The 110664-nt window shown below is 69.6% G+C and carries 113 protein-coding genes and 1 pseudogene (2 of these 114 only partly in view); 55 read left to right on the top strand and 59 right to left on the bottom strand.

What is annotated here, in order from left to right; translation table 11 throughout:
• The 4 genes in view from BJY20_RS07765 to BJY20_RS07750 are tightly spaced (at most 52 nt apart) and all read right to left on the bottom strand, a layout consistent with a single transcriptional unit that may run on beyond the window.
• Positions 1-741, bottom strand: partial view of a sodium:solute symporter family protein gene (locus BJY20_RS07765; protein ID WP_185991003.1) — the 5' portion only. Its footprint begins 735 nt before the window's first position; the window shows 741 of its 1476 coding nt (coding positions 1-741); its start codon is at positions 739-741; its stop codon lies beyond the left edge, outside the window.
• 1 nt (position 742) lies between these two features.
• Positions 743-928, bottom strand: a complete 186-nt coding sequence (locus BJY20_RS07760) for a hypothetical protein (RefSeq protein ID WP_185991002.1) — start codon at positions 926-928, stop codon at positions 743-745.
• Positions 929-980: 52 nt separating this feature from the next.
• Positions 981-1316 carry an MGMT family protein gene (locus BJY20_RS07755; RefSeq protein ID WP_185991001.1) on the bottom strand — a complete coding sequence of 112 codons (336 nt, stop codon included), beginning with the start codon at positions 1314-1316 and terminating at the stop codon, positions 981-983.
• Positions 1317-1319: 3 nt separating this feature from the next.
• Complete coding sequence (locus tag BJY20_RS07750; RefSeq protein WP_185991000.1) at positions 1320-1976, bottom strand: peptidylprolyl isomerase; 657 nt, start codon at positions 1974-1976, stop codon at positions 1320-1322.
• Positions 1977-2015: 39 nt separating this feature from the next.
• Between BJY20_RS07750 and BJY20_RS07745 the strand changes: the two genes are divergently transcribed.
• Positions 2016-2993: an NAD(P)H-dependent flavin oxidoreductase gene (locus BJY20_RS07745; protein ID WP_185990999.1), complete on the top strand. Its 978-nt coding sequence runs from the start codon at positions 2016-2018 to the stop codon at positions 2991-2993.
• On the opposite strand, the gene BJY20_RS07740 is transcribed toward BJY20_RS07745, so the two are convergent.
• Positions 2968-3948 (bottom strand): ornithine cyclodeaminase family protein, encoded by a 981-nt coding sequence (locus tag BJY20_RS07740; protein WP_185990998.1) that lies wholly within the window; start codon positions 3946-3948, stop codon positions 2968-2970. The two genes, BJY20_RS07745 and BJY20_RS07740, sit on opposite strands and share 26 nt — an antisense overlap.
• Before the next feature lie 105 nt (positions 3949-4053).
• On the opposite strand from BJY20_RS07740, the gene BJY20_RS07735 reads away from it, so the two are divergent.
• The gene (locus tag BJY20_RS07735; protein ID WP_185990997.1) at positions 4054-5538 is read left to right on the top strand and encodes a hypothetical protein; all 1485 of its coding nucleotides are present in this window, start codon (positions 4054-4056) and stop codon (positions 5536-5538) included.
• Positions 5539-5645: 107 nt separating this feature from the next.
• On the opposite strand, the gene BJY20_RS07730 is transcribed toward BJY20_RS07735, so the two are convergent.
• Together BJY20_RS07730 and BJY20_RS07725 are read right to left on the bottom strand one after the other, a co-directional pair.
• Positions 5646-6485, bottom strand: coding sequence for an SMP-30/gluconolactonase/LRE family protein (locus BJY20_RS07730; RefSeq protein WP_185990996.1), 840 nt, complete (start codon positions 6483-6485; stop codon positions 5646-5648).
• A gap of 10 nt (positions 6486-6495) precedes the next feature.
• Entirely contained in the window at positions 6496-7443 is a 948-nt protein-coding gene (locus BJY20_RS07725; RefSeq protein ID WP_221935273.1) for a methylenetetrahydrofolate reductase, read from the bottom strand.
• A gap of 113 nt (positions 7444-7556) precedes the next feature.
• Here BJY20_RS07725 and BJY20_RS07720 point away from each other — a divergent pair, with 113 nt between their 5' ends.
• Positions 7557-8315, top strand: coding sequence for an SDR family NAD(P)-dependent oxidoreductase (locus BJY20_RS07720; RefSeq protein WP_185990995.1), 759 nt, complete (start codon positions 7557-7559; stop codon positions 8313-8315).
• A gap of 95 nt (positions 8316-8410) precedes the next feature.
• Here BJY20_RS07720 and BJY20_RS07715 read toward each other — a convergent pair whose 3' ends face one another.
• From BJY20_RS07715 to BJY20_RS07680, 9 genes are all read right to left on the bottom strand, one after another.
• The gene (locus tag BJY20_RS07715; RefSeq protein ID WP_185990994.1) at positions 8411-8878 is read right to left on the bottom strand and encodes an aminoacyl-tRNA deacylase; all 468 of its coding nucleotides are present in this window, start codon (positions 8876-8878) and stop codon (positions 8411-8413) included.
• A 28-nt stretch (positions 8879-8906) separates the two neighbouring features.
• Positions 8907-9314, bottom strand: coding sequence for a DUF2178 domain-containing protein (locus tag BJY20_RS07710; protein WP_185990993.1), 408 nt, complete (start codon positions 9312-9314; stop codon positions 8907-8909).
• Positions 9295-9495, bottom strand: coding sequence for a helix-turn-helix domain-containing protein (locus tag BJY20_RS07705; RefSeq protein WP_185990992.1), 201 nt, complete (start codon positions 9493-9495; stop codon positions 9295-9297). The genes BJY20_RS07710 and BJY20_RS07705 overlap by 20 nt, the downstream gene beginning before the upstream one ends.
• A 151-nt stretch (positions 9496-9646) precedes the next feature.
• Entirely contained in the window at positions 9647-10399 is a 753-nt protein-coding gene (locus BJY20_RS07700; protein WP_185990991.1) for an enoyl-CoA hydratase/isomerase family protein, read from the bottom strand.
• Positions 10399-11613 carry a thiolase family protein gene (locus BJY20_RS07695; RefSeq protein ID WP_185990990.1) on the bottom strand — a complete coding sequence of 405 codons (1215 nt, stop codon included), beginning with the start codon at positions 11611-11613 and terminating at the stop codon, positions 10399-10401. Before BJY20_RS07695 ends, BJY20_RS07700 begins: the two co-directional genes overlap by 1 nt.
• An 11-nt stretch (positions 11614-11624) precedes the next feature.
• On the bottom strand, positions 11625-13160 hold the full coding sequence (locus BJY20_RS07690) for an FMN-binding glutamate synthase family protein (protein WP_185990989.1): 1536 nt from the start codon (positions 13158-13160) through the stop codon (positions 11625-11627).
• A 61-nt stretch (positions 13161-13221) separates the two neighbouring features.
• Positions 13222-13731 (bottom strand): GyrI-like domain-containing protein, encoded by a 510-nt coding sequence (locus tag BJY20_RS07685; RefSeq protein ID WP_185990988.1) that lies wholly within the window; start codon positions 13729-13731, stop codon positions 13222-13224.
• Between the two features lie 153 nt (positions 13732-13884).
• Complete coding sequence (locus BJY20_RS15685) at positions 13885-14016, bottom strand: putative transporter small subunit (RefSeq protein WP_221935271.1); 132 nt, start codon at positions 14014-14016, stop codon at positions 13885-13887.
• 12 nt (positions 14017-14028) lie between these two features.
• On the bottom strand, positions 14029-15729 hold the full coding sequence (locus tag BJY20_RS07680; RefSeq protein ID WP_221935270.1) for a sodium:solute symporter family protein: 1701 nt from the start codon (positions 15727-15729) through the stop codon (positions 14029-14031).
• 420 nt (positions 15730-16149) lie between these two features.
• Between BJY20_RS07680 and BJY20_RS07675 the strand changes: the two genes are divergently transcribed.
• Positions 16150-16953, top strand: coding sequence for a hypothetical protein (locus tag BJY20_RS07675; RefSeq protein ID WP_185990987.1), 804 nt, complete (start codon positions 16150-16152; stop codon positions 16951-16953).
• An 82-nt stretch (positions 16954-17035) separates the two neighbouring features.
• Here BJY20_RS07675 and BJY20_RS07670 read toward each other — a convergent pair whose 3' ends face one another.
• From BJY20_RS07670 to BJY20_RS07650, 5 genes are all read right to left on the bottom strand, one after another.
• Entirely contained in the window at positions 17036-17644 is a 609-nt protein-coding gene (locus tag BJY20_RS07670; protein ID WP_185990986.1) for a class I SAM-dependent methyltransferase, read from the bottom strand.
• Between the two features lie 92 nt (positions 17645-17736).
• On the bottom strand, positions 17737-18444 hold the full coding sequence (ric, locus tag BJY20_RS07665; protein WP_185990985.1) for an iron-sulfur cluster repair di-iron protein: 708 nt from the start codon (positions 18442-18444) through the stop codon (positions 17737-17739).
• A 27-nt stretch (positions 18445-18471) separates the two neighbouring features.
• On the bottom strand, positions 18472-18882 hold the full coding sequence (locus tag BJY20_RS07660) for an RrF2 family transcriptional regulator (protein WP_185990984.1): 411 nt from the start codon (positions 18880-18882) through the stop codon (positions 18472-18474).
• On the bottom strand, positions 18879-19457 hold the full coding sequence (locus BJY20_RS07655; RefSeq protein ID WP_343062812.1) for a 2'-5' RNA ligase family protein: 579 nt from the start codon (positions 19455-19457) through the stop codon (positions 18879-18881). The genes BJY20_RS07660 and BJY20_RS07655 overlap by 4 nt, the downstream gene beginning before the upstream one ends.
• Positions 19458-19611: 154 nt before the next feature.
• Positions 19612-20055 carry a DUF2177 family protein gene (locus BJY20_RS07650; protein WP_185990982.1) on the bottom strand — a complete coding sequence of 148 codons (444 nt, stop codon included), beginning with the start codon at positions 20053-20055 and terminating at the stop codon, positions 19612-19614.
• Between the two features lie 147 nt (positions 20056-20202).
• On the opposite strand from BJY20_RS07650, the gene BJY20_RS07645 reads away from it, so the two are divergent.
• On the top strand, positions 20203-20388 hold the full coding sequence (locus BJY20_RS07645) for a PspC domain-containing protein (protein WP_185990981.1): 186 nt from the start codon (positions 20203-20205) through the stop codon (positions 20386-20388).
• 72 nt (positions 20389-20460) lie between these two features.
• On the opposite strand, the gene BJY20_RS07640 is transcribed toward BJY20_RS07645, so the two are convergent.
• The 4 genes from BJY20_RS07640 to BJY20_RS07630 all read right to left on the bottom strand — a co-directional run bounded on the left by BJY20_RS07640 (position 20461) and on the right by BJY20_RS07630 (position 21974).
• A complete protein-coding gene (locus BJY20_RS07640; RefSeq protein WP_185992512.1) occupies positions 20461-20697 on the bottom strand; it encodes a DUF1059 domain-containing protein in 237 nt (78 codons plus the stop codon).
• A gap of 82 nt (positions 20698-20779) precedes the next feature.
• Positions 20780-21100 carry a hypothetical protein gene (locus BJY20_RS16025; RefSeq protein WP_246297130.1) on the bottom strand — a complete coding sequence of 107 codons (321 nt, stop codon included), beginning with the start codon at positions 21098-21100 and terminating at the stop codon, positions 20780-20782.
• Between the two features lie 26 nt (positions 21101-21126).
• A complete protein-coding gene (locus BJY20_RS16020) occupies positions 21127-21615 on the bottom strand; it encodes a sigma factor (RefSeq protein WP_343062811.1) in 489 nt (162 codons plus the stop codon).
• 161 nt (positions 21616-21776) lie between these two features.
• The gene (locus tag BJY20_RS07630) at positions 21777-21974 is read right to left on the bottom strand and encodes a hypothetical protein (protein ID WP_185990980.1); all 198 of its coding nucleotides are present in this window, start codon (positions 21972-21974) and stop codon (positions 21777-21779) included.
• An 81-nt stretch (positions 21975-22055) separates the two neighbouring features.
• On the opposite strand from BJY20_RS07630, the gene BJY20_RS07625 reads away from it, so the two are divergent.
• Both BJY20_RS07625 and BJY20_RS07620 read left to right on the top strand, forming a co-directional pair.
• Entirely contained in the window at positions 22056-22961 is a 906-nt protein-coding gene (locus BJY20_RS07625) for a LysR family transcriptional regulator (RefSeq protein WP_185990979.1), read from the top strand.
• A 179-nt stretch (positions 22962-23140) separates the two neighbouring features.
• Positions 23141-24559, top strand: a complete 1419-nt coding sequence (locus BJY20_RS07620; RefSeq protein ID WP_185990978.1) for a uracil-xanthine permease family protein — start codon at positions 23141-23143, stop codon at positions 24557-24559.
• A 228-nt stretch (positions 24560-24787) separates the two neighbouring features.
• Here the strand turns inward: BJY20_RS07620 and BJY20_RS07615 are convergent, their stop codons facing one another.
• Positions 24788-26173 carry an HNH endonuclease signature motif containing protein gene (locus BJY20_RS07615; protein ID WP_185990977.1) on the bottom strand — a complete coding sequence of 462 codons (1386 nt, stop codon included), beginning with the start codon at positions 26171-26173 and terminating at the stop codon, positions 24788-24790.
• Positions 26174-26295: 122 nt separating this feature from the next.
• Here BJY20_RS07615 and BJY20_RS07610 point away from each other — a divergent pair, with 122 nt between their 5' ends.
• Positions 26296-27630 carry an alpha-hydroxy-acid oxidizing protein gene (locus BJY20_RS07610; protein WP_185990976.1) on the top strand — a complete coding sequence of 445 codons (1335 nt, stop codon included), beginning with the start codon at positions 26296-26298 and terminating at the stop codon, positions 27628-27630.
• 14 nt (positions 27631-27644) lie between these two features.
• Here the strand turns inward: BJY20_RS07610 and BJY20_RS07605 are convergent, their stop codons facing one another.
• From BJY20_RS07605 to BJY20_RS07575, 7 genes are all read right to left on the bottom strand, one after another.
• Positions 27645-28766: an enolase C-terminal domain-like protein gene (locus tag BJY20_RS07605; protein ID WP_185990975.1), complete on the bottom strand. Its 1122-nt coding sequence runs from the start codon at positions 28764-28766 to the stop codon at positions 27645-27647.
• On the bottom strand, positions 28763-30595 hold the full coding sequence (locus BJY20_RS07600) for a thiamine pyrophosphate-requiring protein (RefSeq protein WP_185990974.1): 1833 nt from the start codon (positions 30593-30595) through the stop codon (positions 28763-28765). The genes BJY20_RS07605 and BJY20_RS07600 overlap by 4 nt, the downstream gene beginning before the upstream one ends.
• 41 nt (positions 30596-30636) lie before the next feature.
• Positions 30637-32424 carry a glycoside hydrolase family 15 protein gene (locus BJY20_RS07595; RefSeq protein WP_185990973.1) on the bottom strand — a complete coding sequence of 596 codons (1788 nt, stop codon included), beginning with the start codon at positions 32422-32424 and terminating at the stop codon, positions 30637-30639.
• Positions 32425-32427: 3 nt separating this feature from the next.
• A complete protein-coding gene (locus tag BJY20_RS07590; protein WP_185990972.1) occupies positions 32428-34137 on the bottom strand; it encodes a GMC family oxidoreductase in 1710 nt (569 codons plus the stop codon).
• Positions 34134-34874, bottom strand: a complete 741-nt coding sequence (locus BJY20_RS07585) for a gluconate 2-dehydrogenase subunit 3 family protein (protein ID WP_185990971.1) — start codon at positions 34872-34874, stop codon at positions 34134-34136. Before BJY20_RS07585 ends, BJY20_RS07590 begins: the two co-directional genes overlap by 4 nt.
• Positions 34875-34882: 8 nt before the next feature.
• Positions 34883-35344, bottom strand: a complete 462-nt coding sequence (locus tag BJY20_RS07580) for a hypothetical protein (protein WP_185990970.1) — start codon at positions 35342-35344, stop codon at positions 34883-34885.
• Between the two features lie 117 nt (positions 35345-35461).
• Positions 35462-37762 (bottom strand): arylsulfatase, encoded by a 2301-nt coding sequence (locus tag BJY20_RS07575; protein WP_185990969.1) that lies wholly within the window; start codon positions 37760-37762, stop codon positions 35462-35464.
• A gap of 248 nt (positions 37763-38010) precedes the next feature.
• Between BJY20_RS07575 and BJY20_RS07570 the strand changes: the two genes are divergently transcribed.
• The 3 genes from BJY20_RS07570 to BJY20_RS07560 all read left to right on the top strand — a co-directional run bounded on the left by BJY20_RS07570 (position 38011) and on the right by BJY20_RS07560 (position 39910).
• Positions 38011-38508, top strand: a complete 498-nt coding sequence (locus tag BJY20_RS07570; protein ID WP_343062810.1) for an HIT family protein — start codon at positions 38011-38013, stop codon at positions 38506-38508.
• Positions 38509-38528: 20 nt separating this feature from the next.
• Complete coding sequence (locus tag BJY20_RS07565) at positions 38529-39476, top strand: endonuclease/exonuclease/phosphatase family protein (protein WP_185990967.1); 948 nt, start codon at positions 38529-38531, stop codon at positions 39474-39476.
• 107 nt (positions 39477-39583) lie between these two features.
• Positions 39584-39910 (top strand): hypothetical protein, encoded by a 327-nt coding sequence (locus BJY20_RS07560; protein ID WP_185990966.1) that lies wholly within the window; start codon positions 39584-39586, stop codon positions 39908-39910.
• A 308-nt stretch (positions 39911-40218) separates the two neighbouring features.
• Here the strand turns inward: BJY20_RS07560 and BJY20_RS07555 are convergent, their stop codons facing one another.
• Positions 40219-40710: a SufE family protein gene (locus BJY20_RS07555; RefSeq protein ID WP_185990965.1), complete on the bottom strand. Its 492-nt coding sequence runs from the start codon at positions 40708-40710 to the stop codon at positions 40219-40221.
• The gene (locus BJY20_RS07550) at positions 40707-41606 is read right to left on the bottom strand and encodes a sulfurtransferase (protein ID WP_185990964.1); all 900 of its coding nucleotides are present in this window, start codon (positions 41604-41606) and stop codon (positions 40707-40709) included. Before BJY20_RS07550 ends, BJY20_RS07555 begins: the two co-directional genes overlap by 4 nt.
• 165 nt (positions 41607-41771) lie before the next feature.
• On the opposite strand from BJY20_RS07550, the gene BJY20_RS07545 reads away from it, so the two are divergent.
• Entirely contained in the window at positions 41772-44927 is a 3156-nt protein-coding gene (locus BJY20_RS07545; RefSeq protein WP_185990963.1) for a patatin-like phospholipase family protein, read from the top strand.
• Between the two features lie 75 nt (positions 44928-45002).
• Here BJY20_RS07545 and BJY20_RS07540 read toward each other — a convergent pair whose 3' ends face one another.
• A complete protein-coding gene (locus BJY20_RS07540; protein WP_185990962.1) occupies positions 45003-46217 on the bottom strand; it encodes an AAA family ATPase in 1215 nt (404 codons plus the stop codon).
• A gap of 260 nt (positions 46218-46477) precedes the next feature.
• Here BJY20_RS07540 and BJY20_RS07535 point away from each other — a divergent pair, with 260 nt between their 5' ends.
• Entirely contained in the window at positions 46478-47956 is a 1479-nt protein-coding gene (locus BJY20_RS07535) for an NAD-dependent malic enzyme (RefSeq protein WP_185990961.1), read from the top strand.
• 228 nt (positions 47957-48184) lie between these two features.
• Positions 48185-48964 (top strand): fructosamine kinase family protein, encoded by a 780-nt coding sequence (locus tag BJY20_RS07530; RefSeq protein WP_185990960.1) that lies wholly within the window; start codon positions 48185-48187, stop codon positions 48962-48964.
• 3 nt (positions 48965-48967) lie between these two features.
• Here BJY20_RS07530 and BJY20_RS07525 read toward each other — a convergent pair whose 3' ends face one another.
• Complete coding sequence (locus BJY20_RS07525; protein WP_185990959.1) at positions 48968-50731, bottom strand: AMP-dependent synthetase/ligase; 1764 nt, start codon at positions 50729-50731, stop codon at positions 48968-48970.
• A gap of 182 nt (positions 50732-50913) precedes the next feature.
• On the opposite strand from BJY20_RS07525, the gene BJY20_RS07520 reads away from it, so the two are divergent.
• From BJY20_RS07520 to galK, 7 genes are all read left to right on the top strand, one after another.
• Entirely contained in the window at positions 50914-52221 is a 1308-nt protein-coding gene (locus BJY20_RS07520) for a sensor domain-containing protein (protein WP_185990958.1), read from the top strand.
• Positions 52218-52886 (top strand): response regulator, encoded by a 669-nt coding sequence (locus BJY20_RS07515; RefSeq protein WP_185990957.1) that lies wholly within the window; start codon positions 52218-52220, stop codon positions 52884-52886. Before BJY20_RS07520 ends, BJY20_RS07515 begins: the two co-directional genes overlap by 4 nt.
• Before the next feature lie 3 nt (positions 52887-52889).
• Positions 52890-53738, top strand: coding sequence for a DUF4097 family beta strand repeat-containing protein (locus BJY20_RS07510; protein WP_185990956.1), 849 nt, complete (start codon positions 52890-52892; stop codon positions 53736-53738).
• Between the two features lie 120 nt (positions 53739-53858).
• Entirely contained in the window at positions 53859-55544 is a 1686-nt protein-coding gene (locus tag BJY20_RS07505) for a sodium:solute symporter family protein (RefSeq protein ID WP_221935269.1), read from the top strand.
• 16 nt (positions 55545-55560) lie between these two features.
• Complete coding sequence (locus BJY20_RS07500; protein ID WP_185990954.1) at positions 55561-55884, top strand: hypothetical protein; 324 nt, start codon at positions 55561-55563, stop codon at positions 55882-55884.
• A 4-nt stretch (positions 55885-55888) separates the two neighbouring features.
• On the top strand, positions 55889-57259 hold the full coding sequence (locus tag BJY20_RS07495; protein WP_185990953.1) for a UTP--glucose-1-phosphate uridylyltransferase: 1371 nt from the start codon (positions 55889-55891) through the stop codon (positions 57257-57259).
• Positions 57256-58452 carry a galactokinase gene (galK, locus tag BJY20_RS07490; protein WP_343062809.1) on the top strand — a complete coding sequence of 399 codons (1197 nt, stop codon included), beginning with the start codon at positions 57256-57258 and terminating at the stop codon, positions 58450-58452. The genes BJY20_RS07495 and galK overlap by 4 nt, the downstream gene beginning before the upstream one ends.
• Here the strand turns inward: galK and BJY20_RS07485 are convergent.
• Together BJY20_RS07485 and BJY20_RS07480 are read right to left on the bottom strand one after the other, a co-directional pair.
• Entirely contained in the window at positions 58445-59305 is an 861-nt protein-coding gene (locus BJY20_RS07485; protein ID WP_185990952.1) for an Fpg/Nei family DNA glycosylase, read from the bottom strand. The two genes, galK and BJY20_RS07485, sit on opposite strands and share 8 nt — an antisense overlap.
• Complete coding sequence (locus BJY20_RS07480; RefSeq protein ID WP_185990951.1) at positions 59298-60374, bottom strand: App1 family protein phosphatidate phosphatase; 1077 nt, start codon at positions 60372-60374, stop codon at positions 59298-59300. Before BJY20_RS07480 ends, BJY20_RS07485 begins: the two co-directional genes overlap by 8 nt.
• 27 nt (positions 60375-60401) lie before the next feature.
• Here BJY20_RS07480 and BJY20_RS07475 point away from each other — a divergent pair, with 27 nt between their 5' ends.
• Together BJY20_RS07475 and BJY20_RS07470 are read left to right on the top strand one after the other, a co-directional pair.
• Positions 60402-61571 carry a hypothetical protein gene (locus BJY20_RS07475; RefSeq protein ID WP_185990950.1) on the top strand — a complete coding sequence of 390 codons (1170 nt, stop codon included), beginning with the start codon at positions 60402-60404 and terminating at the stop codon, positions 61569-61571.
• Positions 61572-61575: 4 nt separating this feature from the next.
• A complete protein-coding gene (locus tag BJY20_RS07470; protein ID WP_185990949.1) occupies positions 61576-61896 on the top strand; it encodes a putative quinol monooxygenase in 321 nt (106 codons plus the stop codon).
• A 12-nt stretch (positions 61897-61908) separates the two neighbouring features.
• On the opposite strand, the gene arsC is transcribed toward BJY20_RS07470, so the two are convergent.
• The 4 genes from arsC to BJY20_RS07450 are packed head-to-tail and all read right to left on the bottom strand — an operon-like array spanning position 61909 to position 64953.
• Complete coding sequence (arsC, locus tag BJY20_RS07465; RefSeq protein WP_185990948.1) at positions 61909-62265, bottom strand: arsenate reductase (glutaredoxin); 357 nt, start codon at positions 62263-62265, stop codon at positions 61909-61911.
• A 20-nt stretch (positions 62266-62285) separates the two neighbouring features.
• Complete coding sequence (locus BJY20_RS07460; RefSeq protein WP_185990947.1) at positions 62286-63662, bottom strand: outer membrane protein assembly factor BamB family protein; 1377 nt, start codon at positions 63660-63662, stop codon at positions 62286-62288.
• Between the two features lie 40 nt (positions 63663-63702).
• Complete coding sequence (locus BJY20_RS07455) at positions 63703-64629, bottom strand: exodeoxyribonuclease III (RefSeq protein WP_185990946.1); 927 nt, start codon at positions 64627-64629, stop codon at positions 63703-63705.
• Between the two features lie 9 nt (positions 64630-64638).
• On the bottom strand, positions 64639-64953 hold the full coding sequence (locus BJY20_RS07450) for a GNAT family N-acetyltransferase (protein WP_185990945.1): 315 nt from the start codon (positions 64951-64953) through the stop codon (positions 64639-64641).
• Between the two features lie 219 nt (positions 64954-65172).
• On the opposite strand from BJY20_RS07450, the gene gdhA reads away from it, so the two are divergent.
• Positions 65173-66528, top strand: a complete 1356-nt coding sequence (gene gdhA, locus BJY20_RS07445) for an NADP-specific glutamate dehydrogenase (RefSeq protein ID WP_185990944.1) — start codon at positions 65173-65175, stop codon at positions 66526-66528.
• 136 nt (positions 66529-66664) lie between these two features.
• Here the strand turns inward: gdhA and BJY20_RS07440 are convergent, their stop codons facing one another.
• Positions 66665-66934 carry a hypothetical protein gene (locus BJY20_RS07440; protein WP_185990943.1) on the bottom strand — a complete coding sequence of 90 codons (270 nt, stop codon included), beginning with the start codon at positions 66932-66934 and terminating at the stop codon, positions 66665-66667.
• A gap of 32 nt (positions 66935-66966) precedes the next feature.
• Positions 66967-67554 carry a hypothetical protein gene (locus tag BJY20_RS07435; RefSeq protein ID WP_185990942.1) on the bottom strand — a complete coding sequence of 196 codons (588 nt, stop codon included), beginning with the start codon at positions 67552-67554 and terminating at the stop codon, positions 66967-66969.
• A gap of 187 nt (positions 67555-67741) precedes the next feature.
• Here BJY20_RS07435 and BJY20_RS07430 point away from each other — a divergent pair, with 187 nt between their 5' ends.
• Positions 67742-69223, top strand: a complete 1482-nt coding sequence (locus BJY20_RS07430; RefSeq protein WP_185990941.1) for a DEAD/DEAH box helicase — start codon at positions 67742-67744, stop codon at positions 69221-69223.
• 247 nt (positions 69224-69470) lie between these two features.
• On the opposite strand, the gene BJY20_RS07425 is transcribed toward BJY20_RS07430, so the two are convergent.
• From BJY20_RS07425 to BJY20_RS15680, 3 genes and pseudogenes are all read right to left on the bottom strand, one after another.
• Positions 69471-70259: an acyl-CoA thioesterase gene (locus BJY20_RS07425; protein ID WP_185990940.1), complete on the bottom strand. Its 789-nt coding sequence runs from the start codon at positions 70257-70259 to the stop codon at positions 69471-69473.
• A gap of 20 nt (positions 70260-70279) precedes the next feature.
• Entirely contained in the window at positions 70280-71107 is an 828-nt protein-coding gene (locus tag BJY20_RS07420; RefSeq protein ID WP_185990939.1) for a Rossmann-fold NAD(P)-binding domain-containing protein, read from the bottom strand.
• Between the two features lie 9 nt (positions 71108-71116).
• Positions 71117-71377, bottom strand: a pseudogene (locus tag BJY20_RS15680) (helix-turn-helix transcriptional regulator); the annotation flags it as partial.
• A 149-nt stretch (positions 71378-71526) separates the two neighbouring features.
• Between BJY20_RS15680 and BJY20_RS07410 the strand changes: the two are divergent.
• The gene (locus tag BJY20_RS07410) at positions 71527-72327 is read left to right on the top strand and encodes a maleylpyruvate isomerase family mycothiol-dependent enzyme (protein WP_185990937.1); all 801 of its coding nucleotides are present in this window, start codon (positions 71527-71529) and stop codon (positions 72325-72327) included.
• Positions 72328-72457: 130 nt separating this feature from the next.
• Positions 72458-73468, top strand: a complete 1011-nt coding sequence (locus BJY20_RS07405) for an aldo/keto reductase family protein (RefSeq protein ID WP_185990936.1) — start codon at positions 72458-72460, stop codon at positions 73466-73468.
• Between the two features lie 92 nt (positions 73469-73560).
• On the opposite strand, the gene BJY20_RS07400 is transcribed toward BJY20_RS07405, so the two are convergent.
• Both BJY20_RS07400 and BJY20_RS07395 read right to left on the bottom strand, forming a co-directional pair.
• On the bottom strand, positions 73561-74571 hold the full coding sequence (locus tag BJY20_RS07400; protein WP_185990935.1) for an NADP-dependent oxidoreductase: 1011 nt from the start codon (positions 74569-74571) through the stop codon (positions 73561-73563).
• 29 nt (positions 74572-74600) lie between these two features.
• Positions 74601-75059, bottom strand: coding sequence for a MarR family winged helix-turn-helix transcriptional regulator (locus BJY20_RS07395; protein WP_185990934.1), 459 nt, complete (start codon positions 75057-75059; stop codon positions 74601-74603).
• 61 nt (positions 75060-75120) lie between these two features.
• Here BJY20_RS07395 and BJY20_RS07390 point away from each other — a divergent pair, with 61 nt between their 5' ends.
• Positions 75121-75741: a hypothetical protein gene (locus BJY20_RS07390; protein WP_185990933.1), complete on the top strand. Its 621-nt coding sequence runs from the start codon at positions 75121-75123 to the stop codon at positions 75739-75741.
• 117 nt (positions 75742-75858) lie between these two features.
• Here BJY20_RS07390 and BJY20_RS07385 read toward each other — a convergent pair whose 3' ends face one another.
• Positions 75859-79509 (bottom strand): transglutaminase family protein, encoded by a 3651-nt coding sequence (locus tag BJY20_RS07385; RefSeq protein WP_185990932.1) that lies wholly within the window; start codon positions 79507-79509, stop codon positions 75859-75861.
• A 69-nt stretch (positions 79510-79578) separates the two neighbouring features.
• On the opposite strand from BJY20_RS07385, the gene BJY20_RS07380 reads away from it, so the two are divergent.
• Positions 79579-80751 carry an MFS transporter gene (locus BJY20_RS07380; protein ID WP_343062807.1) on the top strand — a complete coding sequence of 391 codons (1173 nt, stop codon included), beginning with the start codon at positions 79579-79581 and terminating at the stop codon, positions 80749-80751.
• A gap of 530 nt (positions 80752-81281) precedes the next feature.
• On the opposite strand, the gene BJY20_RS07375 is transcribed toward BJY20_RS07380, so the two are convergent.
• On the bottom strand, positions 81282-81944 hold the full coding sequence (locus BJY20_RS07375; protein WP_185990931.1) for a VOC family protein: 663 nt from the start codon (positions 81942-81944) through the stop codon (positions 81282-81284).
• Positions 81945-82005: 61 nt separating this feature from the next.
• Between BJY20_RS07375 and BJY20_RS07370 the strand changes: the two genes are divergently transcribed.
• Positions 82006-83454, top strand: a complete 1449-nt coding sequence (locus tag BJY20_RS07370; protein ID WP_185990930.1) for an HAD-IB family hydrolase — start codon at positions 82006-82008, stop codon at positions 83452-83454.
• 8 nt (positions 83455-83462) lie between these two features.
• On the opposite strand, the gene BJY20_RS07365 is transcribed toward BJY20_RS07370, so the two are convergent.
• Entirely contained in the window at positions 83463-83825 is a 363-nt protein-coding gene (locus BJY20_RS07365; RefSeq protein WP_185990929.1) for a RidA family protein, read from the bottom strand.
• Between the two features lie 55 nt (positions 83826-83880).
• A complete protein-coding gene (locus BJY20_RS07360) occupies positions 83881-84990 on the bottom strand; it encodes an FAD-dependent monooxygenase (protein ID WP_185990928.1) in 1110 nt (369 codons plus the stop codon).
• Between the two features lie 185 nt (positions 84991-85175).
• Between BJY20_RS07360 and BJY20_RS07355 the strand changes: the two genes are divergently transcribed.
• The 19 genes from BJY20_RS07355 to BJY20_RS07265 all read left to right on the top strand — a co-directional run bounded on the left by BJY20_RS07355 (position 85176) and on the right by BJY20_RS07265 (position 101545).
• Positions 85176-86150 (top strand): ABC transporter substrate-binding protein, encoded by a 975-nt coding sequence (locus BJY20_RS07355; RefSeq protein ID WP_185990927.1) that lies wholly within the window; start codon positions 85176-85178, stop codon positions 86148-86150.
• 61 nt (positions 86151-86211) lie between these two features.
• A complete protein-coding gene (locus tag BJY20_RS07350) occupies positions 86212-87000 on the top strand; it encodes an ABC transporter permease (protein WP_185990926.1) in 789 nt (262 codons plus the stop codon).
• Positions 86997-87878: an ABC transporter permease subunit gene (locus BJY20_RS07345; RefSeq protein WP_185990925.1), complete on the top strand. Its 882-nt coding sequence runs from the start codon at positions 86997-86999 to the stop codon at positions 87876-87878. The genes BJY20_RS07350 and BJY20_RS07345 overlap by 4 nt, the downstream gene beginning before the upstream one ends.
• Positions 87871-88677 carry an ABC transporter ATP-binding protein gene (locus tag BJY20_RS07340; RefSeq protein ID WP_185990924.1) on the top strand — a complete coding sequence of 269 codons (807 nt, stop codon included), beginning with the start codon at positions 87871-87873 and terminating at the stop codon, positions 88675-88677. The genes BJY20_RS07345 and BJY20_RS07340 overlap by 8 nt, the downstream gene beginning before the upstream one ends.
• Entirely contained in the window at positions 88677-89462 is a 786-nt protein-coding gene (locus tag BJY20_RS07335) for an aspartate dehydrogenase domain-containing protein (RefSeq protein ID WP_185990923.1), read from the top strand. The genes BJY20_RS07340 and BJY20_RS07335 overlap by 1 nt, the downstream gene beginning before the upstream one ends.
• A gap of 94 nt (positions 89463-89556) precedes the next feature.
• Positions 89557-91110 carry an aldehyde dehydrogenase family protein gene (locus BJY20_RS07330; protein WP_185990922.1) on the top strand — a complete coding sequence of 518 codons (1554 nt, stop codon included), beginning with the start codon at positions 89557-89559 and terminating at the stop codon, positions 91108-91110.
• 32 nt (positions 91111-91142) lie between these two features.
• The gene (locus BJY20_RS07325) at positions 91143-91685 is read left to right on the top strand and encodes a cupin domain-containing protein (protein WP_185990921.1); all 543 of its coding nucleotides are present in this window, start codon (positions 91143-91145) and stop codon (positions 91683-91685) included.
• A gap of 39 nt (positions 91686-91724) precedes the next feature.
• On the top strand, positions 91725-92690 hold the full coding sequence (locus tag BJY20_RS07320; protein ID WP_185990920.1) for a PDR/VanB family oxidoreductase: 966 nt from the start codon (positions 91725-91727) through the stop codon (positions 92688-92690).
• Between the two features lie 29 nt (positions 92691-92719).
• Positions 92720-93730, top strand: a complete 1011-nt coding sequence (locus tag BJY20_RS07315; RefSeq protein WP_185990919.1) for a VOC family protein — start codon at positions 92720-92722, stop codon at positions 93728-93730.
• 8 nt (positions 93731-93738) lie between these two features.
• Positions 93739-94542, top strand: coding sequence for an alpha/beta fold hydrolase (locus BJY20_RS07310; protein WP_185990918.1), 804 nt, complete (start codon positions 93739-93741; stop codon positions 94540-94542).
• Positions 94539-95282, top strand: a complete 744-nt coding sequence (locus BJY20_RS07305; protein WP_185990917.1) for an SDR family oxidoreductase — start codon at positions 94539-94541, stop codon at positions 95280-95282. Before BJY20_RS07310 ends, BJY20_RS07305 begins: the two co-directional genes overlap by 4 nt.
• A gap of 12 nt (positions 95283-95294) precedes the next feature.
• Positions 95295-96089, top strand: a complete 795-nt coding sequence (locus tag BJY20_RS07300) for an SDR family oxidoreductase (RefSeq protein WP_185990916.1) — start codon at positions 95295-95297, stop codon at positions 96087-96089.
• A complete protein-coding gene (locus tag BJY20_RS07295) occupies positions 96086-97807 on the top strand; it encodes a thiamine pyrophosphate-binding protein (RefSeq protein WP_185990915.1) in 1722 nt (573 codons plus the stop codon). Before BJY20_RS07300 ends, BJY20_RS07295 begins: the two co-directional genes overlap by 4 nt.
• Positions 97804-98325, top strand: coding sequence for an alpha/beta fold hydrolase (locus tag BJY20_RS07290; RefSeq protein ID WP_221935266.1), 522 nt, complete (start codon positions 97804-97806; stop codon positions 98323-98325). Before BJY20_RS07295 ends, BJY20_RS07290 begins: the two co-directional genes overlap by 4 nt.
• 9 nt (positions 98326-98334) lie before the next feature.
• On the top strand, positions 98335-98550 hold the full coding sequence (locus BJY20_RS07285; RefSeq protein ID WP_185990914.1) for a recombinase-like helix-turn-helix domain-containing protein: 216 nt from the start codon (positions 98335-98337) through the stop codon (positions 98548-98550).
• Between the two features lies 1 nt (position 98551).
• Positions 98552-99631 carry a Rieske 2Fe-2S domain-containing protein gene (locus BJY20_RS07280; protein ID WP_185990913.1) on the top strand — a complete coding sequence of 360 codons (1080 nt, stop codon included), beginning with the start codon at positions 98552-98554 and terminating at the stop codon, positions 99629-99631.
• Positions 99628-99969: a hypothetical protein gene (locus tag BJY20_RS07275; RefSeq protein ID WP_221935265.1), complete on the top strand. Its 342-nt coding sequence runs from the start codon at positions 99628-99630 to the stop codon at positions 99967-99969. The genes BJY20_RS07280 and BJY20_RS07275 overlap by 4 nt, the downstream gene beginning before the upstream one ends.
• Positions 99966-100379 (top strand): RidA family protein, encoded by a 414-nt coding sequence (locus tag BJY20_RS07270; protein ID WP_221935264.1) that lies wholly within the window; start codon positions 99966-99968, stop codon positions 100377-100379. Before BJY20_RS07275 ends, BJY20_RS07270 begins: the two co-directional genes overlap by 4 nt.
• On the top strand, positions 100376-101545 hold the full coding sequence (locus BJY20_RS07265) for an FAD-dependent oxidoreductase (RefSeq protein WP_185990912.1): 1170 nt from the start codon (positions 100376-100378) through the stop codon (positions 101543-101545). The genes BJY20_RS07270 and BJY20_RS07265 overlap by 4 nt, the downstream gene beginning before the upstream one ends.
• Positions 101546-101552: 7 nt before the next feature.
• Here BJY20_RS07265 and BJY20_RS07260 read toward each other — a convergent pair whose 3' ends face one another.
• Positions 101553-102071 (bottom strand): MarR family winged helix-turn-helix transcriptional regulator, encoded by a 519-nt coding sequence (locus BJY20_RS07260; protein WP_185990911.1) that lies wholly within the window; start codon positions 102069-102071, stop codon positions 101553-101555.
• A 160-nt stretch (positions 102072-102231) separates the two neighbouring features.
• Here BJY20_RS07260 and BJY20_RS07255 point away from each other — a divergent pair, with 160 nt between their 5' ends.
• The 5 genes from BJY20_RS07255 (at position 102232) to BJY20_RS07235 (ending at position 106363) form a co-directional block, all read left to right on the top strand.
• A complete protein-coding gene (locus BJY20_RS07255; RefSeq protein ID WP_221935263.1) occupies positions 102232-102774 on the top strand; it encodes a cupin domain-containing protein in 543 nt (180 codons plus the stop codon).
• Between the two features lie 187 nt (positions 102775-102961).
• Complete coding sequence (locus tag BJY20_RS07250) at positions 102962-104026, top strand: ABC transporter substrate-binding protein (RefSeq protein WP_185990910.1); 1065 nt, start codon at positions 102962-102964, stop codon at positions 104024-104026.
• Entirely contained in the window at positions 104023-104844 is an 822-nt protein-coding gene (locus BJY20_RS07245) for an ABC transporter ATP-binding protein (RefSeq protein ID WP_185990909.1), read from the top strand. Before BJY20_RS07250 ends, BJY20_RS07245 begins: the two co-directional genes overlap by 4 nt.
• Positions 104845-104849: 5 nt before the next feature.
• Positions 104850-105719: an ABC transporter permease gene (locus BJY20_RS07240; RefSeq protein ID WP_185990908.1), complete on the top strand. Its 870-nt coding sequence runs from the start codon at positions 104850-104852 to the stop codon at positions 105717-105719.
• Between the two features lie 86 nt (positions 105720-105805).
• Positions 105806-106363, top strand: a complete 558-nt coding sequence (locus tag BJY20_RS07235; protein WP_185990907.1) for a MarR family winged helix-turn-helix transcriptional regulator — start codon at positions 105806-105808, stop codon at positions 106361-106363.
• Positions 106364-106477: 114 nt separating this feature from the next.
• Here the strand turns inward: BJY20_RS07235 and BJY20_RS07230 are convergent, their stop codons facing one another.
• The 4 genes from BJY20_RS07230 to BJY20_RS07215 are packed head-to-tail and all read right to left on the bottom strand — an operon-like array spanning position 106478 to position 110329.
• Positions 106478-107677, bottom strand: coding sequence for an amidohydrolase (locus tag BJY20_RS07230; RefSeq protein ID WP_221935262.1), 1200 nt, complete (start codon positions 107675-107677; stop codon positions 106478-106480).
• The gene (locus BJY20_RS07225) at positions 107677-108447 is read right to left on the bottom strand and encodes an amino acid ABC transporter ATP-binding protein (RefSeq protein ID WP_221935261.1); all 771 of its coding nucleotides are present in this window, start codon (positions 108445-108447) and stop codon (positions 107677-107679) included. The genes BJY20_RS07230 and BJY20_RS07225 overlap by 1 nt, the downstream gene beginning before the upstream one ends.
• A complete protein-coding gene (locus BJY20_RS07220) occupies positions 108444-109409 on the bottom strand; it encodes an amino acid ABC transporter permease (RefSeq protein ID WP_185990906.1) in 966 nt (321 codons plus the stop codon). The genes BJY20_RS07225 and BJY20_RS07220 overlap by 4 nt, the downstream gene beginning before the upstream one ends.
• 5 nt (positions 109410-109414) lie before the next feature.
• Positions 109415-110329 (bottom strand): ABC transporter substrate-binding protein, encoded by a 915-nt coding sequence (locus tag BJY20_RS07215; protein WP_185990905.1) that lies wholly within the window; start codon positions 110327-110329, stop codon positions 109415-109417.
• 124 nt (positions 110330-110453) lie between these two features.
• On the opposite strand from BJY20_RS07215, the gene BJY20_RS07210 reads away from it, so the two are divergent.
• On the top strand, positions 110454-110664 hold the start of the coding sequence (locus BJY20_RS07210) for an Lrp/AsnC family transcriptional regulator (RefSeq protein WP_185990904.1). It continues 860 nt past the right edge of the window; the window shows 211 of its 1071 coding nt (coding positions 1-211); the start codon lies at positions 110454-110456; its stop codon lies beyond the right edge, outside the window.

Raw genomic sequence — 110664 nt, 5'->3', positions numbered from 1 at the left:
GAAGATCCAGGGGAGGGTCAGGCCGAGGAAGACGCTGAAGGTGAAGAACCCGTTGCCCGGGACGGAGAGCGCCCCGCTGTGGTCGGTGCTGAGCGAGCTGAAGAAGTCGCCGGCGCCGCCGAGTCGGTAGATGACGAAGACGACGACCAGGGTGGCGCTGATGATCATCATGATCGCCTGCAGGGAGTCGGTCCAGGCGACCGAACGCAGCCCGGCGACCAGCGAGAACACGATGGCCATCACGGTGGCCAGGATCGTGCCCGCCGTGAAGCTGACTGCGCCGTCACTCATGCCACTGACCAGGTAGCCGACACCTGCCAGCTGCACCGCGGCGTACGGGATCAGGAACACACAGCTGGTCAGCGCGGTGACCACGGCGACGGGCCGGCTGTCGTACCGGTGCCCGAGCATCTCCGAGGGGGTGACGTACCCGTACTTCTGCCCCACCAGCCAAAATCGTGGGCCGAAGACCACGACGAGGGTCACGCCGCACAGGTAGATCAGCTCGAACCCGAGAGCGCCCACTCCGCCCGAGTAGGTCAGCCCCGCGAGTCCGACGAGCATGAAGGCGCTGTACGTCGTGGCGCTGTAGCTCATCGCCGAGACGAAGCCACCCATCCGACGGTTTCCGAGAAAGTAGTCGGACATGCTCTTCGAGGTGCCCTCTCTGGAGAGGAAGGCGGTGACGAGTGCGATCGCGACGTAGATCGCGATACCGATCCAGATCCAGCTGGCCTCCATCTCAGTCCTCCCAGCGGGAGCTGATGATGGCGTTGACGCCGATGACGACTGCGGTGGCGACCGTCCAGAAGAGGAAGCTGGCGTACCAGACGTCCAGGTCGGTGAAGACGGTGTACGGCAGCACGAAGCTCATCAGGATCACCACGAGTGGCACGGCAAGCCACCAGCGGGTGCGGGTGCGGTCCATCACGGACGAATCCTCCCTTGGTCGAGTGCGAATGGGGTCCCGCCCGGCGTGCTCAGCGCAGGTCCGCCACAGCGGTGGTGTGGGCGCGGGCGATCTCCTCGAGGTCGACGCGCTGCTCGGCGATCCGGCAGCCGAGTCCGTTGGGTTTGATCGGAATCCCCTCCTCCCGCCAGTGCTCGAAGACCGTCTGCCGCTTGTGCTTCGGCGCGTCACCGGAGGCGTTGACCACCCGCCACCACGTGACGTTGGCGCCGTAGAGCCGCAGGATGGTGCCGACGTGGCGCGGTCCCGTGCCGACGAGGGCCGCGATGTCCCCGTAGGAGATGACGCGCCCGGACGGCACGAGCTCGACCGCCCGCAGCACCTTCTCCACCAGGACCTCGTCCACGGCTCACTCCTGACTGATCGTCACGCTCTCGATGGTGTGCACGCTCGCCGGAGAGCCCTCGCCCTGCGACCCGTCTGCCTCGATCGTCTCGACGACGTCCATCCCGTCGGTGACCTGGCCGAAGAGGCTGTACTTCGGCGGTAGTTCGACGCCCGCCTTGCCGGTGATGATGAAGAACTGGGAGCCGTTGGTGTCGGACCCGGCGTTGGCCATCGCGACCGACCCGACCTCGTACTCGCCGGCCTCGGGGAGCTCGTCGTCGAACTGGTAGCCCGGGCCGCCGCTGCCGTCCCCGGACGGGTCGCCGCCCTGGGCCATGAAGCCCTGGATGACCCGGTGGAAGGCCAGCCCGTCGTAGAAGTGGTACCGCGCCAGGACGACGAAGTTGTTGACCGTCTTCGGCGCCTTGTCCGTGAGCAGGTCGAGCTCGACGTCGCCGACGTCCGTCGTCAGGGTCGCCGTGTAGTCCTTCGACTCGTCGATGCACATCGGTGGCGCCTGCTCGAACTGCGTGACCCGCTCGGCGCTCCCGTCGGCCGGCGGGCACTGCGTGGCAGCGTCACCGCCCCCGCTCCCACCGGCGTCCTCGGACCCGGACCCCCCGCACCCGGCGAGGGCGAGGGAGGCAGCAGCAACGAGGGGGAGCACGCGAGGGGTCATGGGGTGAGTGTAGGAGGCGCCTTGGCGCATCATGGGGGCATGAGCGCCCTCACCGACACCTTCGGCATCACCACCCCGATCGTGCTGGCCCCCATGGCCGGCGTCGCCGGCGGGCGTCTGGCCCACGCGGTCTCCAGCGCCGGTGGGCTCGGGATGATCGGCACCAGCGGCAGCTTCTCGCCCGACTGGATCCGCGAGCAGGCCGCGATCGCGGGGGAGGGGGCCACCCCCCTTCGAGGCGCCCACGCGGAGCGTGGGACCCACTCCGTCGCACCTCAGGGCACCGCCTTCGGCATCGGGTTGATGGCCTGGGTGCCGCAGCTACCCGCCCAGATCGAGGCGATCCTCGCGCTGGGCGTCGAGGACCGGCCGGCGTTGGTGTCGGTCTCCTTCGGTGACGTCGCCGGGCCGATCCGGACTCTGCGCGAGGCCGGGCTGGCCGTGGCCTGCCAGGTCGGCAACGCGGCGGATGTCGCCGCGGCCACCGCGGCCGGTGCGGACGTCATCGTGGCCCGTGGGGGCGAAGGGGGCGGACACGGCCGCAACGAGATGGCCACCGGGGAGATCCTCGCGCTCGCGCTCGATGAGACCGACGCTCCGGTGCTCGCCGCCGGGGGCATCGCGGACGCAGCCGACGTCTCCCGGGTGATGACGGCTGGAGCCGCCGGGGCGTGGTGCGGTACCGCCTTCCTCACCTGCCGGGAGGGCGAGAACACCCCCGAGGCCCGGGCCGCGATCGGCCGGGCGCAGGCCACCCGCTACTCCCGGGTCCACGACGTCGCGCAGGACCTGGCCTGGCCGCGCGAGTTCGGCGGACGGGCCGTGACGACCCCCTTCCTCGAGCAGTGGGCCGACCGGGAGGACGAGATGACCGACGCGGCCCGGGCCGAGCACGCCGCAGGCAAGGAGCGGGGCGACACCGACTACACGCCCCTCTACGCCGGCGTCGGCGTCGACCGCCTCAGCGCGCCGACCGACGCCGCGAGCGTCGTCACGGCCCTGACCCCGAGGGGCTGACTCGGGCCCCCTCCACGGCAGCGATCGCGACGGCGAGGTCCTGCCAGGCCATCCCGGCCCCCTTGAAGACCACCGGACGATCCCGCGCCACCGGCACCTCGCCGCGCACCACGGCGGCGAGCCCGACGAGGTCGTCCGGGGACAGGGCGCCCTCGTCCACGGCAAGGACCACGTCCCCGCACTCGCGCATGGCGGTCTGGTGGTCCTCGACGACCACCTGGGCGCGTCCCATCATGGCGCTGTCCAGCTCGCGGCGGTCCGGTTCGTGCGACCCGATCGCCACGACGCACGCGTCGTCGCGCACCAGCGACCCGTCGAAGAGCGGGGTCGCGGAGCTCGTCGCGCAGACGATGACGTCCGCCTCGCCGGCTTCCGCCAGGTCGCAGACGACGGCGGGCATGCCCTCGTCGACGAGGGTGCGCACGGTGGCCTCGGCCCGATCCGGGGAGCGCCCGGCGACGGCGATGCGGTCGAAGGCGCGCACGCCCGCCAACGCTCGGACATGACCCCGCGCCTGCGGGCCGCTCCCCAGGATGAGCAGGTGCCGCGCATCCGCACGTGCCAGCTGGTCCACTGCCACGGCGGAGATCGCGGGAGTGCGCAGCTCGGTGAGGACGGAGCCGTCCAGGATCATCCGCGGGGTGAGCGTCTCGGCGTCCAGGAGCAGGTAGGTCGCCTGGATGCGGGGGAGCCCCCGGGCCGGGTTGTCGGGAGCCACCGAGGCCACCTTGATCCCGACCCAGCCATCGACTGTCGTCGGCATGATCAGCAGGTGACCCGAGCCGGCCGGGGTGTTGGATCGGGCCGGATCGTCCGCCGGGTCGAATCCCCCGGCCAGGACGTCGTGCACGACCTCCCGGGCCCGGTCCGGGGTGACACGGGCGCGGATCTCGTCGGCGCCGAGCCAGGGCAGGGCGCCGTCGGGCGCGGGAGGTGCGTCGGTGCTGGGGTCCATTGGTGCTCCTGGCTGACGTGTGCGTCGCACGACCTCGTGCCGCAGTGCGGGCCGCGGTCGTTGCGTGACTTGATCGGATGTGATGACCACCACAAGGATGGACCCATGAGCGACGAGACCTCCCCGGGTGTCCACTTCCCGGCCGACGACCAAGGGCGTCGGTCGACGACGACCACGACGAGGGGCGTCCTCGCCGACTCCGTGCGGGGCGTCGACGCGGCCCTGGCCCAGCGGATCGACGGCGCCCGCGAGTGGCGCAAGGACTACGTCGACCTCGTGCACGCCGTGACCGCGGCCAGCGCCGGGTCGGCCGACCGGGCCGCGCGCATCGCCGCCGACGGGCTGGCCTCGATGCGCCGGCGGATGGTGCTCGTCGACGACTCGGGGGCCCAGGCCCCCCTCGACGAGGCGATGTTGCCGATGCCCGCTGGTGCGGCCCCCTTCGGCACCGAGACCGTGCAGGGCACGGCCGAGCCGGAGACAACCCTGCGGGTCCCGCTCGCCGGGCGCGTGCTCGAGGGCGAGGAGCTGCGCGGACAGCTCGCGTCGTGGGTCGACCGGGGGATCGTCGAGCCCTCCTTCGCCGCGGCCATCGGCGAGGTCATCGACCACCCGGAGTGGCTCACCCTGCCCGGCCGGCGAGTGCTGCTCGTCGGGGCCGGCGCGGAGATGGGACCCCTGGAGACGCTTCTGTCCTGGGGCGCGGACGTGATGGCGATCGACCTGCCGCGCAGTCGTGCCTGGCGACACAAGAAGGGCCTGGCCACCCGCGGCGCGGGCACGCTGACCTTCCCCGTCGACGAGTCCGGCGACTCCGGCGCCGACGTCGTCCACCAGCCCGGTCAGGTGCTCGAGTGGATCCGACGCACGAGAGGCGGCGACCCCCTGGCCGTGGGGATGCACGCCTACGCCGACTCCGGGGTGCACGTGCGCGTCAGCGCCGCGATGGACCTGCTCATGGACGAGCTGACCGCCGACGACGCCGAGACCGCCCTGGCGTGGCTGGCCACCCCGACCGATGCCTTCGTGGTGCCGCCGGAGGTGGTCGCGGCCGCCCGCGAGCGCTGGGCCGCCCGCGGCATCACCCTGAAGTCCGCGCAGGCGCCCGTCCGTGCCCTGGGGCGTGGGAAGCTCTTCGCCCCCGCCTACCGGGACGCCCACGAGGGGCAGCCGGGGATCGCTGACGTGCTCGTGCCCCAGCAGGGCCCCAACTACGCGATCGCCAAACGGCTGCAGCGCTGGCGCGGGGTGAGCGCCGAGGGCGCGGGGCAACGCGTCTCCTTCAACGTCGCGCCCGCCACGTGGACCAGGTCGGTGACGAAGAACCCGGTGCTCGGCGCGGCGTACGGCGGCGCACACCACTTCGGGGTCGAGGTCTTCGCACCCGAGAGCGTCCGCCCGCTGATGGCAGCGCTGCTCGTGCGTGACCTCGTACGGCAGCGACCGGAGCGCTCCCACCCCGAGGAGCTCTTCAGCGACGCCGCGGCCCACGGCGGGCTGTGGCGCGTGGGCTACGAGCCGAAGACGGCGCTCGGCGTGGCAGCGGCCGCGGGCCTGCCGGGGTCGCTCAGGCGGCGGCGGGGACGCTGACCGGGGGCACACCTCTCGGCCGGTCGAGGTGATTGTGCGCGCCGGTACGCGCGGGAGTACCTCGACCCAACGCCACCCGACGTCCACGACGAGCACCGGCGCATCCCTCACCCCGCGAAGGGCGTGACCGCCTTCCCCCGCACGCCCGGCCGCACGACGAAGAGCGAGCCGGCAGCAGGGTCCTCGCCCTCGTCCAGCCCCTCGCGGGAGGTCGTGATGTACAGCTCGTCGAGGTCCGCGCCGCCGAAGGTGCACGCCGTCACCTGCCGCGCCCCGACCTCCACCACCGCGTCGCGGGTCCCGTCCGGCGACCACCGTTCGACCCGGCTGCCGCCGAAGATCGCCGTCCACACACCCCCTTCTCCATCGACGGTGAGGCCATCGGGATGCCCGTCCACCTCGGCGAGCACCCGGCCGTGCGCCAACCCGTCCTCCGGCGAGAAGTCGAAGAGCGCGATCCGCCCGGTCGGGGTGTCGTTGTAGTACGCGCGGGTGGAATCAGGGGAGAAGTCGATGCCGTTGGAGACCGTCACCGACTCCAGCGCGGTCTCCACCTCACCGCCGGGGTGGACCCGGTAGAGGCGGGCGGCGCCCTTCGCCTGGTCGTACGCCATCGAGCCGACGTAGAGGCTGCCGTCGGGGGCGACGCCGCCCTCGTTCATCCGGACGGTGTCCGTGGTCCACATCGCAGGAAGGGGGCCCACCCGCCAGTCCTCGTCCGCGAACGCCAGGCCCCGCTCGAGGGCGATGACCGCGCCCCCGGTGGACCGGGGTCTGATCATCGCCGCGACGTCGCCGACGTGGGTCCGGCTCACCTCGCCGCTCGCGTGGAGGGCCAGGACGTCGCCGGCGGTCATGTCCACCCAGCGCAGGCCGCCCCAGCCGGGCCACCAGCACGGTCCCTCGGCGTGGTGGGCGAGTGCATCGGTGAGGCGTTCGGCCCGCATGCTCGTCAGGCTAGTCCCGCTCGAGAAGCTCCGCGATCTCGTGGGTGAGTGCGACGGCCGCCTCGATCTCGACCTTGCGGCTGGAGACGGACTCGACGTTGAAGCCGAAGGGGATGCCCAGGTAGCGGCAGAAGTCGGCGAGCTCGCGGGCGGCGCCCACCGCCTGCTGGCGGGACCAGTCGAGCGGGTCCTGCGCGTGCAGGATCTCGTTGCGCACCCAGGACGGGACCTCCACGCCGAGCCACTGGAGGAAGGCGAGCGTCTTCGCCGAGCCGCACATGGACAGGGTGAAGACGAGCGGGGCGACGTCGACCCCGCTCTCGAGCGCGGCGTAGCGGTAGTCAGAGGCGAGGTTCTTCGCAGCGCCGATGTCATAGACGATCTGGCTGATGAAGAACTGCGACCCGGAGCGCTGCTTGCTCAGCAGCCGCTGGTGCTCGTCGCCGCGCCCGATGTGCCGCTCGGGGATCGTCACCGAGCCCAGCGGCAGCTCGGGGCGGGCCTGGTGGTGGATCTCCACGGCCTGCGGCAGGCTCGTGCGGACCTCGGCGTCGCTGCTGGAGGAGCCGACGAAGACCGTCATCACGTTGTCGGGCGCCGACTGCAGCCAGCTGCGCAGGTCCTCGGGGTCGTACTTGCCGACACAGCGGTAGACGACGGCGGGCTTGTCCCAGCGGGTCAGGCCCTGCGACAGGTAGGTCGCCGGGTCGAGCATCTCGGCGAATGGGAAGGGCCGCGGCTGGGAGTTGCGGTCGGCCTCGTCGGTGATGTCGTAGATGACCAGCGCGTCGATCGGCAGGGTCTCGACCCGGGCCAGGGTGCGCTCGGCGATCTCGGCGACGCGCTCGGGCGTGGTCTCGATCCGCGGGGGTGTCAGGCCGAAGAGCAGGACCTCACGCGGGTTGCGGGCCGGCGCGGGGAAGGCCGCCGAGGTCAGGGCGTGGGGCTGATCCTGCATGAGGGGCACGTTAACCCCCGTGGCGACGCCGACGTCGTGCCGTCTCGCAACCAACGCTGCGAGCCCGGTTAGGCTCACACAGAACGCACCGCACCGACACGAGGAGTACGGACATGCAGGTCAAGGACACCGCCGCCATCGTCACCGGAGGCGCCTCCGGGCTGGGCGCAGCCACCGCAGCGGCGCTCGCGGAGCAGGGGGCGAGCGTCTTCGCCTTCGACCTGCCGGACTCGATCGAGAAGGCCGCGCAGGTCGACGGTGTCGAGTACGTCGCGGTCGACGTGACGAATGTCGACCAGGTCCGCGAGGCGGTGGCGACTGCGGCAGGTGCCGGGGTCCCCCTTCGCACCGTCGTCAACTGTGCCGGCATCGGTCCGTCGATGCGCATCCTCAGCCGCAAGGGCCCGCACGACCTCGACCTCTACGCCAAGGTCCTCCAGATCAACCTCGCCGGTTCCTTCAACGTGCTGACCCTGGCGGCGGAGAAGATCGCCGAGACCGAGCCGCTGGAGCACGACGCCCGCGGCGTCATCATCAACACCGCCTCCATCGCGGGTTACGAGGGCCAGGTCGGCCAGGCGGCCTACGCCTCCAGCAAGGCCGGCATCATCGGCCTGACCCTGCCCGCAGCGCGTGATCTGGCCCAGCACGGCATCCGCGTGCTGACGATCGCGCCCGGCATCGTCGAGACCCCGATGCTCGCGACGGTCTCCGAGGAGTTCCGCGAGGGCCTGGCCAAGGGCGTGCCCTTCCCGCAGCGCCTGGCCCGCCCGGACGAGTACGCCCAGCTCGCGCTCTCGCTCATCGACCACGACTACCTCAACGGTGAGGTCGTGCGGATGGACGGCGCGCTGCGGATGGCCCCGCGCTGACCCGACCGTTCGAAGTCCCGGGAGCAGACGTGGACAGTGGGCATGGTTGTGGACACCGGGCCCGGATATATCCGAGCCCGGTGTCCACAACCCGGTCAGGTCGGGTCGGTGACGTCCGCGACCTGGGCGCCCAGGTGGGCGATGGCCGCGTCGGCGTCGAGGGTGGCCGCGACCCCGTGCTCGCCGGCCCCGATGGAGACCGTGCGTCCCACCATCGAGTTGTCCGCAACGACCGGGAGCGCCGTCAGTGATCCGAAGGGAGTGATCGTGCCCCTGGCATAGCCGGTCACCTCCCGGGCGACGTCCTTGCCCGGCAACGAGATCCGGTTGACGGCGAGGAAGGCGCGCAGCTTCGGCCAGGAGATCGCCCGGTCACCCGGCAGGAGGACGAAGAGGAAGTCGCCCTCGCCGCGTCGCACGACGAGGGTCTTGATGATGTCGGCCGGCTGCACCCCGCGGGCCGTCGCGGCCTCCTCGAGGGAGGCGACCTGCCCGTGTCGGGTGATCGTGTGCTCGATACCGCTGTCGGTCAGGGCCTGTGCGGCCCGGGTGCCACCGTCCATGGATCGAGCCTACGGCCCGCCCGTGTCGTCACCCGCGGACCGAGTTCCAGACGATGCCGACGATGAAGGCCACCCCGCCGAGGGCGCCCAGGCCCGCGAAGACCTCGGTGTACTCGGACCGGGTCGCCAGGCTGACGAAGAAGCCGCCGAGGATGCCGATGACCAGGACGTTCGCCGTGAACGCCAGAGCGCGCTGGCCGATGTCGTGCCGGCGCTCGTCGGTGAAGGCCCCGCCGAGCAGGGCGAGCGCCTCGAGGCGCCGACGCCCGACGAAGAGGACGGCGCCGTAGGCGAGCATGATCAGCAGGCCGATGATCCCGAACCGGGTCTGGTCGGTGGCGACACCGATCGTCAGGTAGACCAGACCCATCACCACGCAGAGGGTCAGGACCCCTGCGATGCCGGATGCGCCGCGCTCACGTGCCTGATTCGTCATGGAAGATCTCCTCTACCGTCGCGTCGAAGTGTCTGGCGATGCGCAGGGCCAGGCCCAGCGAGGGGTCGTACCGGCCCCGCTCGATCGCGATCACGGTCTGTCGCGAGACACCCAGTGCGGCAGCCAGTTGGGCCTGGGTGTCGCCTGCGTGTTTCCGCAGTTGCTGGACCGTGTTCTCCACGTGTCAAGATTGCTTGACACGCGTCCATCATGTCAAGTGACCTTGACATCGAGCGGTGGAAGCGCGGAGGCAGGACGCAGACATCGAGTTCGGACGTAGTCATACCTACGTCCGAACTCGATATCTGCGTCCTGAAGTGGAGGGGGCGGCGTCAGCGCCCCAGGAACTTCGCGAACAGCGCCTGCGCCTCCGGGGTGCCGGCCCTGCGACCGAGCGTGTCTGCCTCGTCACGGCCGCTCTGCGTGCGCGGGCGGTCGGCCCCGGCACGCAGGAGCCGCCGCGTCTGGCCGTAGGCGGCCGAGGATCCCCGCGCCCAGGCCGCCGCCAGCTTCCGGGCCCGTGCCAGCGGGTCGGCGACGACCTCGGCGACCAGGCCCTGCTCGCGGGCCTCCTGGGCCGACAGCGGCTGGTCACGCAGCGCGAAGGCCAGTGCCCGTTGCCGACCCATCGTCAACGGCAGCGCGGTCGAGGTCCCGCAGTCGGGGGTCAGCCCGATCGCGGGGTAGGCGAAGACGAACTTCGTGCCCTCGGCCGCCACGACGACGTCACCGGCGAGCATGATCCCGAGGCCACCGCCGGCGACGGCCCCGTGCACGGCCGTGACGACGGGCTTGTCGAGCGCCTCCAGCGCCAGGACCGCCCCATCGGCGGCATCGGCCAGCGCGAGGAGATCCGCCCCCGGGTCGTCCGACTCGGCGAAGGAGGCGATGTCCCCGCCCCCGCAGAAGCGCTTGCCGGCACCGCTGAGGAGGACGGCGCGCACTGCCTCGTCATCACCGGCGGCCACGGCCGCCTCGCCGAGCGCACGTGCGAGGTCCATGTCGATGGTGTTGGCCGCCTCGGGGCGGTTGAGCTGGATGTGCCCGACCCCGTCGGCGACGGTGAGCGTGACTGCCTGGTCCATCAGATCCTCCGGAACATTGCTGCGAGAGCCTGGCCGCCACCGATGCACATGGTGACGATGCCGTACTCGAGGTCATGGCGGACCATGTGCTTGGCCGCGCGGACGGTGAGGATGCCGCCGGTCGCACCGACGGGGTGGCCGAGCGCGATGGCCCCGCCGTAGGGGTTGACCCGCGCCGGGTCGAGGCCGGTGTCGCGGATGACGGCGACGGCCTGGGAGGCGAAGGCCTCGTTGAGCTCGATGACGCCGACGTCGGCGGGCGTCAGGCCGGTCTTGGCGAAGAGCGCCTTGAGCGCGTGCGTCGGCGCGTAGCCCATGAGCTCCGGCTCCATCGCGGCGGTGGTGACGGCCTCGAGGCTGACCAGCCCGGTCAGACCGCGCTCCTTCACGGCGGACTCGCGACCGAGGACGACGACACCGGCGCCGTCGTTGATGCCGGAGGCATTGCCCGCGGTGACCGAGCCGCCCTTGCTGAAGGCCGGACGCAGTTTCGCGAGCGTCTCCAACGTCGTGTCCGGCTTGGGGTGCTCGTCCTTCTCTGCGGTGAAGGGCTTGCGGCCCCCGACCTCGACGGCCGTGATCTCCTCGGCGAAGGCCGCCTGCGCCTCGGGGGTCGCCGCGCGGCGCTGCGACTCCAGGGCGAATTCGTCCTGCTCCTGACGGGAGACGCCGTACTTCTCCGCGACGTTCTCCGCGGTGACACCCATGTGGATGTCGTGGAAGGGGTCGGTCAGCATCAGCACGGTGCCGTCCTGCAGCTCCCGGTTGCCCAGCTTGTAGCCGTTGCGGGCACCGAAGTCGTAGAAGGGCATCCGGGTCATCGACTCGTCGCCACCGGCGAGGGTGAAGTCGAGGTCGTTCCACCGCATCTCCATCGCGGCGGACCAGATGGCCTGCAGGCCGGAGCCGCACAGGCGGTTGACGGTGTAGGCCGGCACGTTGGTGGGCAGACCGGCCGCGACGGCGACGCGGCGGGCGTTGTAGGCGTCCGGGCCCACCTGGCCGATGCACCCCATGACGACCTCGCTGATGTCCTCACCGGCGACGCCGGCGCGATCCAGCGCGGCACGGCTGGCGCTCGCCCCGAGCTCGTGGCCGGGGACATCCTTGAAAATGCCGCCGAAGCTGCCGGTGGGGGTGCGGGCTCCGTCGACGACAACGATCTTCTCCACGGTGGACTCCGATGATCGGGGGAGGGGGACTTCTCCCAGCATCCCACCCCGGGTCAGCCCAAGCGCGCTGTCCCCGGACGGAAGGTGTCCGGGGAGGCCTCCGCCCAGTCCACGGCCCAGCCCTGCGGCGGCTCACCCAGCAGCTGACCCGGAGCGAGCCACTCGTGGATCTCCGCGTAGGAACGCGTCTCGTGCGGGGAGATGTTGTGCCGCAGCATGTCCGGGGTCAGCTCGGCCGGGGAGCGCACGCCCATCGTCGCCATCATCTCCACCGCCTGCGCAACGGTCGAGGAGTGGTACTGGTGCACGCGGGTGCTCTTGTCGGGCACGTCCAGGGCCCGGGCCCGTCGCGGGTCCTGCGTGGTCACCCCGACGGGGCAGGTCCCGGTGTGGCACCGCTGGGCCTGGATGCAGCCGACGGCCATCATCATCGCCCGGGCGGCGTTGGTGTAGTCCGCGCCCTGGATGAGGCGGCGCACGATGTCGTTGCCGGTGGCGACCTTCCCGCTGGCGCCGACCTTGATGACGTCCCGCAGGCCCGTCCCGACGAGGGCGTTGTGCACGATCATCAGCCCGTGGGTCAGCGGCATCCCGACGTGGTCCTCGTACTCCAGGGGAGCGGCGGCGGTCCCCCCTTCGGCCCCGTCCACGATGATGAAGTCCGGCGCGGTGCCGACCTCACGGATGGCCTTGCAGATGGCCAGCACGTCGCGTCGGGACCCGACGCACAGCTTGAAGCCGGTCGGTTTGCCGCCGGAGAGCTCACGCATCCTGGCGATGAACTCGATGAGCTCCACCGGCGTGGAGAAGGCGGTGTGCGCGGCCGGGCTGACGCACTTCTCGCCCTCCGGGACGCCACGGACCTGCGCGATCTCCTTGGAGACCTTGGCAGCGGGCAGCACGCCGCCGATGCCGGGCTTGGCGCCCTGGGAGAGCTTGAGCGAGATGCACTTGACCTGCTCGTGGGCGGCCTCGTCCTCGAACTTGGCCGGGTCGAAGTGACCATCGCGGGTGCGTGTCGAGAAGTACCCGGACCCGATCTCCCAGACGAGGTCGCCGCCGTTGGCCAGGTGATGGCGCGACAGGCCCCCTTCGCCGGTGTCGTGGGCGAAGCCGCCGCGACGGGCGCCCTCGTTGAGCGCGAGGACCGCGTTCGCGGACAGGGCGCCGAAGCTCATCGCCGACACGTTGAGCAGCGACATGTCGTAGGGCCGGCTGCAGTCCGGTCCGCCGACGCGGACCCGGGGCGCTTCCTTCGGCGGGTCGAGGGGCATGCTCGAGTGCACGAGGTGCTCGTACCCGGTCTGGTTCACGTCGCGCTCGGTCCCGAAGGACAGCTCGCCGTGGATCCCCTTCGCCCGCTCGTAGATGACCGAGCGCACGTCGCGGTTGTAGGGACGGCCGTCCCAGTTGCGCTCGACGAAGTACTGCTGCAGCTCCGGGCGGAGTGCCTCCAGGGCATAGCGCATGTGCCCGATGACCGGGTAGTTGCGCAGGACCGAGTGCTTCTTCTGCACCAGGTCGTGGGTGGCGACGGCCGCGATGGCCGCTCCCACCCCGAGCACACTGTTGCGGATTCCCTTGGCCATGGCTCCAGCTCCCTTCGCGCATCCTTGCCCCTCCGGCATATCACTGACGAAGGGGGAAACCTCAGTCTGCGAGGAGCGTCACCAGATCGGTACGCAGCGTGCTCGGGTCGACGTCGGGCCCCGGCTCGGTCACATAGACCTCCCAGAAGGGCAGCTGCGTGCGGTGGCCGTCCTCGGCGACCTTCTCCATGAAGGACTGCCAGGCCTGCGGCAGCCCGTCGTATCCGCCGAGGTGCGAGACCGTCGCGATCCGCCCGGCGGGCAGGGTCGAGGAGTAGAAGGTGATGCCACCCGCCTCGAGCTCGCCATCGAGCACCTCGGCCACGGGGAAGCCCACATCGAAGGTCATCGTCGCCCCGGGCTGTCGACGGTGCAGCGCGAGGGCAGGGCCTGCTGGGGTGACGCCGAACTCGTCCAGCCCCGGGACCAGCGCGGAGAACGTCTCGTCGAAGATCCCGGCCATCTCGTGCGGCGCGACCCCCTCGGTCATGCGCACGACGGTCGGGGTCTCCTCGGCGTCGAGGTAGGTGACCTCGGTGTGCGGGTCGGCGAGATAGCTGGGCTCGGTCATGGCGTGCTCCTGTCGTCTGGGTCCGGCATGGCGTCCGTTCCCGATCATCCTCGAGCCGGCGACCGGATGCCACCCGTGATCACCTCGCCGCTCCCCACGACGATGGCCGCCGCCCCCTGCGGGAGCGGCGGCCATCAGCCGGGGCGGACCGCCTCAGACGAGGTCCTCGCCACGCTTCCTGGCGGCGCGGATCTCACGGACGAATCCGGTGCAGATCACGCCGAGGATGACCGCGACGATCACGGGCCACATGAGGATGTAGATGGTCAGTGCAGTGATGGACATGAGGGTCCTTTCTCAGACGGTCGCGCGCTCGTCGTCGAGGTCGGTGGCAGAGCGGGTCGTGGACGGCTCGTCGTCCTCCGGGTCGAAGTCGCCCGTCCGGCGGGCGATGACGTCGAAGTCGAAGGGTTCGCCGCGGGAGGCGAAGGTCATCCCCGCGCAGACGAGAGTCGAGACGGCGTAGGCCACCAGCGACCCCGACAGCGCGGCGTAGTCCGCGATGAGGCCGAGGGCGAAGGGGGCGAGGGCCAGGGCGGCGATGATGCCACCGGCCAGGCCGACCCTCGGCCCGAAGAACCCGAAGAGCATCAGGCCGATGACCACGCCGATCCCGACGATCCCGAGCAGCTCGACGGCCAGGTCCATGCCGGTGTTGCGCGGCAGCCAGCCGAAGCGGACCGGGAGGAACGCCACCAGGGCGAGCAGGACCGAGACGGTGAACGCGGAGTTGGTGACCTTCTTCCAGTAGAAGGAGGCGATGACCGGGAAGACCAGGCAACCCCAGAGCGCGCCGACGAAGACGAGCAGGTCGAGGATGCTCAGCTCCAGTGCCGCGAAGGAGACCGCGGCCGCCGTGGCCAGCACCATCGTCAGTCGCCCGATCAGCAGCATCGTGCGCGGGCTGACGGCCCGGCCGCTGCGGCGGGCGGTCTGGCCGTAGATGTCGGTCATGACGATCGAGGACAGCGCGGCCAGGTCGGAGTCCGCGGTCGAGGACAGCGAGCCGATGATCATCACGAAGAACAGGACGATCAGCGGGGTCGCGAGGTGGGTGGCGGCCAGCTGCGGCAGCAGGTTGTTCGGGTCGCCGCCGGCCGGGTCGACACCGGCGTAGAGGGCGAGGACGCCGAGCATGCCGACACCGATGACTGTGGCGCCGTAGCCGATGGTCGCCGTGATGAAGGTCGGCTTGATCAGGTCCTCGCGCACCGCGAAGAGGCGCTGGGCGATCGTCTGGTTGCCGATGGCGTAGGCGAGGACGGCCGCGATGTACGGGGCGCCCTGCTTGAGGAAGGCCTCGGAGGAGAAGAAGTTCGACTGCTGCGGGGTGAGGTTGGCCGAGCCCTCACGCAGCAGGTCGACGCCTCCGAGGATGAAGAAGAAGGCGGGCACGAGGACGACGACGGCGCCGAGCATCGCGACGACCTGGGCGAAGTCGGTCAGCACCGAGGCGCGGAAGCCGGACCAGATCGTGTAGAGCAGCACGCCGCCGGCGATCGCGAAGACGCCCTGGATGAAGTTCAGCGGGGAGAGCATCGCGATGAGCGCGCCACCGGCGATGAAGTTCGACATCAGCGAGATGACGCTGCCCAGGACGTTGGACCCGGCGAGCATCAGCTGGCTGGAGCGGCCGTGGCGCACGGCCATGACCTGGGCGAGCGTGTGGGCCCGCGGTGCGACGGCGCGGATGCGCTTGCCGAAGGGGTAGATGAACAGGATCATCAGGGCGCCCCACAGGCCGTAGTGGATCGGCCCGGAGATCCCGTAGAGGTACCCGGAGGTCGCGGAGGCATACATCGATGACGCCCAGATCCAGGTGGCCGTCATGGAAGCGGCGGAGATGCCGAATCCGATGCCGTGACCGGCAGTCATGTAGTCGTCGGCGTTCTCCTTGTCGCCGCGGCTGATCTTCACGGACATGTACATCGTCAGTCCGTAGAAGAGGAGCAGGAGTACGACGACGGTCACGATTCCCAAGGGCGGCTCGGTGGGCATGCCTTCCTTCCGGTGTGGTCTTGTCGGGTGTGGCAAGCGGAACGTAACCCCGAATGCGTATGCATGGCTAATAGGGGAAAACCCACCCAAACAGCGCGAGAGGCCGATGGCATCAACGAAAAGTGCATGTCCATGCACCCCATCGGGTGTGTGGAACATCACCCGATAAGGCCTCGTCCCGGTGCTTCCGGCGTCGTCCGGCCGGCCTGTCGACACGCCGGAACGACTATTCGCGGGCGGTGGTTGCGCGCGGGCTGCGATCCGGTTTGGCTGTGCCCCATGAGCTACCAGTCGCCACCCCCGCCCCCGCCGCCACCCGGCGGTCCCGGTCAGCCACCGCCGCCCGGGGGTCCGGGTCAGCCACCGCCGCCCGGGGGTCCGGGTCAGCCACCGCCGCCCGGCGGTCCTGGCGGCCCGCCCATGCCTCCGCCTCCCGGTGGGTACGGGGGCCCGCCCCAGGGCCCACCTCCCGGTGGGTACGGCGGCGGCTACGGCGGTCAGCCTCCCGGCGGCTACGGTGGCCAGCCCGCGCCGGAGTTCAGCCCGCTCGACGCCCTGTCCTACGGCTGGAAGAGGTTCACCGAGAACCTCGGGCCCTTCCTCGGGATCACGGTGCTGCTCGTGGTCATCGGCTTCGGGTTCTCCTTCGTCGCCGAACTACTGCTGCAGACCGGGCCGGTCGTCACCCAGCCCGACCCGCTCAGCCTGCGCGGGGGGTCGACGCAGGTGCATCAGCCGAGCATCGCCGCGTCGCTGGGAAGTCTTGCGCTAAACCTCGTCAGCGCGGTCGTCCAATTCATCCTCACCGTTGCACTGATCCGTGCGGCGGTCGACGTGGTCGACACCGGGAGGGCGAGCATCTCCACGATGTTCACCCGGATCCCGTGGCTGCACCTGATCCTCGCGGCCATCCTCGTGGGCCTGATGACCTTCGTCGGGCTCATCCTGTGCATCATCCCGGGCATCATCGTCGCCTTCCTGCTGTCCTTCACCAACTTCGCTGTCATGGATGGGAACTCGGCCACGGACGCGATCGGGGCGAGCTTCAGGTTCACCAAGGCCAATGTCGGTCCGGTGCTGCTGCTGTTCCTCGTCCTCCTCGGCCTCGGGATCCTTTCGCTGTGCACCCTCGGCCTGGGCTTCCTCGTGCTGATGCCGGTGGGTTACATCGCCGTTGCCTACACGTGGCGGACCCTGCAGGGGCGCATCGCCGTCGCAGCCTGACCCGTACACACCAGAGCGCCGCGGCACGTCGACTGACGTGCCGCGGCGCTCCGTCTTTCCGGGGCGAAGGGGGCCGCTCGGCTCAGCGGCCGAAGGTCGCCACGATGTACCCGCCGTCGGGCGCGAAGGGCTCGAGCGCCCACCCACCGAGCAGGACCTGCTCGGTGAGCCCCGCGGCGGCTGTATCGGCGCGGAAGTCGGCGAACTCGTAGCCACGTTCCGCCCCGAAGCCGATGACGACGCGGCCGTCCTCGTCGAGGTGCTCCGCGAAGCCGGCGAGCACGTCGCCTCGGGTGCTCGGTGCGAGGAAGGTCATGACGTTGCCCGCGCAGACGATGAGGTCGAAGAGGCGGCGTTCGCCCCCTTCGTCCCGCACGTCGAGGACGGCGAGGTCACTGACCAGCCACCGGGGACCGGGGTGGTCCTCCTCGGCCGCCGCGATGAGGGCGGGGTCGACGTCGGCGCCGGTGACTTCGTGACCCAGCTCGTGCAGCCGACCGCCGATCCGGCCGGGGCCGCAACCGGCGTCGAGGACCCGGGCGCCGCGCGCGACCATCGCGTCGACCAGCCGGGCCTCACCGTCCAGGTCGTCCCCGCGAGCGGCCATCTCCCGGAACCGCTCGATGTACCACTGGGAGTGGTTCGGGTCCTCCGCGACGATCTGCATCCATCCGCTTGTCTCAGGCACCATGCACCCACGATAGGAGAGAGGCCGCAGCGCTTGGACGGGGTGTGGGAGTGGGCGCGCCACCGGCCGACGCAGGACTTCGGTGGCGCGCGTCCTCAGGCCCCACTCAGTCGCTCCTGCATCTCCAGGACGCGAGGGAAGAGCAGGTTGTTCTCCTTGTGGACGTGCTCGTGCACGTCCCTCTCGAGCTCGGCCAGGCCGGTGAGCATCGCGCGGTAGGAGTTGCAGGCGTCCTCCGGTGGGGTGTGGCCCCCGGTCAGCCCACGGATCCGCGTGAGCAGGTCGCCGACGACGTCGTGCTCGGCGATGAGCTCGCGCAGCGCGTCGGAGAAGTCGCCGGAGGAGAGCCGGACCGGTGCCTGCGTCTTCTCCAGACGGCTGATGGCCGGGAAGATCACCCGCTCCTCGCGCGTCATGTGCGGCTCGAGCTCGGCGATGATCCGCTCGTAGGTCGCCTTCACCTCGGCGAGCTCGGGGTGGCGGTCCCCGTGCACCCCGGCGACCTTGTCGACGAGCGCCTGCAGCCGCGGCATCTCCTCCCACGTGTACGCGTGGTGGGTGTCGACGATGTCGTGGGCCAGCGCGGCCATCTCGAGGTCGCGGGCGATGACGGCCGGCCGCTCGCCGGGCAGGTCCAGGCGGGTGCTGACGTCCATCACGTCGAGGCCGGCCGTGCGGGCGGCCTCCTCGAGGGGGCGCTGCCCGTGGCAGCAGTAGTCCAGGCCGAGCTGCTCGAGCACGCGGCTGCGGCGGGGGTCCTCGGCGACCAGGTCACCGAGGGTAGCGGTGGTGGCGACGGCCATGTCAGGTTGTCCCTTCGTCGTGGGGCGTCACGCGGCGCCCCGGCGGTGGACGTCGACCGCCGGGGTGGCGGCCAGCGTGGTGGTGAGTGTGGTGCGGGCGTGGGTCCAGGCCTCGTGCAGGGCGCAGGTGCGCCCCAAACCGCACGCCCGGGCCTCGGCGACGCAGCGCCCGTTGGCGGTCGGCCCGTCGATGGCCTCGATGACGTCCAGGACGCTGGCGCGGGCCGCGGAGTCGGTGAGGGAGTAGCCGCCGGTCGGGCCGGGGGTGGAGCGCACCCAGCCGGCCTTGACCAGCGGACCCACCACCTGGGCGACGAAGCCGGGGGTCGCATCCAGGGCCTCACCCAGCTCGGGGGCCTTCAGGCGCGTGTCCATCGGCGACAGGGCGGCGATCGCCTGCACGGCCAGCTCGGCTCGGCGGGTGACCTCTAGTCTCATAGTGACAGATTAATAGATTCTTCAGGGGGTGGGAAGCCTTCCGCACCGCCCATTCGCCCGAGCGGCCACTCGTGCATCACGTGGCACCGGCCGGACTCCCACCACGCGAGCTGCAGGCGCGTGAGCGTGCATGTCACCGGGACCACGTCACCGAGCAGTCGACGAGTGCTCTCGAGGGAGACCGTCGGTGAGGCGGCGTCGAGGGTGAGGTGCGGGTCGACGCGGCGGCCGAACCTCCCTTCGTACGGCGGGAAGTGCGGGAAGGACGCGACCAGCGCCTCGGTCAGGGCGCGAAGGGGGCCGTCCGGCTCGGGCCGCAGGTGGATGACGCCGTTGGGGAACTGGCCGAGGTCGACCAGGCGGGTCGGCATCGATGGGGTTGCCGCCGCGATCCGTCCCACCTCGGCCAGGTCGGTGGCCGACGGAGCGGGGGCGAAGGGGGACAGGGCCGTGACGTGTGCGTGGCCGAACCGTGGGTCGGCGGAGACGAATCCGGCGTCGTAGCCGCGGGTGCGCTCGCGGACCCAGTCCTCCAGGGCAGGCACGGGCAGCTGCAGCACGGTGTGGCCGGTCACGGGGCGACTCTGCCGCATCCCGGCGCCGGCCGGTCGACCGGTTCGAGGTGGCTTCGCGCGCCCTGGCGCGCGCGAACACATCGACCCGAGGGACCAGCTCGCCGGCGGGAGACCCGGTCGTCACTTGGACGTCCGGGCGTGTGGCCGCGGGTCCTCAGCGCCGTGCGGCCCGGCGGGGCCGCGCCACGGCCGTCGCAGCCGCAGCCGCGCTGGAGGTGGCCAGGGTCCCCCAGGCCATGTCGAGGGGCACGATCCCCGCGGGGTAGCCCTCGAGGACGGCCAGTCCGGTCAGGTTGAAGGCTGCGTACGCGACGACGCCCAGGGCGGCCCCCTGGATGGCGGCGATGCGGATGCTGCTCCCGCGCAGGCCCGGGGCGGTCGCGAAGTAGGTGATGCCGAGGGTGTAGATGATGTAGAACGCCGCAGCCGCAGGAGGGTTGGCAGGGTCGGCGAGCAGCGAGCCGAAGGCGCGCTCGTAGTGGCCCTTGGCGATGATGCCGAGCCAGAGGCCGTCGACGACGCCGAAGGCGGCCGCAGTCACGACCCAGCTCGCGAGCCAGCGGCCCGCGCCCAGTGGGAGGCTCGTCGGATGGGTCATCGGAGGCCTCCCGCTCATGGGTGCTGGCGTTGGTGTTCGACCGGCCGATCCTGAGGTGTCCGACCCTTGTCGAAGGTTAGCCGAGACCTGCCGGGTGATGCCCCGGCCGTCGCGCATGATCTGCGGGGGTGCGGGTAGTTCAGGCGCATGTCACGTCAACTCGCACGTCCGCGCAACGGCAAGTGGATCGCCGGTGTCTGTGCCGGTCTGGCCGACCGGTTCGGTCTGCCGCGCTTCCTGGTGCGCCTCGGCTTCGTGATCTTCGGCATCGTCGGGGTGGGGGAGCTCGTCTACATCGGGTTGTGGATCCTGATGCCGAAGGTCGACAGCTAGCCGCCCCACCTTCGCAAGAGCCTCAGCAGTTGTGATGGAGGCCGGATTTCCGGCCTCCATCAGCGGGTGCGTTCAGTCCTCCGGGAGGTTCGCGAAGGTCTTCTTCGTGTCCCGGTACCAGCCCAGGCTCTTGCGGGGGTGGCGCCAGCGGGACTTCATGTCGTCACGGGCGCTCTGGTGCGCGGCGTCGCCGGCCTTCTCGGCTGCCTTGAGGTGCTGGTCCTGGGCATTGATCACGTCGTCGGCGCTCTCGCCGCGGTGCTCGAGGTCGCAGGGGCCGCCGAGCTGGCGGCAGGTCATGGTCTTCATCGCAGTGTCCTTTCCTCGGGTGTTCACTGGTCTGACGATCTGGGTCGCGTGAGTGTGACGAAGTGTCTCCTCACCCCTTCGCTCACCGTCGCGGCGACGCACGACCTGCGCGAGGACGGACTGCTCGGCGCGGAAGGTGATGGCCGTGACCCGACCGTCGATGACGGTGAAGTCGAAGCACCTTGGCCTCGCCCCGGTGGAACCACGCGGCGCCCGGACGCTCGCCGAGGTGGACCGGCAGGGCGGCGTGGGCGCTGCCGTTGAAGAACTCGGCGATCTCGCGCCGGCCGTCGATGCCCTCCGGGGTGCCCGCGGTGATCGCCGCGGCGTCGGCGCGGACCCCGGCGTCGGGGGCGAGGGGCTGGAGAAGGGAGTCGAAGTCGCCCTCGCGGGCGGCGGCCATGAAGGCGTCGACGACCTCCCAGTCGCTCAGCCGGTCCTCGCTCGCGGGCTGGCGGACCTTGGCCCGGGCGCGGGAGGCGAGCTTGCGGGCGGCAGTCGGGGTGGTGTCGAGGACGGCTGCGATCGTCGTGAACTCGAAGCCGAAGCTGTCGTGGCGAAGGCGACGCGCTCGCCGGGGGTGAGGCGGTCGATGACCACCTTCAGGGCGATGCCGACGGTGTCGGCGAGGGCGACCGCGTCCGCAGTGTCCGGGGCTCTGTCGAGGACGTCGACCTCGTCGTGCGGCTCGGGGGTGCGGGACTTCAGCCGGTCCAAGAACAGCCGGCTGGTGACCGTGGTGAGCCAGGCGGGCAGGGAGTCGATGCGTGCGTCGGTGCCGTGCAGACGTAGCCAAGCCTGCTGGGCGATGTCCTGCGCCTCGGCGTGGTCGCCGAGGATGCGCGTGGCCAGGCCGATCAGCCGTGGTCGCTCAGCCTCGAAGGCCTGCGTGTGGTCGTGCTCGTGTGCGTGGTCCACGAGGTCCACCTCTCGGTCCCGAGTCGTCACCGACATGACGAACGGACCGTCACCAGTGTGACGGTCCGCAGGATCAAGGTGGGGATATCGGTTGTGGGCTGTGGTCTCGGCCGCTCCCGAGGAAACTGGAGGCGGGCCCGACGGCGTTGTCGGGCCGCGACTCAGTTGCGGGTCTGGATGGTGGCGGGGACGTACATGTTCGCGCCACGACGGAGGGTGGCGACGATGCCCGGGAGGCCCAGCTCGTTCAGCGCGACACGCTCGCTGACGGGGGTGAGGTAGCGACCGGCGACCCACCACGGGGACAGGCCCGCGACGAGGAGGACGGCCAGGACGGCGACGGCTGCGAAGATGCTCATGACTCAAGTATCACGAAGATATTCAACAACCACAAGCAGCGTTTTCCACATGAACATAAGGCTGTGCCATATGGTTGACGGATGATCGACCTGCACCGCCTGTCCATCTGGCGAGCCGTCGTCGCGAGTGGTTCCGTCAGTGGTGCCGCGGCCAACCTCGGCTTCACGCCGGCGACCGTCAGCCAGCACATCATCGCCCTGCAGGCGGCCATCGGGCTGCCGCTCTACGAGCGGCGCGGGCGGGGCATCGAACCGACTGCCGTGGGTGAACGCCTGGCCGAGGAGTCGTCGGAGGTCTTCGAGAGCGCCCGGCGCCTGGAGGCCTTCATCGAGGACCTGCACGCCGGGCCGACGCCGACCCTGTCGATCGGGTCGTTCGCCTCGGCCGCCCGGGCCTGGCTGCCCGGCGTCGTCGCCGATCTGACGAAGGAGTTCCCCGACGTGCAGTGGGCGATCGACATCCACACACCGGGCGCCGCTGCCGGCTACCGCACGCGGGACATCGAGATCGACGAGGAGGTGCCGGCCGAGCTGCCGCGGGCGCTGACCGGCTACCGCCGTCGCGAGCTGGCCGTCGACGACTTCGGGGTGGCCGTGGCGGCCGATCACCCGCTCTCTGACTCGACCGAGGTCAGGGCCGCGGACCTGCGGGACGAGTCGTGGATCGACCACGACATGTACGACCGCACCTCGGGGCGGGTGGTCCGGGATGCCTGTCATGCCGCGGGCTTCGAGCCGCGTTACGTCGCCCGGTCCGACGACCACAACGTCGCCCTGGCGATGGTGGCCGCCGGGGTCGGTATCGCGATGCTCCCGAGGTTGGCGAAGGGGGAGGTGCCCTCGCACGTCCACACCGCCCCGGTCGTCGACCCCGTCCCGCTGCGCCGCGTGACGATGCACGTGCGCGACACCAGTGCCCACCTGGACTATGTGCGGCGGGCCGTGGAGCTCATCGAGGCGCGCGCCGGGGCTGCCGTTCCGGATTAGGCCCTGTCATTGCCAGTTGTGTGCTGGCCTTCGTGACTTTCGTGGGCACGACGGCATGCAGCTGGTTCGCCTGCTGTCACCTTGCGCCTCGAATGGCTTCATCTCGTGTCACTTCCTGCTCTGGTCGAGCACGGGTGCCGATCCCAAGGATGAGGGGAACCAATCCGGGAGGAAATGCAATGACGCATGTCGAGCCAGAGGGGCGAGCGGACGAGCCGCTCGAGCCGCAGGGGGGCGCGACGATCGAGGCGCGTTACGGGATCAACGAGATGCCGCCGATCGGTGAGGCCATGCTGCTGGGCATCCAGCACGTCCTGGTGATGATGGCCAGCAATGTCACGATCCCGATCATCCTGGCGACGGCGATCGGCGCGACGACCGGCGAGACCACTTTCCTCGTGCAGGTCGCACTGCTGGTCGCGGGTCTGACGACCCTGATCCAGACCTTCGGTATCGGACCTGTCGGCGCGCGACTGCCGATCGTGCAGGGGACGAGCTTCGGCTTCCTTGTCGTCTCGGTCCCGCTGGCCCAGGACTACGGCATTGCGGCGGTCTTCGGCGGTGCGCTCTTCGCGGGGCTCGTCCAAGTGGTCCTCGGCTTCAGCCTGCGGTGGCTGAATGTGCTCTTTCCCCCCATCGTCACCGGCATCGTGGTCCTCGTCATCGGCATCGGTCTGCTCCCGACCGGGATGCAGCTCTATGGCGGCGGGGCCGGTGCTGACGACTTCGGCTCGTGGACCAACCTGGGCCTGGCCACCTTCGTCCTGGTGTTCCTCCTGGTGACCTATCGCTACGGCCGCGGGATCCTCAGTGCCGCGTCCGTGCTGGTCGCACTGGTCGCCGGCTACCTCGTCGCCATCCCCACCGGCAAGGTGGACTTCACCGAGGTCGGCGAGGCCGAGTGGTTCTCCATCCCCATGCCTTTGGAGTTCGGTCTCGATTTCCCCGCGGCAGCGCTGATCGCCATGGGAGCCATGGCGATCGCGACCTCCGTGGAGACCATCGGCGACCTCTCGGCCATCACCAAGACCGGGGCCGGACGCCAGGTCACCGAGCGGGAGCTGACCGGTGGTGTCCTGGCTGACGGCGTCTCGACCTCCTTCGCCTCGCTCTTCAGTGCGCTGCCGAACACCACGTTCGGGCAGAACGTGGGCCTCGTCGCCTTCACCGGAGTCATGAGTCGCCACGTGGTCTCGGTGGGTGCCGGCTTCCTGATCTTCCTGGGTCTCGTGCCCAAGCTGGCTGCGGTCATCGCCGTGATGCCTGCAGCGGTCATGGGCGGTGCCGCTGTCGTGATGTTCGGCATGTTGCTCGGAGCGGGAGTGAAGCTCTTGGCGGACTCGGCGCTGGACCGCCACGACCTGCTGGTCATCGCTGTCGCTGTGGGCGTGGGTCAGGGATTCGCCGCGATACCGGAGGTCACGGTGCTGCTGCCCGAGTCGATCGAGGTCCTGATGACCTCAGGCATCGTCCCGGCGACCGTGCTCGCCGTGGTCATGAACCTCGCTCGCCCCAAGCCCGAGAGCGGCGGGCGGATCGATGTTGACCTGCCGCGCAGCCAGGAGCCAGTGACCGACTACAGCCGCGCCCGCGAATGAGTAACGGTGTCGACCCGACGCCGCCGGACCGCGCCGCTGGAGCGCGCCGCTGGAGCGCGCCGCTGGACCGCGCCGCCGGGTCGACACCTCCCGGGCATCGGGCTGGGCTTGGACACGACCGTCGATCACGGATCGCACGCGCCCATGCTCACAGCGGACACGTCTGCGTGACGGCCCGGGGCATGCCGCAGTGCCCGGCCGGGTGTGGCCGGGCGCGGGGCGTGGTCGCTAGACGTGCCAGGTGACGCCGGTGGGGGTGATGGTCGCGGTCAGGTCGTGGGTGTGGACCTTCGTGTGGTGGCGCTCGCACAACAATGCGGCGTTGCCGGTGTCGGTGGCTCCGCCTCGGGACCACCAGGCCACGTGGTGGGCATCGCACCACTGCGGGGGCATGGTGCACCCCGGGTAGGTACAGCCCCGGTCCCGCAGCCAGATCGCCTTGCGCTGCCCGGGGGTGAAGAACCGCGCCGTACGGCCCAGGTCGAGGACTTCACCGTCGGAGCCCAGGATGACGGGGATGATCCCCGCGTCGCAGGCGAGCTTGCGCACCGTGGCCGGCGCCAGGACCTCACCGGTGGTGGTGACGCCGGCACCGTTGGTGCCTGAGCGCAGGTCGTCCAGGCCGATGGTGACCATCAGCTGGGCCTTCTCGCTCTTGGCCGCTTCGCCGGGCGCGGAGACCCCGCGTCGGATGATCTCCACCAGTGCGTCCGCGCGGCGCTGGGTGGCGGGCCGCTCGTCGTGCTCACCCTCGGGGCCCTTGACCGGCCCGGACAGGGCCGCGATGGCCGAGTCGATGACCGCGGCACCCTCGGCGTCCAGGACGACCTTGTAGGCGCTCATCCCGGCCGGGCCTGGGGACTTGGTGAACGTGCGCGCGGCCTTGGCGCGCTTGTCCTCGCGGTCCTGGTCCTTCTCGGGCCTCAGCAGCCGCCCGGCACGCGTGATGCCGGCCGCGAGTTCCTTGTCCGTCAGTCCCCGCACCCGCTCGCGGCGTCGGCCATCGGGGCCGGTGGCCACGATGTCGTCCTGCGCGGCCGCGACCAACGCCGACAGGTCGTCGGCCAGCTCCTCCTCGTCGGCCACCGGCGCGACCTGCGCATGGAACCGCGCCAGCTGGTCGGCCTTGCCCAACGGCAGATCCCCCCTGGTGAAGGCCTCGCGCAGCTCACCGACCGCACCATCCGCTCGGGTCCAGTACCGGCCGGCCATCGTGGTGCCGGCCTGGGCCACCCGCACCACCGAACCCACGTGCCGCACACTCGGATCCGGGGACCGCTCACCCTCCGCGCGGGTGACCCAGTCATGCGCCGACCACGCAGACTCGGCCGGCAGGCCCCGCGCCAGACCCTCACGCACCAGATCGACCTCCGCGACCTCCAACAGCTGCCGGATCTGTCCGACGACGGCCAGGGCATCGGTGACCTCACGGTCCTGAAGTCGCCACAATCCCGCGTCCGCAGCCTCACCACCACTCGCATCGACACCAAGTGCGCCCGCTCCAACGGCGGCCGTCAGTGCGGGAGCAGCGGCCCCGAAAGACAACGACCGCAACGCATCACGCAGCCCGGGAACCATCCCGTAACCCTCGCTCCACTGCGCCACCATCGACATGCCTCGATCGTATGTTCGACCACCGACAACCGCCATCGCACAGGCCGAGACTGTGGACATCGGCCCGATCCGGTGCGGTGACGGGACGGTCCAGGGCCCTCCGACGGGGCTAGCCTGCGTCCATGACCACACCCGAGGATTCGGCCCAGGCTCCGGCCGGACGAGGCCGCGCCCGCCAGGACGCGATCTATCGCCCCGGCGCGCTCGGCATCGCGCCGACCGTGCCCACCGACACCACCGAGCTGGAGCGCCGGGCCAAGCGCGCGATGACCCCCAAGGCGTGGGCCTACGTAGCCGGCGGCGCGGGCTCGGGGGCGACGATGCGGGCCAACCGCGAGGCCTTCGACCGGTGGCAGGTCGTACCGCGGATGCTGCACGCGACCACCGAGCGCGACCTGGGCGTCCGCATCCTCGACACCGATCTGGCCGCACCGCTGATGCTGGCCCCCGTCGGAGCGGCCGGGCTGATCACCGACGACGCCGACGTGCGGATCGCGCGGGGCGCCCGCGCCAGCGGCATCCCCTACGTGTTCTCCTGCCAGGGCAGCGCTCCGATGGAGCTGACGGCGCGCGCGATGGCGGGGACCCCCTTCTGGTACCAGCTCTACTGGTCCACGGACGAGGACCTCGTCGACTCCATGATCGGCCGCGCCGAGGCGGCCGGGGCGCAGGCGCTCGTCGTCACACTCGACACGACCATGCTCGGGTGGCGCACCCAGGACCTCGACCTGGGCAGCCTCCCCTTCGCCCGCGGGCAGGGGATCGCCCAGTACACCTCGGACCCGCGCTTCATGAGCCTGGTCCGCCGGCGGCTCGCGGCTGCCGGCGCCAAGGCGCAGGATCTCGGGCTGGACCCGCGGCGGCCCGTTGACCTGGCGAGGGCGGCGAAGGGGGGAGCCGGCACCCTGCTGTCGATGTCCAGGGAGCACCCCGGCGCGCTGCGGGCCAACCTCCGCTCGGCCGAGCCGCGGGCAGCGGTCGAGACCTTCCTCGACATCTACTCCAACCCCGGTCTGTCGTGGGAGCACATCGCCACGCTGAAGGATCGCACCTCCCTCCCCGTCGTCCTGAAGGGCGTGCTCCACGAGGACGATGCCCAGCGCGCCTTCGACTCGGGCGTGGACGGCATCGTGGTGTCCAACCACGGCGGACGCCAGGTCGACCGCTCGATCAGCGCCCTCGATGCGCTGGTGCGCATCCGCGATGCTGTGGGCCCCGAGCCGACGGTCCTCATGGACAGCGGGATCCGAACCGGGGCAGACCTCTTCATGGCGCTCGCGCTCGGCGCGGACACCTGCCTGCTCGGCCGTCCGCACGTCTACGGGCTCGCCCTCGACGGGGCTGCCGGCGTCAGTGCGGTCATCGACGGTGTGCTGGCCGAGCTCGATCTGACCATGGGTCTGGTCGGTGCCGCCTCGATCGCGGACATCACCCGGGACCTGCTCGTCGAGGGCTGAGCACGCGCGACTGCTCACGAGCGGTCGAGATAGCGCTCCATCGCGTCGGTGCGCAGGGTCAGCCCGTGGCCCGGCGCCGAGCGGTCGGGGGTCACGGTCCCACCGGCCGGATCAAGGGCACCCTCGAAGGCCAGGGACTCGATGCGCACGTGGTCGTGGAACCACTCCAGATGGCGCAGCCCCGGCGTCGCCGCGGCCACGTGCGCGTGCAGGTTGGGGGCGCAGTGTCCGGAGACGGGCAGCTCGTGGGCCGCGGCGACCGCGGCCGAGCGCAGCCACTCGGTGTATCCACCGCATCTGGTCGCGTCGATCTGCAGGCAGTCGACGGCGCCGGCGGCGCACATCCGCTGGAAGTAGCCGATGTCGCTGCCGTACTCCCCGGCTGCCACGTCCGCGGCCACCTGCTCACGCACGAGGCGCAACCCGGCGAGGTCGTTGGAGCTGACCGGCTCCTCGAGCCAGGCGACCCGGGCATCGGCGCACCGGTCCATGACCCGTACGGCCTGCTTGGCGCCGTAGGCCCCGTTGGCGTCGACGTACAGCTCGGCATCCGGGCCGATCACCTCACGCGCGAGGGCGATGCGCTCCACGTCGCGCCCGACCCGGGTGCCCCGGTCCTGACCGATCTTGATCTTCACCCGCGGGATGCCCTGCCCCCGGACCCAACCGCCGAGCTGCTCGCGCGTGCGCGCCTCGTCGTAGGTGGTGAACCCGCCGCTGCCGTAGACGGGCACCTGTGTGCCGACCGCTCCGAAGAGGTCGACCAAGGACAGGTCGAGCAGCCGGGCCTTCAGGTCCCAGCACGCGACGTCGACGGCGGAGACGGCGTACCCGGCGAGACCCGGGCGGGTGTCGTTGCGCACCGCGCGGACCATCTCCACCCACGTGCCGGGCACCGCCATCGGATCCCGCCCGACGACGACATCGGCCAGCTGCTCCTCGATCAGCCGCGCGCACGCGGCGGGCGCGTAGGTCCACCCCGTCCCGGTGACACCGTCGCACTCGAGGGTGGCCACCACGAGCGTCGTCGAGTCCCACGCCAGGGTCCCGTCCGCCTCGGGCGCGTCGGTGGGGATGGTCCACGCGGTGGCGCGAAGGGAGTCGATCGCCGGCCGCTGACCGGTCGCCGGGGTCATCGCCGCGTGGGTCGATTCTCGTCGTCGCTGCCGACCGCTTCCTTGGCCTTGGCGAAGAGCTCCGCGGCCACCGCCCGGGCGGAGTCGCGCACGACGGACGCCCGCGCAGGGTCGCCCTTGGCCAAGGCCGCCAGGAACCCCTTCGCCTGATCGAAGGAGATGTGCGCCGGCAGCGGTGGAACGTTGGGATCGGTGCGCACGTCGAGGACGACCGGGCGGTCCGCGGCGAAGGCCTCGTCCCACGCCTTCTCGACGTCCTCGGGCCGCTCGACGGTGATGCCGCGCAGACCGAGCAGCTCGGCGTAGCCGGCGTAGTCCATGTCCTCGACGAGCTGACTGGTGTCGTAGCGAGGGTCGCCGGCCTCGCGCATCTCCCACGAGACCTGCGTCAGGTCGTCGTTGTGCAGCACGAGCACGATGAATCGGGGGTCCTCCCACTCCTGCCAGTGCCGCTTGACGGTCAGCAACTCGTTCATCCCGAGCATCTGGAAGGCGCCGTCGCCGATCGTGCAGACGACCGGTCGGTGCGGGTGGGCGAACTTGGCCGCCAGCGCGTAGGGCATCGCCGCGAGCATCGAGGCGAGCATCCCGGAGAGGTTGCCCGACATCTCCGGCCCGAGGCGCAGGTGGTGGCCGTACCAGTCGGCGGTGGACCCGGCGTCGGCGGTGACGATCGCGTTGTGCGGGAGGCGGTCGTTGAGCGCCTGGTAGACGCGGCGCGGGTTGATCGGGTCGGCCTCGACGGCGGCCTCCTGCGCCGTGACCTCCTCCCACTGCCGCATCCCGTCCACGACGTGCTTCTGCCAGTCGAGGTCGTCGGTCTGCTCCAGGTGGGGCAGGAGCGCGGTCAGGGTCGCCTTCGCGTCACCGCCGAGATTGACCTCCATTGGGTAGCGCAGGCTCAGGTGCCCGGGCGACAGGTCGATCTGCACGCCCCGCGCCTGCCCGGTCTCGGGCAGGAACTCGGCGTAGGGGAAGTTCGTGCCGATCATCAGCAGGGTGTCGCAGTCCTGCATCATCTCGTAGCTCGGCAGCGAGCCGAGCAGACCGAGCTGCTGGGTGTGGTACGGCAGATCGCCGGGCAGGACGTCCTTGCCGAGCAGGGCGGTGGCGACCCCGGCCCCGAGGCGCTCGGCGACGGCGATGACCTCGTCGGTGGCACCGCGGGCGCCCTGACCGACGAGCATCGCGACCTTGCTGCCGGAGCCCAGCACCTCCGCCGCCCGGCGCAGCTCGTCCTCCGGGGGTACGAGGGCGGTCGAGGAGTACCCGACCCCGGTGCGCGAGACCCAGTGCTCCAGGGGTGGCTCGACCATCTCCAGGGTCTGCACGTCCGCCGGGAGGATGACCACGGTGGGGCACCTCTGTGCGGCGGCGATCCGCACCGCCCGGTCGACGACTGTCTGGGCGTGTGCCGGGGTCAGCACCGTCTGGCAGTACCCGGCGACGTCGGCGAAGACCGCCTCCAGGTCCATCTCCTGCTGCGCGTGGCTGCCGAGCGAGACCCGCCCCTGCTGGCCGACGATCGCGACGACGGGCTGGTTGTCCATCTTCGCGTCATAGAGCCCGTTGAGCAGGTGGACCGCTCCCGGGCCGGAGGTGGCGATGCACACGCCGACCTCACCGGTGAACTTCGCGTGCGCGCAGGCGAGGAAGCTGGCGACCTCCTCGTGCGTCGGCCGGATGTAGCGGAAGGCCTTGCCGTCGGCCTCGCCGCTCTCCAGGGCGCCGTCGAAGCCGCCGATCCCGTCGCCGGGGTAGCCGTAGAACCGGTGCAGGTCCCACTCGATCAGCCGGTCGATGACGAACTCGCTCACAGTGCTGCTCATGGTGCGCTCCTGTCGGTGGTGGGGGCGGGGGACGAAGGGGGTCAGTTGCGGGTGTCCGCGTCGGGGCGGGGGTACTGCGGCCGGTCGGGGAGTCGGATCGAGGCCTCGAACATCACGGCGTGGACGAAGGCCTGCGGCAGGTTGCCGCGCAGCTGACGCTGGTGGATGTCGTACTCCTCGGAGTACAGGCCGGGTGGGCCGCAGGCGGCCCGGTTGCGCTCGAACCACCGGTAGGCCTCCACCTGCCGGCCCTGCTGCTGCAGTGCCATGGCCATGAGGAAGCCGCACATGAGGAAGGACCCCTCGGCGTCCGCCAGCGGTCCCGGCTGCTGACGGAACCGGTAGAGGTGGTGGTCGTCGGCCAACTCGTCGAGGAGTGCGCTGAGGGTGGCCTCCGTGCGGGGGTCGTCGGCGGAGATCCCGCCCCGCAGGGCCGGCAGGAGCAGCGCGGCATCGACACCCGGGTCGTCGGGCGCGCGCTGCCACCGCCCGGACTCGTGGGTGCAGGTCGTCGCGGTGTCGGCCAGGATCGTGTCGGCGAGCGCCATCCAGCCGCCGGTGCTGCTCGTCGGTGCCCCGGCTGCGGCGATGGCCCGCAGCCCGGCCACGCAGATCAGTCGGCTCTCGGTCCACTGGTGGGGGTCGAGCTCCCAGAATCCGGCCTCGGACTCGTGCCACCGCTCGGCGATGGCGTCGACGGCGGCCCTCGCAGCGCGCCAGCCCTCGGCGTCCAGCCGGTCGTGCCCGGCGGCGGCCGCCAAGAGCAGCAGCACCTCACCGAAGACGTCGAGCTGGAACTGGGCATTGACGTGGTTGCCGATGACGTCGTTGCCTCCGGGGTATCCGGGCAGGTCGAGCTGGCGCTGGTCGGGCACCGGGTCGCCGTCGATGGTGTAGGCGGGGGCAAGCCGGGCGCCGTGCTCGAGGACCCGTGCCGCGACGAATCGGACCGCGTCGTCGAGCAGCGGGTGTGGCCCTGCCGCCGCGATCGCCTGGCCGGTCAGGGCCTGGTCGCGGATCCACACGTAGCGGTAGTCGTAGTCGCGGCCCTGATCGGCACGTTCCGGCAGGCTCGTCGTGGCCGCGGCGACCATCCCGCCGCTGGAGCTGGTCATCCCCCGCAGGACCGCGTACGCGTGCCGCGCCTCCCCGGACGTCGCCGACTCGGCGACGTCGGGCACCTCCTGCGCCCAGGCGTAGGCAGTGGCCTCCCACAGGGCGTCGGGCTCGGGCGGCTGGTCCGGCAGGTCCTCGGTGGACAGCTCGAGGACGAAGTCGCGGTGCTCCCCCTGCGGGAGATGCAGATCCAGGGTCAGCTCGCCGTCGTCGTTCTGCTGCGCCTGGTCGCCGGCACCGCTCCACCGCAGGCGAAGGGGGCCGGTCGTCGCCGTCCACGACCCGTCCCCCTGGGTGAGGTCGCCCATCGGTTCGACGCCGAAACCGGCCCGGGCGTCGAGGCGCACCTCGACGTCCGCGTCGCCCTCGAGCGCGACGACCTGTCGCATCAGCACCAGACGGTCGCGCTCACCGGGGAAGGCGAGGGCCTCGCGGCACTCGACGAATCCGTTGGTGGTGGTCCACCGCGACCGCCAGATGAGTGAACCCTCCTCGTAGTACCCACCCCAGACGTGGCGGCCGGTCGGGGTGATCGAGTAGCAGCCGCGCCCACCGACGAGTGTGGAGAAGACCGCGTCGGAGTGCCACGCGGGCGCGCACAGCCAGGCCACGTGACCGTGCGGGCCGAGCAGCGCCGCACGCTCGCCGTCGGCGAGCATCGCGTACTGGCGCAGCACGTGGGGCGCGCAGCCCCCTTCGTCGGGTGCTTGCATCGGTCACTGCCTCGCTCTCGTGGGGACGGGGGTCGTGCCGGCGCGGGCACGCGGGTCGTCGTCCATCGCCCGCCCGTCGGCCATCCGCTCGCCCAGGCGCGAGGCCAGGGCCATGATCGTCAGGGCGGGGTTGGCCGCTCCCTGGGTCGGGCAGACGGATCCGTCGCAGATGAAGAGGTTGGGCACCGCCCAGGAACGCTGGTTGGCGTCGACGACGCTCGTCTCGGGGGAGGAGCCCATCCGGGCGCCACCGATGAGGTGGGCGAAGCGGTGGATGGTCAGAACGTCCTGGGCCCCGGCGGCCGTGAGGATGTCGGTGATCACGTCGGTGGAGTAGGCCATGTTGGCCTTGTCGTTGTCGCTGAGCGTGTAGTCCATCCGCGCCACCGGCAGCCCGTAGGCGTCCTGTTCGTCGGCGAGGGTGACCCGGTTGTCCGGGTCGGCGAGCAGCTCGTTGAGCACGCCGATGGTGGTCCAGTGGTTGTAGTCGCGCATGTACTCGCGCATCGCCTTGCCCCAGTGGCCGTCCGCGAGCACGTGCTCCGCCCAGCCGATGGGAAGGGGGGAGACGGTCTGGATGGAGAAGCCGCGCTTGAAGCCGCGACGCTCGTCGGTCTCGTAGTAGTCCTCCGAGCTGACCTGGGGTGGTGGCGCCTTGTACATCCGCAGCTCCTCCGGCCAGCGGCCGGCGGTCTGGCTGGCGCCCTGCACCATGACGTAGCGCCCGACCTGGTCCTCGTTGTTGCACAGGCCGTGCGGGAAGCGCTGTGAGGTCGAGTTCAGCAGCAGGCGCGGGGTCTCGATGGAGTAGCCGGCCACGGCGACGTACTTCGCCCGCTGCAGACGCTCCGGGGCGTCGACGCCGTCGAGGAAGACGACGCCGGTGGCGCGGCCCCCTTCGTCCAGCTCGATCCGGGAGGCCATGCACCCGGAGCGGATCTCCACCCGATGGGCCAGCGCGTCGGGCAGGTGGGTGACGTAGGGACTGGCCTTGGCGTTGACCTTGCAGCCCTGCAGGCAGTACCCGCGGTAGATGCAGTGCGGTCGGTTGCCGAAGGTGCCGTTGACGATGCCGACGGGGCCGACCCGCATCTCGATACCGAGTGCGTGGGCGCCGTGCCAGAGCTTCTCGGCGGCGCCGGAGATCGGGTGCGGGGAGAAGGGGTAGCTGTGGGGGTGGCCCCACGGCCAGTCCTGCCCGGCGACCGGCAGCTCACGCTCGACCCGTTCGTAGTGCGGGCGCAGGTCCTCGTAGTCGATCGGCCAGTCGGCGCCGACCCCGTCGCGGGACCAGGTGTCGAAGTCCGAGGGGTGGAAGCGCGGGGTGTAGCCGGCGTAGTGCACCATCGACCCCCCGACCCCACGGCCGGAGTTGTTCTTGCCCAGCTCGATCGGGTTCTGTCCGCCGATGATCCGCTTCTGCGTCCAGTACAGGCCGTGGGAGCCGGCTTCGTCGGAGACCCAGTCGTCGTCGGGGTGCCAGAACGGGCCGGCCTCGAGGATGACGATGCGCCAGCCGTGCCGGGCCAGCCGCTGGGCGAGGACGGAGCCGCCCGCGCCGGCGCCGACGATGACCAGGTCGACCTCGTCATCGTCGTCGTAGCTGCACATGGTCTCCTCGCCGGGCAGCTGCCGGGAGTGGACGTCGAGGAGGAACCGGGAGTCGTTGTCGACCGGCCCGACCGAGCCCTTCAGCAGGTCCTTGAGGCTCATCCGAACTCCTGGGGGCGCTGTTGGACCACGCGGGCGGCGTCCTCGGAGCTGGCCCCGGGGGTCTCGAAGGGCTCGCGGCTGCCGAGCGTGCCGCGCCGCATGAAGCCGCGGGGGTAGGCCGGTCCGCCGAAGCCGATCTCGTTCCACGCCCACGGGTGGGAGTAGAAGGCGGAGAGGATCGCGCGCATGCACACCGACCAGGCCCGGGAGACGTTCAGCCGGTCCCACGTCCCTCCGCTCAGGGTGCCTTGGGAGAGCTCGTCGATGATCTCGTGCCGGGTGTCGTCGTCGGTCTCGGCGAAGGGGGACGCGCCGCGCTCGCGGGCGCTCTCGTCCAGACCTGCCAGCACCAGGCGCCAGGCGTCCCGGTCGTCGGGCATGTCGGCGTACTGGAAGCCGTCGAGTTGCCCGTCGGCCAGCTTGGCGTCCACCGTCTCGGCCACGGGCACCCGCGGCTCGCGGTCCTGGGCGGTGCACGCGTCGCACAGGGCTCGCAGCGTCGGCTCCTCGTCGTCGGTGAAGAAGCGCAGCGGGCCGGGCTCGTCGAGCCGGGCGAGGACGACCTCCTTCGTCGCCGCGTCCCAGGTGTCGACCGTCTCGAGGACGTCGAAGTCCGGGTAGCGACCGATCATCTGGGGCGTGGTGCCACGGCGCTGCCGTGGTAGCCACGACGGGTGGGGTGGCTGGCGGTCGGGGCGCCGGTTGGGCAGGTGCTCCCCACGGTCCTTGTCGATCATCGTCCGGCTCACTTTTCGCGCCGCAGGAGCGCGGCCAGCAGGCCCATACCCCCGACGATGCACATCAGACCGGGTGCCGCGATCGGCGGACCCATCGGGACGTTGTAGCTCGCCATCGCCCAGCCGCCCGGCTTGCGGGCGACGCCCCGGGCGTGGAAGTACTCCCCGGCCAGCCCGTTGGCCGTGTAGATCGCGGCCGTGATAGGTAGCGCGGTCTTGGCCCAGCGCTTGCTGAAGACACCCCCGATCCCGGCGATGACGACGGGTGGGGTGACGATGATCGGCGACCACATCCAGCGGTTGCCGAAACTGGCGCCGTAGTGCTCGATGAAGACCTCGGCCGTCGTCACCAGCGCACCGACCGCGGTCAGGCCGGCGAGGGAGCGCTCGAAGCGTCCGTGCTCGACGTTGACGACCATGCGGTCGATGAGGTGCTCGGCGGTCGTGGCGTCGGAGCGGGAGCGGAACATACGTCCTCCTGGGTGCGCGCGACGACCTTGACCACATGATCGCTACCCAGCCGGCACCGGGATATGCATGTCGGGGTCGAGGTGCGCTCCTCGGGGTCGGCGAGTTTCGGGCAGGTTCTAGACCCCGAGCTCGACGATGACCTGTGTGAGGTCTCCTTCGAAGTCGAACGGACTCGTGTACTCGCCGGTCACTGCGGTGCCGGTGTTCGTGCCGATGTCCTGGTTCTCCGAGAGTGAGTACTTCATCGGGGTTGTTTGTTCGATCGTGCCGGTTCCGGCTTCACGTCCGTCCACGAAGAGCACGACCGCGCCATTCTGGCCGTAGTCGTGTCCGCCCTTGTAGGTGAACTCGGCGGTCAGTTCGTGCGCTCCCGCACCGATGACGTCGTCGCTTCGTACGATGTAGCGCTCGACGTCGAGGTAGTTGTGCGCGAAGACCATCGTTCCGTTCAAGAGGTAGAAGGCCCACCCGCCGGTGTTGCCGCCTTGGCTGAAGATCATTCCGCTGGCACCGTCATCGATCTGCACGCTCGCGCTGAGGGTGAACGATTTGTTCTTCAGATCGGGTGCGGACGCTTCGGGGAGACCGGCGAGAGGGCCGGGGTAGACGAACCGTGTGCGTCCTGACGCGAGATTGGGTTTGCCTGTCATCTCGGAGCTGAATCGCTCCGCACCGCGCCAGTCAAGAGGGAGCGCCTTGTTGGCTGCGGCCTGGGCCCACCACAGTGCCTTCAGCTCTTCCAGCTTCGCGGGATGCTCCGCGGCAAGGTCGTGGGCTTGGGAGAAGTCCTCTTCCAGGTTGTAGAGCTCCCATCGCGCCGTCAACGGATCGAAGGAGCCCCGCACGGCCTGCCAGGGCTCGAAGGCGAGGCATCCAGCCCACCAGCCGTCCTTGTACATGCCGCGGTTGGCGAAGATCTCGAAGTACTGGCTGGTGCGATGCTCGGGAGCGTCTGCGTCGGTGAGAGCGTCCAGGAAACTGTGTCCCTGGATCGGTGTCTGGGCGGTGCCGTTGACACTGCGTGGCTCCTCGATACCCGCCGCTTCCAGGATCGTCGCGGCGACGTCGATGACGTGCGTGAATTGTGTGCGGGTCTCGCCACCGGCCAGGAATCGCGCCGGCCACTTCACGAGCATGGGGTTGCGGGTGCCGCCGAGGTGGCTGGCCGCCTGCTTGGTCCACGGGAACGGTGTATCCATCGCGTGGGCCCAACCTGCGGGGAAGTGGTTGAAGTGGTACTCCGTTCCGATCTCATCGATCCGGTCGAGCATCTCTTCCGTTTTCATGAGGTAGGCGTTGAAGAACGCGTTCTCGTTCAAGGTGCCGTCGAACCCGCCCTCAGCGGATGCGCCGTTGTCGCCGACGATGTAGAAGATCAACGTGTTGTCGGCATCCGGCAGGGTTGCCACGTGGTCCAGCACACGTCCGACCTGCTGATCGATGTGCAGGCCGAACGCCGCGAAGACCTCCATCATGCGTTCGTACAGACGCCTCTGGTCGGCGTCCAGCGAGTCCCATGCAGGCATGCTGGCTGGTCGAGCCGACAGATCGGCATCCTCGGGCACGAGTCCCATGCGCTTCTGACGCTGGAGCGTCTGTTCGCGGTAGACGTCCCACCCCCCGGAGAACTGCCCCTTGAACTGATCGATCAGTTCTTTCGGCGCCTGATGGGGAGCATGCGTCGCCCCCGGTGCCAAGTACGCGAACCACGGCTTGTCCGGCTGGACCGATTCGACGCCGCGAAGCCACTCGATCGTGCGGTCGGCCAGATCGACGCTCAGGTAGTAGTCGGGATCGGTTGGTGTTCCCACCGGTGTCTGATTCTCGAAGAGATACGGACGGATCTGGTTCGTGTCACCCGCCATGAACCCGTAGAAGAAGTCGAAGCCGAGACCGTTGGGCCAGTGGTTGAAAGGGCCCGTCATACTGGTCTCGTAGATCGGAGTGTTGTGATTCTTGCCGAACCACGCGGTGATGTACCCGTTTTGGCGAAGGATCTCACCGATCGTGGCAGTGTCCTTCGGAATGATCCCGGTGTAGCCGTCATAGCCGGTCGCGACCTCGGTGATATTCCCCGTGCCCGCCACATGGTGGTTGCGGCCGGTCAGCAACGCGGCCCGGGTAGGCGAGCACACGGCCGTGGTGTGAAAACGCGTGAACATCACTGAATCTTTGGCCAGAGCTTCCATGTTCGGTGACGGAACACCCCCGCCGGCGACGGAGAACTGTCCGAAACCAGCATCATCCAACAGCACCAACAACACGTTGGGTGCCCCCTCCGGAGCGCGCAGTGGCGCGGGAAACTCGGCAGGGTCGGAATCCAGGTAGCTCGTTCCGACGGCGCCGCGATACTTCTGCTCGGCGTAGGGCAGGACGCCCTGAGGTGCTCCCGGCGATGACGTGGATGAACCGCTCATGGTCGTGTTCCCCTTGACTCATTCAGACCTGGACACGCAGAAACCGAGCCAAAGCAAAGCACGAACTCGTCCCCCGTGTTGCTGATCCGCCCAATGTTACAACCCCGGTCGATATGGCAAGAGATTTTTTCTCGAGCACCCCTCGTTCAGAACGCCAGAAGGATCAAAATGACTCGATTCCGGACAACAGCAGCGGTTGGTCTCCGGGTGGTAGCGGCGCCCGGCCCTGGACCGTCATGCTGGGAGGCGTGCCGGAGCGTGCCTGCCAGTTCTGCGCGATCATCCGCGGCGAGCAGCCCGCGGAGGTCGTGCTGGACAGGCCTGACGTCGTGGCGTTCCTGGACCGGCGGCCGCTGTTCAAGGGGCACGTTTTGGTTCTGCCGCGCGAGCACGTGGTCACCCTCACCGACCTTCCTGACGAGTTGCTCGAGCCCGTGTTCGCCGCGGTCCGGCTCGTGGCGGAGACGGTCCGGGTGGCGCTGGGCAGCACCGGTTCGTTTGTCGCCATGAACAACACGGTGAGCCAGTCCGTGCCTCACCTGCACGTGCACGTCGTGCCCCGCACCAAGGGCGACGGGCTGCGCGGCTTCTTCTGGCCGCGTGTGAATTACGCGGACGGTGAGATGAGTGAGTATGCCGACCGGTTGCGTGCGGTGCTGCAGGGCGCTGACGCCAGCCGCCCCGGCGAGCGGGAGCGATCAGCGCTGACCAGTAGTGCACGCCACGCGCGCCAGGACTCGTCGTGAGCCACGTGGCGCCGTCGTCGATGCCAGACCCCGTAGCGGCGGACCTGGCCGGGCTGCGGGCTGCACTGGATGACCAGGTCGTGCCCAGGACCGAGGACAACCTGCTGATCGGCACGTGGAACATCAGAGCGTTGGGCGGGTACACCAACCGGTGGACGGCTGGCGCCGGGGACAGTCCGAAACGCGACTGGCACGCAATGTCAGGGATCTGCGAGGTGATCAGGCGATTCGATGTGACGGCGATCCAGGAGACGAGGCGGGACACGCGGGCGTTGTTTGCCATCTTGTCGCTGCTGGGCGAGGACTACCGGGTCATCGCCTCGGACGTGACCGAGGGGAACCAGGGCAACGCCGAGCGGTTGGCCTTTGTCTACGACAGCACGCGGGTGCAGCCCTCAGGGCTGGTCGGGGAGATCGTGTTGCCCCCGCTGGCTGAGGGAGAGGTCAAGCAGTTCGCGCGCACGCCCTACGCCGCCGGATTCGTACGCCACGGCGTGGAGTTCATCCTGACGACCGTGCACGTGCTGTGGGGGCAACGGCCCGCTGACCGACTACCCGAGCTGACCGCGTTCGCCGAGTGGATGCGCAACTGGGCCGACCGCCCGAAGGACTGGAACCGCAATCTCATGGTGCTCGGTGACTTCAACATCGACCGGCACGACGACCCACTGTGGCGGGCCTTCTTTGCGACCGGGCTCTACCCGCCGGCGGTGCTGCACGGCGTGCCACGAACGATCTTCGGCGACAACCACAAGCGGCACTTCTATGACCAGATCTCGTGGTTCACGCCGACGCTCTCGAATGGTCGGACAGTCTCCCGGCTGGAGGGCCTCGAGTTCAACAACGTCGGCGGCAACGTTGACTTCCTCCCGCACGTGCTCACCGGCTCCGGGCTGGATCGCACGCAAATGTCCTGGCGGATCAGCGACCACTACCCGCTGTGGCTGGAGTTCCGCATCACCGAATAGGGCGGCCCGGGGAGCCAGCTCGCGTGCCAAGCCAACTAGCGCTATGAAGCTTGGTCTGCTTCAGCGACATCTCTGACAACGTGTCAGAGCGGGCGTAGTGTCACCTCATGGTGCGCCGGGTGTTCCTCGCGTTGGGCACCGCCGCGGTCGTGGCGGCGGTGGTCCTGATGGTCACCCCAGTCGGGGCCGCAGGGGTGTCGGGTAACGCGATCTCGCCGCGGTACTCCGACTTCGGGTGGGTCTCCTACACACCACTGCCTGAAGACTCCACGCTCGCTGACCTGCGCGCCGCGGGGGTGCGTGTGCCTCACGATGCCGTCGCCGCGCGACGTTACGAAGCTGGAGGAGCCTTCGCGGGAGGACTGGTGTTGTTGGCAGTTGCGTTGCTGCTGAGCCGCCCGCGTCGATCCGAAGTGCCGTCGGGCGACAACTGAGCAGCCCGGAGGCACGGACCTGCTGCGCCGGTGGCCCTCCGGACGCCCTCGTTGCGCAGGCCTCTTGCACCTTGTTCTCGCCGAGCTGGCTGCACCCGGCCTGAATCGCCATGAGGATGCGGTCTTCGTCGACGGTCTTGCTGACCGGGAGCAGCCGGACATCCGAGAGCTGGCGGCCGGAACGCTCGCGGCGGCAATCCGAGCGTGCACAGCGGCGATGTTGCGCACGAAGTCGTCGACGCACCGCGCCTGGAGGTATCGGCCGGGTTCGTCCGCCCGGGGTGTCACATGGGGGCACAGGTCGACCATCAGGCTGAGTTCGTCGGTGGATGGTCCTGCCCGATCTTCTCCCGCACCTGACGCTTGATCCGGGCGAGCATGCCGCCCATACCGCGCAGTCGCAGCGGTGAGACCGCCTCACCCAGCCCCAGCTGCTCCGGGACGTCCATCGGTACGGCGAGCAGCTCGGCAGCACCGAGTCCGTCGAGTCCCTCGTGCAGGATGCCCGCAAAACCACGGGTTGTCGGTGCCTCCGGGGGAGCAGAGAAGTGCAGGTGCACAGTGGCGCCCTCGTGGTCGCCGTCGACCTCGGTGGCTAGGAAGATCGGTGACTGACATTCCGGTACCGGCTCGAGCAGCTCCGGGTGCTCGGCGTAGCGCGGCGGCAGCGCCGGCAACTCGTCGCTGAACTCCAGCAACAGCTGTAGGCGATCGGGGATCTCGAGGTCGTTGAAGTCCTCGATCACCTGGGCCAGTGCCGCAGGCAGGGCCCGCCCGTTGGGTGCCGTCTCTGCGTTCATCGCTGCGGGACCTCCCCGGGCTGAGTGCCCGTGACGATGGGGACGCGCACGACGTTGCCCCACTCCGTCCACGAGCCGTCGTAGTTGCGCACGTCGTCGAAGCCCAGCAGGTGCTTCAGCGCGAACCAGGTGTGTGACGAGCGCTCCCCGATGCGGCAGTACGCCACAACCGGCTCGCTCGGGTCGAGGCGCTGCTCGCTGAGATAGATCTGCTCGAGCTCGGCGCGCGAGCGGAACGTGCCGTCGTCGTTGGCAGCTCGCGCCCATGGCACCGACACCGCACCGGGGATGTGCCCGCCGCGCAGCGCTCCCTCCTGGGGATAGTCCGGCATGTGGGTGCGCTCGCCGGTGTACTCCGGCTCCGAGCGCACGTCGACGAGCTGTCCGCCGAGGAAGTCCAGCACCGCTGGCCGGTAGGCGCGCTCGACCGAGTCGTCCCGCTCGACGAGCGGGTAGTCGCTGGGCGCCGGACTCGGCACGGCTCGCGTCATGTCGCGCCCCTCGGCCTCCCACAGCGCGCGTCCACCATCGAGCAGCCGCACGTCCTCGTGGCCGAAGAGGGTGAACACCCACAGTGCGTATGCGGCCCACCAGTTCGACTTGTCGCCGTAGACGACGATCGTCGTGTCGCGCGCGATGCCCTTGGCGCTCATGAGCCGGGCAAAGGCCTCGCCATCGATGTAGTCGCGGGTGACCGGATCGTTGAGGTCGAGGTGCCAGTCGATCTTCACCGCACCCGGGATGTGACCCACCTCGTAGAGCAGCACGTCCTCATCGGACTCCACGACCACGAGACCCTCACTGTCGAGGTGGCGTTCCAGCCACTGTGTGCTCACCAGTCGGTGCGGGTGGGCATAGTCGGCGAAGCGTGCGTCATCATCGAAGGGCAGGGTCATCGGTCAACCTCCAACTGGGGTAACTCCGGCATCCATCCTCGCATCCTTCCCAGATCCACACCGGGTGTCGGGGGATGGCGCGGGTGCCGCTCGTGAGGTCTTACAGCTCTCTTCCCTTTCCGGGAGCCAGGGAGGATGCTGTGATGTCCTGCGGGGGGAGCGTCGATGGACGAGTACATCGAAGTCAACGAGGTGGCCGGGGGAAGGCCGGAGTACCGGCTCAACCGCGTGCAGATGGAGCGCCGTGGTCGGGGGCGGTCCATCGCGACGACGTTCATGCTGTTTGTGGCGCTATTGGTGCTGCAGTTGCCGTTGCGTCGGGTTGCTGACGGCGCGTGGGAGGTGGCCTTCGTCGCGTCACGAACGGTTGATCTACCGGTCGTGGTCGTCGCCGCTCGGTTGAGTTTGCTGGTCGATCTGGTGATGATCGGTGTCTACTTGGCTTTGACGTGGCGGTCGCTGGAGCTGATGTGGGCGTGGGAGCGACGCTCCAAGTTGAGACGCGTTGCCTACGCCGCCGCAATTGCGGTTGTCATCGGAGCGGTCATGGACCTCGCTGAGGATGTTGTGCTGTGGATTGAGACCGGTGCTCCAGACTGGCAAGGGGATTTGTCAGTTCCGTGGACTGGCTGGATGCGCTGGTTCGTCTGCGCCGGTCTCGTCGTGGTGCTACTCGTCGCGCTGGACTCGTGGCGGCGGTGGGGCAAACCCCCGCTTGACACGGGGGATGGGGCCGAGAAGGGCGAGGAAGACGGGACAGACGAGGCAGAGAAGGATCAGCTGCACCGGATCATTTGCTGCTCAGGTGGCGGGGTGCGCTCGGCCGCGTTCTGCCTCGGCGGGCTGCAGGAGCTGACTGACAGGGGGCTCTACGCCGACACCGATCACGTGATCGGTGTCAGTGGCGGTGGGTATATCGCCGCGGCCTACCACACCGTGCGCTGGCACTCGGGTGACAGCGATGACGATGCCAATTGGGAGGAAATGACCCCTCCGGCGTTCGCGCCGGGCACCCCGGAGGTGCAACGACTGCGCCGCAACAGTAGCTACCTGCTCGACTCCGGGAACAGCGCCCTGCAGGGTTTGCTGTCGCTGCTCTTCGGAATCGTCGTCAACCTGGTGTTGTTGACCGCGGTCCTCGGCGCTACTGCGTGGCTTCTCGGGTGGTACCTCGTCGCCTCGGGCGGGCTGTCCGGCTGGCACACGGCGACTGCCGCGAGTTTGGAGTTCACGTTCGGACCTTGGCAGGAGGCGCTGTGGATATGGCTGGTGCCCGCATTCGGCGTGGCGCTGTTTGTCCTCGAAAGGGTGGTGGAGAAGTACCTGACCATCCCCTTCGACAAGCGGATGCCGATCCGGCGGCTCAGCGGAGCGCTCATCACGTACGGCACGCTGCTCACGTTGCTGTTGCTGGGAGTGCCCACTGCCCTTGAGTGGATGCACAACTTCGCGGCCAGCAGCGGATCGGCGGCGGCCAACCTCTTGCACGCCCTTGGTTTCGTGCCCAACGACGTGTGCATCGAACAACTCAAGCAGGGCACGCCCAAGAAACCTGCCACCGCCTGTGGGGTGACTTCCACCATGTCGCTGACGACGGGCGTGGCAGCAGGCGAGCTGGGGGGCCGTGCCTCGGCCCCGTGGGTGTCGGTCGGCGGTGCAATGGCGGTGCTGACCGCTGTCCTGGCCGTGGCCAGGTCCGCCCGCGGCGCGCTCGGGGGCGACGGAGCCCCGGGGGCGGGTCGAGGTGCGGGCCTCGGTGCCCTGCTCGCCAAGGTCTGGTTGAAGGTCAAGGACGTCGTGCTCCCTTGGGCCGCAACCGTCACCATCGCCGTCGTGTTGCTCGTCCTGCTGCTGCGCTGGACGGCCGGGTTGGTCGCTGTGCCGGAGATGCTGGCCTCATGGGACCTCGCTCTTGGGTTCCTCGCCACCCTCCTCGCTCTCCGGCTACTCACGGACGTGAACAGGACCTCGCTGCACCACTTCTACCGGGAGCGGTTGTCGTTCGCGTTCATTGTGCAGCGTTCCACGAAGGCCGCTGGGCCGCTGTCGTACAGGAAGTCGTTGCGGTTCTCGCAGTCGCGGCCTCCGGAAACGAGGCCGGGTCCGCGGCTGGTTGCGTGTGCAGTAGCCAATATCAACGATCCCGGCGTGGTGCCGGTCAACCGTGGCTGTGCGCCCTTCGTTTTCGACGACACGCAAATCGGTCTGACCGACCAGCAACTGCCCTCGGGAGTGGCACTGACCCCGAGCGCGTTCTATGAGTACGCCGCCGACCGGAGGTTCCGTGACGCGACCATCCCGGCGGCCATGGCGATGAGCGGTGCGGCGTTCTCGCCGCTGGCCGGACGGCAGAACAAAAGGCTGAATCCCTACCGGCTGGTGCTGGCACTTGCGAACGCCCGCCTGGGCGTGTGGCTACCCAATCCGCTGTGGATCGACAACCTCGCTACCGTGCGACGACTGGTGCGGACCCGCAACGAACCGGAGACGCTGCGGGCCTGGCCCGACCTGTCGCCAACCGAACGCAAGCTACTCGTCAAGGATTATCTGAACAGGCCTGACCAGAGGTGGCTGTGGGACCTCCTGCCTGATCCCGGGACAACGAAGGGAAATGATCCCCGCTTCGTGCGACCCCCGGAATGGCAGCAGCCGGAACCACAGGTGGGCGGCGCGCCGTTGTGGCTGTCGTTGCGGGTGGCCGTCTACCGGCTCGCCAACGCTGTGATCGGCGCTCAATCCAAACCGGGTCCGAGCCGGCTACTGAAGGAGGCCGTGGGCAGAACGTCCATCTACGACCGGAAGCTCTACATCACCGACGGCGGCCACTACGACAACCTCGGCCTCGTCGAGGCGCTACGACGCCGCCCGAAGGAAATCATCGTTCTCGACGCATCCGCCGACCCCGAGGACACCTTCAGGGCCCTCGGCGAGGCGATCGCCACAGCACGGATGGACCTCAACTGTGAGGTCACCTTCGACCCACGCTCAATGCGCCGGCTGACGGCGGAACGCTCGACCGCCGCGTGGGGCAACGGTCACTACCGCTTCGACGATGACAACACGGAGGGCGTCATCCGGATGGTCAAGGTGATCATGGTGGAGGGGCTCCCGTGGGACGTGGAGGCCTACTCCGGGAACAACCCCAAGTTCCCCCGGACCGGTACCGGTGACCAGCTCTACGACGAGTTCGATCTCGAGGCCTACCGGATCCTGGGCCGCGAAGTCACCAAAAAACTCATCGCCAACCCCCCGCCGAAGCGGACGGGTCGACTTGCTTACTGGCGGAAAGTCGGCGCCTGCATACGCGGCGTACCGCAGTAGCGCGCCGCCACGCTTTCCTACCGTCGATCACAAGGGATGGGCCGCGATCGAGGCTGCAAACCTCTTCTTCGCGGCTCAGGTCTGCTCGCGCAGGTACCGCCCGAAGTGCGGGACGGTGAAGGCGATCCGGCCCCGCTCGGCGGAGTAGATCAACCCCTTCTTCAGCAACGCATCACGTGCGGGGGAGAGGGACTGCGGCTTCTTGTCCAGCAGGTTCGCGACGTCGGAGGTGAGGACGGACTCGATGTCGTCGAGCTGCTCATCCCCCTTCGCTGCGATGTCTGCGGCCACGTCCGCCATGGCGCGCAGGTACTCCCGCTCACCCGGCGTCGCGCGTTCGTAGCGCGAGCCGAAGAAGCCGACCGCCAGCTCCGACTCGGCCTCCGGTGAGGCGACCCGGACGTCATCGGCGCGGATCGGGGACTGCGGCGCCTGGTCCCACACGGCCTTGCCATAGGCCTGGATGAAGTACGGGTAGCCGCCGGTCGCGAAGTAGAGGGCATCCAACGCCTCCTGCTCATACTCGGCCATCTCGTCGGACGCCGGTGCGGTGAGCGCATGGTCGGCCTCGTCGCGGGCCAGCCGGTCGATGCGCTGGTAGCGGAAGAGCCGCTCGCTGTAGGACTTGCTCGCCGACAGCACCGCCGGCAGGTGCGGCAGGCCCGCGCCGACGACGATGAGGGGCGCGCCGTTCTGGCTCATCTCGTGACAGGCCGCGCAGATCGCCGAGACATCGTCCGGGCCGAGGTCCTGCATCTCGTCGATGAAGATCGCGATGCCGCGCCCGAGGTCCGCGGCCAGTCCGCCGACGTCGGTGAAGAGCTCGACCAGGTCGATCTCGATGTCGCCGGAGTCCGCGCGCCCCTTGACCGCAGGGGCGTCGATGCCGGGGTTCCAGACCTCGCGCAGTTTCGTGCCGGGCTTGGCGTCGCGCTGGGCGAAGGACTTGATCACACCCAGGACGTGCGCGACCTCGTCCTCGTGGGTGTGCCCGAGCTCGCGGACCGCCTGGTGCAGCGCACTGGAGAGCGGACGGCGCAGCCCCTGGTCGGGGCGCGCCTCGAGCTTGCCCGTACCCCACTTCGCCCGCACCGCTGCCGAGCGCAGCTGGTTGAGCAGCACCGTCTTGCCGACGCCCCGCAGGCCGGTCAGCATCAGCGAGCGCTCGGGGCGCCCGCTGACGATGCGCTTGAGCACGACGTCGAATCGGCTGATCTGCTCGTCGCGGCCGGCGAGCTCGGGCGGGCGCTGGCCGGCGCCGGGGGCATAGGGGTTGGTGATCGGGTCCACGATGGGACCGTATCCGCATGTATAGCCGATGACGGATATCTCGGGAGACTGCGCAAGTCGTGTTGCGTGGTGATCGGCGGCGGTCATGGGGCGAAGGGGGCGGCTCGGCTCGACGGATGCCTCCCGATGTCACTTTCTAGATAAATCTAAAATATGGGCGAGATGTAAGTAGAGCGGCGCATAGAGGCGGATGCCCGTGGCCTGCGCACACCGGCGCGTGCGGTGCCACGCGTCGCCGGCCGTGGTGAGAGACTGATCACATGGCCGCTGCTACCCCGTCTTCCTACTCCGTCACCATCCGCCTGCACACCTCCCCGGACTACGCCGTCGTCGGTCGGGTCGCCACGGTGCTCGCCGAGCAGGGTGGGATCGTCACCGCCATCGACATCGCCGACTCGCGGCACGACCGGCTCACCGTCGACGTCACCTGCTCGGGCATCAACGTCGACCACACCGACGGCCTCGTCGAGGCCGTGGAGTCGGTGGACGGGGTGACCGTCCACAAGGTCTCCGACCGCACCTTCCTGCTCCACCTCGGCGGCAAGATCCAGGTGCGCTCCAAGGTTGCACTGAAGACGCGCGACGACCTGTCGATGGCCTACACCCCGGGCGTCGGCCGCGTGTCCGCCGCGATCGCGAAGAACCCCGAGGACGCGCGTCGCCTGACGATCAAGGGCAACACGGTCGCCGTCGTCACCGACGGCTCCGCTGTCCTGGGCCTGGGCAACATCGGCCCCGAGGCCGCGATGCCGGTCATGGAGGGCAAGGCCGCCCTGTTCAAGCAGTTCGCCGACATCGACGCCTGGCCGATCTGCCTGGCCAGCCAGGACACCGACGAGATCGTGCGCGCCGTCGAGATGATCGCCCCCGGCTTCGGCGGGATCAACCTCGAGGACATCGCCGCGCCGCGCTGCTTCGAGATCGAGCGTCGTCTGCGCAAGAGCCTCGACATCCCGGTCTTCCACGACGACCAGCACGGCACCGCCATCGTCGTCCTCGCCGCCCTGCGCAACGCCCTTCGCGTCGTGGGCAAGCAGCTCGAGGAGTCCCACGTCGTCGTCTCCGGTGGCGGCGCTGCCGGCTCGGCCATCGTCACCCTGCTGCTGGCCGCCGGCGCGAAGGACGTCACCGTCTTCGACCGCGAGGGCCTGCTCTCCCGCGACGACGACTCGCTCTCCTCGGACAAGCAGAAGCTCGCTGCTCGCACCAACCCCCGCAAGCTGCGCGGCGACCTCCCGGACGGACTGCAGGAGGCCGACGTCTTCATCGGCGTCTCCGCACCGAACATCCTCAAGGCCGAGTGGATCCGTGACCACATGGCCAAGGACCCGATCGTCTTCGCCCTGGCCAACCCGGACCCGGAGATCGATCCGGCGGAGGCAGCCCAGTACGCCAAGGTCGTCGCCTCCGGCCGCAGCGACTACCCGAACCAGATCAACAACGTCCTCGCCTTCCCCGGCGTCTTCCGCGGGCTGCTCGACGCCAACGCGGAGAACGTCACGACGGACATGCTCATCCGCGCCGCGGACGCGATCGCGGGCGTGGTCACCGACGAGGAGATCAACCCCTCGTACATCATCCCGAGCGTCTTCCACTCCGAAGTGGCCGATGCCGTGGCCGTCGCGATCTCGGGCGAGGGCAAGTCCACCACCGGTACGCCGACCGGCCCGATCAAGGTCGGCTCCCGCTCCACCGCCGCGCCGGTGGACGACACCGGCATCCTGCCGCGGGTGCGGTAGTCCCCTCGGGTGGTTTCGAGGGTCGGCCGCAGGCGGCCTCCCGCCTCAACCACCGTTCAGGAGCGGGTGCGGTAGTCCCCTCGGGTGGTTTCGAGGGTCGGCCGCAGGCGGCCTCCCGCCTCAACCACCGTTCAGGAGCGGGTCGGTAGTCCCTTCGAGACGCTTGCTGCGCATGCTCCTCGGGGACCGTGGGGAGAGGGTGAGGTGCGAGGTGGCAGGGTTGGCCCCGTGAGCGAACCCCGTACGTATCGCAAGGACACCTCGGCCGCGCCTCGTGGCTACTCCTCCTGGGAGGCCGCCGGGTTGTTGTGGCTCGCCGAGGCCGAGGAGGACGGCGGCGCAAGCATCGCCGAGCTGCGTGACGTCGACACCACCCACATCGACCTCGTGCAGTACGCCCCGGCACCCGCGACGAATCTCGCGGCGGACGAGTTCGGAGCCGCCCTCGCGGCGACCCACGCCGCGGGTGCGCCGGCCTTCGGAGCCCCGCCCGCGCGGTGGAGCAGCCACGGGTTCATCGGCCCGGGGGAGTCCCCGATGCCGATGCCGGTGGAGCCGACGCAGACGTGGGGCGCCTTCTTCGCCGAGCAGCGCATCCGCCACCTGCTGCGCGCCGGCCGGGCCAAGGGGCTGTGGGAGGAGGAGGGCGAGCTCTTCGAGCAGGTCGCCGCCCGCCTGGAGTCCGGCGAGTTCGACGACGGCCGCCCGCCGGCACGCATCCACGGCGACCTGTGGGCCGGAAACGTGCTGTGGACAAGCAGCGGCGCCGTCCTCATCGACCCGGCCGCGCACGGCGGCCACCCCGAGACCGACCTGGCGATGCTGCTGCTCTTCACCGCCCCGCACATCGCGCGCATCATCGCCGCCTATGACGAGGCGGCGCCCCTGGCGGACGGCTGGCAGGAGCGCGTCGGTCTGCACCAGCTCTTCCCCGTGATGGTCCACGCCGTGATCTTCGGCGGCGGCTACGTCCGGCAGTCCGTGGAGATGGCCCGCAAGTACGCCTGAGCCTCACCGGGTGTACAGCGCCTCGATCTCCTCGGCGTAGTGCTCGTCGATCGGCTTGCGACGCAGCTTCAGCGTCGGCGTGAGCACGTCGCTGCCCGGGGCCCAGTACTCGGGGAGCACCCGGAACTGCTTGACCTGCTCGACGCGGGAGAGCTTGGCGTTGCCCGCCTCGATGCCCTTGCCGATCTCGGCGACGAGCGCCGGGTGCTCGGCGAGGACGGCCGGGTCGGCGGCGACCCCGGCCTTCTCGGCGAAAACGGCGGCCGCGTCCGGGTCCAACGTCACCAGGGCGACGTTGTAGGGACGTCGCTCGCCCACGACGGCGATCGTGGCGGCGAGGGGAGTGGTCACCTTCAGGGTGTTCTCGATGGTGGACGGTGACATGTTCTTGCCGCTGGAACTGATGATCAGCTCCTTCTTGCGGTCGGTGATCGTCAGGTAGCCGTCGGCGTCGATCGTGCCCACGTCGCCGGTGTGCAGCCAGCCGTCGGCGTCGATGGCCTCAGCGGTCTTCTCCGGCTCGCCCCGGTAGCCGGGCGTCACGCAGTCGCCACGGAAGAGGACCTCACCGTCATCCGCGATCCGCATCTCGAAGCCGGGCAGCGCCGGGCCGACGGTGCCCACCTTCACCTTGCCGGGCGGGTTGATCGTCCCGGCACCGGCGACCTCGGACATGCCCCAGAGCTCGCAGACGTTGACACCCAGCCCCATGAAGAAGGACAGCGTCTCCGGCGCGATCGCGGCCGCTCCCGACCAGGACCACCTCAGCTGGTCCAGGCCGAGGGCCACGCGGATCTTGCTCAGCACCAACCGGTCCGCGAGCTTCAGCTGTGCCGCGTCCATACCCGTCAACGGCTCACCCGCCAGCAGTGCGGCACCCTGCTTGTCGGCCATCCGCAGTGCCCAGGCGCCGAGCTTCTGCTTCACGGGGCTCTCGGCCGTCGCGACCTTGGCCTCGATGCCCATCTTGATCTTCTCCCACACCCGGGGCACGGCGAACCAGACCGTCGGACGTGCGTCGGGCAGTGCGCTCGCGATCTCCCTCGGGTCGGCGATGTAGGTGACCTGCACCCCCTTCGCGAGGTTGAAGTACTGAGCCGACGCGCGGTCGGCGATGTGGGCGGCCGGCAGGAATGAGGTGATCCGGTCGCCGAAGTGCACGTCGACGACGCCCTCGGCGCCGTGGAGCACGGCGAACACGTTGCGGTGGGTGAGCTGGACCCCCTTCGGCGGGCCGGTCGTGCCGGAGGTGTAGATCAGGGTGAGGACGTCGTCCGGCTGCACCGCCCGCCACGCGGCCTCGAAGTCGAAGACCGGATCGCCGACGGACTCGAGATCGGCGAGGCCGTGCGTGGCGCCCTCGGGTGTGCCGTCGACGACGACGATGTGGTCGAGGGCGACCCCGGAGCCCAGGATCGCCGGCAGCAGGGCGGTCTCGGTGACCACGATCCGGTTGCCCGCGTTGCCGAAGAGGTACTCGACCTGCTCGGGCGAGGACGTGTTGTAGATGGAGAACGGGATCATCCCCAGGTGCATCGCCCCGGCGTCCACCCAGGCGAACTCGGGCCGGTTGGTGAGCATGATCCCGAGCGTGTCCCCGCGCTGGTACCCGAGGGCGGCCAGCCCCGCGGTGACCGCCCGCCCGTGGTCGCCGTACTCGGCCCAGGTGACCGAGACGGCGCCACCCGCCGTGCGCAGCGCGACCGCGCTCGGGTCGACGGTCAGGGTCTGCTGGAATGCTTCGCAGAGGGTGGTGGCGTCAGCCATGGCGTCTCCATCACAGGGGCCCTCCACGGTGAGGGCCGTACCAAAGAGTAGGTCTCGCGGACCCGCACCACAAGGACGGCGACGCACCACCCGCAGCGCCGGGTCGAAGGGGGGACAGCCCCCCTTCGTCATGGGGGAGAGCACGGCAGACTCGGGCCACCGCGACTGCGAGAGTTGTCCTCGTGACCACGCAGACGATGAACCCACCTCTGGAGCGGCTGGAACGGCTGGAACGGCCCGGCCTCGCTCGTCGCTGGCTCGCCGGCTGGGGCAGTGTCCTGCTCCTCGTGACGAGCGTCCTCACCTCCCTCGTGGCGATGGTCTTCACTCTGCTGGTCCTCTCCGCGACCGTGGCCATCACCGCCGGCGGCATCGGCCTGCTCCTGCTCATCCCGCTCGTCTGGCTGGCCGGCGTCATCGGCCACGCCGAGCGGCACCGCATCGTGGCCCTGGCCGGCCGTCGCGTGTACCCGCCGGCGCGCCGCGAGCAGTCGTGGTGGCGGCGCCTGCTCCTCGACGAGCACTCGTGGCGCAGCGTCGCCTACCTGGCGCTGCACTCGTTGTGGGGCCTGGTCACCGGCTGGCTGACCGTCCTCGTCCTCGCCCAGACGCTCCTGCTGCTGATCGTCCCGGTGCTCATCGCACGCTCGCCCGAGCAGGGGTTCGAGGTCTACGGGCTGGTGGAGGTCCAGGGCATCACGGCGCTCGCGATCACTTGGGCGGTCGCCCTCGCGGTCCTGGTCCTGCTGCCCCTCGTCGCCCACCTGCTCACCTCGGTCGACGTGGTGCTCGCCCGTTGGCTGCTCGGACGTGACGAGCGCAAGGTCCTTGAGCACCTCACCGCCCGCGTCGACACCCTCACCGACTCCCGCCGCGAGGCCGTCGACTCCGTCGAGGCCGAGCGCCGCCGGATCGAGCGGGACCTGCACGACGGACCGCAGCAGCGCCTGGTCTCCATCGCGATGACCCTCGGCATGGCCAAGCAGGCCATCCACGACGACCCGCAGTCAGCGGCCGGGCTCGTCGACGAGGCGCACCGCTCCGCCAAGGAGGCCATCGTCGAGATGCGTCACGTCGCCCGCGGCATCGTCCCGCCGATCCTCGCCGACCGTGGCCTGGAGGCAGCGCTGCCCGCACTCGCCGCCCGCTCCGCGGTCCCGGTGTCGGTGGACGTGCGCGACGTGGGCCGGCTCGACCCGACGACCGAGGCCATCGCCTACTTCGTCGTCAGCGAGGCCCTGACCAATGTCGTCAAGCACTCCCGCGCCGAGCACGCCCGGGTGGAGGTCACCCGCGACGAGCAGCACCTGACGAGCGTCGTCACCGACGACGGCCGGGGCGGCGCCGACCCGGCCCTGGGCACCGGTCTGACCGGCCTGCGCCAGCGGGTCAACGCCGTCGACGGAGCCCTCGAGGTGGAGTCCCCACCCGGGGGAGGGACCCGTCTGACCGCAACCCTGCCCCTTCGCACCGGACGGAGCCTGACATGAGCGACGAGACCCCCACCAAGGTCGTGCTGGCCGAGGACTCCGTCCTGCTGCGCGACGGCATCGTGCGCCTGCTGGCCTCGGCCGGCTTCGAGGTCGCGGCGGCCTGTCCGGACGGGGAGACCTTCCTGGCGGCCGTGGACGAGCACTCGCCCGACCTGGTGGTCGTGGACGTGCGGATGCCCCCGACCTTCACCTCCGAGGGCATCGTCGCCGCCCTGCAGGTCCGCGACAGCCACCCCGAGGTGGCCGTGATGGTGCTCAGCCAGTACGTCGAGGAGCAGTACGCGACCGAGCTCGTCGCCTCCCGGTCGAAGGGGGTCGGGTACCTGCTGAAGGACCGCGTCGCCGACACGGGCGACTTCATCGCAGCTCTGCGGGACGTCGCCGGCGGCGGCACCGTCCTCGACCCCGAGGTCGTCACGCAGCTGCTCACCCGAGCGCGCCACGCCGACCCGCTCGCGGTGCTCACCCCGCGTGAGCGGGAGGTGCTCGACCTGATGGCCCAGGGCCGGACGAACTCCGCGATCGCCACGGAGCTCTTCGTCTCCCACGGGGCCGTGGAGAAGCACGTGACCTCGATCTTCACCAAGCTCGACCTGCCGCCCGCCGACGGTGACCACCGCCGGGTGCTCGCCGTGCTCCGCTGGCTCGACCAGGAGGACTGACCGATGTCGCAGACACCCGTGCCCACGCGGCCCGGTGAGCCCCACGACCCGCAGCTGCGCGAGCGCTACCTGCGCGATGCGCAGCAGGTACGCCGGGACAGGCGCGCGGAGACCGCGCGACTCGCGGCGGAGGTCCCACCGTCGCGCACCCCGTCGGGGCCCATCCGGGTCGTCGCCGGGCTGCTGACGCTCGTGCTCGTGCTGGGCGTCGGGTTCCTGCTCGCCGGGCCGATGCTCAAGCAGACGTCGACGAGCGAGCAGGCCCTGCCCGCAGACATCACCAGCCTGGAGGTCGACAACGACATCGGTGACGTGCGGATCCGCACGGCCGATGCCGGCGAGGCGCCCCGGGTCACCACGACGACGGCGTGGGGGTTGCGTCGGCCGGACGTCCTTGTCGAGGTCACCGGCGCCACCGCGTCGCTGGACGCGCAGTGCCCCTCCGGGATCGCCGCCCCCTGCTCCACCGACTGGACCGTCGTCGTCCCCGCGGGCGTCGACGTGGAGATCGAGGAGGGCGTCGGCCGGGTCATGATCGAGGGCATCGACGGTGACGTCGACGTCGAGGCGGGCGTCGGTGACGTGCGGATCACCGAGGCCACGGCCGGGCGGATCACCGCGGAGCTGGGCGTCGGCTCCCTGTGGGTGGAGGCCGTCGAGCCCCCGCAGCACGTGTACGCCAAGGTCGGTGTCGGTGACCTCTCGGTGCAGCTGCCGGAGACCGCGTCCTACGACGTGGACGTCCGCGGTGGCGTCGGGGAGGTGCGCAACGACCTCGGCAGCGACGCCGGGTCGGACCGCACGGTCACCGTCGAGGGCGGTCTCGGGTCGGTGAGTCTCTCGGCGTCCTGACGACGCGTGCCCCACGGCGCAAGAGCAGCGATCCGGTCAGGACGCACACCCACGCTTTCGGGCGTAGCGTGAGGTCTGCACACGGACAGCGCAGTCAGCGGGAGGCGGGCAACGATGCTGATGGAGAGCACCCTGCGGCTTGATGCCAACTGGGTCGACTACCTGCTGATCGGGATCTACTTCGCCTTCGTCCTGACCATCGGGGTGATGGCGCGGCGCTCGGTCTCGACCAGCTTGGACTTCTTCCTCTCGGGACGCTCCCTCCCGTCGTGGGTGACCGGCTTGGCCTTCGTCTCGGCGAATCTGGGCGCGGTCGAGATCATGGGGATGTCCGCCAACGGTGCCGCACTGGGCATGCCGACCTTCCACTACTACTGGATCGGCGCGATCCCGGCGATGCTGTTCCTCGCCGTGGTGATGATGCCCTTCTACTACGGCTCCAAGGTGCGCTCGGTGCCGGAGTTCATGCGCCGACGCTTCGGCCCCGGCGCGCACCTGGTGAACTCGATCAGCTTCGCCGTCGCGCAGGTGTTGATCGCGGGCGTCAACCTGTACCTGCTGGCGACCATCATCAACACCCTGCTCGGGTGGCCGATCTGGGTCTCCACGGTGGTCGCCGCGGCGATCGTGCTGTCCTACATCACCCTCGGCGGGCTGTCGGCCGCGATCTACAACGAGGTGCTGCAGTTCTTCGTGATCGTCGCTGCCCTGACGCCCCTGACGGTCCTGGCGCTGAACAAGGTCGGTGGGTGGGACGGCCTGACCGAGAAGATGACGGCCGCTGGTACGTCCGGAGAGCTGAGCTCATGGCCCGGGACCTCCTTGACCCAGTTCGGGTCGGAGATCTGGTCCGTCATCGGCATCGTGCTCGGTCTCGGGTTCGTGCTCTCGTTCGGCTACTGGACGACGAACTTCGTCGAGGTCCAGCGGGCGATGGCCAGCAAGGACATGAACGCCGCACGCCGGGCCCCGGTGATCGGGTCCTTCCCGAAGATGTTCATCCCCTTCATCATCATCATCCCGGGCATGATCGCGGCGGTGATCGTGCCCGAGCTGGCCGACTACAAGTCGAACGGCGGCACCGGCGGCGACGTCACCTACAACGACGCACTGCTGCTGCTGATGCGCGACCTGCTGCCCAACGGCCTGCTCGGGGTGGCGATCGCCGGGCTGATGGCCGCTTTCATGGCCGGTATGGCGGCGAACATCTCGGCGTTCAACACCGTGATGAGCTACGACATCTGGCAGACGTACGTGCAGAAGCACAAGCCGGACGACTTCTACACCACGTTCGGTCGGTGGGCCACCGTGGTCGCGACGGTTCTCGCGATCGGAACCTCGGCCTTCGCCGGGCAGTACAGCAACATCATGAACTACCTGCAGACGCTCTTCGGGTTCTTCAACGCACCGCTGTTCGCCACCTTCATCCTGGGCATGTTCTGGAAGCGGATGACGGCCGCCGCCGGTTGGACCGGCCTGGTGGCCGGGACCTCCGCTGCGATCGTGGTGGCGATCCTGTCCAACGACGCGCTGGGAGCGGCGAGCATCGGCGTGGTGGACCTCAGCGGTCAGGGTGCGGCCTTCGTCGCGGCGGGTGCGGCCTTCGTCGTGGACATCCTGGTCAGCGTGGTGGTCACCCAGTTCTCCCGGCCGAAGGACGAGGCCACGCTGCGCGGGCTCGTCTACTCCATGACCCCCAAGGCGGACCTGGCCGGGGCGCCGGTGGCCCACGCATGGGAGTCCCCGGTCAAGCTGGCAGGGGTGGCACTGGTCATGGTCATCATCCTCAACGTGGTCTTCAGCTGAGGGAGGCTGTCAGCTCATGAGCAACGATCAGAGCGGTACCGAAGGACGGTCGCGGCGGCACACGGCGGGAGCCTTGGATGTCCGCAACATCATCGGCGCCCTGCTGGTGATCTACGGCGTCATTCTGCTGCTGGTCCACTTCATCAGTGGAAGCGACACCGCGACGTCCGGGCCGACGCACGAGCAGGCGAACCTGTGGACCGGGGCGGCCCTCCTCGTCGCCGGGATCCTCTTCTTCGTCTGGACCAGGGTCCGCCCGATCGTGGTGGACGAGGCCGAGCAACAACGGCTCGAGGAAGAGAAGCGGGAGCTGGGCACGCCGGGCTCCACCTCCGACTGAGCCGATGACCACCTACGTCACCGCAGCCCTGGACAAGGCTCGCGCAGACGGCGCCACGCCACCGGAGCTGGCTGGGCTGCGGCGCCGCTTGGAGCAGCTGGCCGACCCCACCGCCGGGCAGCTCCCGGGCGAGTCCCTGGAGCCACTGGGGGACCTCCCCCGTCTGGCGGACCTGCCGGAGCCGGACCCGGCCCGCGCCCGAGAGGTCCTCGACCGCGTCGCCGTGATCAAGGTCAACGGCGGCCTGGGCACGAGCATGGGCCTGTCCGGACCGAAGTCCCTGCTCGAGGTCAAGCCCGGGCACACCTTCCTCGACATCGTGGCTCGACAGGTGCTGGCCACGCGGCAGGAGAACGCAGCCCGGCTGCCGCTGCTCCTGATGAACTCGGCCACCACCCGGGAGCCGTCGCTGCGCTCCCTTCGTCGCCATCCCGACCTGGCCGAGCAGGCCGCAGCCCTACCCCTGGACTTCCTGCAGGGGAGGGAGCCGAAGCTGCGCGCGAGCGACCGGTTCCCGATCCAGTGGCCGGCCCGACCGGAGCTGGAGTGGTGCCCTCCGGGTCATGGGGACGTGTACACCGCGCTGGCCGCGACCGGCACACTGGCGACCCTGCTGGACGCCGGCATCCACTGGTGCTTCGTCTCCAACGCCGACAATCTCGGGGCGAGCATCGACCCACGGATAGCGACGTGGATCGCCGACGAGCAGGTCCCCTTCGTCATGGAGGCGGTGCGGGGCACGGCCGCTGACCGCAAGGGCGGCCACCTGGCACTGCACCGGGGGCGCACGGTGCTGCGGGAGACCGCGCAGGTGCCCGCGGGGGACCCCTCCTTCACCGACGTGTCCCGCTGGCGCTTCTACAACTCCAACAACCTGTGGATCGACCTGCGGGCGCTGCGGGACCTGCTGGCGACACAGCCCGCGGGACCGGACCTACCCCTGATCGTCAACCACAAGAACGTCGACCCCACGGACTCCTCGTCACCGGCCGTGCTCCAGCTCGAGACGGCGATGGGCGCGGCCATCGGTGCGATCCCGGGTGCCCGTGCGATCGAGGTCCCACGCACGCGGTTCGCCCCGGTCAAGACCACCGACGACCTGCTGGTCGTGCGTTCGGATGCCTACGACCTGGCCCGGGACGGCCGACTCCTGCCGACGTTCGACGGGTCCGGACCGGTGGTGACCCTCGATCGTGACCACTACCGCCACCTGTCCGACCTGGCGCGACACTTCCCCCACGGTGTCCCCTCGCTGCGGGAGTGCGAGAGTCTGGAGGTGTCCGGTCCGGTGACCTTCGGCGCCGACATCGTCATCGAGGGGACGGTGCGACTGACCGGCCCCAAGACCGTGCCCGATGGGGAGAGGCTGACGTGAGTGATGTGACCCATGGCGAAGGGAGTGGCCGGATGCCGGGCGAGCGCGCGGTCGACGCTTTCGCGTCGGCCTTCGCCGGCACCCGCCCCGACGGGTGCTGGTGGGCCCCGGGCCGGGTGAACCTGATCGGGGAGCACACCGACTACCAGGACGGCTTCGTCCTTCCCCTCGCCCTCGACCGCGGTGCCGTGGCGGCGGTGAGTGTGCGCTCCGACGACCTGCTGCGGGTGCACTCGCTGCACGAAGGGGTGACCGCCTCCGTGCGCCTGGCCGACGTCGGCCCGGGCAACCCGTCCGGCTGGCTCGGGTACCTCGCCGGGGTGGGCTGGGCCCTCGCGCAGGCCGGCCACGACGTGCCGGGGCTGGACGTCGCGCTCGACTCGGACGTGCCCATCGGCGCCGGGCTCTCCTCCTCCGCCGCGCTGGAGTGTGCCGTGGCCGTCGCCTGGAACGACCTGGGGGACCTCGGTCTGGACCGCACCGCGCTCGCCGCTGCGGCTCGCCGCGCCGAGAACGACGTCGTCGGCGCACCGACCGGGGTGATGGACCAGATGGCCTCGCTGCACGGGCGCTCCGGCTCGTTGATGTTCCTGGACACCCGCTCGATGCACGTCGAGCAGGTCCCCTTCGACCTGGCCGTCCACGGCCTGTCCCTGCTGGTCATCGACAGCCGCGCACCGCATGCCCTCGTCGACGGGGAGTACGCCGAGCGACACGCGTCCTGCGCCCGCGGCGCCTCGCAGCTGGGGGTGCGCGCCCTGCGCGACATCGACGTCACCGGGCTCGACGACGCGCTGGCCCGCCTCGACGACGACGTCGTGCGACGGCGGGTCCGGCACGTCGTCACCGAGAACGATCGTGTCCTGCAGGTGGCAGACACGTTGCGCTCCGGGGCCGACCCGCGCCGCATCGGTGCGTTGATGACGGATTCGCACGTCTCCATGCGCGACGACTTCGAGATCACCGTCCCCCGGGTCGACGCTGCCGTCGACGCGGCGCTGGCCGCGGGGGCGCACGGAGCCCGGATGACCGGAGGAGGCTTCGGGGGCTGCGTCCTCGCTCTCGTCGACAGCGCCGCTGTCACCAGCACCGTGGACGCGGTGCGCAGTGCCTACGCCGAGGCCGGCTTCGACCCACCCGTGGCCTTCGTGGCGGTCGCCAGCAGCGGGGCCGGGCGGGTGGTGCCTACTTGAGGAACTTGCTGGTGCGCCGGTCGGCGAGCACCTTGCCGCCGGTCTGGCAGGTGGCGCAGTACTGCAGCGAGCTGTCGGCGAAGCTGACCTCGCGCACGACGTCCCCGCACACCGGGCACGCTTGGCCGGTGCGGCCGTGGACGCGCATCCCCGCCCGCTTGGCGTCCTTCAGCTCCTTGGCCGGTTTGCCGGAGGCAGCGGCGACCGCGTCGGCCAGGGTGGTGCGCAGCGCCCGGTAGAGCACGTCGACCTCGTCGTCGGTGAGCTTCGCGGCATGGGCGAAGGGGGACAGCCGCGCCACGTGCAGCACCTCGTCGGAGTAGGCGTTGCCGACGCCCGCGATGAGCGACTGGTCGCGCAGGACACCCTTGATCTGTGACGAGCGCCCGGCGAGGATCTCGCCGAAGACCTCCCGGGTGAAGTCCGCGCCGAGCGGGTCCGGCCCGAGGCGGGCGATGCCCGGCACGTCCTGCACGTCGCGCACGAGGTGGGCGGCGACGCTCTTCTTCGTCCCCGCCTCGGTGAGGTCGAAGCCGCAACCGTCGGACATCCGCAGCCGCAGCGCGACCGGGGACTTGCCCGGCCGCAGCATCGTCTTGGGAAGCTCCTCGCTGAATCGGATCCACCCCGCGCGGGCCAGGTGGATGACCAGGTGCGTCCCGTCGCAGTCGATGTCGATGAACTTCCCGTGCCGGTGCACCCCGTCGACCGGTGCGCCGGCGAGAGCCTGCGGCGGCGGGTCGACCGTCTTCAGGACGGTGAAGGAGGCGAGCTCCAGCGCCTCGACCGCGTGCCCGCTCAGCCGCCCGTCGAGGAAATCGACGAGTCCCTGCACCTCGGGCAGCTCAGGCATCGTTTCGCTCCGGGGGTGCGATCCCCAGGGCCTGGCGCATCTGCTCCAGCATCGTGTAGCCATCGGCCGCGTGGCAGATCGGCAGCGTGACCCCGACGTGCTGCTCGTAGGCGTCGGTGGCGATCGGGGTGAAGTGGCTCAGCAGCTGCTCGGTCGCGGACAGCACGCGGATGCCGATCGCCCGCACCCGGTCGGGTCGCTGCTCGGCGAACTCGCCGTAGATGCTCGGGTCGTGCTGCCCGTCGTCACCGATGAGCACCCACCGCACCTCGGGCAACTCACGCACGAGTCGGTGCAGGCAGGCGCGCTTGTGGTCCTGCCCGGAGCGGAACCAGCCGGTGTTGGTCGGTCCCCAGTCGGTCATGAGCATCGGTCCGAGCGGATAGCCGGCCCGGCGCAGGAACCGGGTCAGGGGCGGCACGGCGTTCCACGCGCCCGTCGAGACGTAGATGATGGGCGCATTCGGGTGCTCCCGCAGCAGCTCGCGGTACATCGTCGCCATCCCCGGCACCGCCCGGCGGGTGCCCTCGTGACGGAAGAAGGTGTTGTACGCGGCGATCATCGGCCGCGGCATCGTCGTGGTGATGATCGTGTCGTCGATGTCGGAGACGATGCCGAAGGTCTCCTGCGGGTCGACGATGAAGACCGCCGCCGTCGTGTCCGCGGCCCGGGGCGAGGAGATGTGCAGGTGGTGCCAGCCCGGCTCGAGGTCGTGGTCGGTGATCGTCAGGTCGAGGATGCCCGACCGGTCCACGCGGGTGCGCACCTCCCTCTCCCCGACGGTCACGGTGACCGGCTCGCCACTGGCCGGGGTGGCGAAGAAGAAGCGCCACCCCCTTCGCTCGTTGTCGGCGGTGCGCAGCTCCAGCCAGGTCGCCCGGGCGTCGGCAGCGGCAGGGGCGTAGGGGCGGCGGGTCATCAGGACCCGACCGAGGACGCGGACCCGGTCCACGCTGCCGTACCCGGTGTGGGCGAGCACCCGCGTGCCCCACCCACGGCGACGCATGATGCCGGCCACCTGGCGGTGCCAGGCGTCCTCGATGATCGCGGCGGAGTGCGGTCTCGGCATGATCCGAGCCTAAGGGAGGATGTCCACGTGAGTGACCTGGCGAAGGAGGAGGTCCGTCACCTCGACCTGGTGTCGATGGGGTGCCGGTGGGTGCTCGACGTGTCCGACCTCGACGAGGTGAGCGCCGCGCAGACCGCGGCCCGGTGGCGGCGGTGCATCGACCTCGCGACGGCCGCGACGACGATCGTCGACGACGAGCCGGAGACGATCCGGGCCACGGCCACCCAGCAGCCTTACGACCTCTCCCGCGAGCTGACTCGCAAGGGCCTGATGCGCCTGCGCGGCCGGGTCACCCTCCTGCACGCGGCGGCACTCGCCGACGCCTCCGGGCGCGCGATCGCCCTCGTCGCACCCTCGGGTGGCGGCAAGTCGACCGCGACCAGCGTCCTCGGTCGGCGCCTGGGCTACCTCTCGGACGAGACGCTCGTGCTGCTGGAGGACCACGGGATCGCACCGCACCCCAAGCCGCCGTCCCTGGTCGTCGACCCGGACGATCGGTGGCGCAAGGACGAACCGGCGCCGGACGAGCTCGACCTCGGCCCGACCCCCGGGCAGGCCCGGCTGGCACGGCTGCTCACCCTCGAGCGCGACGAGGACGTCACCGAGCCGGCCATCGAGCCGGTCGGCCTGATCGACCAGCTCCTCGCGGTGCTCCCCGAGACCTCCTCGACCTGGCTGGTGCCGGCCGGCCTGGACCGGTTGGCCCGTGCCGTCACCGTCGGCGGGCCGCCCGCCCGATTGCGCTACGCCGAGGTCGACACCTGCCACGACCTCGTGCGCGAGCACCTGGCCGCGCCCGAGACGCAGGCGCCGACCTGGGAGCACCTGCCTCCCGACGAGGCGGAGCGTCTGCGTCCCGACGAGGCGGAGCGCCGGACCGTCGAGCAGGTCAGGGGTGGGGAGCCGGCGATCTCGCAGGAGAGCGATGACGACCTCGACGGGTCGGACGGCCTCGTGCGGGCGCCGTGGTCGGACGCCATCGCCCACGACGGTGAGGTGCTCGTCCTGGCCGGGGCACGCCCCCTTCGCCTGGCCGGGGCCGGGGCCACCATCTGGCTGGCCGCGCGGAACGAGCGCACTCTCGACGAGCTCACCGACGTGGTCGTCGCCGAGCTCGGGGACCACCCCGACAGCAGCGCCCTCGTCCGGGCCGCGGTCGTCGACCTGCTGGACCACGGGGTGCTCGCGTTAGCGTGAGGACATGATCCTCATCGTCGTGAAGTACCGCACCAAGCCCGAGTGGACGCCGAAGTGGCCCGAGCTCGTCAGGGAGTTCACCGAGGCCACCCGCGCCGAGCCGGGCAACATCTTCTTCGACTGGAGCAAGAGCGTGGAGGACGAGCACGAGTGGGTGCTCGTCGAGGCCTTCCAGGACGAGGCCGGCGAGGCGCACGTGACCAGCGACCACTTCGCCGAGGGGCTGGCGGCCATGAAGCCCGCCCTCGCCGAGACCCCGCGCATCATCAGCCGCGTCGTCGACGGCTCCGGCTGGGACGAGATGGGTGAGCTGCAGGTCGACTGACCGCAGCCCGGGTCAGCCCTCGACGAAGGGGGCGACCCGGTCCTTCGGGCGGCCGATGATGGCGCGCTCGCCCTTGACGATGACGGGTCGCTGCATCAGGCGCGGGTGCTGGACGAGCACTGCGACGACCTGGTCGACCGTGGCGACGTCGGCGTCGGTGAGGCCCTGGTCCTTGAAGAAGGAGTCCCGGCGCACCAGATCGGTCGGCTCGTCCTCGAGCTTGCTGATCAGCTCGCGCAGGGCCGCTTCGTCGAGGGGCTCCTTGAGGTACTGGACGACCTCGGCCTGCGCGCCCGCCGCGTCGAGGGTCTCGAGGGCGGAGCGGGAGGTCGAGCACTTTGGGTTGTGCAGCACGGTGAGGTCACTCATGGACGTCACCGTAGCGGTGTCTACGGCGCCTGGAAGACGGTGATCGTCTCCTGGCCGCCGGCGCCGGAGCTGATCACGGCGAAGCGCTCGGCGGGCCCGGACGGGTCGAGTGCCTCGATGACCCGCGCTCCCACCCACCGGCCGTCGACCGACCACGCCTGCTCACCGGTCTCGGGGTCGAGCGCGCTGAGCCCGTCCCCGTCCGCGACGACGAGGTGTTTGCCGTCGCAGGAGATGGCCGCGTCTCCCGCGAGGGGGTGCTGCCACAGCTGGCTGCCGTCGTCGAGCGCACGCCCGGACACGGAGTGTGTCGACGCGTCGTCGTAGCGGTCGCTGGTCAGGGCGACGACGCCACCGCACACGCTGCTCAGCGCCGAGCCGGCGGGGGTTCTCCACAGCGGCTCCTCGTCCACGTCGCCGGCCGGGAGCACCTTGGTGCGCCCGGCGTCGAGGAGGAACCGGTACTCCGCGCCGCTGCCGTCGTCGACGAACGAGTGAACGGAGTCGGCGATCCCGGTCAGCGCGTCGACGTTGTCGGAGGACATCGTGACCCGCTCGCCCGTCTCGGCGGACAGGGCGAAGGGCTCACCGTCCTGCGTGGTCACGTGGGTGATGACCAGCTGGTCGCCGAGGCGGTAGGTCTCGCTGAGGATCCCGTTGCCGATGCTGGCGGGGGACTGGTGGTGCCACACGATCGACCCGTCCGTGGCGATCTGCGCCGCGTGCACCGTGGCCGTCCGGGTCGTGGTGTCACCCTCCTGCACCAGGACGCTGACGTGGAGGGCGTCGCCGCGCCGCTCCGCGCTCATGCCGATGATGCTCGACTCCTCGGGAGTGGGTGCCTCGGCGAAGGGCGCCCGCGCGACCTGACCGCCGTTCTCCGCCGAGATGGTGCGGAAGGCGTACTGGTGGGGTCCGGTCTCGACGCAGACGAGCGCCCCGGCACTTCCGCCGAGGCAGATCTCGCCCGCATCGGCCTTCCCCTGAGGGACCGGTGCGGAGTTGGACCACACCGTCTCGCCGGTGGTCACGTCGAGCGCGGTGCGGAAGTCGTGGGGGCCTTCGCCGCTGTTGCTCCCGACCGAGCCCTCGGCCACGACGGTGTCGGGATTGAGCGGTCGCCAGGTGACGACGCATGCGGATTCGCGGCACTCGCCCTCCGGGTCCATCCGGGCCACGGGGAGGGTGAACAGCTCCGTGGGGGCACTGTCCATCGGTGCCAGCAGGTCGTGGGTCGGTGGCCGGCCGGTGTCCCGGATCGCATCCACGCGCTCGTGCGCCTGCTCCTCCGGCTCGCCCTGGGGTGCTGGCGCGTCGCCGCCCACGAGGTTGCACCCGGTGAGGACGCTGACGGCCATGAGGGCCCCGATCGCGCGGATCCGCGAAGTGTGGGTCATCCGAAGGGGGTCCTCTCTCAGGTCTGTCGGGCGTGGCCGGTCAGGCGTCGGCGTAGTCGACGACGACGGCCGCGTGGTCGCTGACCCGCGCGTCAGCGCTGGCGGGCCGGTCGGTCCCGGCGGTCACCGCGCGCTTGGCCAGCGACGGCGTCGCCAGGTGGTAGTCGATCCGCCAGCCGGTGTCCCGGTCGAAGGCGCCACCCATCCACGACCACCATGACATCGGGCCGTCCGCGTCGGGGTGCACGCGCCGCACGACGTCCACGAGCGTGCGCGGCGAGGTGATCGAGGAGAACCACTCCCGCTCCTCAGGCAGGAAGCCCTCGGACTTGGCGTTCCCCCGCCAGTTGGTCAGGTCCTGGCGGGTGTGGGCGACGTTGAGGTCACCCAGGAGGAGGAACTCCCGGCCGGCGGCCTTCGCCGCCTTGCGGGAGCGGTCGAGCTGCCGCGCGAAGGAGGCGAGGAAGCCCATCTTGCGTTCGTACTTCGCTCCGCCGTCCGGTTCCTCGCGCCCACCCGGCTTCTGCAGGTGGGCCGGCAGTCCCCCCTTCGGCAGGTAGAGCGAGGCGATGGTGACCGCTGGCTGGTCCCCGGTCCCATCGATGTCGACCTCCACGTACCTCCCCTCGGAGGCGAAGGGGGACAACCCTCGCGCCATCGTCCCGGGAGGGGAGGGCTCACGATGGGTGTGCTCCTCGCCCGGCGCACGCATGAGCACCTCGCCGTCCCAGGTCCGCACGGCCGCCGGCCGCCGACGGGTGAGTACGGCGACCCCGTTCCGCCCGGCCAGCTGGCCGGGCTCGTAGGTCAGGTGGTACTCGCCGAAGACGCCCGTCGGCAACTTGTCCGGGGAGCAGCGCACCTCCTGCAGGGCGACGACGTCCGGGTCCCGCTCGGCGAGCCAGGCCTGAAATCCGCGGCGCTGCGCCGCGCGGATGCCGTTGACGTTGAAGGTGGCGACGCGCATGGGTGCGAGTCAGGCGCCGACCGCGGCGAGGTCGTCCGGGGTCGGGCTCGCGGTGATGTCCTCGTGCTCGCTGTGCTTCGTCAGCCACTTCTTGACGTAGGAGCACACCGGGACGACGGTCAGGCCCTCGGCGCGGGTGGCCGCGACGGCCTCCTCCACGAGGGTCCCGGCCAGACCCTGCCCGCCGAACTCCTCGCCGATCTCGGTGTGGACGAAGATCCGGCGCCCGTCGCGGTCGAGGAACTGGGTGAACCCGGCGACCTTCTCGTCGCTGCTGATCTCGAAACGGTCCGGCTCGTGCTGTCGGGTCACGGAAGTACTCATGCAGCCCACTCTGCCACGCCCGACCCCGCTGCTTGAGGAGCTTGCGCAGCAAGCGTCTCGAAGGCAACGCCAGCCCCCGACGGCCCTGTGAGGGAGGTCACTTGCGCGAGTTCATGGGGAAGTGCGTGCCCTGTCACACGTGAGACGGGCTCACGAATTCGACGCTCGGACCGCTACCGTGTGCCCCTAAACCTGCCCCGACGACGATGGAGATCAAGCATGTCTGCTCCCGCGCTCCACCCCCTCTTCACGGATCATTTCGACGAGGTGATCGCCCGCAACCCCGGTGAGAAGGAGTTCCACCAGGCGGTCTACGAGGTGATGTCGTCGCTGTCGCCGATCGCGGGCCGGGTTCCCGAGTACGCCCAGTGGTCGATCATGCAGCGCATCTGCGAGCCGGAGCGCCAGATCATCTTCCGCGTCCCGTGGACCACCGACACCGGTGAGGTCCAGATCAACCGTGGCTTCCGCGTCGAGTTCAACTCCGCGCTCGGCCCGTACAAGGGTGGTCTGCGCTTCCACCCGAGCGTGAACCTGTCGATCATCAAGTTCCTCGGCTTCGAGCAGGTCTTCAAGAACTCCCTGACCGGCATGCCCATCGGCGGCGGCAAGGGCGGCTCCGACTTCGACCCCAAGGGGCGCTCGGACCAGGAGATCATGCGCTTCTGCCAGTCCTTCATGACCGAGCTCTACCGCCACATCGGCGAGTACACGGACGTGCCGGCCGGTGACATCGGCGTCGGTGGCCGCGAGCTCGGCTACCTCTTCGGGCAGTACAAGCGCATCACCAACAGCTACGAGTCCGGCGTCCTCACCGGCAAGGGCCTGTCCTGGGGCGGCTCGCAGGTGCGCACCGAGGCGACCGGCTACGGCACCGTCTTCTTCACCCAGGAGATGCTCAAGGAGAGGGGCGAGTCCCTCGACGGCAAGACCGTCGTCGTCTCCGGCTCCGGCAATGTCGCGACCTACGCGGTGGAGAAGATCCACCAGTTCGGCGGCAAGGTCATCGCCGTCTCCGACTCGGGCGGCTATGTCGTCGACGAGGACGGCATCGACCTGGAGCTGCTCCAGGAGGTCAAGGAGGTCCAGCGCGGCCGCCTGACCGACTACGCCGAGGCCAGGGGGGGCAAGGTGCGTCACGTCGAGGGCGGTGCGATCTGGGACGTGCCCTGCGACGTCGCCCTCCCGTGCGCCACGCAGAACGAGCTGTCCGAGGAGCAGGCCCACACCCTCGTCAAGAACGGTGTCCGCCTCGTCGCCGAGGGCGCGAACATGCCCTGCGTCCCGGGTGCCACGGAGATCTTCCGCGAGGCCGGGGTGCTCTACGCACCAGGGAAGGCCTCCAATGCTGGGGGTGTTGCCACCTCCGCCCTGGAGATGCAACAAAACGCCAGCCGTGACTCCTGGGGCTTCGAGGAGACCGAGGCGCGCCTCGAGGACATCATGCGCGACATCCACCGCAACTGCGTCGAGACCGCTGCCGAGTTCGACCAGCCCGGTGACTACGTCATGGGCGCCAACCTCGCCGGCTACATCAAGGTCGCCGACGCGATGGTGGCCCAGGGCGTCATCTGATCCTCGTCCGCTTCACGCCGCCCCCGGTTGCTGCCTGCGACCGAGGGCGAGCTGTTGGTGGTTGAGGTGTGAGTTCGCGCAGCGAGCTGGGTCCCACGCTCCGCGTGGACGCCTCGAAACCTGTAGCTGACTCGCCTCACGCGTGGTGACAACAGCAGGAGCACTCGTCCAGGGCCTCGTCGTGCACCGCCTCAAAGGGGGTGCCCAAGCAGAGCGAGAGCAGGGAGATGCAGTACGAGTTGTCGCAGATTTCGAACCTCCCCTGCTCGTGCGCCCGCAGCAGCTCGACGGCGGCGAGCATGGCGGCTGCCTCCAAGGCGCTCAACTCGGGTGCGTACAGCCGGGCTCGCAGCTTGGTCAGCTCAGCTGTGTGATCGGGTTCGTGGTCATGGCGATCTCGGTGCATGCCTGCAAGCGTGAGCCGGGGCGAAGGGGGAGTCAGCTCCCTTCGCCACGTCGTAGCTCAACTGCAGCTTTGATGTCGAGCAAGCCGTAGCCGTAGACGTGGGTTGTCAGGACATCGACCCCCCGTCGCTGGTTTCCGAAGAAGGCGCCGATCCGGTTGCACACTCGTGGGAACGGCTTCTCGCGTGGTGCCCCGAGACGGGTCCAGTTCGAGTTCGGGACGATCAGGAACAGATGTTGGATGTCGGTCGCGATGTGTGCCTTCCACATGTCCTTCAGGTCGTGGTTGTTGTTGACCGTCCCGCCGCGCTCGACTTCGGCCATGACGCCCCGCCCCTGCCCGAGCGAGAAGACGAAGTCGGGTCGTGCGCGGGTGACGATGCCGTCCTGTGGGGTTAGGACGACTTCCTCACCGAAGCCCAATTCGTCCTTGAGGACCTCGGAGACGATGGCCTGGATCGCGGAGCTCTGGGCGCCCACCACGTGGGCTTGGTTGATCGCTTGCTCGCGGTCCTGCATGTGCGAGCGGAGCTGCTCGGCGAGAACGGTGACGCGTTCGACCTCTTCGCGTTCCACCGCAGACATGGTGCTGCGAACGAATGAGCGCATCTCGACCGGCATGACCGAAGCTTCTCACCACCGTGGTCAGGCACGGCCTTCTCCACCTGTAGACTGCATCCCAGCAGCCACCCAGTTCTGCAGTGTGCTGCTCCTCTTCTTGCAACGATGCCAATGCGCCGCGACCGCATCATGCGGGTCCGCGCCGGGCAGAACCGAAGCATCATGACTCCGTTTGGAGCACTCCTTCGTGACCACCACGTTCGCCGACCTCGGCGTGCCCACCGCCCTGACCTCGATCCTCGAGAAGGACGGCATCACCACCCCCACTCCCATCCAGGCCGCGACGCTGCCGGACTCCCTCGCCGGACGCGACGTCCTCGGCCGCGGGCGCACCGGCTCCGGCAAGACCCTCGCCTTCGTGCTGCCGATGCTCACCCGCCTCGCCGCCAGCGACAAGCGCCGCCAGAGCAAGCGCCCCCGCGCCCTCATCCTGGCGCCGACCCGTGAGCTGGCGACCCAGATCGACGAGGCACTGACCCCCTTCGCCAACGTGCTCGGGATGCGCAGCCGCACCGTCTTCGGTGGCGTCGGCCAGAACCCCCAGGTCTCCGCGATCGCCAAGGGTGTCGACGTCGTCGTCGCCTGCCCCGGGCGCCTGGAGGACCTGATGAACCAGGGCCACGTCAACCTCGACTCGGTCGAGATCACGATCCTCGACGAGGCCGACCACATGGCCGACCTGGGCTTCCTCCCCGGCGTGAAGCGCATCCTGGACAAGACGCCGCGCGGCAGCCAGCGGATGCTCTTCTCCGCCACCCTCGACGGCGCGATCAACCAGATCGTCAAGCGGTACCTGGAGAACCCGAAGACCCACGAGGCCGACTCGGCGCAGTCCCCGGTGGCGAAGATGAGTCACCACGTGCTGCACATCCAGTCCACCCAGCACATGCAGGTCCTCACCGACCTCGTCGCCGCCCCCGGTCGCAAGGTCGTCTTCACCCGCACCAAGCACCGCGCCAAGCGGATGGCCCGCCAGCTCAACGCCGCCGGGGTCCCCGCGGTCGAGCTGCACGGCAACCTCAGCCAAGGTGCGCGCACGCGGTCGATGGACGCCTTCCACTCCGGTGCGGCCCAGACCCTCGTCGCGACGGACATCGCCGCCCGCGGCATCCACGTCGACGACGTCTCCCTCGTCATCCACGCCGACCCGCCGGTCGAGCACAAGGCCTACCTCCACCGCTCGGGTCGTACCGCCCGCGCGGGCGCCGAGGGGACGGTCGTCACGCTGATGACCGACGAGCAGGTCCGCGACGTGCGTGACCTCACCCGCAAGGCCGGCATCAAGCCGACGACGACCAAGGTCTCCGCCGGTCACGAGCTCCTCGCCGAGCTCGCCCCCGGTGAGCGGACCTTCCCCGGCGGCTTCGTGTCCGCGGCGCCGCAGCAGCAGGGCGGCGCGAAGGGGGGCTCCCGCAGCGGTCGTGGCGGCTCCGGCCGTATTGGCCAGGGCCGCGGTGGCCAGGGCGGCAGCGGTCGCGGTGAGCGCGGCGGTGCCGGGCGCAACCGCAACGGCCAGGGCCGGGGTGGTTCCGGCGGCGGTCGTGGTGGCCAGTCCCGTGGCGGCTCCGGTGGCGGTCAGGGCCGCAGCGGCGGCTCGCGCCAGGGCAGTAACTCCCGTGGCGGCAGCGTCGTCGCGTTCTCCAGCAGCAGCACGGGTCGCAACCACTGACGCTCAACACGGACACACGGACGCCCCGCTGGGCATCGAGCCAGCGGGGCGTCCGTATGTCGGGAGAGGATCGGAGGCGTCGGCCGGTGGCACCCCTGCACCGAGAGATGTGCTGACCGGCCGGGATGTCTCCATTTGGCCGGGAAACCTCGTGTCGACCGCGTTGTGACTCGGCCACGCCAGGCGTTCTCGGTTAGCGTGGGGCTTCCCGTCCACAGCGGCCCCGGGGCACGGCTCGCCGGGAACCTCAGCCGAAGACCGACACCGTCTGCCGGCTGATCGCGACGAGCCGGCCGTCCGGGTGCCAGATCCGCGCGTCGGTGTGGGCGTATCCCTCGGCGGCGTGGTCGGTGTGCACGGCATACGCCCAGTGCGTGTCCGGCTCGGCGGTCACGTTGTCGACGAGCTCGAGCGTCCAGGTGAGGCTGCTGCCGGGCGCAGGCTTCGCGAGCATCTGGATGACCGCGGGCGGCCAGGAGTCGGCGAGGCTGATGAAGTGGCGCTCGTCGAAGGTCGGCGGCGCCTGCCGGAAGCGCATCCACCCCGTCATGTGCGACGTCTGCGCACCGGAGTAGGGGATGTTCCCGTCTGCCAGCCGCATCTCGACGTGCTGGAAGAAGTCCGGCGTCGCACCGGGGATGTAGGGCAGCGGGTCGATCGTCATGGGCTCGGGCAGCTGGGGCATCGCCACCGCCGATCGCACGGACAGTGTCGACTCGCGGGACGCGCCGAAGGCAGCCAGCGCTGCCGCCACGATCGAGTCACCCTGGCGAAGCGTCACCAGTCCCTGCGTCGCGCTCTTGCCCGAGCGCAGGATCTGCACGTCGGTCTCGGCCGCGCCGGGCGTGACAGGCGCGACGAAGTTGACCGTGATGCTGCGCAGCGGCGGGTCCGTCCCCTCCGGCAGCTGGGCCCGCAGCGCCGAGTGCATCAGGCCCCCGACGAGGCCGCCGTAGGTGGCGCGGCCCTGGCCCCAGCCCTCCTGGACGTGGACGGTGCCGGTGGCGGCCTGTTCGAGCATCTCCTGCAGGTTCATGGGCTCACCCTAAGCAGGCGTCACGAGTCCAGTTCCAGCTGTGCCCGGTACCCCTCGCGGAAGGTCGGGTACCGCAGTCGGAATCCGCTCTCCCGCAACCGGGCGTTGATCATCCGTCGGCCGTGCGGCTCGGTACTCCCCGTCGGTGCCGGCCGTGGCAGGCCGAGCTCGTCGGCGACGAAGTCCCGCACGGCTCCGGCGGTCGAGGGCTCGTCGTCGGTGCCGATGTAGAGGGTGCGTGGGTCCTCCTCGCGGGTGAGCAGGTGGATGATCGCCGCCGCCGCGTCCGCGCGGTGGATGCGGTTGGTCCACCGACCGGGGTTGTTGTTCTCCCCTTCGCGCACCGTGTGCACCAGGCGGTTGCCCGGCGTGCCATAGAGACCGCTCAACCGCAGGACGCTCCCGTGGGGGAGCGCATCGTGGAAGAGCGCCTCCGACTCCAGCAGGACCTGCGCGCGCTCCGCCGTCGGAGCGACGGGGGTCTCCTCGTCGAGGTCGCCCTCGAGGTCCCCGTAGACGCTCGTCGACGAGACGAGCACGGCCCGTCGGGGGACGCCGGAGCGCAGCACGGCGTCCAGCCCCCTTCGCACCCCGTCGACGTAAGTGGTGCGGTAGCCGGCCGGGTCGCGCCGGTCGGGAGTCATCGTGATGACCAGCAGGTCGCTCGGTAGGTCCGGCACCGGTCCGCTCGTCAGGTCGGCAGCCACCCCCTCGATCACTGGCGGCAGCGCGGCGACTCGGCGCCGAACCCCGGTCACGTGGTGGCCGTCGGCGGCGAGTGCCGTCCCGACACGGATGCCGAGGTCGCCGCAGCCGAGCAGAGTCGTTCGGGTGTCGTGGGTGCTCACGGTCCCAACCTACGAAGGGAGCGGCGCCGCGTCGGGATGTCGGCCCACCTCCCCGTGTCGGTAGGTCGTGGGAATGGTGCCCTCCCAGCGTCGGAAGGCCTGCGAGAAGCCGGACACCTCGGTGAACCCGAGCTGCCGGGCGATCACGGCCACCGGCAGGCCGCGCACGAGGAGCTCACGCGCCAGGGTCTGGCGAACCTCTTCCAGCAGCGCCCGGTAGGAGGTCTGCTCGGCGGTCAGTCGCCGTTGCAGGGTGCGCCGGGACATGCGGAGCTCGGTGGCATGTCCTCGATGTCTGGGGAGGCGCTGGCCCCCGCGGTCCTGATGACGCTCGAGCCGCTGATGCGCAAGCAGGGCTCGCGCGCACTCAGGACCTCCCGCTGACCTCGCCGAGGCGGACCCTCCCATAAGGTGAGGCCATGACACGACCTGACCCCCTGACCCTGTGGGACGAGACGGGGCAGGACCTCCTGGCCGCGCTGCGTGGGCTCACCGACGACGACTGGGGCAGACCGGCATTGCCCGGGTGGAGCGTGAAGGACGTGGTGGCCCATCTCGCCCACCTGGAGTCCGAGGCCGCGGGGATGGACCAGCCCGAGGGCGGCCGGTCCCACATCGAGGCAGGGCGCAACCGACCGATGCCCACGGACCTGACCGAGAGGGGCGTGCAGGCACGGCGCGGGCACTCCACGGCCGAGGTGCTCGAGGAGTTGGAGACCGCCTGCGTGCGCCGCCGCGAGGTGCTCGCCGACCTCGACCTGAGCGACCCCAAGGCCCCCGCGCCGGGTCTGGTCGGCGAGCTGGGTTGGGATCTGCGGACCTGGCTGACCAACCGCCCCATCGACCTGTGGGTCCACGAGCAGGACATCAGGCGCGCGACCGGCCGGCCGATGGTCACCACGAGCACCGGAGCGGCCCACGTGGCGGGGGTGATGACCGCGGCCTTCCCGGCCGCGCTGCGCAAGCTGCCCGTCGGCACCGCCGTCGTCGCCCACGTCACCGGACCGCAGGGCCGGGTTCTCTCTGCCCGGGTCGGCGAGGACGGGCGGGCCGCCCCCTTCGACCCGAGCGAAGGGGGCATGGTCACCCTGGCGATGAGCGACGAGACGTGGCTGCTGCTGACCGGCGGACGGATCGCGCCCGAGGAGGCCGACGTCGCCGTGACCGGCGACGCGACGGTCGCGGCCCAGGTGCTGCGCCGGCTCAACGTCACCCCCTGACCGCGGTTTCGAGGCTGCAGTCGCGGGCGACCTCTGCGCCTCAACCACCGCAGGTCGAGCGCGCCTTGGCCACCGCCGGTCGAGGTGCGACGCAGGAGCCTCGAGATCCCGGAGGCGTAACGTGAGCGACATGGAGTATCGATACCTCGGCAACAGCGGTCTGAAGATCTCCGAGATCGCTTACGGCAACTGGCTCACCCACGGTTCGCAGGTGGAGGCCGACGCGGCGAAGGCATGCGTGCGGGCTGCCCGCGAGGAGGGCATCTCGACCTTCGACACCGCAGACGTCTACGCCAACACGGCCGCGGAGAGCGTGCTCGGCGAGGCGCTCGGGGGAGAGCGAAGGGAGTCCCTGGAGATCTTCACCAAGGTCTACTGGCCCACCGGGCCGGGGGGACACAACGACACCGGCCTGTCCGCCAAGCACATCCGCGAGTCGATCGACGCCTCGTTGCGACGCCTGCGCACGGACTACGTCGACCTGTACCAAGCCCACCGATACGACACCGAGACGCCGCTCGAGGAGACGATGCAGGCCTTCGCGGACGTCGTGCGCTCCGGCAAGGCGCTCTACATCGGGGTCAGTGAGTGGACGGCCGAGCAGATCCGCGAGGGTCACGCTCTGGCCCAGCAGCTCGGGATCCGGCTGATCTCCAGCCAGCCGCAGTACTCGATGCTCTGGCGGGTCATCGAGGGTGAGGTCGTGCCCACCTGCCGGGAGCTCGGCCTGTCGCAGATCGTGTGGTCCCCGATCGCACAGGGCATCCTCACCGGCAAGTACCAGCCCGGTCAGCCGTTGCCCGAAGGGAGCCGAGCCGCCCACGAGGAGGCCGGCAAGCCGATCCAGGGTCGGGTCAACGACGAGGCCCTGCTCACCGCCGTCCAGGGACTGCGCCCCATTGCCGACGAGATGGGGTTGTCGATGGCCCAGCTCGCCGTCGCGTGGGTGCTGCAGAACGACAACGTCGCCGCCGCGATCATCGGCGCCTCCCGCCCCGAGCAGGTCACGGAGAACGTCGCGGCCTCCGGCGTGCGCCTGGAGCCGGAGGTCCTGGCCAAGGTCGACGAGGTGCTCGGTGACCACGTGGAGCGTGACCCCGGGAAGACCGCGGAGCTGGCCCCACCGACGCGCGTCTGCTGATCCCGCACCGCCGTGCCCGAACAACGTCGTTCTGACGCAACGAACCCCGCCACACACGTGGCGGGGTTCGTTGCGTCAGCGGGGAGCTCGGGTCACAGACGGACGAGCATCTTGCCGGTGTTCGCCCCCTCGAGCAGGTCCATGAATGCCTGCGGTGCGCCCTCGAGCCCGTCGCGGAAGGTCTCGTCCCCGACCAGCTGTCCGTCGGCGAGCCACCCGGAGGCCTTCGCCCGGTACTCCTCGGCCAGCTCGGGGTACTGCCCCACGATGAAGCCACGCAGGGTCAGCCCCTTGCCGATGGCCTGGAACAGGTTCCGCGGCCCCGGCGCGGGCTCGGTCGCGTTGTACTGGGAGATCGCGCCGCACATGGCCACGCGCCCGAACTTGTTGAGGTGGCCGATCGCGGCCTCGAGGTGGTCACCGCCGACGTTGTCGAAGTAGACGTCGATGCCGTCCGGGGCGACCTCGCGCAGGCCGTCGCGCACGGACGTCTCCTTGTAGTTGAAGGCCGCGTCGTAGCCGAGCTCGAGCAGGCGCTCGATCTTGGCGGGGGAGCCCGCTGAGCCGACCACGCGCGCGGCGCCCAGGGCCTTGGCGATCTGGCCGACGGACTGTCCGACGGCCCCGGCCGCGCCGGAGACGAAGACGGTGTCCCCTTCGCGCAGTTGGGCGATGGCGGTCAGCCCGACGTAGGCCGTCAGTCCAGTCATCCCCAGCAGGCCGAGATAGCGCGAGGCGGGCGCGGCGTCGGTGTCGATGACCGTCACCTTGGCGGCGGACACGACGAGGTGTTCGCGCCAGCCGAGGCCGTGCAGGACGTGGGCGCCGACCGGGACATCGGCAGAGCGCGAGGCGATGACCTCGCCGACGGCTCCGCCGTCCAGGGGTGCGTCGACCTGGAAGGGCGGGACATAGGACTTCACGTCGTTCATCCGACCGCGCATGTAGGGGTCGACGGACATGATGCTGTTGCGCACGAGGACCTGGCCCTCGTCCGGCTCGGGCAGGTCGACCTCCTCGAGGCGGAAGTTCTCGGCCGTCGGCGCGCCGTGCGGCCGCGAGGCGAGGACGATCTGGCGGGTGGTCGTGGGTGCCTGTGTCATCAGGTGTCCTCCTGGGTTCGTGGTGGTGGTCACCGTGTCGGCCCTTCGAGGCCGTCACGGGCGTCGCCGATGGACTCGAAGAAGCGGCGTGCCAGCGTGCGCAGCATCGCCAGCTCCTCCGCGTCCATGTCGACGGCGTCGTACAAGCGGGCCTGGATGTCGTTGACCCGGGACTGCAGGCCCCGACCCGTCTCGGTGAGGTGGATCGTCACCCGACGACCGTCGTCGCCTTCCCGGCGGCGCTCGATGAGACCGGTGGTGGCCATTCGCTTCAGCAGCGGAGAGAGGGTGCCGCTGTCCAGGTGCAGGACCTCGCCCAACTCGGACACGCTGCGACCATCCCGCTCCCAGAGCGCGAGCAGGGTGACGTACTGGGTGTACGTCAGACCGATCTCGCCGAGGGACTCGCGGTAGGCGGACGTGGCCGACTTCGCCGCGGTGTAGAGCGCGAAGCAGAGCTGCTGGTCGAGCTGGTGGTCCGTCTGCATCCGACAACCATTGCACACAACTAAGTTGTGCGCAATTTATGGATGGTGTTGGGTGGCGTGCATGACCGCTCACCGCATCATCGACCGATTCGACGGACGGATCCTCGGCGCCGGGTCGAGCAGCGGCCTGCGGTTCGTCGTCGGCGACTGGGCCCGCTCGCCGCTGGGTGCGTTCACCGGTGTCATGGTCGCCACGGCCGATGATCGCCGGATCCTGCTGGCGCGGGATGAGCAGATCGCCGAGTACGTCACGAGCACCTACTCCTTCGACGAGATCGTCATCTGCCCGATCTCCTTGGCGGAGCGTCACGACGGTACCCGGTGGGAGGTCGACGCGGGTCCACTGCGAGTGGGTCTCGACATCGGTGCCCGCACCGGGGTCGGGAGGCTCCTGCGCCTCGTGCCGGCTCCCCTCGCGCGCAGTCGGGTCTTCGCGACCGTGGCCGACCCGCTCGCGCGGGTGGTGTTCCCGGGGGTGCGCACGCGTGGCAGCGCCGGCAACGGGCGGCGCGAGTACTACGGAGCGCAGGATCAGCACGCTGTGGAGGGACTGTCCGGTACGTGGCGCGGGAGCGCCCTCGGGGCGCTCGCGGACGTGACGCCGAACCCGCAGTTCGGCTTCAGCTCAACGCCGGCGCGGCCGTCCGTGACCCGGGTGACCACGACCGTGGTCCGGGGATGACGTGCCCGGCACGCCTGTCGGGTCGGGCCGCCGGGGAGCCCCGCTGGGTGGAGGTGACGGGGTGCGGATGGACGCACGATGTCACCTCATTCGAGTGACCGGTGGCGGCCGAGCGCCTCAGCTCGACGAGACCGGCCCCTCCGCGCTGGTCTCCACGATGTCCGCACCCTCGGGCGGGGGCATCCCGGACTGACCCGCGTCCGCGGGCGGCGTGGCGAAGTCGTCCACGGTGCCCGGCGACCGGTCGGTGCCGGGGAAGCGCCGCAGGTCGAGCGTGACCGGGAAGTCCGTCACGGCCGGTCCCAGGCTCGCCAGCGGGTCCGGTAGTGCGCTGACGTCCACGGGCCCGGGGGTGTGCCCCCCGACGACGAACCGTGCCGCCCGCCGGGACTCGGCCGCCGCGGCGTTCACCGGGAAGGAGTCGTAGGCGATCCCACCCGGGTGGGTCACGTGGTGGGTGAAACCACCGAGGGAGCGCCCGGCCCACCGGTCGATCAGGTCGAAGACGAGCGGGCCGTGCACGCCGATCGTCGGGTGCAGCGCCGATGGGGGCGCCCAGGCGCGGTAGCGGACGCCACCGACGAAGGCGCCGGTGCTCCCCTTCGCCCCGACGGGGCCGCCCCAGCCCTGCTCGGCGACCGGGACCATCGGCACGGGGACCCCGTTGCACGTGACCACGTGCCGTCCCTCGATCAGGCCGACGGCGCGAACCTGGACCTTCTCCACCGAGGAGTCGACGTAGCGGGCCGTGCCGGACTGGCTGACCTCCTCGCCCAGGACGTGCCACGGCTCGATCGCGCTGCGCAGCTCCATCTCCACCCCGCCGACGATCGTGTCCCCCAGGCGCGGGAAGCGGAACTCGAGGAAGGAGTCGAACCACGCCGGGTCGATCCGCCCCACGCCCTGCGACGCCAGGTAGCGGTTGACGTCATCGAGGACGTCGCGCAGGTCGGCCGCGACGAAGGCCGGGAGCAGGTACCGGTCGTGCAGGCGCGTGCCCCAGTGCACGAGCGGGGCGGAGTAGGGCTCGTGCCAGAACTTCGCGACGAGCGAGCGCACGAGCAGCGCCTGCAGCAGCGCCATCCGCGGGTGCGGCGGCATCTCGAAGCCACGCAGCTCCAGCAGCCCGAGCCGTCCGCGCTCGGTGCCGGGCGCGAAGAGCTTGTCGATGCAGAACTCCGCGCGGTGGGTGTTGCCGGTGATGTCGGTCAGCAGGTGCCGCAGCAGCCGGTCGACGAGCCACGGCCGGGTGTGCTGCTTGACGTAGTGGTCCCCGGTCAGCGGCTCGGTGACGTCCTGCTCGTCGTGCTCCATCGCCAGGACGTGGTCCATCTGCGCGAAGGCGATCTCCAGCTCGTACAGGGCATCCGGTCGGCCCTCGTCCACGCGGGGGGCCTGCGACGTCGGCCCGATGAAGCGCCCGGAGAACAGGTAGCTCAGCGCGGGGTGGTGCTGCCAGTACGTCACCAGCGAGCGCAGCAGGTCAGGTCGGCGCAGCAGCGGGCTGTCGGCGGGGGTGGAGCCGCCGAGGGTGATGTGGTTGCCGCCGCCGGTGCCGGTGTGCGAGCCGTCGACGTCGAACTTCTCGGTCGCCAGGTGGATCTGTCGGGCGTGCTCGTGCACCCACTCGGTCTGCTCGACCAGCTGCGCCCAGGAGGACGTCGGGGAGACGTTGACCTCGATGACGCCGGGGTCGGGGGTCACCGACATGGTGCGCACCCGCTCGTCGCCGGGTGGTGGGTATCCCTCGAGGACGACCGGCTGCCCGACTTCGCTCGCGGCGGCCTCGATGGCGGCGATCAGCCCGACGGCGTCCTCGAGCTCCTCCAGCGGTGGGAGGAAGACGAAGAGGTGGCCGTCGCGGTCCTCCACGGCCAACGCGGTCCGCGGTGCCTCCTCGATCGGGATCACCTGTGCCGCCGGGGCGCTCACCGTCGGCAGTGAGCCCGGGTCGAGGCTGGGCAGTGCTCCGCGCGGTGCGAAGGGGGATCGCTCCGGCGTGATGGGGCCCTCGCCCCAGGCGACGGAGCCCAGGGGCAGACGCAGCCCCGCCGGGGAGTCGCCGGGGACGAGGGCGAGGAAGCCGCGACGGGTGCGCCACGTCGTCGTCGCCCAGCCCTGGCCGTCGGGGGCAGGGAAGATCGGCAGCACCCACGCTGCCGGGGTGTCCGGGTCGGCGGTCTCGTCGATCTCGGCCACGCGTGCCGCGCGCGAGGTCTCGTCGGCGGCCTCCGGGGCGTCCGGGGCGAGGTCACCCTCGGTGGGCGCCTCACCGGAGGGAAGGCGCGCCTGGGTGACGAGACGCTGGAGCGGGTCCTCGACGGCCGCGGCCAGGTGCTCGACGTCGACCCCGAGTCGTCGGGCGATCGCGACGGCGAGGTCGCGGGCGGCGCCGGCGGCCTCGGGGGAGCCGGACACCAGCCGACCCTCGCCCCACGGGTCGTCGAGGAGGTCGGGGTCGCTCCACAACGGCCGGCCGTCGATGCGGTCGGCGAGCATGATCTGCCAGCGGGGCAGGGGCTCCCCGGGGTACCACTTGCCCTGGCCGTGGTGACGCAGCGTGCCGGGCGAGGACAGCCGGGACGCGAGCGCCATCGCCAGCGCCCGCTTCTGCTCGCCGTCCGCCGCGGTGTGCCACTGCGGGTCCGTCGTCCCACCTGCCGCGACGAAGGTCGGCTCGCCGCCCATGGTCAGGCGCACGTCCCCCTTCGCCAGCAGGCCGTCGACCGCCTCACCGACCGCGGTGATCCGCGACCACTGGGTGTCGTCGACCGGCTTGGTCACGCGTGGGTCCTCGGCGAGGCGGGTGACCGTGTTGGCGAAGTCGAAGTCGACGTCCACCGGGCCGGTGGCCCCGCTGATCGGGGCCGCGGAGGAGGGGTGCGGGGTGCACGAGAGGGGGATGTGCCCCTCGCCGCACAACAGTCCGGACGTCGCGTCGAGGCCGACCCAGCCCGCGCCGGGGATGTAGACCTCGGCCCACGCGTGCAGGTCGGTGAAGTCCTCCGTCGGCCCGCTGGGGCCGTCGACCGCTGCCTGGTCGGTGCTCAGCTGCACGAGGTACCCGGAGACGAAACGCGCGGCCAACCCGAGGTGGCGCAGCGCCGCGACGAGCAACCAGGCGCTGTCGCGGCACGAGCCGATGCCGCGCTCGAGGGTGCGCGTGGGTGTCTGCACCCCCGGCTCGAGGCGGACCGTGTAGTCCACGCTCTCGCGGATGGCGCGGTTGAGGCCGACGACGAAGCCGACGATCGGGGTGCCGGCACCCACGGCCGCATCCCGCGGGGCGGTCAGCAACGACGGCAGCCGCTCCTCGAGCCAGGTGACGACGTCGGGAGAGGTGGCTGCGCTCGCTTGGCTCCCTTCGCCACGATGGTTGAGGTGCGACGAAGGAGCCTCGAAACCCACGGGGTCGAGGTAGGGGGCGAGGTCCCCCCGCAGCTGCTCCGGGTAGGCGAAGGGGAAGGTGGCCGCCCAGTCCTCGACGAAGAAGTCGAAGGGGTTGATCACCGTCATGTCCGCGAGCAGGTCGACGGTGATCTCGAGGCGCTCGACCTTGTCGGGGAAGACCACGCGGGCCAACCAGTTGCCGAAGGGGTCCTGCTGCCAGTTGAGGAAGTGGTTCTCCGGCTCGATCCGCAGCGAGTAGCTCGGGATCGGCGTGCGCGAGTGCGGTGCCGGGCGCAGCCGGATCGTGTGCGGGTAGACCTGCACGGGCTCGCTGAAGCGGTAGCTCGTGCGGTGCTCGAGTGCTACGCGGATCGTCACCCGACCACTGTATGCGCGGGGGAGGTGCCGGATGCCGCGGCGAGGCGCCTCGTCCGCGACAATGCGGACATGACCGTTGCCCACACCACGCCTGTCTGGCGCCTGCCAGGGATGCCGGTCCTGCTGATGGCGACGGTGGCCGGGTTCAGCGGCTTCTCGGCACTGCTGCCGGTCGCACCGCTGTGGGCGGCCCAGGGCGGCGCGGACTCGGCGGGCGTCGGCGCCGTCAACGGCGTGCTCATGCTCTTCACGGTGCTCACCCAGCCCTTCGTCCCCGCGGCGGTCCGCCGGTTCGGGTGGGGGCCGGTCATGGCTGCCGGGCAACTGCTGCTCGGGCTGCCGGCGCTGCTGCACCTGGTCTCCGACGACCTGACGTGGGTACTCGTCCTCGCCGCCGTGCGTGGCCTGGGCTTCGGGATCCTCACCGTCACCGGTAGCGCGGCCGTGGCGAACCTGGTCGACCCCCGGCGGCGCGGCCAGGCGGTCGGCATCTACGGGCTCGGCATCGCGGTGCCACAGGTCGTCTTCATGCCGATCGGGCCGTGGGTGGCGCAGGACATCGGCTTCTGGCTGGTCTTCGCCGCGGGCGCCCTGCCGATCGTCGGCGCCGTCCCCGCATGGCTCGCCGGTCGGTCCCTGATCATCGAGCCCGACGACTCTCCCGTGACGCACTCGCGGGCCCAGGTCTACCGCTCGCTCCTGCGGGCGATGCTCCTGCTGCTCGGGGTGACCCTCGCCGGTGGTGCGCTGATCACCTTCTCCAGCGAGCTCGCCGGCGCCGCCTGGCTGGCGACGGCGGCGCTGCTCGTCCTCACCGGCGCTGCCGCCCTGACCCGGTGGAAGATGGGCGCGCTCGCCGACATCTACGGCACCCGGCCCTTCCTGTGGCCGCTGGTGCTCTCCACGACGATCGGCCTCGCGCTCGTCGCGGTGTCACTCACCCGGGACGGTGCGCTCGCCGCGGTCCTGCTGCTGCTCGGCGTCCTGTGCGTCGGCATCTCCTACGGGGCACTGCAGAACCTCACCCTGCTGCTCGCCTTCGCCTCCGTCTCGCGGCGCGACTACGGCACGGCCAGCGCGGTGTGGAACATCGGCTTCGACGCCGGCACCGGCCTCGGCTCGGTCCTCGTCGGCGCGATCGCCGCCGGCGCGTCCTTCACGCAGGCGCTGCTCGTCGCAGCGGTGCTGTCGCTGGCGACCCTGCCGCTGGCGCTGGTGCGCGGGCGCCCCGCCGCGAGATGACGAAGGGGGTCCCCCGGCGGGGCTGCTCAACGTCGTCCACAGGCTGCCGACGTGGGAGACGCGATTCGGGCCCATCGCGCGCTGCGGAGGCCACCGCTGTTGCGAACGACGAGCCCGAAACCGTGCAGCGTCAGCAATTCTGGCGTGCGCCGCACACACCGCGACTCTGAAGAGTTGGTTACGCGATGCTGTACATCCGACCGCCACCGCCATAGCGGTAGGCGCTTCCGGGCTGTGCGGCCATGCCACTGAGTGACTGGTTCATGCACTCAGTTGCCTTGCTACAAATAGCTTGGGGCGAGGGCTCTGCTCCTTGGCTGCTCACGTTCGCTCCCACGGTCAACACGGCTGCTCCGCTGGCGAGACCGGCGACTGCCGTCATGATCTTCGTCTTCGTCATGGCCCAGCTCTCCTCTTCGGATTCGGTTCCAGAGTGGTTCCAACACGCTAACTGAAAATGTCAAGCCGAAATGGGAGCGCCCGAGTGGGCCGGGTGCGGCGCACTGGTGGCGACCCCCTTCGTCATCGGCTCAGTTGTGCGGCTGCGAGGTGCAGACGCAGGCCTGGTTGCCGTCGGCGTCGGCCAGCACCCACCAGGACGGGGCGAAATCGTCGGTGACGAGCACCCCGCCGGCGGCGAGCACGGCGTCCACCCGCTCCTGCGCAAGGTCGTTCGGGACGTAGACGTCCAGGTGGGTGCGGCCGCGCCCGCCGGGGTCGTCGGTCACCTGGAACCAGATCTCGGGCAGCTGGCCGTCCGGGCTCGGCAGCGAGGTGCTGTCGTGGGGAGCCGGGGTGTGACCGGTCAGGGCGGCCCAGAAGTCACGGATCGCATCCGGGTCGCTGGTGTTGATACCGACGGTCATCGAGGTCGTGACCTCCGGGGTGAGCTGCGCCCCGCGCTCGTCGGCGATGCGCGCGATCGTGCCGGCCAACTCGATGTCCCGGGAGGTGATGCCGCCCACGTCGTGGCTGGCCATGGCCAAGCCGACCCAGCCATAGCGCAGGTCGATGTCCGGGTGGTGGTTGGCCTCGTCGGCGGCCGAGGCGATCTCCTGCACGAGTCGCAGGGACTCCTCGAACCCGCTCGTGGTCAGGCGCGTGCGCAGCATCCCGTCCACCTCGCGCCACCCGATGGGTGCCTGGTCGTGGACCTGCTGGCTGGTCAGGATCTGCTTGGCGTCATTGCTCATGTGACCCACGTTAGGACGCTTTGCGGTTCACCCCAAGGGCAGGCGTCGGTAACCTCACGGCATGACTGGCGCCGCGTTCTTCGACCTCGACCGGACCCTGCTGCCCAAGGCGTCGGGTCCAGCGCTCTCCGCCGCCATGCGGGAGACCGGAGTCGTGTCCGCGCGGTTGCCGGGAGAGTCGCTGCTCTTCGGCTGGTTCAACCTGCTGGGGGAGTCGCTGGGCTCGATCGCGCTCGCCCGGCAGGCGGTGCTCGTGGCCAGGGGTCGCGCGGCGGACGCCTTCGACGAGGCCGCCCAGCTGGCAGCCGACGTGCTCGAGCCGATGGTCGGGCCGTTCGCGCGGATGCTCATCGACGAACACCACGAGGCCGGACGGCCGGTCGTGCTCGCGACGACGACCCCGGAGCACCTGATCATGCCCTTCGCCGAGCGGCTGGGCATCGACCACGTCATCGCCACCCGCTACGAGGTGGACGAGAGCGGACACTTCACCGGTCGCAACGACGGGCACTTCGTGTGGTCGATGGGCAAGGTCGCCGCGGTACGCGAGTGGGCGCTCCAGGAGGGCATCGACCTCGAGAAGTCCTTCGCCTACTCCGACTCGATCTACGACGCCCCGCTGCTGAAGGCCGTCGGCAACCCCGGCGCGGTCAACCCCGACCCGCGGCTGCAGGCCATGGCGGTCCTGGCCCGCTGGCCGGTGCTGCACTTCGACACCTCGCCCGGCGTGTTCAAGGTGCCGGTCCTGGGGGTGGAGCTGCAGCGGATGGTCACGGCACTCACGCCACCCGAGGCCTTCCCGTACGCCAGGTTCACCATCACCGGCGCCGATAACGTCCCCAGTGACGGCCCGGCCATCCTCGTGGGCAACCATCGCTCGTACTTCGACGTGGTGGCGATGGTCATGGCGATGCGCCGGACCGGCCGCACCGCACGCTTCCTGGGCAAGAAGGAGCTCTTCGACGTCCCCGGCCTCGGTTCGTTCTTCCGCGCCGGTGGCGGGATCAGCGTCGACCGTCGTCAGGAGGACCCGAACAGCCCCGATGCCTTCGCCTCCGCCGTGCGCTCCCTCGCGGGCGGGGAGATGGTGGCGATGATGCCCGAGGGGACGATCCCGCGCGGCATCCACTTCTTTCAACCGGGCATGTCCGGCTTCCCCGGCGCAGCGCGCCTGGCCCACCTGAGCAGGGTGCCGGTCATCCCCTTCGCCATCACCGGGACCGAGAAGGTCTGGCCGCGCTCCTCGCGGGTGCCGCGCATGCTGAACCTGCTCGACCGGCCCGAGGTGAGCGTGACCTTCGGCGAGCCGGTGGACCTGAAGTACCGCTCCGTCCCGCGCGACATGGACCGGGTCTTCGACGCGATCACCGGCCTGCTCCCGGACGAGGTCGCCAACCCGCCCCGGCCCACGATGGCCGAGCTCGCGCTGACCTATCCGGACGGGACGGTGCCCGACGAGGACCGGTGGTTCGCGGTTGACGGGGGCGAGGGCCCTCGTGGGGAGGGCTGACGCCGGGGCTACGCCCGAGCGATGCAGTCGATCTCGACGGTGGCGCCGTACGGGAGGTCGCTGACCTCGACGAAGGTGCGCGCGGGGCGAGGGTGCTCGAAGGCCCGCTCGAACTGCCGGTTCGCTTCCTCGCGAAGGGTGACGTCCGTGACGAAGTAGGTCAGCTTGACGACATCGGCGAGGGTCGCGCCGGCCGTGGCCATGCGCTCGGCCATGCGGTCCAGGGCCGCGTCCACGGCCTCCTCGCGGCCGGGCACCGCCTGGCCATCCGGGTCGATGGACAGGGCGCCGGAGACGAAGACCAGGCCACCGGCCGTGAATGCGGGGCTGTAGGGGTGGGGGTCGGACTGCTGGTCACTGTGCGTGGTCATTGCTGGGGGTTCCTTTCCTGACGATTCGACGAAGGGTGCTCCACAACGCGCCGGGTCACACGGGCACCGACCAGGCGTCGTAGTCGTAGACCCAGTCCGCGTTGCCGCCGTCCTTGAGCCACTCGTTGCCACGGGAACCGAGCTGGATCTTGGCGGTGCGGTCCCTGCGCATGTCCTCGTAGGAGCGCAGGCCGGCCGGGGCCCCGTGGGTGGCGAGGTTGCGCGCGAGCACGATCGCGTCCTCGATCGCCTGGCCCGCGCCCTGCGCCATGAAGGGCATCATCGGGTGGGCGGCATCGCCGAGGAGCGTCGCCCCGCCGGCGCCCCACGTGCTCAGTGGGTCGCGGACGTAGAGGGCGGAGATGAGCACCTCGTCGCAGGCCTCGAGCAGGGCGCGGGCGTCATCGTGGAAGTCGGCATAGGCCGCCCGTACGTCCTCGATCCGTCCCGGGGTGGTCCACGACTCCTGCGACCAACTCTCCCGGCCCTCGGTGGCGAAGACGAAGGTCTCCTCCCCCCGCGTCAGCGGGAAGGTGACGATCTGGGTGTAGCGGTCCTTGCCCCAGAACTTGGTGAAGCAGTCGATGTCGGGCAGGTGCGCCACCCGCTCTGTCGGCACCACGGCGCGATAGGCGACGGTGCCGGTGAACTCGGGGTGCTCCTCGCCGAGGATGCTGCGCCGCACGGCCGAGTGGATCCCGTCCGCCCCCACGACCACGTCCACCTCGTCGGTGCTGCCGTCGGCAAAGCGAAGGGAGACCCCCTCGCTGGACACATCACAGGACTCCAGCTGGTGGCCCAGGCGCACCGCGTCAGCGCCCACAGCCGCCTCCAGGGCGTCCAGCAGGTCAGCGCGGTGGATGGTCAGCTGCGGCGCACCGTAGGACTCCTCGGCAGCGTCGGACATGGGTAGACGGGAGGTCTCCTCGCCGGTGTACCCATCGCGGCTGATCCGGAAGCGGGGTCGAGCAGCTTCCGCCCGCAGGGGCTCACCCACGCCGAGCGGGTCCAGGGCCCGCACCGCGTTGGGGGTCAGGTTGATGTCGGCGCCGACGCGCCCGAACTGGGGGGCGCGCTCGTGGACGAGCGCCTCATGCCCCTCCTTGCGCAGCGCGAGAGCGAGGGTGAGTCCCCCGATACCGCCGCCGATGATCGCTATCCGCATGATGACCTCCTGTCTACGGACGACCTCGTCCGTGGGATTCGGTGACCTCCTCCGACGAGAAGCACGGGGCAGTGCAACGAATCTGTGCCCACCCCTTGACCGGCGTCGGTGTCTGTCGGAAGATAACTTACAGCAAAAAGGTTGAGCACAAAGATGTGCCACCTCGAAATCTCTGGAGGTTCTCGATGAACAAGTGGCGGACACTGGCCATGGCCGGTATCACCAGCGCAGCGCTCGGCCTGTCGGCCTGCGGCGGGAGTGACGGCGGCGCATCCGCCGCGGCCACCGACGGTGAGCTGGAGAAGGCCGAGCTCACGGTGGGCTCCCTGCCCATCTCCGACTACGCGACCCTGTACTGGGCAGACGAGAAGGGCTTCTTCGAGGACGAGGGGCTCGACGTCACGATCAAGCCGGTCCAAGGAGGCCCGGGTGGCGTCCAGAAGGTCGTGGCCGGCGAGCTGGACTTGACCAACTCGACCACCTTCGGCACTGCCATGGCTGTCGACTCGGGCCTGCCCATCCGGTCCGTGGTGCTCACCAGTGCCTTGGCGGACAACGGCATCGGGATCTTCGCCCCGAAGGGTTCCGACATCACGGAGATGGCGGACCTCGACGGCAAGTCCGTGGGGATCAACACCACCAAGAACGTCGGTGACATCACCTTCCGGGCCCTGGCCGAGGCCGAGGGCATGGACGTCCAGCCGGACTGGGTCGAGGTCCCCTTCCCCGAGATGATCGGTGGCGTCGAGGCGAAGTCGATCGACGCGGGCTACATGGTCGAGCCCTTCATGTCGGCTGCCCGTGCCGCTGGCCTGAACCAGGTCGCGGACCTCACCAAGGGCCCCAACGAGGGGCTGGCCATGTCCACCTTCGTCGCCAGCCAGAAGTTCCTCGACGAGAACCCGGACACGGCCGCGGCGTTCGCGAAGGCGATGTACGCGGCGGGTGGCGACATGGAGGAGAACGAGGACGAGGTACGTGCCTGGCTGCCCTCCATCGCCCAGCTCGACGAGTCCGTCGCCAAGGAGATGCCGCTGCCGACGTACTACTCGCAGATGGAGCCGGACGCCTACGACAAGGCAGTCGGGATCGTCAAGGACCAGGAGCTCGTCTCCTCGGACCTGGACCCCGGCACCACGCTCTGGACCCCTGCGGAGTGACGAAGCCCCGTCCCGCGTCCATCGGTGACGCGAGGACCGTCGAGAACGGAAGGAGGCGGGGATGCAACTCATCCACGAACCGCTGAGCACACGTCGCCAGATCGTGCTGGGCGTCGTCGGTGTCGTCGGAGTGGCGGCGCTCGCCGAGGTGCTGATGTCCACCGTCATCACCAAGGACGGCCTGCCCGTGCCGAGCAGGGTCATGGGGAGTCTGGGTGATCTCTTCTCCGACTCGGCCTTCTGGGAGGCAGTCGGCTTCACCCTGGCAGAGTGGATGCTCGGTCTGCTCCTCGCGACCGTGGCGGGCGTCCTCGTCGGGGCCGCGATGGGTGCCTCCAAGGCGGCCATGATGACCTTCAGCCTCCCGGTCGAGGCCTTCAGGGTGCTGCCCTCGATCGCCCTCGGCCCGATCCTCGTGCTGCTCCTGGGCAGCGGGATGCTGCCGCTGGCGATCACCGTTGCCCTCGCCTGTGTCTGGCCCATCCTGCTGAACACGATGTACGGCGTCCGTGGCGCGGACACGACCGCGATCCAGACGGCTGAGAGCTTCGGGCTCTCCCGTGCGGAAGTGGTCCGTCGGGTCATCCTTCCCAGCGCGCTGCCCTTCGCCTTCACCGGTGTCCGGGTGGCAGCGTCGATCGGCCTGATCGTGGCGGTCTCGGCGGAGCTGCTCGTGGGAGCGGGTGCCGGTATCGGCGGCTACATCCTGCTCAACAGCGCCAATGCCACCAACCTTGACCTCGTCTATGCCGCGACCCTCGTGGCCGGCGTCCTCGGAGTCCTGGTCTCGCTGGTGATGTCGCTCGTCGACGCGAAGGTCTTCGACTGGAAGAAGGGGTTGGCCCAGTGACTGTCCAGAACGTGCGATCCCGCGCCACACGGGCGCCCGCGCCCACCAAGTCCTCCAAGCCCGCCAAGCCCAGAGGTGGTATCGGCCTCCCGCAGCAGATCGTGCTGCGGCTGCTCGTGCCGGTGATCATCCTGCTGTGCTGGTTCGCCCTGTCGAGGGCCGCCCAGAGCGGGTACTTCGTCCCGGGCCCGTGGGAGTCCTTCCGTACCGCCGGGACGATGTTCCTCTCCGGTGACATCAGCAAGGGCTTCCTCGGTGAGGCGACCTTCACCCACTTCGTCCCCAGCGTCCTGCGGGCCCTGGCAGGTCTCTTCCTGGCCATCGCCATCGGCGTGGGAGTCGGCGTGGTCCTGGGCATCTCCCCGGTGGCGCACGCGCTCTTCCAGCCGCTGGTGCACCTCGGGCGTTCCCTGCCCAGCCCGGCCCTGCTCGGGGTCTTCTTCCTGCTCTTCGGTATCGGCGACTCCCCCAAGATCTTCCTGATCGCCTTCAGCGTCGTCTGGCCGATCCTCTTCAACACCATCGACGGGGTGATGTCGGTCGGGGAGATCCGCTCGCAGGCGGCCGCGGTCTACCGGATCCCGGCTCGACTGGTCCTGACCCACATCGTCCTGCCGGGCGCCTCGCCGAAGATCTTCGCCGGCATCCGTACCGCGATGTCCATGTCCCTGATCATCATGATCATCTCCGAGCTGCAGAAGTCGGACAACGGACTCGGCTACCTGCTCGTCTCGACGCAGCGGGACTTCAACTACCCGGGCTTCTTCGCGGTGCTCATCGTGCTCGCGTTGCTCGGCGTGGTCATGAACTTCATCTTCCTTCAGATCGAGCGTCGGGTCCTGGCCTGGCACCGAGGAGCGACTGCACAAAATGACTGATACGAGCCAATCCCCTCAGAAGATCGTCCCGGAGCTCCAGCTCGACGGCGTGTCCAAGCGCTACGGCGACAACCTTGCGGTGCGCAGCATCAGCGCGATGATCCCTGCGCACAAGATCTCCGTCATCGTCGGACCCTCGGGCTGCGGCAAGTCGACGTTGCTGCGCATCATCAGCGGCCTGGACGACCCGACCGATGGCACCGTGACCTTCGAGGGCACCACGGTCTCCGGCGTCCCCGAAGGGCTGGCCATGGTCTTCCAGGACTACTCGCGCTCGCTCTACCCGTGGATGCGTGTGGACAAGAACGTCGCCTTCCCGTTGTCGAAGGTGCCGAAGAAGGAGCGTGCCGAGCGCGTCCAGGAGGCTCTCGATGCCGTGGGGCTCGGGGACCGCTCGCACCTCTACCCGTGGCAGATGTCGGGTGGCATGCAGCAGCGGGTGGCCATTGCCCGTGCGCTCGCCTCCCGGCCGAAGCTGCTCGTGATGGACGAGCCCTACGCGTCGGTGGACGCGCAGACCCGCGCGGACCTGGAGGACCTGCTCCTACGCATCCAGCGCAAGCTCGGCATCACCGTCCTCGTCGTCACCCACGACATCGACGAGAGTGTCTACCTCGCAGACCACATCATCGTGCTGTCGACCCCGCCGAGCATCGTCGCGGAGACCATCGAGGTCGACCTGCCCCACCCCCGCGACCACGTGACGACCAAGACCGACCCGCGGTACGTCGAGATCCGCGGCCACGTGACTCAGCTGCTGCGCCACCGCGAGCTGCAGGCGGTCGAGGACGCGTCGTGATGCGGCGGGTCGTGGTGGCCGGGTACGGAGTCATCGGGTCGCAGGTGGCCGGTGAGCTGGCGAAGGGGGGTGTCCCGGGAGCCGAGTTGGTCGGCATCGTCGACAGCCGGGTCCTGACCGACCCGCCGGCACCGCAGTGCACCCTCTCGGAGGCGTTGCACATCGCGGATGTGGTCGTCGAGTGCGCCGGCCAGCCGGCCGTCCACGAGATGATCGACCCCGTCCTCGGCGGGGGCGCCGACCTGGTCGTCACCTCCGTCGGCGCACTTCTGGACGAGCGGCTCGGGTCCCGGCTGGGCTCTCTGGGGCCGGGACGGCTGCTCGGTACCCACGGCGCGGTTGGTGGACTCGACCTGCTGGCCTCGGTCGCTCGTGCGGGTGGACTCGATGTGGCCCGCCTGCGCACGACCAAGAAGTCGGCCTCCCTCGTGCGCGAGTGGATGACCCGGGAGAGGACGGCCGAGATCCTGGCCGCGCGCGACCCGATCACCGTCTTCTCCGGGAGTGCCGACGAGGCGGCCCGGCTCTTCCCCGACTCCCTGAATGTCGTGGCGGCCCTCGCGACGGCGGTGGGCTCGACACAGCTGGTCGAGGTCGAGCTCGTCGGTGACCCTACGGCGCCGATGACGACCCACGAGATCACCGCCGAGGGGGACCTCGGTGACTACTGCTTCACGATCCGCAACACCCCCAGCAACCAGAACCCGCGCACGAGTGCGGTGACCGCTTGGTCGGTGCTGCACACGGTGGCTTCGCTCACCGATCGTGCGCCACTGATCGCCTGACCCGGGTCCTGCGGGAATGACATCCGAAAAGTCTTGACAGAAAACATCTTTGCGCTCAGACTTATTGCAACGACGGAAGGTAGGCCTCGGTTCAATGTCGACTGAGATCGCTCCACTGACTTCAGGGCTGGCCCTTGGCCATCTCCTACGTGACGAGGTGCTCGTCGGCGGCCGCTGGCGCACCGGGACCGGTGCCGTCATCGACACCGTCGACCCGTCCACCGGCGTGACGTTCGCCCACCTCCACGCAGCCACCGTGGAGGACGTGGACGAGGCTGTCCGGGCGGGAGAGCGCGCGGCGCTCGAGAGCGGCTGGCGGGCAGCACTGCCCCACGAGCGAGCCGGGGTCCTGCGCCGCGTCGGGGACGCCATCGAGCGTCGGGCGGAGGAGATCTCCGCGTTGCAGACCCTGGACACCGGCAAGACCCGGGGAGAGACCCTGGCCCTCGCCCACAGTGCCGCGGCCACCTTCCGCTACACGGCGGCGGCGCTGGAGACCCTCGAGGACCAGGTCACCCCGCCCCGCGGGCCGTACCTGACCATTGCGACGTGGGAGCCGGTCGGGGTCGTCGCCTCGATCACCCCGTGGAACTCGCCCATCGCCAGTGATGCGCAGAAGATCGCCCCGGCGCTCGCCGCCGGCAACGCAGTCGTGGCGAAGCCGCCGGCCTGGGCCCCCTGGGTCACCCTGCTGCTGGCGCGGATCACCGAGGAAGCGGGGCTGCCGCCAGGGTTGCTCTCCGTGCTCCCCGGACCGGGACGCACCGTGGGTGAGGCGCTCGCCTCCCACCCCCGCGTGGGCAAGCTGACCTTCACCGGTGGCACGACGACCGGCCGGCACCTGGCCCACGTCGCCGCCGAGAAGCTCATGCCGGCGACCCTGGAGCTCGGTGGGAAGTCGCCCACCATCGTCTTCGACGACGCAGACCTGACACAGGCGATCGCCGGGGTGCTCTACGGGATCTTCTCCTCAACCGGTCAGAGCTGCATCGCCGGGTCACGGATCTTCGTCCAGCGCACGATCTTCGACGACGTCGTCGCCCGGCTCGTCGAGGCCACCCGGCGCCTGCGCGTCGGCTCGGGCACCGACCCGAGGACCCAGGTGGCCCCGCTCGTCAGCCACAGCCACCGGGACCAGGTGGCGGCCATGGTCGACGCCGCGGTCGCGGACGGCGCCCAGGTCCTCATCGGCGGAGGCGTTCCGGCCGACCCCGAGCTGGCGGACGGGGCCTACTACCTGCCGACCATCATCGGCGGCGTCGACAACTCCGCACGCATCTGCCAGGAGGAGGTCTTCGGCCCGGTCGCGGTCGTCCTGCCCTTCGACGACGAGGAGGACCTCATCGCCATGGCCAACGACTCGGACTACGGGCTGGCCAGCGGCATCTGGACGGCCGACTACCGACGGATCCACCGGATCGCCGGGCGGCTCGTCGCCGGGACCGTCTACGTCAACACGTACAAGCAGTTCAGCATCTCCACCCCCTTCGCCGGAGTCCGCGACAGCGGTGTCGGCGTCGAGAAGGGCAGAGAGGGGATCCGCTCGTACATGCGGCAGAAGAGCATCTACATCGACCTGAGCGGCGAGCCCCTCCCGTGGGCAGCCGAGCAGGCGCGAGCGGTCGACCCGACGTCGACCGGCTCATGACCCACCACGCACCACACGAGAAGGAGAGCATGATGACCCAGACCAACGACCAGCAGACCGAGCAGACCCTCCAGCCGGGGGCCGACCTCGATGCCCTCATCGACTCGTGCGTCGCCAGCCGCGAGACGCGTTACGAGGACTGGGACGCCCTGGGCTTCCAGGCCGATGCGAAGGGTGAGAAGTTCCGTCGTGCGCAGATCCGCTACGTCGGCTCGGGCGCGACCGGCAACTTCGACACCGACACCCGGATCATCCCTTCCGGTGGATTCACCTTCTCCAACATGCGCCTGCCGGCCGGTGCGGTCGGCCCGGAGCACACGCACGGTGACGTGGAGGAGGCCTTCTTCGTCCTGGAGGGCCAGATCGAGGTCAGTGTCCACGACGTCGCCGACGGCACCAAGACGGCGACTCGTACGCTCGGGTACCGCGACATGATCGTGGTTCCGGCAGGCGTGCCGCGCAGTCTCGCCAACACCACCGACGAGGACGCCCTCTTCTGCGTGGTCATCGGTACCAAGAAGCCCCAGATCCCGACCTACCCCGAGACGTCCGAGATGCACGGCGTCACCCGCTGAGCAGACGTCGACCAGCCACGGCCAGCGCGAGGAGCAGACATGAAGATCGGTTCGGAGTCGAGTCAGGTCCTGCGGGTGCACCAGAAGACCTGGGAGGCCCAAGGAGTCACCAGCGTGACCTTCGTCCACCCCGAGGGCGAAGCCCTGCCGCGGTGGGAACCGGGCGCGCACCTCTCGTTGCACCTGCCCAACGGGCTCGTGCGCGAGTACTCGCTGTGTTCCGACCCCGATGACACCTCGCGGTGGTCCGTGGCCGTGTTGCGGGTGCCGGACTCCCGTGGCGGCAGTCGGCTCATCCACGACGAGCTGCCGATCGGCGCGGAGATCCTCGTCGACGGCCCGCGCAACCTCTTCCAGCTCGATGGTGAGTCACCGCGTCACCTCCTCGTGGCCGGCGGTATCGGCATCACGCCGATCGTCGCCATGACCCGGGCTCTGGAGGCGAAGGGGGCAGACTGGCACCTGCTCTACACCGGCCGGTCCCGCGAGGTCATGGCCTTCGTCGACGAGATCTCCGGTCTGCCGCGCGATCGGGTCACCGTCCACGTCGACGACGAGGTGGGTGGATTCGCCGACATCTCGAGCATCCTCGCAGAAGTGGATGAGCGGACCGTCGTCTACTGCTGCGGGCCGGCGACGCTGATGGAGGCCGTCGAGATCTCGGTGCCGGACACTTCCCGGTTGCGCCTCGAGCGTTTCCGCGCGCCCGAGCCCGCGGCTGCCCCGGACACTCCCGACGGTGCCTTCGACGTCGTCGTCGACAGCACCGGTGAGCGCGTCCACGTCGGGGCGGACACCTCGATCCTCGACGCCCTGGCCGAAGTCGGCCACGATGTGCCCTTCTCCTGCACCGAGGGCATCTGCGGCACCTGCGAGACCGGTGTGGTCTCCGGGGAGATCGACCACCGCGACTACCTGCTCTCCGACGACGAGAAGGAGTCGGGAGAGACGATGTGCATCTGCGTCTCCCGATGCCGCGGCTCCGAGCTCGTCCTCGACCTCTGAGTCCCACAACCACCGACGAAGGAGTACCCATGCACTACACCGACGAGCCCGTCGTCACCCTGCGCGGCCTGCGCTCGGTGACCCTGCGGGTCCCTGATGTCGTCACGTCGAAGGACTTCTACACGCAGGTGTGGGGTCTCGGCCTGACCGAGGAGGACCGCGACCGGTTCTGGCTGCGTGGCACGGGCCAGGAGCACCACATCCTCAAGCTCGAGGAGCACGAGGCCAACTCGCTCGGCGGACTGTCGTTCGCGGTGGGCACGCCCGGCGAGGTCGACGAGGCCGGGCGACGTCTCGTCGCGGCGGGAATCCCCCTCCTGCGGGAGCCGGGTCGCAACGACGACGACGCCGCCGGCGGGTACGGACTCGCCTTTGTCGACCCCGAGGGGCGCATCGTCGAGCTCGTGAGCGAGGTCAACGCCGTGGTCCGCGGCGACGAGAACGGTCACCCGAGCGTGCCCCGGGCACTGGCGCACGTCGTGCTCAACACCGTCGACATCGAGACCGCCACGCAGTTCTACACGCAGGTCCTCGGCATGCGGATCTCGGACTGGTCGGAGCGTCAGATGGCCTTCCTGCGGTGCACGCCGAAGCACCACGTCATCGCCTTCAACCAGGCGGCGTGGACCTCGGTCAACCACGTGGCCTACGAGTTGTCGACCATCGACCACTTCATGCGCGGGATCGGCAACCTCAAGACGCACGGCATCGAACCGCAGTGGGGTCCCGGTCGGCACGGCCCGGGCAACAACACCTTCTCCTACTTCACCGACCCGGCCGGACTCGTGTGCGAGTACACCTCCGAGGTCGAGGAGATCAACGAGGACACGTGGCTGTGCCGCACCTGGCGTCGCACTCCGGAGCTCTCCGACCAGTGGCGCACGGCCGGGCCACCCACGTCCGGGGTGCGTTCCGCCATGGCGGGTGTGCCCGACCTGGGCGCCCGCGCAGCCGTCGAGGCATCGGACGGGTACTTCCTCGACGAGGTGCAGTCGGGCACGGAGACGCCGGACCAGCGCGCTGCCCGGGGACGGTTCTGATGCCGACCATGGCCCACACGACCCACTCCCGGCTCCGCGCTCCGGACGGCACCTCCTTCGTCGAGTTCCTCCCGGAGCAACGCCCGACCCGCACCGTCGTCCTCCTGCACGGCATCGGTGGAAGCGCCCACTCCTGCACGGACGTCGCGCAGCGGCTCGCCGAGTACGGCGCCCGGGCGCTGGCGTGGGACGCACCCGGCTACGGCCGCTCGCGCGACCCCTTCGGTGATGTCGACCTCGTCGAGAGCCTGGCCGGGTCCATCACCGCCCTCCGGCTCGGCCCGGTCGACCTCGTCGGCACGTCCTGGGGAGGGGTGATCGCCACGTGCCTGGCCCACCACCGACCCGAGATGGTTCGATCCCTCGTCCTGGCGGACTCGACTCGCGGATCCGCGACGGACCCGGCGAAGGCCGCTGCCATGCGTGCGCGGGTGACCGAGTTGGAGAACCTCGGACCCGAGCAGTTCGCTGCCCGGCGCGCCGGGCGTCTCGTCTCTCCCCACGCGCAGGACGCCGTGGGAGTGCGGGTGCGTCAGCAGATGGCCCGTGTGCGGGTCCCCGGATACCGGGTGGCGGCGGAGTTCATGGCCGGGACCGACACCAGTGCGGTGTTGCCGCAGATCACCGCGCCCACCCTCGTGGTCGTCGGCGAGGACGACGTCGTCACCGGTGTCCCCGAGTCCCGGTTGTTGGCCGCGCGGATCCCCGGTGCCGGGCTGACGGTCCTGCCGCGTGCGGGTCACGCGGCCATCACCGAGGTACCGGGTGAGTTCACCGACGCGGTCACCGAATTCTGGGACGGCCTGCCATGACGCAGCCCCGTCTCGTGGTCGTCACCGGCGCTGCCCGCGGGCTGGGCAGGGCCATCGCAGAGCGCTTCGCGCAGGACCGGCTCGTCATCGGTGACGTGCTCACCGCGCAGCTCGACGAGACGTCCGAGGCCCTGCGCGCAGACGGCACCGAGGTGCACGCCCTGCCGCTGGACATCGCCGACCGCGACTCGGTGCGCGCGTTCAGCCGTGTCGTCGAGGAGCTGGGCGGTGCCGATGTGCTCGTCAACAACGCGGCCAAGGCGGACGGGGTCGGCGGAGATGCCTTCTGGGAGCTGGACGAGGACCGCTTCGAGGAGCTCGTGCGGATCAACGTCACGGGCACGTGGATGGTCAGCAAGCACCTCGTCGGACCGATGCTGGCCCGCGGTGCCGGTGCGATCGTCAACATCGCCTCGGACGCCGCCTTCTACGGCTCTCCACGCCTCGTGCACTACGTCGGCTCGAAGGGCGCCGTGCTCGCCATGACCCGCACGATGGCCCGCGATGCCGGCCCGCACGGTGTTCGGGTCAACTCCGTGGCCCCGGGGCTGACCAAGGTCGAAGCCACCGAGCGCGTGCCCGCCGACCGCTATGCCCTGTACGAGGACAACCGGGCCCTGGCCCGGGAGCCCGTTCCCGCCGACGTCGCCGACGTCGTGCACTTCATCGCCTCCGAAGCCGCTGGGTACATGACGGGGCAGTCCCTCGTCGTCGACGGTGGCTTCGTCATGCCGACCTGATCGAAGGACACGATGGATCTCCAGCTCACCGACCGCACGGTCCTCGTGACCGGCGCCAGCTCCGGCGTCGGCCTCGCCGTGACCGACATGCTGCTGCAGGAGGGCGCCCGCGTGATCGCGGTCGCTCGCGACCGGGGCCGTCTCGACGACGCCACGCGGGCGCTCGGTGCCGACCCCTCCCGACTTCTCGCGGCCGAGGCGGACGTGACCATCCGTACCGAGGTGGAGGAGGCCGTGACCGCAGGCGCTGCACACTTCGGCTCGCTCGATGCCGTCGTCTGCAATGCGGGTCGCTCGCTCATGGCCCCGCTGAGCGAGACCACCGACGAGCAGGTCCGCGACGAGCTCGAGCTGAAGGTCTTCGGCGCGTGGAACGTCATCCGCGCGGCACGAGCGCACCTGGCGGCATCGTCGGTGGGAGCGGTGGTCAACACCAACGCCATCCTCGCCAAGCAGCCCGAGGCGAAGCTCGCGATCACGTCCGCGGCGCGGGCCGCCCTGCTCAACCTCAGCCGGACGCTGGGCGAGGAGCTTGCTCCCGAAGGCATCCGGGTCAACTCCGTCAACCTCGGACTCATCGACACCGGCCAGTGGCGTCGTCGCTACGAGGCCTACCGCAGCGAAGGGGGCGCGCAGGACTATGACACCTGGAGCGCCGAGATCGCTGCCGACCGTGGTATCTCGGTCGGTCGTTTCGGCCGCGCCGAGGAGGTCGCCTTCGCGATCGTCTCCCTGCTCTCACCCCGTGCTTCATACATCACCGGCGCGCACATCGACGTCGGCGGAGGAGTGACTCGTCAGCCATGACCGACACCCAGACCCACACCAGCGCGTCCGACCCCGTGCTCCCTGACCCGGCCGCCCGTCCCGCCACGGGCGGGGACGTCCTCGTCGAGGTGATGCGGCGCCACGGCATCACCCATGCCTTCGGCGTGATCAGCATCCACAACTTGCCGCTGGTGGAGGCGGTCGACCGCGACCTCACCTTCGTCGAGATGCGCCACGAGGCCGCAGCGGTCAACGCTGCCGACGCCTTCGCCCGCGTCACGGGCGGGATCGGCGTGGCACTCACGAGCACCGGCACCGGGGCCGGCAACGCGGCGGGATCGATGCTCGAGGCCCTCACGGCAGGCTCGCGGGTGCTGCACATCACCGGTCAGATCGAGAGTGAGTGGGTCGGCAGCAACCGCGGCGTCATCCACGAGGTCCCGGCCCAGCTGGAGATGCTCACCGCGATCTCGAAGGGAGCGGCGTGCGTCCCGTCCGCGGAGACGGTCGCGCAGAGCCTCGAGCTGGCCATCGCCACGATCCTTGCGGCACCGCACGGGCCCTACTCCCTGGAGTGGCCGAGTGACCTGCAGTACCTCGCACAGCCCGACGCGCAGGTGGACGGTTCCCCCGTGCCCGTGCCCGTGCCGATGCCGGAGGCCCCCGACGAGGACGAGCTCGCGGCCGCAGTCGACGTGCTCGCTTCCGCACGACGTCCCGCCCTGTGGCTGGGTGGGGGAGCGGACGGCGCGGGCACGCAGATCCGCGCGCTCGCCGACAGGCTGGGCGCCGCGATCTTCACGAGCAACTCCGGGCGCGCGATCGTGCCGGAGGACCACGACCTGGTCATCGGGAACTTCGCCTCCACACCCTCGGGGGCTGCGCTGCTCGGCGACGCGGACGTGCTGCTGAGCATCGGCACCCATTTCCGGTCCAACGAGACGCGTACCTACTCCCTCCCGCTGCCGGTGCAGCACGTGCAGGTGGACGTCGACCCGGCCGCCATCGGGCGGGTGCACCCCGCCAAGGTCGGTGTCCGTGGTGATGCCTCGTCCGTCGTCGCGGCGCTCCTGGACCGGGTGACGGGCTCCGACACCGAGGCCGGGTGGCGCGAGCGTGTCACGAGGGTCCGCCACGAGGTCCGGGACCAGCTCTCCGGATACATCGGCGGCTACGCGGAGATCTGCCGGGAGCTGCGGGGGCAGCTGCCCAGGGAGTCCGTTGTCGCCAGGGACGTGACGATCCCCTCCAGCCAGTGGGGCAACCGCCTGCTGGAGCTGTACTCCCGCGACACCAACGTCTTCCCGCTCGGCGGCGGCATCGGACAGGGCCTGGCCATGGGCGTCGGGGCCACCGCAGCGCGGCCCGAGGCCCCGACGGTCGTCATTGCCGGCGACGGCGGACTCGCCGTGCACCTGGGCGAGCTGGCCTCCCTTCGCGGCCTCGGTGGTTCCTGCGTGGTCCTCGTCTTCAACGACTCGGGCTACGGCGTCCTGCGCAACATGCAGGAGGCCAATGGTCTGGACCGCGCCGGAGTCGACCTGTGGACGCCGCACTTCGAGGACCTGGCTTCTGCCATGGGGATGCCCTACTGGCGCACGGGCTCACCGGGGACCTTCGGGCCGGCCCTGGCAGCCGCGCTCGACACCGGTCGACCGACGCTCGTCGAGGTCGATGTCACCGCGCTCGACCCGACTCCGGGGGCCTTCACCCCGCCGGTGCACATACCCCAGCCCGACCACGGAGGTGGCGCATGACCGACGACCTCACCCGACCCGTTGCACTGATCGGCACGGACCCGGGCACGCCGCCGCCCGGGATGACGACAATCACCGTCAGCGGGGACGACCGCGACCAGTCCGCGGACAGTGCCGCGGTGCAGCTCGCGGAGGCAGCGCACGTGGTGGCCATCGGCGCGGACGCGCCCGGCGCGCTCTCGCTCGCTGCTCGACACGTGGAGCACGTCGTCTCCCTCGTGCTGGTCGACCCCGACGTGCGGCTCGACGACCCGGTCCACCTGACGACCATGGACGCCGTGACCGTCCCAACACTGGTCATCGCGTCCGCACCGACCCCCGACCACCCGGTCGAGGAAGCCCAGTCGATCGCCGGCGGCATCGACAACGGCGTCTTCGTCATCATCGACGGCTCCGAGGCACCGACTCTCGTCAACCGACCGGCCTCGGTCATCGAGTGGGCCAGTGCCTTCATGTCGATCGCCGAGGGGCTCGCCGAGGCCCGCAACGACCTCATCACCACCGTTGACAAGTCCTGAGGAGGAGCGATGTCGCAGTACCTCGAGGTGCACCAGACGCACCCGGAACCGTTCAGTCCCTACGAGTTGAAGCTCTCGGGTTCGATCCAGGAGATCTTCGGTCGTGGGGTCCACGACCTGCCGGGGCTCGTCTCCGGCCTCAATGACCTCGGTCTCCATGCGCCCGACGGCTCGTCGTGGACGCAGGAGTCCTTCCGTGACGAGATGCGCAGGATGGGCCGCTGACATGACCACGACCGACACCACGACCACCCCGAAGAAGCCCAAGCCTCGGCACGCCGTCGGCACCCGCCGCACGCTCACCGCCGAGGAGCTGTCCGCCTACGGCTTGCGCGACCGTTGGTACCCGATCCTGCCCTCGCACCTGCTTGCCAACGGGGCGATGCAGAAGGTCACCCGTCTGGGCGTCGACTGGCTGCTCTTCCGCGATGCCACCGGGCGGGTGCGTATGCTCGAGGACCGGTGCCCGCACCGCAGCGCCCCGCTGTCCGCCGGCCAGCACCTCGGTGACCGCGTGGCCTGCCGCTACCACGGCGTCCAGGTCGACGGCACCGGCACGGTCGTCGCCGTGCCCGGCATGCCGGGCTGCGCCCTCGAGGGACGGCAGTCCACACCGTCGCTCGCCGTCGTCGAGGCAGCCGACGCGATCTTCGCGTTCATGCCGCTGACCGAGGACTCCGAGCCGACTCCCTTCGAGCTCCCGGACAGGTTGCAGCAGGAGGAGCACTCCCACTTCCTCAACTATGTCGAGTGGGCCGGGCAGTGGCGCTTCTACATGGACAACGTCCTGGACCCGATGCACGGTGCCTTCCTCCACGGTGACTCGCACTCGATGTCCGGTGGAGACACCTCGGCGCGCTTCCGCATCCGGGAGACCGACCGGGGGTTCTTCTTCGAGAAGACCGACCAGCGTGGCAAGAACTTCGACTGGGTGGAGTTCGTGCGCGGGGCGATGGACCACGTCGATCTCGAGATCCCCTACGGGGACGAGGCCGGACCGGGCGGGCCCTTCGGCATCGTCGGGATGTCCGTGCCGATTGACGCGGACAACGTCGCGGTCTTCCACTGGCGCACTCGCAAGGTCGATGGCTGGGAGCGCGAGGTGTGGCGTTTCCTCTACCGCACGAGCCTGGAGGAGAAGCACTTCGCGGTGCTGGAGCAGGACCGCAGTGTCCTGGAGATCCTGGCCAAGGACGCTGACACGCACGAGCACCTGTACCAGCACGACCTCGGGGTCTCGCGCATTCGGCGGCTGTACAAGGCGGACGCAAAGGCCCAGGCGAAGATCCTCGCCGGGGAGGCGTGACCACGCCGCAGGCGGACGATGGGCAGCTGATGCTCACCGTCCTCCTCCGGCACGACCAGTCACAGCACCTCGAGCAGATCCAGTCCTCCCTCGAGGAGCGTGACTGGTGGCACGGCTTCCCACCCGAGGGCTGTGAGATCGTCTCCTGGGTCGTCGCGATGGGCATCGGCCAGATCGTCACCCTGCGCTTCCCTGCGGAGCGCCTGGCAGCGGTCAACGTCGAGCTCGAGCGTCGGGCCTGGGGAGTCTTCGAGACCGACTTCTACCCGACCTATGACTTCCTGCCGGTACGCGAGCGCCTCACTCGCGAGGCCGATGAGCGAAGGGAGCGCGCATGAAGGTCTCAGCCGACTCCGTCCCTGAGCCGCCGCGCCATGGGATGTTCAGCAATGCCGTCGTCCGCGGCGACCGGTTCTGGACCTCGGGGATGCACGCCGGCGGCCCGAGTGGTCCGGTGGGCGGTGATGATGCCTACCGCCAGGCCAAGGAGGCATTCCGTCGGGTGGTCGAGCTCGTCCGGGCCTGTGGCGCGACGCCCGCAGACGTGACCGTCCTGCGGGTCTACCTCACCGACGTCGACGACAAGGCCGCCGTCGGTCGGGCGCGCTCGGAGGTCTTCTCAGGTGAGATGCCCTGCTCCACGCTCGTCGGGGTGAACGCCCTCGTCGACCCCGGGCTCAAGGTCGAGGTCGAGGCAGAGGGAGTGATCGCTGCCACGGCCGCATCCGGCACCCCGGCGGGGTCATGACCGCCCGGCGCAGGATCCTCGTCTCGGGCGCGGGCATCGCCGGCTGCGCGGCGGCCATCGCCTTGGCCGAGCGAGGGCACGACCTCCGGCTGATCGAGAGGCAGCAGGAGTGGGCCTTTGCCAGTTCTGGGATCTTCCTCTACTCCAACGCTCTGGTCAGCCTCGAGGCTCTTGGGGCGCTGGACGAGGTCCTCGCCGCGGGCTTCGTCGTCCCGCAGGGACGCAACCCCTACCTCGACCACCGTGGTGAGGCGATCGTCACGACCTACTACCCGACGGCAGCCGGAGGACGGATCCCCGCGATCGTCGGGATCAAGCGGGCCGAGCTGCACCGCATCCTGGCCGCGCGCCTGTCAGCGGTCGGCGTCAGGGTCGAGCTCGGCACCACGATCGCCGATCTGGTCGACGATGCCGAGGCGGCTCGCGTCACCACCAGCGATGGCAGCCTCCACACGTATGACCTGGTCGTGTCCGGCGAGGGGCTGCGATCCCCCCTTCGCCAGCACGTGGCTCCCGAGGTGGAGGTGCGTTACTCCGGATTCGGGATCTGGCGCAGCATCCACGAACGGCCGACGGACCTGACCGACAAGATCATGCAGATGGGGATCGGCACCCGCTTGGGGATCATGCCGATCAGTGACGACTGGCTGTACACCTTCGGGACGGTCAGCGACCCGGATAAGACGCGGCATGCGCGCGACGAGTGGCCCCGACTCATGCGGGAAGCGCTCGCGGAACACCACGGACCCGCTCGTGCCCTTCTCGACGAGATCGGGACGCACAGCGACGTCCTCTACACCGCCGTCGAGGAGGTCGTCCTGCCTTTGCCCTGGCACCGTGGGCACGTCCTGCTCATCGGTGACGCGGCGCACGCCGGGACCCCCTTCATGGGGCAGGGCGGGGCGATGGCCCTCGAGGACGCTCTTGTCCTCGCCGAGTGCCTGGATCGGGAGGGGCACCTCGAGGCAGCACTCACGCTCTTCGGGCGTCGGCGCGAGCCCGTCTGCCGGTTCGCCCAGGACGTGTCGCGCGCCGTGGGGGAGTCAGGAGCGCAGGTCCGTGACGCGTCCGTGCGTCGTGAGGAGATGCGCGCCGGTGCGCAGGACGCGGTGGACTCGTTCTACGCCGAGCTGGACCGTCTCCGAGCCGAAACGGCGCCCGGATAAGCGTCGCTCACTCGCTGGGTGCCGCTCCGGTCGCCGAGGTCATGGACTGCTCGAGCTTGTTCAGGCCCCCGGCGAGGGAGCTGCGCTCTCGCTCCGAGAGGCTGTCCAGCAGCCGGCCCAGGTTGGCGAAGTGGATCCGGGCGACCCGGTCGACGAGCTCCAGTCCCATCTCGGTGAGCTCGACGTAGACCACACGGTTGTCCCGGGTGTCCCGGGAGCGGGTGACCAGCCCCTCGGCCTCGAGACGTCGCACGCGCAGGGTCAGGCCGCCAGTGGTGACCAAGGTGCCCTGTGCCAGGTCTCCTGCAGCGGCACGGAACTCGGGCTGACGACGCAGGGCGGCCAGGACCTCGAACCCGGACGTGCTGGTCCCGAGCTCCTCGAAGAGGGCGGTGATCTCCTGTCGGTAGAGCAGGTAGGCACGGTGCAGTCGACCGAAGACGTGCATCGGCGTGACGTCGAGATCGGGGCTGACATCGCCCCAGGTGCTGATGATGTGGTCGACCGGGTCCGGCTTCGTCTTCATAGGGGTCCTTATCGTCGACATAGTTGCAGGCACGCTAAGGATCTTAGCCCTAAGAGGCTTGCCACACACTCTTTGAAGATTGCTTAAGTGCTGAAAATATTGACAGAGTGTAGTTCAGCACTAAAGTGTTCATGATCGTCCAGCAACCAAGGAGATGGCTATGACCCAGCAGGCTGACCCGCGCCCCACCGAGATGATCCAGCCCGGCGTCGATCTCGAAGCCCTTATCGATAGCTGCGTCGCCAGTCGAGAGACACGCCATGAGGACTGGGACGCCCTGGGCTTCCAGGCCGACGCGAAGGGTGAGCAGTTCCGCCGCGCCCAGATCCGGTACGTCGGCTCTGGTGCGACAGGCAACTTCGACACCGACTCGCGCATCATCCCGGCAGGAGGGTTCACCTTCTCCAACATGCGCTTGCCTGCAGGTGCAGCGGGTCCGGAGCATACTCACAACGACGTGGAGGAGGCGTTCTTCGTGCTCGAGGGCGAGATCGAGGTCAGCGTCCACGACGTCGAGGACGGGACAAAGAAGGCAACTCGCGCCCTGGGCTACCGCGACATCGTCGTGGTTCCGGCGGGAGTGCCTCGCAGCCTGGTCAACAACACAGACAAGGACGCCCTCTTCTGCGTGATCATCGGAACTCAGAAGCCGCAGCTGCCCGTGTACCCCGAGACCTCTGTGATGCACGGCGTAACCCGCTGAGGCCCGAGGAGACGGCGGGCGTAAGGCGCGACTGATTGTGTCGCCGCCTGGAGGGGGCAACCCGGACATCTCTGGGCTGCCCCTGCGGTCAACCTCGTTCGCATTTAGTTCAGCCCTTGACATTTCACGCTTGAATTACCCTAGAGTGCCCTTGTCAAGACACACGAACGAGTCAAGGGAGACCCCTGTGTCCACACTCCAACGCCACCGCAAGACCCTCGGGGCCCTCGCCGCCGTGACATCCGTAGCCCTGCTTGCTGCCTGCGGGGGCTCTTCTGGCTCCAGCAGCGATGAGGGCGGGACGGACGAGGTGACGGTCCGGGCCGACGTCTATTTCACCGGAGCTGTTCTCCCGCTCGTCGCTGGCGTGCAGACCGGCATCTTCGAGGAGCACGGTCTGACGGTCGACCTCAAGGAGGGCAACGGGTCGGCCACCACGATCCAGACGGTCGCCAACGGCTCAGACGACATCGGCTACGCGGACGCCGCCACCATGGTCCAGTCCGTCGGGCAGGGCATGCCGGTCACGATGGTGGCGGGCATGGTCCAGAAGTCCCCCTTGGCCGTCTTCGCCTTTCAGGATTCGGGGATCGACAAGCCCTCGGACCTCGTCGGCGAGACCGCTGGATATACCCCTGGCTCGGCAGCCGAGCGGCTGTTCCCCGCTTACGCCCAAGCAACCGGGATCGACGAGACGAAGGTGACCTTCCGCAACGTTGACATCCCGACGCGAACGCAGCTCTTCCTCGGCGATAAAACCGACTTCACCTTCGGTCTGACCAACGTCAGCAAACCCAACCTCGAGCTCGCCTGCGATTGCGAGTTGGTCACCATGACGTACGCGGATGCCGGTGTGCAGACCCTCAGTTCAGGCATCGTCGTGGGCAACGAGTTCATCCAGGACAACCCCGAGACGGTTGAAGAGTTTCTCGCTGCCCTTGAGGAGGCCGTCGAGTTCGCCGACAACGACACCGACGCTGCCGTGGACGCATTCTTCGAGATGGCCACGGAGAGCCAGCTCGAGCCCGGTCAAGTAGCCGACCAGTGGCACAACTCCAGCGAGCTCCTGCACACCGACAACACCGCGGATCAAGGCTTCGGCTGTATCGCCACCGATGACTGGAAGGAGACCATCGACCTGATGGAGGAGTACGGGGACGTCACCGAGGGCTCGGCGACGGTTTCCGACGTCGCCTCCAACGAATTCCTTCCGGGTGACTGCACAGACACCCTCTCGGAGGGCTCGGAATGACCCAGCAGGCCACCGACCATCCGGCCGCGGAACCGTATGTGCAGTTCGACCGTGTAGAGAAGAGCTTTCGCACCAAGAGCGGCACCGTCACAGCCTTGGATGAGCTTTCCCTGACCGTCAACGAGGGTGAGTTTCTCGCAATCGTCGGCCCGAGCGGCTGCGGCAAGAGCACCCTCCTGCTGGCACTCGCGGGTCTGACTACCCCCACCAGCGGCACGGTCACCCTTGAGGGGAGCACTATTGCCGGGCCGGTGACCAAAGCCGGCGTCGTCTTTCAGAATGCAGAGCTACTGCCCTGGCGAAACGCCTTGGAGAACGTGCTGCTACAGGCGGAGGTGCGCAAGCTCCCGCGGGGGTCACTGAGCGACCGCGCCCGTCAACTGCTGGCCGATGTGGGGCTCGGTGGCTTCGAGGACCATTACCCGGATGAGCTCTCTGGCGGGATGCAGCAGCGCGTCTCGCTGTGCCGAGCGCTGCTCCACGACCCATCCATCCTGTTGATGGACGAGCCTTTCGGCGCTCTCGACGCCATCACCCGCGACCAGGTCCAGATGGATCTGCAGAACCTGTGGCTGCAGTCCCGACGTACGGTCATGTTCATCACCCACAGCATCGAGGAGGCCGTCTTCCTCGCCGATCGCGTCATCGTCCTCTCTCCCAGGCCAGCGGCCATCGCGGCTGACATCCGGGTCAGCATGCCCCGACCGCGACACGTCGCGGACCGTGGCTCACCCGAGTTCACTGCCTACGTCAACGGGATCCGCGATGAGTTCGGCAAGCTGGGAATCTTCTCCGACCGAGATGTGGAAGGCAGGTGATGACGATGACACAGGCCAGCGCCACCGATAGCAACGCCCCGGTCGGCACCGCCGGATCCGATCGTGCCACGGGTGCCAGCATCGTGAGCAGGTTGGTTGAGACCCTGCGCGCCTCATGGCCGGCGATCGCCCTGATCGTCATCATCGTGGCTGCATGGCAGGCCATCTCCGCGGCTGGACTCGTCGAGACGTACGTGCTGCCCTCGCCGTGGAGCATCGTGCACGAGATGGTGGCCGACTTCGACTTGTACTGGAGGGCCTCGCTGCCGACCCTGACGGCGATTCTCTTGGGGTTCGCCATCTCGGTCCTCATCGCTCTGCCCATTGCCATCGGCATGGTCTACAGCCCGCTGCTGCAGCGGGCGATCTACCCCCTGCTCGTGCTCTCGCAGGTCGTGCCCAAGGTCGCCTTGGCGCCCCTGTTCATCATCTGGTTTGGATTCGGCACCCCGCCGAAGATCTTCATGGTCGTCTTGATCGCCTTCTTCCCGTTGGTTGTTGACGCCGTCGTGGGCTTTCAGGCCGCACGTCCCGAGAGCCTGATGCTTGTGCGGTCGATGGGAGCCAGTCGGTGGCAGGCGTTCTGGAAGGTGCGCTTCCCGTGGGCTCTGCCCAGCATCTTCGCCGGCGCCAAGGTGGCGATCACGTTGGCCGTGGTCGGTGCTGTCGTCGCCGAGTTCGTCGGGGCGGACCAGGGGTTGGGTGTCGTGATAACTCAGGCCCGTGGGAACCTCGACACTGTCGCGGTGTTCGCCGGTATCGGTTTTCTGTCGATCATCGGTCTCATTCTGTTCGCCTGCGTGAGCATCATCGAGAGGGTTCTCGTGCGAGGAAGCCGGAGCGGACGTTCGTTCGAGGCGGCCGGGTCCCTGTGATCCCACCAAGGCCGGGACCGTCACGGCAGTGCGGTCCCGGCCTTGTAGCATCACCGAACCCCAACCAGCGCACTGAAAGTCAGCACATGGAAAACGACGTTCCCGCAGATTCCGTCGACCGTGCCATCCTCGAGTGGCAGGCGCAGCGCCCGGATGAGGACTTCATGGCCATGGCCATGTTCGGCCGGTTGTCCCGGATCGTCATGTACCAGCGGGCGATCTTCAACCGTCGTCATGAGATCGCCGGGCTGACGCTGAGTGACTTCGATGTGTTGTCAACGCTGAGCCGTGCCCCGGAGCACACCCTCAGTGCTGGAGCAATTGCTGACTCATCACTACTCACCCTCGGTGCGGTGAGTATGCGTATCGACCGCCTTGAGCGAGATGGCATGGTCACGCGGAACAGAAGCACCGAGGACCGACGGATCGTCTTGGTCAGCCTGACCGGTCAGGGATGCGAACTGATCCAACGGATTCATCCGATGCACGTCAAGGCCCAGTCACGACTGCTCTCCGACCTCACCGATGACGAGGTGGCGGCGCTCCAGCCCCTCCTGCGGAAGGTGGAGCGGTCCGTCCGTGCCCACGAGGAGGAAGTGCGTTCGGCGCCGATTGGCACTGAAGAGAGCAGCTCCGCCGTCTGACTGCACCCGCACGCCTCCCTTACCCTCCCCACCGGTGTTGGGTGAGGCCACCTGAAGTTCGATCGGATGGTCGGAGAGCCCAGCTTGGCTCGGACCTTGGTTCGTCCAGCGTCATCACCGCGCTGACAGGTCCTCCAGGAGGCGCCGCCTCTGCTGCGGATCCGTGGCCAGTGCCACGCCGACACCTGCGAGCGCGACTGCGCCGTCGGTGATGGCCCGGTCTGCCGACGGCGAGCAGCCGTGATCTGCGAACGAGGCGGTGTGCGGCGTGGACCCCTGCGTCTCGTAGCCGATCGTCGGGTGGACCGAAGGCAGCACGTGGGAGACGTTGCCCATGTCCGTCGAGGCCGTGGTGGTGCCGGTTGCGTCGAAGGGATCGCGGCCCAGGCGTCGAGCAGCTGCCGCGTAGGCGTGGGACATGTACTCGTCCTGGCGCAGCTCGGCGAAGTCCTTGCCGTGTGGCGTGACCTCCAGCTCTGCCCCGGTGGCAACGGCCCCTGCCTCGAGGCACGCTCGGACTCGCGACTGCACCTCGCGGAGCTGCTCCAGTGTGGGCGCCCGAACCTCGAGCTGGGCACGGGACAGGTCGGGGATGACGTTCACCGGACCGCCACCCTCGGTGATGGACAACGACACCACACTTCCGGGGGGCAACTGCTGACGGAGCATTCCGATTGCCGTGTACGAGAGCGTCATTGCGTCGAGGGCGTTGATACCCCGCCAGGGTGCCGCCGCAGCGTGTGACGGCCGGCCGTGGAAGGAGACGTCCCAGCAGCTGAGCGCCAGGGAGGTCGCCCCGAAGGTGTCCCGCGGGTGGGCATGGGCCATCGCAGCCGCGGCGACGTCGTCGAAGATGCCGGCCTCCAGCAGGTAGACCTTGCCCCCTTCGCCCTCCTCGCCGGGGGTGCCGATGAGACGCACGGTCAGATCCAGATCGTCGGCCACCTCGGCAAGCGCAATCGCTGCCCCCACCGCGGCGGCTCCGTTGACGTTGTGACCGCAGGCGTGGCCCATCCCGGGCAGCGCGTCGTACTCGGCGCAGAAGGCGATGACCAGCTCACCTGTGCCCTTCGTGGCGGAGATGGCGGTGGGCAGTCCGCCGACTCCCACGTCGACGTCGAAGCCCGCTGCCGCCATGAGCTCAGCGACCTTGGCGCAGGAGCGGTGCTCCTGCATGGCCAGCTCCGGCTCGGCGTGCAGGCTGTGGCTGAGAGCGACCAGCCGTTCACGCCAGTCGGTCGCGGAGGCGTGGAGCCTCTCCTCAAGGTCAGGGGTGGTCACGGTCATGCCGGGCGCTGGTGACGAAGTGCTCATCACAGCACCTGGGACAGGAAGGCGCGGGTGCGATCCTGCTGTGGATCGGCGATGATCTCGCGCGGGTCGCCGGCCTCGACGATGACGCCGTCGTCCATGAAGACCAGCTTGTCGCCGACCTCGCGGGCGAAACCGATCTCGTGGGTGACAACGATCATCGTGATGCCGGAGGCGGCGAGCTGCTTCATCACGTCGAGCACCTCGCCCACCAGCTCCGGGTCGAGCGCGGACGTGGGCTCGTCGAAGAGCATGAGCTGTGGCTCCATGGCGAGTGCCCGGGCGATCGCCACCCGTTGCTGCTGTCCTCCGGACAGCTGCGCGGGATAGGCCCCGAACTTGTCGGCCAGCCCCACTCGCCTCAGCAGCGCCTGCGCCTCGTTGATGGCAGTTTCCTTCTTCTTCCTGCGCACGAGGACGACGGCCTCGATGACGTTTTCCAGGGCGGTCTTGTGCGGGAAGAGGTTGAAGTCCTGGAAGACCATCCCGATGCCTGCTCGCTGCTTGAGGACCTCCTTCTCGCGCAGCTCGTGGAGCCTCCCGCGGTGCTCCCGGTAGCCGATCAGTTCATCGCCGACGTAGATGCGTCCGGCATTGATCTTCTCCAGGTGGTTGATGCACCTCAGGAAGGTCGACTTCCCGGACCCGGACGGCCCGACCAGACAGGTGACCTCGCCGGCGCGGACCTCGAGGGAGATGCCCTTGAGCACTTCGACCGTGCCGTATGACTTGTGGACGCTCTCGGCCCGCATCAGGGGAGTGGCCGTGCTCATGCGTTGCTCCTGGTGTGTCGCGAACGGGAGGGAATGGGCAGGGCCTGAAGGAGGGCCTGCTTCGCGGAGATGCGTTCTCCGCGGGAGAAGCCCCGCGAGAATCGACGCTCGAGGAAGGACTGACCGATCGTCAGCAGAGTGGTCACCACGAGGTACCAGATGCTGACGACGATGAGCAGTGGGATGACCTCGTAGGTCTGGCTGTAGATCGTCTGGGCCGAGTAGAGCAGCTCAGACATCGCGATGACCGAGACGACCGCGGTCATCTTGAGCATGGTGATCAGCTGGTTGCCGGTCGGCGGCACGATCACGCGCATCGCCTGGGGCAGCACGATGCGTCGCATGGTCTGTCGGCGGCTCAGGCCGAGTGCTGCCGCGGCCTGGCTCTGGCCGGTACCGACGGACAGGATGCCCGACCGCACGATCTCGGCCATGTAGGCGCCCTCGTTGAGTCCGAGCCCCAGGATGGCGGCGACGAAGGGCGTGATGAGGACATTGACGTCCACCAGCCAGAGGTCCGGACCGAAGGGGATCCCGAGAGTCAACTCCGGATACAGGGCCGCCAAGTTGTACCAGAAGATCAGCTGCACGAGCACGGGTGTTCCTCGGAAGAAGCCGAGGTACAGCCAGGAGAAGACGCGTGCTGCCGGGACGTCGGACAGCCGCATCACCGCCATGAGCACTCCGAGGACGATGCCGATGGCCATGCCGATCGCCGTGAGCTCGATGGTCACCACGAGGCCCTGGAGGATGGGTGCCGCGAAGAGGTAGTTGCCGACGACGTCCCACTGGTATCGCTCATTGACACTCACGGAGTAGGCCAATGAGACGGCGACGGCCAGGCACGCCGCTGTCACCAGCCAGCGCACGGGGCGGCGTACCGGGATCGCCTCGATCGGTGTCACCGACTGTGGTGGTGGTTCATCGCGTACGTGGCTGGAGACATCAGAGACAGAGGTCATGGTGATCAGTCGCTTCCCGCATTGATCATGGCCTTGTCCACCATGCCGTCCTCGAGGCCGTACTCCGCCATCAGATCGGCGTACGTGCCGTCATCGATCACGGCCTGCAGGCCCGCCTCCACGGCATCGCGAAGCTCCTGGCTCTCCTTGTCGAAGACCATCAAGGCGGGCTTGCCCGGGACGCCATCGTTGATCGTGACGAACTTCCCCTTGTTGGCCTCAACCATGTTGGCGCCGTTGACGTTGTTGGTCATCACGTAGTCGATCCGGCCGGATGTCATGCCCAGCGCCGCCTGTTGCACCGAGGCGAAGTTGTGAACATCGATGGGCTTGTCGTCGGCCTTCTTGCAGTCGGCGTTGAGCACCTCGATCCGGTCGGCCTGGATGGTGCCCGTCTGGATGCCGACCGACTCCCCGCACAGGTGGCTGTCATCCGACTTGTCCGCCATCTCGTCGCCGTCCTTCATGACGATGACGCCCAGACCCATGAAGTAGTCGACGAAGTCGACCTGCTCCTGTCGTTCGGGTGTATCGGTCATGGCTGACATCGCCATGTCGTAGCGACCGGAGGTCAGGCCCGGGATGATCGAGTCGAAGCTCGCCTTGGTGAACTGCACGTCGATGTCGAGCTTCTCGCCGATCGCGTTGAGCAGGTCGGGGTCGAGGCCGACGATGTTCTCCTGGGCGTCGAGTTCCTCGAAGGGCGGGTAGGTGGGGTCGGTGCCCACGGTGATCACGCCCTTGGACCGGATGTCCTCCGGGACGAGATCGGTCAGATCCGACCCGCTGTTCGTGTCGGAGGGCGAGGTGTTCTCGGCTGCGGTGTCGACCGATGAGACGGCACCGCAGGCGCTGACCGCCAACGACGCGCTCAACGCGACGCCGACGATGGACAGGGTGCGGGGGGTGCGGACAGGCATCATTGGCTGCTCCATCGAAGTGGTGGGGCCGGCGAGGGTCCGGCCAGGTGGTCGTTCTGAAAGTATGGGTACTCACGCCTATTGGTCTGGAATTCATCGAAATCGAATGTTGAGAGGTGGCTGAATGACCACATCGAAACCGATAGACGAATTCGGTCTTGGGCTGATCCACGCTCTGCAGTTGCGACCACGGGCGGAGTGGGCGGAGCTCGCTCGACCTCTGGGGGTGAGCGCGGCCACGGTCGCCAAGCACTGGAAGTCGTTGCGGGAGCGCGGTCTGGCCTGGGTGGGCGTGGGGCCCGGCCGGAACCTGTTGAGGGACGGTGGTGTCGGCT

Origin of the sequence: Janibacter cremeus, from assembly GCF_013409205.1 — a bacterium.
GTDB lineage: Bacteria > Actinomycetota > Actinomycetes > Actinomycetales > Dermatophilaceae > Janibacter > Janibacter cremeus.
Note: the sequence above shows the minus strand (reverse complement) of the source record. Positions and strands in the feature narration are given on the sequence as shown.

Coding starts and splice junctions, on each gene's coding strand:
- BJY20_RS07760 (WP_185991002.1), bottom strand. CDS start 928: ATGGACCGCACCCGCACCCGCTGGTGGCTTGCCGTGCCACTCGTGGTG.
- BJY20_RS07750 (WP_185991000.1), bottom strand. CDS start 1,976: ATGACCCCTCGCGTGCTCCCCCTCGTTGCTGCTGCCTCCCTCGCCCTC.
- BJY20_RS07745 (WP_185990999.1), top strand. CDS start 2,016: ATGAGCGCCCTCACCGACACCTTCGGCATCACCACCCCGATCGTGCTG.
- BJY20_RS07740 (WP_185990998.1), bottom strand. CDS start 3,948: ATGGACCCCAGCACCGACGCACCTCCCGCGCCCGACGGCGCCCTGCCC.
- BJY20_RS07735 (WP_185990997.1), top strand. CDS start 4,054: ATGAGCGACGAGACCTCCCCGGGTGTCCACTTCCCGGCCGACGACCAA.
- BJY20_RS07730 (WP_185990996.1), bottom strand. CDS start 6,485: ATGCGGGCCGAACGCCTCACCGATGCACTCGCCCACCACGCCGAGGGA.
- BJY20_RS07725 (WP_221935273.1), bottom strand. CDS start 7,443: ATGCAGGATCAGCCCCACGCCCTGACCTCGGCGGCCTTCCCCGCGCCG.
- BJY20_RS07720 (WP_185990995.1), top strand. CDS start 7,557: ATGCAGGTCAAGGACACCGCCGCCATCGTCACCGGAGGCGCCTCCGGG.
- BJY20_RS07715 (WP_185990994.1), bottom strand. CDS start 8,878: ATGGACGGTGGCACCCGGGCCGCACAGGCCCTGACCGACAGCGGTATC.
- BJY20_RS07710 (WP_185990993.1), bottom strand. CDS start 9,314: ATGACGAATCAGGCACGTGAGCGCGGCGCATCCGGCATCGCAGGGGTC.
- BJY20_RS07700 (WP_185990991.1), bottom strand. CDS start 10,399: ATGGACCAGGCAGTCACGCTCACCGTCGCCGACGGGGTCGGGCACATC.
- BJY20_RS07695 (WP_185990990.1), bottom strand. CDS start 11,613: ATGCTGGGAGAAGTCCCCCTCCCCCGATCATCGGAGTCCACCGTGGAG.
- BJY20_RS07690 (WP_185990989.1), bottom strand. CDS start 13,160: ATGGCCAAGGGAATCCGCAACAGTGTGCTCGGGGTGGGAGCGGCCATC.
- BJY20_RS07685 (WP_185990988.1), bottom strand. CDS start 13,731: ATGACCGAGCCCAGCTATCTCGCCGACCCGCACACCGAGGTCACCTAC.
- BJY20_RS15685 (WP_221935271.1), bottom strand. CDS start 14,016: ATGTCCATCACTGCACTGACCATCTACATCCTCATGTGGCCCGTGATC.
- BJY20_RS07680 (WP_221935270.1), bottom strand. CDS start 15,729: ATGCCCACCGAGCCGCCCTTGGGAATCGTGACCGTCGTCGTACTCCTG.
- BJY20_RS07675 (WP_185990987.1), top strand. CDS start 16,150: ATGCCTCCGCCTCCCGGTGGGTACGGGGGCCCGCCCCAGGGCCCACCT.
- BJY20_RS07670 (WP_185990986.1), bottom strand. CDS start 17,644: ATGGTGCCTGAGACAAGCGGATGGATGCAGATCGTCGCGGAGGACCCG.
- ric (WP_185990985.1), bottom strand. CDS start 18,444: ATGGCCGTCGCCACCACCGCTACCCTCGGTGACCTGGTCGCCGAGGAC.
- BJY20_RS07660 (WP_185990984.1), bottom strand. CDS start 18,882: ATGAGACTAGAGGTCACCCGCCGAGCCGAGCTGGCCGTGCAGGCGATC.
- BJY20_RS07650 (WP_185990982.1), bottom strand. CDS start 20,055: ATGACCCATCCGACGAGCCTCCCACTGGGCGCGGGCCGCTGGCTCGCG.
- BJY20_RS07645 (WP_185990981.1), top strand. CDS start 20,203: ATGTCACGTCAACTCGCACGTCCGCGCAACGGCAAGTGGATCGCCGGT.
- BJY20_RS07640 (WP_185992512.1), bottom strand. CDS start 20,697: ATGAAGACCATGACCTGCCGCCAGCTCGGCGGCCCCTGCGACCTCGAG.
- BJY20_RS16025 (WP_246297130.1), bottom strand. CDS start 21,100: ATGGCCGCCGCCCGCGAGGGCGACTTCGACTCCCTTCTCCAGCCCCTC.
- BJY20_RS07630 (WP_185990980.1), bottom strand. CDS start 21,974: ATGAGCATCTTCGCAGCCGTCGCCGTCCTGGCCGTCCTCCTCGTCGCG.
- BJY20_RS07625 (WP_185990979.1), top strand. CDS start 22,056: ATGATCGACCTGCACCGCCTGTCCATCTGGCGAGCCGTCGTCGCGAGT.
- BJY20_RS07620 (WP_185990978.1), top strand. CDS start 23,141: ATGACGCATGTCGAGCCAGAGGGGCGAGCGGACGAGCCGCTCGAGCCG.
- BJY20_RS07615 (WP_185990977.1), bottom strand. CDS start 26,173: ATGTCGATGGTGGCGCAGTGGAGCGAGGGTTACGGGATGGTTCCCGGG.
- BJY20_RS07610 (WP_185990976.1), top strand. CDS start 26,296: ATGACCACACCCGAGGATTCGGCCCAGGCTCCGGCCGGACGAGGCCGC.
- BJY20_RS07605 (WP_185990975.1), bottom strand. CDS start 28,766: ATGACCCCGGCGACCGGTCAGCGGCCGGCGATCGACTCCCTTCGCGCC.
- BJY20_RS07600 (WP_185990974.1), bottom strand. CDS start 30,595: ATGAGCAGCACTGTGAGCGAGTTCGTCATCGACCGGCTGATCGAGTGG.
- BJY20_RS07595 (WP_185990973.1), bottom strand. CDS start 32,424: ATGCAAGCACCCGACGAAGGGGGCTGCGCGCCCCACGTGCTGCGCCAG.
- BJY20_RS07590 (WP_185990972.1), bottom strand. CDS start 34,137: ATGAGCCTCAAGGACCTGCTGAAGGGCTCGGTCGGGCCGGTCGACAAC.
- BJY20_RS07585 (WP_185990971.1), bottom strand. CDS start 34,874: ATGATCGACAAGGACCGTGGGGAGCACCTGCCCAACCGGCGCCCCGAC.
- BJY20_RS07580 (WP_185990970.1), bottom strand. CDS start 35,344: ATGTTCCGCTCCCGCTCCGACGCCACGACCGCCGAGCACCTCATCGAC.
- BJY20_RS07575 (WP_185990969.1), bottom strand. CDS start 37,762: ATGAGCGGTTCATCCACGTCATCGCCGGGAGCACCTCAGGGCGTCCTG.
- BJY20_RS07565 (WP_185990967.1), top strand. CDS start 38,529: ATGCCAGACCCCGTAGCGGCGGACCTGGCCGGGCTGCGGGCTGCACTG.
- BJY20_RS07560 (WP_185990966.1), top strand. CDS start 39,584: ATGGTGCGCCGGGTGTTCCTCGCGTTGGGCACCGCCGCGGTCGTGGCG.
- BJY20_RS07555 (WP_185990965.1), bottom strand. CDS start 40,710: ATGAACGCAGAGACGGCACCCAACGGGCGGGCCCTGCCTGCGGCACTG.
- BJY20_RS07550 (WP_185990964.1), bottom strand. CDS start 41,606: ATGACCCTGCCCTTCGATGATGACGCACGCTTCGCCGACTATGCCCAC.
- BJY20_RS07545 (WP_185990963.1), top strand. CDS start 41,772: ATGGACGAGTACATCGAAGTCAACGAGGTGGCCGGGGGAAGGCCGGAG.
- BJY20_RS07535 (WP_185990961.1), top strand. CDS start 46,478: ATGGCCGCTGCTACCCCGTCTTCCTACTCCGTCACCATCCGCCTGCAC.
- BJY20_RS07525 (WP_185990959.1), bottom strand. CDS start 50,731: ATGGCTGACGCCACCACCCTCTGCGAAGCATTCCAGCAGACCCTGACC.
- BJY20_RS07515 (WP_185990957.1), top strand. CDS start 52,218: ATGAGCGACGAGACCCCCACCAAGGTCGTGCTGGCCGAGGACTCCGTC.
- BJY20_RS07510 (WP_185990956.1), top strand. CDS start 52,890: ATGTCGCAGACACCCGTGCCCACGCGGCCCGGTGAGCCCCACGACCCG.
- BJY20_RS07505 (WP_221935269.1), top strand. CDS start 53,859: ATGGAGAGCACCCTGCGGCTTGATGCCAACTGGGTCGACTACCTGCTG.
- BJY20_RS07500 (WP_185990954.1), top strand. CDS start 55,561: ATGAGCAACGATCAGAGCGGTACCGAAGGACGGTCGCGGCGGCACACG.
- BJY20_RS07495 (WP_185990953.1), top strand. CDS start 55,889: ATGACCACCTACGTCACCGCAGCCCTGGACAAGGCTCGCGCAGACGGC.
- BJY20_RS07485 (WP_185990952.1), bottom strand. CDS start 59,305: ATGCCTGAGCTGCCCGAGGTGCAGGGACTCGTCGATTTCCTCGACGGG.
- BJY20_RS07480 (WP_185990951.1), bottom strand. CDS start 60,374: ATGCCGAGACCGCACTCCGCCGCGATCATCGAGGACGCCTGGCACCGC.
- BJY20_RS07470 (WP_185990949.1), top strand. CDS start 61,576: ATGATCCTCATCGTCGTGAAGTACCGCACCAAGCCCGAGTGGACGCCG.
- arsC (WP_185990948.1), bottom strand. CDS start 62,265: ATGAGTGACCTCACCGTGCTGCACAACCCAAAGTGCTCGACCTCCCGC.
- BJY20_RS07460 (WP_185990947.1), bottom strand. CDS start 63,662: ATGACCCACACTTCGCGGATCCGCGCGATCGGGGCCCTCATGGCCGTC.
- BJY20_RS07455 (WP_185990946.1), bottom strand. CDS start 64,629: ATGCGCGTCGCCACCTTCAACGTCAACGGCATCCGCGCGGCGCAGCGC.
- BJY20_RS07450 (WP_185990945.1), bottom strand. CDS start 64,953: ATGAGTACTTCCGTGACCCGACAGCACGAGCCGGACCGTTTCGAGATC.
- gdhA (WP_185990944.1), top strand. CDS start 65,173: ATGTCTGCTCCCGCGCTCCACCCCCTCTTCACGGATCATTTCGACGAG.
- BJY20_RS07440 (WP_185990943.1), bottom strand. CDS start 66,934: ATGCACCGAGATCGCCATGACCACGAACCCGATCACACAGCTGAGCTG.
- BJY20_RS07435 (WP_185990942.1), bottom strand. CDS start 67,554: ATGCCGGTCGAGATGCGCTCATTCGTTCGCAGCACCATGTCTGCGGTG.
- BJY20_RS07425 (WP_185990940.1), bottom strand. CDS start 70,259: ATGAACCTGCAGGAGATGCTCGAACAGGCCGCCACCGGCACCGTCCAC.
- BJY20_RS07410 (WP_185990937.1), top strand. CDS start 71,527: ATGACACGACCTGACCCCCTGACCCTGTGGGACGAGACGGGGCAGGAC.
- BJY20_RS07405 (WP_185990936.1), top strand. CDS start 72,458: ATGGAGTATCGATACCTCGGCAACAGCGGTCTGAAGATCTCCGAGATC.
- BJY20_RS07400 (WP_185990935.1), bottom strand. CDS start 74,571: ATGACACAGGCACCCACGACCACCCGCCAGATCGTCCTCGCCTCGCGG.
- BJY20_RS07395 (WP_185990934.1), bottom strand. CDS start 75,059: ATGCAGACGGACCACCAGCTCGACCAGCAGCTCTGCTTCGCGCTCTAC.
- BJY20_RS07390 (WP_185990933.1), top strand. CDS start 75,121: ATGACCGCTCACCGCATCATCGACCGATTCGACGGACGGATCCTCGGC.
- BJY20_RS07380 (WP_343062807.1), top strand. CDS start 79,579: ATGACCGTTGCCCACACCACGCCTGTCTGGCGCCTGCCAGGGATGCCG.
- BJY20_RS07375 (WP_185990931.1), bottom strand. CDS start 81,944: ATGAGCAATGACGCCAAGCAGATCCTGACCAGCCAGCAGGTCCACGAC.
- BJY20_RS07370 (WP_185990930.1), top strand. CDS start 82,006: ATGACTGGCGCCGCGTTCTTCGACCTCGACCGGACCCTGCTGCCCAAG.
- BJY20_RS07365 (WP_185990929.1), bottom strand. CDS start 83,825: ATGACCACGCACAGTGACCAGCAGTCCGACCCCCACCCCTACAGCCCC.
- BJY20_RS07360 (WP_185990928.1), bottom strand. CDS start 84,990: ATGCGGATAGCGATCATCGGCGGCGGTATCGGGGGACTCACCCTCGCT.
- BJY20_RS07355 (WP_185990927.1), top strand. CDS start 85,176: ATGAACAAGTGGCGGACACTGGCCATGGCCGGTATCACCAGCGCAGCG.
- BJY20_RS07350 (WP_185990926.1), top strand. CDS start 86,212: ATGCAACTCATCCACGAACCGCTGAGCACACGTCGCCAGATCGTGCTG.
- BJY20_RS07340 (WP_185990924.1), top strand. CDS start 87,871: ATGACTGATACGAGCCAATCCCCTCAGAAGATCGTCCCGGAGCTCCAG.
- BJY20_RS07335 (WP_185990923.1), top strand. CDS start 88,677: ATGCGGCGGGTCGTGGTGGCCGGGTACGGAGTCATCGGGTCGCAGGTG.
- BJY20_RS07330 (WP_185990922.1), top strand. CDS start 89,557: ATGTCGACTGAGATCGCTCCACTGACTTCAGGGCTGGCCCTTGGCCAT.
- BJY20_RS07325 (WP_185990921.1), top strand. CDS start 91,143: ATGACCCAGACCAACGACCAGCAGACCGAGCAGACCCTCCAGCCGGGG.
- BJY20_RS07320 (WP_185990920.1), top strand. CDS start 91,725: ATGAAGATCGGTTCGGAGTCGAGTCAGGTCCTGCGGGTGCACCAGAAG.
- BJY20_RS07315 (WP_185990919.1), top strand. CDS start 92,720: ATGCACTACACCGACGAGCCCGTCGTCACCCTGCGCGGCCTGCGCTCG.
- BJY20_RS07310 (WP_185990918.1), top strand. CDS start 93,739: ATGGCCCACACGACCCACTCCCGGCTCCGCGCTCCGGACGGCACCTCC.
- BJY20_RS07305 (WP_185990917.1), top strand. CDS start 94,539: ATGACGCAGCCCCGTCTCGTGGTCGTCACCGGCGCTGCCCGCGGGCTG.
- BJY20_RS07300 (WP_185990916.1), top strand. CDS start 95,295: ATGGATCTCCAGCTCACCGACCGCACGGTCCTCGTGACCGGCGCCAGC.
- BJY20_RS07295 (WP_185990915.1), top strand. CDS start 96,086: ATGACCGACACCCAGACCCACACCAGCGCGTCCGACCCCGTGCTCCCT.
- BJY20_RS07290 (WP_221935266.1), top strand. CDS start 97,804: ATGACCGACGACCTCACCCGACCCGTTGCACTGATCGGCACGGACCCG.
- BJY20_RS07285 (WP_185990914.1), top strand. CDS start 98,335: ATGTCGCAGTACCTCGAGGTGCACCAGACGCACCCGGAACCGTTCAGT.
- BJY20_RS07280 (WP_185990913.1), top strand. CDS start 98,552: ATGACCACGACCGACACCACGACCACCCCGAAGAAGCCCAAGCCTCGG.
- BJY20_RS07270 (WP_221935264.1), top strand. CDS start 99,966: ATGAAGGTCTCAGCCGACTCCGTCCCTGAGCCGCCGCGCCATGGGATG.
- BJY20_RS07265 (WP_185990912.1), top strand. CDS start 100,376: ATGACCGCCCGGCGCAGGATCCTCGTCTCGGGCGCGGGCATCGCCGGC.
- BJY20_RS07260 (WP_185990911.1), bottom strand. CDS start 102,071: ATGAAGACGAAGCCGGACCCGGTCGACCACATCATCAGCACCTGGGGC.
- BJY20_RS07255 (WP_221935263.1), top strand. CDS start 102,232: ATGACCCAGCAGGCTGACCCGCGCCCCACCGAGATGATCCAGCCCGGC.
- BJY20_RS07245 (WP_185990909.1), top strand. CDS start 104,023: ATGACCCAGCAGGCCACCGACCATCCGGCCGCGGAACCGTATGTGCAG.
- BJY20_RS07240 (WP_185990908.1), top strand. CDS start 104,850: ATGACACAGGCCAGCGCCACCGATAGCAACGCCCCGGTCGGCACCGCC.
- BJY20_RS07235 (WP_185990907.1), top strand. CDS start 105,806: ATGGAAAACGACGTTCCCGCAGATTCCGTCGACCGTGCCATCCTCGAG.
- BJY20_RS07230 (WP_221935262.1), bottom strand. CDS start 107,677: ATGAGCACTTCGTCACCAGCGCCCGGCATGACCGTGACCACCCCTGAC.
- BJY20_RS07225 (WP_221935261.1), bottom strand. CDS start 108,447: ATGAGCACGGCCACTCCCCTGATGCGGGCCGAGAGCGTCCACAAGTCA.
- BJY20_RS07220 (WP_185990906.1), bottom strand. CDS start 109,409: ATGACCTCTGTCTCTGATGTCTCCAGCCACGTACGCGATGAACCACCA.
- BJY20_RS07215 (WP_185990905.1), bottom strand. CDS start 110,329: ATGCCTGTCCGCACCCCCCGCACCCTGTCCATCGTCGGCGTCGCGTTG.